Annotated in this window: 93 protein-coding genes (1 of these 93 running past the window's edge); 43 read left to right on the top strand and 50 right to left on the bottom strand. The window is 70.0% G+C overall.

Annotated features, from left to right (window positions below; genetic code table 11):
- The 3 genes from WMF33_RS19435 to WMF33_RS19425 all read left to right on the top strand — a co-directional run.
- On the top strand, nt 1-1,817 hold the 3' end of the coding sequence (locus tag WMF33_RS19435; protein ID WP_437338535.1) for an AAA family ATPase. The gene continues 4,141 nt to the left of window position 1, outside the view; 1,817 of the gene's 5,958 nt are visible here — the last part of the coding sequence; the start codon falls outside the window, past its left edge; its stop codon occupies nt 1,815-1,817.
- 181 nt (nt 1,818-1,998) lie between these two features.
- Nucleotides 1,999-2,859 carry an SDR family NAD(P)-dependent oxidoreductase gene (locus WMF33_RS19430; RefSeq protein ID WP_437338534.1) on the top strand — a complete coding sequence of 287 codons (861 nt, stop codon included), beginning with the start codon at nt 1,999-2,001 and terminating at the stop codon, nt 2,857-2,859.
- A 372-nt stretch (nt 2,860-3,231) separates the two neighbouring features.
- The gene (locus tag WMF33_RS19425) at nt 3,232-3,660 is read left to right on the top strand and encodes a hypothetical protein (RefSeq protein WP_437338533.1); all 429 of its coding nucleotides are present in this window, start codon (nt 3,232-3,234) and stop codon (nt 3,658-3,660) included.
- A gap of 365 nt (nt 3,661-4,025) precedes the next feature.
- Here the strand turns inward: WMF33_RS19425 and WMF33_RS19420 are convergent, their stop codons facing one another.
- The gene (locus WMF33_RS19420) at nt 4,026-4,721 is read right to left on the bottom strand and encodes a TetR/AcrR family transcriptional regulator (RefSeq protein ID WP_437338532.1); all 696 of its coding nucleotides are present in this window, start codon (nt 4,719-4,721) and stop codon (nt 4,026-4,028) included.
- 83 nt (nt 4,722-4,804) lie between these two features.
- Here WMF33_RS19420 and WMF33_RS19415 point away from each other — a divergent pair, with 83 nt between their 5' ends.
- Nucleotides 4,805-5,941 (top strand): FAD-dependent oxidoreductase, encoded by a 1,137-nt coding sequence (locus WMF33_RS19415; protein ID WP_437338531.1) that lies wholly within the window; start codon nt 4,805-4,807, stop codon nt 5,939-5,941.
- On the opposite strand, the gene WMF33_RS19410 is transcribed toward WMF33_RS19415, so the two are convergent.
- Nucleotides 5,938-6,699, bottom strand: a complete 762-nt coding sequence (locus WMF33_RS19410) for an AAA family ATPase (protein ID WP_437338530.1) — start codon at nt 6,697-6,699, stop codon at nt 5,938-5,940. The genes WMF33_RS19415 and WMF33_RS19410 overlap by 4 nt on opposite strands.
- A 613-nt stretch (nt 6,700-7,312) precedes the next feature.
- Here WMF33_RS19410 and WMF33_RS19405 point away from each other — a divergent pair.
- Nucleotides 7,313-8,152 carry a hypothetical protein gene (locus WMF33_RS19405; protein ID WP_437338529.1) on the top strand — a complete coding sequence of 280 codons (840 nt, stop codon included), beginning with the start codon at nt 7,313-7,315 and terminating at the stop codon, nt 8,150-8,152.
- 57 nt (nt 8,153-8,209) lie between these two features.
- Here WMF33_RS19405 and WMF33_RS19400 read toward each other — a convergent pair whose 3' ends face one another.
- Nucleotides 8,210-11,560, bottom strand: a complete 3,351-nt coding sequence (locus WMF33_RS19400) for a protein kinase domain-containing protein (protein WP_437338528.1) — start codon at nt 11,558-11,560, stop codon at nt 8,210-8,212.
- Nucleotides 11,557-12,969, bottom strand: a complete 1,413-nt coding sequence (locus WMF33_RS19395; protein WP_437338527.1) for a sigma 54-interacting transcriptional regulator — start codon at nt 12,967-12,969, stop codon at nt 11,557-11,559. Before WMF33_RS19395 ends, WMF33_RS19400 begins: the two co-directional genes overlap by 4 nt.
- 306 nt (nt 12,970-13,275) lie before the next feature.
- Here WMF33_RS19395 and WMF33_RS19390 point away from each other — a divergent pair, with 306 nt between their 5' ends.
- Entirely contained in the window at nt 13,276-15,183 is a 1,908-nt protein-coding gene (locus WMF33_RS19390; RefSeq protein ID WP_437338526.1) for a M6 family metalloprotease domain-containing protein, read from the top strand.
- 70 nt (nt 15,184-15,253) lie between these two features.
- Nucleotides 15,254-15,919 (top strand): hypothetical protein, encoded by a 666-nt coding sequence (locus WMF33_RS19385; RefSeq protein WP_437338525.1) that lies wholly within the window; start codon nt 15,254-15,256, stop codon nt 15,917-15,919.
- A 23-nt stretch (nt 15,920-15,942) separates the two neighbouring features.
- On the opposite strand, the gene WMF33_RS19380 is transcribed toward WMF33_RS19385, so the two are convergent.
- A complete protein-coding gene (locus tag WMF33_RS19380; RefSeq protein WP_437338524.1) occupies nt 15,943-16,677 on the bottom strand; it encodes a hypothetical protein in 735 nt (244 codons plus the stop codon).
- A gap of 140 nt (nt 16,678-16,817) precedes the next feature.
- On the opposite strand from WMF33_RS19380, the gene WMF33_RS19375 reads away from it, so the two are divergent.
- Together WMF33_RS19375 and WMF33_RS19370 are read left to right on the top strand one after the other, a co-directional pair.
- Nucleotides 16,818-17,405, top strand: coding sequence for a LysE family translocator (locus tag WMF33_RS19375; RefSeq protein ID WP_437338523.1), 588 nt, complete (start codon nt 16,818-16,820; stop codon nt 17,403-17,405).
- 3 nt (nt 17,406-17,408) lie between these two features.
- Entirely contained in the window at nt 17,409-18,848 is a 1,440-nt protein-coding gene (locus WMF33_RS19370; protein ID WP_437338522.1) for a PLP-dependent aminotransferase family protein, read from the top strand.
- 72 nt (nt 18,849-18,920) lie between these two features.
- Here WMF33_RS19370 and WMF33_RS19365 read toward each other — a convergent pair whose 3' ends face one another.
- Both WMF33_RS19365 and WMF33_RS19360 read right to left on the bottom strand, forming a co-directional pair.
- The gene (locus WMF33_RS19365) at nt 18,921-19,247 is read right to left on the bottom strand and encodes an antibiotic biosynthesis monooxygenase family protein (RefSeq protein ID WP_437338521.1); all 327 of its coding nucleotides are present in this window, start codon (nt 19,245-19,247) and stop codon (nt 18,921-18,923) included.
- Nucleotides 19,248-19,406: 159 nt separating this feature from the next.
- On the bottom strand, nt 19,407-20,720 hold the full coding sequence (locus WMF33_RS19360; RefSeq protein ID WP_437338520.1) for a glycoside hydrolase family 43 protein: 1,314 nt from the start codon (nt 20,718-20,720) through the stop codon (nt 19,407-19,409).
- A 388-nt stretch (nt 20,721-21,108) separates the two neighbouring features.
- Between WMF33_RS19360 and WMF33_RS19355 the strand changes: the two genes are divergently transcribed.
- A complete protein-coding gene (locus tag WMF33_RS19355; RefSeq protein ID WP_437338519.1) occupies nt 21,109-22,374 on the top strand; it encodes a Kelch repeat-containing protein in 1,266 nt (421 codons plus the stop codon).
- 24 nt (nt 22,375-22,398) lie between these two features.
- On the opposite strand, the gene WMF33_RS19350 is transcribed toward WMF33_RS19355, so the two are convergent.
- The 3 genes from WMF33_RS19350 to WMF33_RS19340 all read right to left on the bottom strand — a co-directional run bounded on the left by WMF33_RS19350 (nt 22,399) and on the right by WMF33_RS19340 (nt 24,996).
- Complete coding sequence (locus tag WMF33_RS19350) at nt 22,399-23,238, bottom strand: cyclase family protein (protein WP_437338518.1); 840 nt, start codon at nt 23,236-23,238, stop codon at nt 22,399-22,401.
- 229 nt (nt 23,239-23,467) lie between these two features.
- Complete coding sequence (locus WMF33_RS19345) at nt 23,468-24,052, bottom strand: hypothetical protein (protein WP_437338517.1); 585 nt, start codon at nt 24,050-24,052, stop codon at nt 23,468-23,470.
- On the bottom strand, nt 24,049-24,996 hold the full coding sequence (locus WMF33_RS19340; protein ID WP_437338516.1) for a LysR family transcriptional regulator: 948 nt from the start codon (nt 24,994-24,996) through the stop codon (nt 24,049-24,051). Before WMF33_RS19340 ends, WMF33_RS19345 begins: the two co-directional genes overlap by 4 nt.
- A gap of 166 nt (nt 24,997-25,162) precedes the next feature.
- On the opposite strand from WMF33_RS19340, the gene WMF33_RS19335 reads away from it, so the two are divergent.
- The gene (locus tag WMF33_RS19335; RefSeq protein WP_437338515.1) at nt 25,163-26,023 is read left to right on the top strand and encodes an NAD(P)H-binding protein; all 861 of its coding nucleotides are present in this window, start codon (nt 25,163-25,165) and stop codon (nt 26,021-26,023) included.
- Between the two features lie 39 nt (nt 26,024-26,062).
- Here WMF33_RS19335 and WMF33_RS19330 read toward each other — a convergent pair whose 3' ends face one another.
- Nucleotides 26,063-26,989, bottom strand: a complete 927-nt coding sequence (locus WMF33_RS19330; RefSeq protein ID WP_437338514.1) for a peptidoglycan-binding protein — start codon at nt 26,987-26,989, stop codon at nt 26,063-26,065.
- Between the two features lie 143 nt (nt 26,990-27,132).
- Nucleotides 27,133-28,071 carry a LysR family transcriptional regulator gene (locus WMF33_RS19325; RefSeq protein ID WP_437338513.1) on the bottom strand — a complete coding sequence of 313 codons (939 nt, stop codon included), beginning with the start codon at nt 28,069-28,071 and terminating at the stop codon, nt 27,133-27,135.
- A gap of 96 nt (nt 28,072-28,167) precedes the next feature.
- Between WMF33_RS19325 and WMF33_RS19320 the strand changes: the two genes are divergently transcribed.
- Nucleotides 28,168-29,190: a zinc-dependent alcohol dehydrogenase family protein gene (locus WMF33_RS19320; RefSeq protein ID WP_437338512.1), complete on the top strand. Its 1,023-nt coding sequence runs from the start codon at nt 28,168-28,170 to the stop codon at nt 29,188-29,190.
- Nucleotides 29,191-29,261: 71 nt separating this feature from the next.
- Here WMF33_RS19320 and WMF33_RS19315 read toward each other — a convergent pair whose 3' ends face one another.
- Nucleotides 29,262-29,954, bottom strand: a complete 693-nt coding sequence (locus tag WMF33_RS19315) for an O-methyltransferase (RefSeq protein ID WP_437338511.1) — start codon at nt 29,952-29,954, stop codon at nt 29,262-29,264.
- A gap of 129 nt (nt 29,955-30,083) precedes the next feature.
- On the opposite strand from WMF33_RS19315, the gene WMF33_RS19310 reads away from it, so the two are divergent.
- Nucleotides 30,084-30,995 carry a LysR family transcriptional regulator gene (locus WMF33_RS19310; RefSeq protein ID WP_437338510.1) on the top strand — a complete coding sequence of 304 codons (912 nt, stop codon included), beginning with the start codon at nt 30,084-30,086 and terminating at the stop codon, nt 30,993-30,995.
- 36 nt (nt 30,996-31,031) lie between these two features.
- Here the strand turns inward: WMF33_RS19310 and WMF33_RS19305 are convergent, their stop codons facing one another.
- The 7 genes from WMF33_RS19305 to WMF33_RS19275 form a co-directional block, all read right to left on the bottom strand.
- Nucleotides 31,032-32,255 (bottom strand): PAS domain-containing protein, encoded by a 1,224-nt coding sequence (locus WMF33_RS19305; protein ID WP_437339494.1) that lies wholly within the window; start codon nt 32,253-32,255, stop codon nt 31,032-31,034.
- A gap of 140 nt (nt 32,256-32,395) precedes the next feature.
- Entirely contained in the window at nt 32,396-33,556 is a 1,161-nt protein-coding gene (locus tag WMF33_RS19300) for a homogentisate 1,2-dioxygenase (RefSeq protein ID WP_437338509.1), read from the bottom strand.
- Entirely contained in the window at nt 33,556-34,710 is a 1,155-nt protein-coding gene (locus WMF33_RS19295; protein ID WP_437338508.1) for a 4-hydroxyphenylpyruvate dioxygenase family protein, read from the bottom strand. Before WMF33_RS19295 ends, WMF33_RS19300 begins: the two co-directional genes overlap by 1 nt.
- Nucleotides 34,707-35,684, bottom strand: coding sequence for a fumarylacetoacetate hydrolase family protein (locus tag WMF33_RS19290; protein ID WP_437338507.1), 978 nt, complete (start codon nt 35,682-35,684; stop codon nt 34,707-34,709). The genes WMF33_RS19295 and WMF33_RS19290 overlap by 4 nt, the downstream gene beginning before the upstream one ends.
- A 171-nt stretch (nt 35,685-35,855) precedes the next feature.
- Nucleotides 35,856-37,190 carry a hypothetical protein gene (locus WMF33_RS19285; RefSeq protein ID WP_437338506.1) on the bottom strand — a complete coding sequence of 445 codons (1,335 nt, stop codon included), beginning with the start codon at nt 37,188-37,190 and terminating at the stop codon, nt 35,856-35,858.
- 37 nt (nt 37,191-37,227) lie between these two features.
- On the bottom strand, nt 37,228-37,677 hold the full coding sequence (locus WMF33_RS19280; RefSeq protein WP_437338505.1) for a DUF3237 domain-containing protein: 450 nt from the start codon (nt 37,675-37,677) through the stop codon (nt 37,228-37,230).
- Nucleotides 37,674-38,900: a flavin-dependent oxidoreductase gene (locus WMF33_RS19275; protein ID WP_437338504.1), complete on the bottom strand. Its 1,227-nt coding sequence runs from the start codon at nt 38,898-38,900 to the stop codon at nt 37,674-37,676. The genes WMF33_RS19280 and WMF33_RS19275 overlap by 4 nt, the downstream gene beginning before the upstream one ends.
- A gap of 1,014 nt (nt 38,901-39,914) precedes the next feature.
- Here WMF33_RS19275 and WMF33_RS19270 point away from each other — a divergent pair.
- The 4 genes from WMF33_RS19270 to WMF33_RS19255 all read left to right on the top strand — a co-directional run bounded on the left by WMF33_RS19270 (nt 39,915) and on the right by WMF33_RS19255 (nt 47,517).
- Nucleotides 39,915-41,348 (top strand): condensin subunit MukF, encoded by a 1,434-nt coding sequence (locus WMF33_RS19270; protein ID WP_437338503.1) that lies wholly within the window; start codon nt 39,915-39,917, stop codon nt 41,346-41,348.
- A complete protein-coding gene (locus WMF33_RS19265) occupies nt 41,345-42,043 on the top strand; it encodes a chromosome partition protein MukE (protein ID WP_437338502.1) in 699 nt (232 codons plus the stop codon). Before WMF33_RS19270 ends, WMF33_RS19265 begins: the two co-directional genes overlap by 4 nt.
- A complete protein-coding gene (gene mukB, locus WMF33_RS19260; RefSeq protein ID WP_437338501.1) occupies nt 42,040-46,455 on the top strand; it encodes a chromosome partition protein MukB in 4,416 nt (1,471 codons plus the stop codon). Before WMF33_RS19265 ends, mukB begins: the two co-directional genes overlap by 4 nt.
- 69 nt (nt 46,456-46,524) lie before the next feature.
- Nucleotides 46,525-47,517 (top strand): Wadjet anti-phage system protein JetD domain-containing protein, encoded by a 993-nt coding sequence (locus tag WMF33_RS19255; RefSeq protein ID WP_437338500.1) that lies wholly within the window; start codon nt 46,525-46,527, stop codon nt 47,515-47,517.
- Nucleotides 47,518-47,549: 32 nt separating this feature from the next.
- On the opposite strand, the gene WMF33_RS19250 is transcribed toward WMF33_RS19255, so the two are convergent.
- The 8 genes from WMF33_RS19250 to WMF33_RS19215 form a co-directional block, all read right to left on the bottom strand.
- Nucleotides 47,550-48,164: a hypothetical protein gene (locus tag WMF33_RS19250; protein ID WP_437338499.1), complete on the bottom strand. Its 615-nt coding sequence runs from the start codon at nt 48,162-48,164 to the stop codon at nt 47,550-47,552.
- The gene (locus WMF33_RS19245; RefSeq protein ID WP_437338498.1) at nt 48,161-48,895 is read right to left on the bottom strand and encodes a hypothetical protein; all 735 of its coding nucleotides are present in this window, start codon (nt 48,893-48,895) and stop codon (nt 48,161-48,163) included. Before WMF33_RS19245 ends, WMF33_RS19250 begins: the two co-directional genes overlap by 4 nt.
- A gap of 1,009 nt (nt 48,896-49,904) precedes the next feature.
- Nucleotides 49,905-52,772 carry a tetratricopeptide repeat protein gene (locus WMF33_RS19240; RefSeq protein WP_437338497.1) on the bottom strand — a complete coding sequence of 956 codons (2,868 nt, stop codon included), beginning with the start codon at nt 52,770-52,772 and terminating at the stop codon, nt 49,905-49,907.
- Between the two features lie 284 nt (nt 52,773-53,056).
- The gene (locus tag WMF33_RS19235) at nt 53,057-53,824 is read right to left on the bottom strand and encodes a hypothetical protein (RefSeq protein WP_437338496.1); all 768 of its coding nucleotides are present in this window, start codon (nt 53,822-53,824) and stop codon (nt 53,057-53,059) included.
- Nucleotides 53,815-54,972, bottom strand: coding sequence for a toll/interleukin-1 receptor domain-containing protein (locus tag WMF33_RS19230; protein ID WP_437338495.1), 1,158 nt, complete (start codon nt 54,970-54,972; stop codon nt 53,815-53,817). Before WMF33_RS19230 ends, WMF33_RS19235 begins: the two co-directional genes overlap by 10 nt.
- A complete protein-coding gene (locus WMF33_RS19225; protein ID WP_437338494.1) occupies nt 54,969-57,701 on the bottom strand; it encodes a tetratricopeptide repeat protein in 2,733 nt (910 codons plus the stop codon). The genes WMF33_RS19230 and WMF33_RS19225 overlap by 4 nt, the downstream gene beginning before the upstream one ends.
- A 562-nt stretch (nt 57,702-58,263) precedes the next feature.
- Nucleotides 58,264-59,508, bottom strand: a complete 1,245-nt coding sequence (locus WMF33_RS19220; protein ID WP_437338493.1) for a hypothetical protein — start codon at nt 59,506-59,508, stop codon at nt 58,264-58,266.
- 430 nt (nt 59,509-59,938) lie between these two features.
- Entirely contained in the window at nt 59,939-60,337 is a 399-nt protein-coding gene (locus tag WMF33_RS19215; protein ID WP_437338492.1) for a PAAR domain-containing protein, read from the bottom strand.
- A gap of 355 nt (nt 60,338-60,692) precedes the next feature.
- Here WMF33_RS19215 and WMF33_RS19210 point away from each other — a divergent pair, with 355 nt between their 5' ends.
- Nucleotides 60,693-61,811, top strand: a complete 1,119-nt coding sequence (locus WMF33_RS19210; RefSeq protein ID WP_437338491.1) for a hypothetical protein — start codon at nt 60,693-60,695, stop codon at nt 61,809-61,811.
- Between the two features lies 1 nt (nt 61,812).
- Here WMF33_RS19210 and WMF33_RS19205 read toward each other — a convergent pair whose 3' ends face one another.
- The 3 genes from WMF33_RS19205 to WMF33_RS19195 form a co-directional block, all read right to left on the bottom strand.
- On the bottom strand, nt 61,813-63,771 hold the full coding sequence (locus WMF33_RS19205) for a hypothetical protein (protein WP_437338490.1): 1,959 nt from the start codon (nt 63,769-63,771) through the stop codon (nt 61,813-61,815).
- An 11-nt stretch (nt 63,772-63,782) separates the two neighbouring features.
- Entirely contained in the window at nt 63,783-66,419 is a 2,637-nt protein-coding gene (tssI, locus tag WMF33_RS19200; protein WP_437338489.1) for a type VI secretion system tip protein TssI/VgrG, read from the bottom strand.
- Nucleotides 66,420-66,730: 311 nt separating this feature from the next.
- The gene (locus WMF33_RS19195; protein ID WP_437338488.1) at nt 66,731-68,080 is read right to left on the bottom strand and encodes an EVE domain-containing protein; all 1,350 of its coding nucleotides are present in this window, start codon (nt 68,078-68,080) and stop codon (nt 66,731-66,733) included.
- A 233-nt stretch (nt 68,081-68,313) separates the two neighbouring features.
- Here WMF33_RS19195 and WMF33_RS19190 point away from each other — a divergent pair, with 233 nt between their 5' ends.
- From WMF33_RS19190 to WMF33_RS19180, 3 genes are all read left to right on the top strand, one after another.
- On the top strand, nt 68,314-69,057 hold the full coding sequence (locus WMF33_RS19190; protein WP_437338487.1) for an HNH endonuclease: 744 nt from the start codon (nt 68,314-68,316) through the stop codon (nt 69,055-69,057).
- A gap of 408 nt (nt 69,058-69,465) precedes the next feature.
- The gene (locus WMF33_RS19185) at nt 69,466-70,041 is read left to right on the top strand and encodes an RNA polymerase sigma factor (protein ID WP_437338486.1); all 576 of its coding nucleotides are present in this window, start codon (nt 69,466-69,468) and stop codon (nt 70,039-70,041) included.
- Nucleotides 70,042-70,922: 881 nt separating this feature from the next.
- Nucleotides 70,923-71,756 carry a hypothetical protein gene (locus WMF33_RS19180; RefSeq protein WP_437338485.1) on the top strand — a complete coding sequence of 278 codons (834 nt, stop codon included), beginning with the start codon at nt 70,923-70,925 and terminating at the stop codon, nt 71,754-71,756.
- Nucleotides 71,757-71,844: 88 nt separating this feature from the next.
- Here WMF33_RS19180 and WMF33_RS19175 read toward each other — a convergent pair whose 3' ends face one another.
- From WMF33_RS19175 to WMF33_RS19150, 6 genes are all read right to left on the bottom strand, one after another.
- Nucleotides 71,845-72,030 carry a hypothetical protein gene (locus tag WMF33_RS19175; protein ID WP_437338484.1) on the bottom strand — a complete coding sequence of 62 codons (186 nt, stop codon included), beginning with the start codon at nt 72,028-72,030 and terminating at the stop codon, nt 71,845-71,847.
- A 34-nt stretch (nt 72,031-72,064) separates the two neighbouring features.
- Nucleotides 72,065-72,907, bottom strand: coding sequence for a restriction endonuclease (locus WMF33_RS19170; protein WP_437338483.1), 843 nt, complete (start codon nt 72,905-72,907; stop codon nt 72,065-72,067).
- 604 nt (nt 72,908-73,511) lie between these two features.
- The gene (locus WMF33_RS19165; RefSeq protein ID WP_437338482.1) at nt 73,512-74,351 is read right to left on the bottom strand and encodes an FRG domain-containing protein; all 840 of its coding nucleotides are present in this window, start codon (nt 74,349-74,351) and stop codon (nt 73,512-73,514) included.
- Between the two features lie 1,132 nt (nt 74,352-75,483).
- The gene (locus tag WMF33_RS19160) at nt 75,484-76,002 is read right to left on the bottom strand and encodes an RNA polymerase sigma factor (protein WP_437338481.1); all 519 of its coding nucleotides are present in this window, start codon (nt 76,000-76,002) and stop codon (nt 75,484-75,486) included.
- An 85-nt stretch (nt 76,003-76,087) separates the two neighbouring features.
- Nucleotides 76,088-76,993 (bottom strand): helix-turn-helix transcriptional regulator, encoded by a 906-nt coding sequence (locus WMF33_RS19155; RefSeq protein ID WP_437338480.1) that lies wholly within the window; start codon nt 76,991-76,993, stop codon nt 76,088-76,090.
- A 117-nt stretch (nt 76,994-77,110) separates the two neighbouring features.
- A complete protein-coding gene (locus WMF33_RS19150) occupies nt 77,111-78,178 on the bottom strand; it encodes an RNA polymerase sigma factor (protein WP_437338479.1) in 1,068 nt (355 codons plus the stop codon).
- 237 nt (nt 78,179-78,415) lie between these two features.
- Here WMF33_RS19150 and WMF33_RS19145 point away from each other — a divergent pair, with 237 nt between their 5' ends.
- The 4 genes from WMF33_RS19145 (at nt 78,416) to istB (ending at nt 83,636) form a co-directional block, all read left to right on the top strand.
- Nucleotides 78,416-79,519 (top strand): PEGA domain-containing protein, encoded by a 1,104-nt coding sequence (locus WMF33_RS19145; protein WP_437338478.1) that lies wholly within the window; start codon nt 78,416-78,418, stop codon nt 79,517-79,519.
- A gap of 221 nt (nt 79,520-79,740) precedes the next feature.
- Nucleotides 79,741-81,174, top strand: coding sequence for a hypothetical protein (locus WMF33_RS19140; protein WP_437338477.1), 1,434 nt, complete (start codon nt 79,741-79,743; stop codon nt 81,172-81,174).
- A 37-nt stretch (nt 81,175-81,211) separates the two neighbouring features.
- Nucleotides 81,212-82,768, top strand: a complete 1,557-nt coding sequence (locus WMF33_RS19135; protein WP_437338476.1) for a hypothetical protein — start codon at nt 81,212-81,214, stop codon at nt 82,766-82,768.
- A gap of 244 nt (nt 82,769-83,012) precedes the next feature.
- Nucleotides 83,013-83,636 (top strand): IS21-like element helper ATPase IstB, encoded by a 624-nt coding sequence (istB, locus tag WMF33_RS19130; protein WP_437338475.1) that lies wholly within the window; start codon nt 83,013-83,015, stop codon nt 83,634-83,636.
- Between the two features lie 81 nt (nt 83,637-83,717).
- On the opposite strand, the gene WMF33_RS19125 is transcribed toward istB, so the two are convergent.
- Nucleotides 83,718-83,957 (bottom strand): hypothetical protein, encoded by a 240-nt coding sequence (locus WMF33_RS19125; protein ID WP_437338474.1) that lies wholly within the window; start codon nt 83,955-83,957, stop codon nt 83,718-83,720.
- A 6-nt stretch (nt 83,958-83,963) separates the two neighbouring features.
- Here WMF33_RS19125 and WMF33_RS19120 point away from each other — a divergent pair, with 6 nt between their 5' ends.
- Entirely contained in the window at nt 83,964-84,359 is a 396-nt protein-coding gene (locus WMF33_RS19120; protein ID WP_437338473.1) for a hypothetical protein, read from the top strand.
- 60 nt (nt 84,360-84,419) lie between these two features.
- Here WMF33_RS19120 and WMF33_RS19115 read toward each other — a convergent pair whose 3' ends face one another.
- The 3 genes from WMF33_RS19115 to WMF33_RS19105 all read right to left on the bottom strand — a co-directional run bounded on the left by WMF33_RS19115 (nt 84,420) and on the right by WMF33_RS19105 (nt 85,517).
- The gene (locus WMF33_RS19115) at nt 84,420-84,542 is read right to left on the bottom strand and encodes a hypothetical protein (RefSeq protein ID WP_437338472.1); all 123 of its coding nucleotides are present in this window, start codon (nt 84,540-84,542) and stop codon (nt 84,420-84,422) included.
- Between the two features lie 109 nt (nt 84,543-84,651).
- Complete coding sequence (locus WMF33_RS19110) at nt 84,652-85,023, bottom strand: hypothetical protein (RefSeq protein ID WP_437338471.1); 372 nt, start codon at nt 85,021-85,023, stop codon at nt 84,652-84,654.
- On the bottom strand, nt 85,020-85,517 hold the full coding sequence (locus WMF33_RS19105) for an RNA polymerase sigma factor (RefSeq protein ID WP_437338470.1): 498 nt from the start codon (nt 85,515-85,517) through the stop codon (nt 85,020-85,022). Before WMF33_RS19105 ends, WMF33_RS19110 begins: the two co-directional genes overlap by 4 nt.
- A 350-nt stretch (nt 85,518-85,867) precedes the next feature.
- On the opposite strand from WMF33_RS19105, the gene WMF33_RS19100 reads away from it, so the two are divergent.
- The 10 genes from WMF33_RS19100 to WMF33_RS19055 all read left to right on the top strand — a co-directional run bounded on the left by WMF33_RS19100 (nt 85,868) and on the right by WMF33_RS19055 (nt 94,434).
- Nucleotides 85,868-86,140, top strand: coding sequence for a helix-turn-helix domain-containing protein (locus tag WMF33_RS19100; RefSeq protein ID WP_437338469.1), 273 nt, complete (start codon nt 85,868-85,870; stop codon nt 86,138-86,140).
- Nucleotides 86,141-86,907: 767 nt separating this feature from the next.
- Complete coding sequence (locus WMF33_RS19095; RefSeq protein WP_437338468.1) at nt 86,908-87,330, top strand: hypothetical protein; 423 nt, start codon at nt 86,908-86,910, stop codon at nt 87,328-87,330.
- 2 nt (nt 87,331-87,332) lie between these two features.
- Entirely contained in the window at nt 87,333-87,851 is a 519-nt protein-coding gene (locus WMF33_RS19090; protein WP_437338467.1) for a hypothetical protein, read from the top strand.
- Nucleotides 87,848-88,681 (top strand): hypothetical protein, encoded by an 834-nt coding sequence (locus tag WMF33_RS19085; protein ID WP_437338466.1) that lies wholly within the window; start codon nt 87,848-87,850, stop codon nt 88,679-88,681. Before WMF33_RS19090 ends, WMF33_RS19085 begins: the two co-directional genes overlap by 4 nt.
- Before the next feature lie 33 nt (nt 88,682-88,714).
- Nucleotides 88,715-90,214 (top strand): hypothetical protein, encoded by a 1,500-nt coding sequence (locus WMF33_RS19080; protein WP_437338465.1) that lies wholly within the window; start codon nt 88,715-88,717, stop codon nt 90,212-90,214.
- Nucleotides 90,215-90,217: 3 nt separating this feature from the next.
- Nucleotides 90,218-90,757: a hypothetical protein gene (locus WMF33_RS19075; RefSeq protein ID WP_437338464.1), complete on the top strand. Its 540-nt coding sequence runs from the start codon at nt 90,218-90,220 to the stop codon at nt 90,755-90,757.
- A 107-nt stretch (nt 90,758-90,864) separates the two neighbouring features.
- A complete protein-coding gene (locus tag WMF33_RS19070; protein ID WP_437338463.1) occupies nt 90,865-91,167 on the top strand; it encodes a hypothetical protein in 303 nt (100 codons plus the stop codon).
- Nucleotides 91,155-92,972, top strand: a complete 1,818-nt coding sequence (locus WMF33_RS19065; RefSeq protein WP_437338462.1) for a hypothetical protein — start codon at nt 91,155-91,157, stop codon at nt 92,970-92,972. The genes WMF33_RS19070 and WMF33_RS19065 overlap by 13 nt, the downstream gene beginning before the upstream one ends.
- Nucleotides 92,969-93,508: a hypothetical protein gene (locus WMF33_RS19060; protein ID WP_437338461.1), complete on the top strand. Its 540-nt coding sequence runs from the start codon at nt 92,969-92,971 to the stop codon at nt 93,506-93,508. The genes WMF33_RS19065 and WMF33_RS19060 overlap by 4 nt, the downstream gene beginning before the upstream one ends.
- Nucleotides 93,505-94,434, top strand: a complete 930-nt coding sequence (locus tag WMF33_RS19055) for a hypothetical protein (RefSeq protein WP_437338460.1) — start codon at nt 93,505-93,507, stop codon at nt 94,432-94,434. The genes WMF33_RS19060 and WMF33_RS19055 overlap by 4 nt, the downstream gene beginning before the upstream one ends.
- Here the strand turns inward: WMF33_RS19055 and WMF33_RS19050 are convergent.
- The 5 genes from WMF33_RS19050 to WMF33_RS19030 all read right to left on the bottom strand — a co-directional run bounded on the left by WMF33_RS19050 (nt 94,427) and on the right by WMF33_RS19030 (nt 99,693).
- On the bottom strand, nt 94,427-95,119 hold the full coding sequence (locus WMF33_RS19050) for a hypothetical protein (RefSeq protein ID WP_437338459.1): 693 nt from the start codon (nt 95,117-95,119) through the stop codon (nt 94,427-94,429). The genes WMF33_RS19055 and WMF33_RS19050 overlap by 8 nt on opposite strands.
- 268 nt (nt 95,120-95,387) lie before the next feature.
- Nucleotides 95,388-96,404: a DUF2934 domain-containing protein gene (locus WMF33_RS19045; RefSeq protein ID WP_437338458.1), complete on the bottom strand. Its 1,017-nt coding sequence runs from the start codon at nt 96,402-96,404 to the stop codon at nt 95,388-95,390.
- A 408-nt stretch (nt 96,405-96,812) separates the two neighbouring features.
- Nucleotides 96,813-98,027, bottom strand: coding sequence for a toll/interleukin-1 receptor domain-containing protein (locus WMF33_RS19040; protein ID WP_437338457.1), 1,215 nt, complete (start codon nt 98,025-98,027; stop codon nt 96,813-96,815).
- Between the two features lie 188 nt (nt 98,028-98,215).
- Nucleotides 98,216-98,623: a toll/interleukin-1 receptor domain-containing protein gene (locus tag WMF33_RS19035; protein ID WP_437339493.1), complete on the bottom strand. Its 408-nt coding sequence runs from the start codon at nt 98,621-98,623 to the stop codon at nt 98,216-98,218.
- Nucleotides 98,551-99,693, bottom strand: coding sequence for a pentapeptide repeat-containing protein (locus WMF33_RS19030; protein ID WP_437338456.1), 1,143 nt, complete (start codon nt 99,691-99,693; stop codon nt 98,551-98,553). The genes WMF33_RS19035 and WMF33_RS19030 overlap by 73 nt, the downstream gene beginning before the upstream one ends.
- 625 nt (nt 99,694-100,318) lie before the next feature.
- Between WMF33_RS19030 and WMF33_RS19025 the strand changes: the two genes are divergently transcribed.
- Entirely contained in the window at nt 100,319-101,110 is a 792-nt protein-coding gene (locus tag WMF33_RS19025) for an IS630 family transposase (protein ID WP_437338455.1), read from the top strand.
- Nucleotides 101,111-101,134: 24 nt separating this feature from the next.
- On the opposite strand, the gene WMF33_RS19020 is transcribed toward WMF33_RS19025, so the two are convergent.
- Nucleotides 101,135-102,583, bottom strand: a complete 1,449-nt coding sequence (locus tag WMF33_RS19020; protein WP_437338454.1) for a pentapeptide repeat-containing protein — start codon at nt 102,581-102,583, stop codon at nt 101,135-101,137.
- 587 nt (nt 102,584-103,170) lie between these two features.
- Between WMF33_RS19020 and WMF33_RS19015 the strand changes: the two genes are divergently transcribed.
- Nucleotides 103,171-104,382, top strand: a complete 1,212-nt coding sequence (locus WMF33_RS19015) for an IS701 family transposase (protein WP_437332797.1) — start codon at nt 103,171-103,173, stop codon at nt 104,380-104,382.
- A gap of 391 nt (nt 104,383-104,773) precedes the next feature.
- Nucleotides 104,774-106,090 carry an IS4 family transposase gene (locus WMF33_RS19010; protein ID WP_437332111.1) on the top strand — a complete coding sequence of 439 codons (1,317 nt, stop codon included), beginning with the start codon at nt 104,774-104,776 and terminating at the stop codon, nt 106,088-106,090.
- Here WMF33_RS19010 and WMF33_RS19005 read toward each other — a convergent pair.
- Entirely contained in the window at nt 106,053-109,070 is a 3,018-nt protein-coding gene (locus WMF33_RS19005) for a hypothetical protein (protein ID WP_437338453.1), read from the bottom strand. The two genes, WMF33_RS19010 and WMF33_RS19005, sit on opposite strands and share 38 nt — an antisense overlap.
- Nucleotides 109,071-109,309: 239 nt before the next feature.
- Nucleotides 109,310-109,693, bottom strand: coding sequence for a hypothetical protein (locus WMF33_RS19000; RefSeq protein WP_437338452.1), 384 nt, complete (start codon nt 109,691-109,693; stop codon nt 109,310-109,312).
- Between the two features lie 136 nt (nt 109,694-109,829).
- Here WMF33_RS19000 and WMF33_RS18995 point away from each other — a divergent pair, with 136 nt between their 5' ends.
- Entirely contained in the window at nt 109,830-110,027 is a 198-nt protein-coding gene (locus WMF33_RS18995; RefSeq protein WP_437338451.1) for a hypothetical protein, read from the top strand.
- Nucleotides 110,028-110,032: 5 nt separating this feature from the next.
- Here WMF33_RS18995 and WMF33_RS18990 read toward each other — a convergent pair whose 3' ends face one another.
- Nucleotides 110,033-111,973, bottom strand: a complete 1,941-nt coding sequence (locus WMF33_RS18990) for a DEAD/DEAH box helicase (protein WP_437338450.1) — start codon at nt 111,971-111,973, stop codon at nt 110,033-110,035.
- Between the two features lie 416 nt (nt 111,974-112,389).
- On the opposite strand from WMF33_RS18990, the gene WMF33_RS18985 reads away from it, so the two are divergent.
- The 3 genes from WMF33_RS18985 to WMF33_RS18975 are packed head-to-tail and all read left to right on the top strand — an operon-like array spanning nt 112,390 to nt 114,994.
- Nucleotides 112,390-113,196, top strand: coding sequence for an ERF family protein (locus WMF33_RS18985; protein WP_437338449.1), 807 nt, complete (start codon nt 112,390-112,392; stop codon nt 113,194-113,196).
- Complete coding sequence (locus WMF33_RS18980; protein WP_437338448.1) at nt 113,193-114,455, top strand: PD-(D/E)XK nuclease family protein; 1,263 nt, start codon at nt 113,193-113,195, stop codon at nt 114,453-114,455. The genes WMF33_RS18985 and WMF33_RS18980 overlap by 4 nt, the downstream gene beginning before the upstream one ends.
- On the top strand, nt 114,452-114,994 hold the full coding sequence (locus WMF33_RS18975; protein WP_437338447.1) for a single-stranded DNA-binding protein: 543 nt from the start codon (nt 114,452-114,454) through the stop codon (nt 114,992-114,994). Before WMF33_RS18980 ends, WMF33_RS18975 begins: the two co-directional genes overlap by 4 nt.
- The last annotated feature ends 349 nt before the right edge of the window (nt 114,995-115,343 follow it).

Raw genomic sequence — 115,343 nt, 5'->3', positions numbered from 1 at the left:
CCGAGTTCCTGTGCCCGAGCGTCGTCAGCTACGTGCTGCACACGGGAGAGGCCGTCACGCTGGACGACGCGTCGAAGGCCGGCGCCTTCCTGGAGGACCCGCAGATTCGAAGGCGGGGGGTACGCTCGGTGCTGTGTGCTCCCATCATGCGCAAGGGAGACGTCCTGGGCGCGCTGTACGTGGAGAACAACGTCAGCCCGTATGTCTTCACGCGCGAGCGCTTGGCCGCGCTGCAGGTGATCGCCAGCCAGGCGGCGATCTCGATCTACAACGCGCAGCTCTACGAGGAGCTGGAGCGACGCGTGGCCCAGCGCACCGAGGAGCTGGCGCTCAAGAACCGCCAGATCGCGTCGATGCTCGACAACCTGGACGATGGCGTCTTCACCATCGACCGGAGCCGGCGCGTCGAGCCGGGATACTCTCGACGATTGACGGAGATCCTCGGCGATACCGATCTGGTCGGTCGAGACTGCCTCGCGCTGTTGTTCGACGGCTCGAGCGTGCGCCCGGACGCGCGGAGCGCGGCGGAGGCGGCGCTGTGCTGCGCCTTCGATCAAGAACAGTGGCTGGCGGCGCTGAACGTCGACCACCTGATCCGCGAGGTGGAGCGCACGGGCCCCGGCGGCAAGCCCCAGTTCCTCGAGATCTCCTGGAGCTTCATCGCGTCGGAGTCAGATCACGTGGAGCGCATGCTGGTCACGGTTCGCGACGTGACCTTGCTGCGCAGCCTGAAGCAGACGGCGCGCAACAAGGAGCGCGAGGTCGACATCATCGTGCAGGCGCTCGATCGCGGGGTCGACGCCACGCGCGCGTTCTGCGCCGACTGCCGCGCGCTGCTGGCCGAGAATCGCGCGGCGCTCGGGCCGGACGCCGAGCTGTCCGAGCGGCGCTGCGACGCCGCCTTGCGCAACCTCCACACGCTGAAGGGCAACGCTCGCCTGCACGGCTTCACGCACCTGGTGGACTCCCTGCACTCCGCGGAGAGCGCCTATCAGGCGCTGCGCCGAGCGCCAGGGCAGCCGATCGAGAGGCACGCGCTGCTGGAGCGCCTGGACGCCGTCGAGCGAGCGGTCGCCGAGTACGAGTCGGTTTGCCAGGAGAAGCTGACGGCCGCGCTCAAGAGGCCGGACGAGCGGAGCGAGAGTGTCCTTCAAGACATCCGGGGCCTGGTCGCGACGGCAGATTCCACCGACGCGCAGGAGCTGGCGCGCAAGCTGCGTCGAGCCCTCGCGCGGCTCGACCCGACGTCGGTGGCGCGCGTCGTCGACGAGACGCGCGAGATGTTGCCGAGCTTGGCCGCCGAGCTCGGCAGGCCCCCGCCCGCGGTGCTGACGGAGCACGCCGAGGCGCAGCTGGCCGGCGACTGGACGGGGCTCGTGAAGGACATCCTGGTCCAGTGCTTTCGCAACTCCCTCTATCACGGCATCGAGACGCCCGACGCGCGAGCGCTCGCCGGCAAACCGGCGCAGGGCCGCATCCATGTTCGCGCGCGGAGCGGACCGAGCGCGCTCGAGCTGCAGATCTCCGACGACGGCCGCGGGCTTCCGCTCGAGAAGCTGCGCCGGCGGGGGGGCGATCCTCCTCTGCCGGATGAGGCCCTGGCCGACCAGATCTTCCTCTCCGGCGTCTCGACCGCAGAGACGATCGGTCGAGTCGCCGGTCGAGGCGTCGGGCTCGACATCGTGCGCGAGCGCCTCCGGGCGCGCGGCGGCGACGCGCTGGTGCGCTTCACCGGGGAAGAGCGCGATGGCCACCGGCCGTTCATGCTGGTCCTCCTCCTGCCGAAGAGCGCGGTCGCCTCCCGCTCTGGCGGGTAGCGCTCACCCGTGAGCAGCGGGTCGCGCCCTGGCTCGCGGCGGCGGGCCCTGGTTTGCGCGCATCACGGCGCATCGCGGTGCGCCGGCCAGAGGCGCTGGCTCGACGCGCCGGCGCCCTCTACACTCGCCGCGACCGTCGCGCCGCGGCTGGCGCGACCCCAACGCCCGACGGAGATCCCCAGTGAGCAACCATCCCGCATTGACACCTGGCCGCGTGGCCGTGGTGACCGGCGCTGCCAGCGGCATCGGCCTCGCCGCCGCCGAGCGCTTCGCGCGCATGGGCCTGAAGGTCTGTCTCGCCGACCTGGACGGGCCGGCGCTGCGCGAGGCGTTCGCGCGCGTCGCCGCGGTCGCGGCCGGCGGCGAGGCCGACGTGCGAGCGGCCCCGACCGACGTCGCCAGGCTGGAGGACGTGCAGCGCCTAAAGCAGGTCGCCTACGACGCGTTCGGCGAGGTGGCGGTCCTGATGAACAACGCCGGGGTCGGCGACGGCGCCAAGCCGTGGAGAGACATCGAGCGCTGGCGCCGCCTCATCGAGGTCAACCTCTGGGGCGTGATCCACGGCGTGCACGCGTTCACCGAGGCGATGCTCGCGCAGGGCACCCCGTGCGCCATCGTCAACACGGGGTCGAAGCAGGGCATCACCACCCCGCCGGGCGACGCCGCCTACAACGCCTCCAAGGCCGGCGTGAAGGTGGTGACCGAGCAGCTCGCTCACGAGCTGCGCAACGTCGCCGGCTGCAAGATCACGGCCCACCTGCTCATCCCGGGGTACACGTTCACCGGCATGACCGCGCGCGGCCCGGAGAAGCCCGCCGAGGCGTGGACCGCCGAGCAGGTGGTGGACATGATGATCGCCAGCATGGGCCGGGGCGATTTTTACATCCTCTGCCCGGACAACGCGGTCACGCGCGAGATGGATGAGCGCCGCATCCAGTGGGCGGCCGACGACCTCATCCGGAACCGACCCGCGCTGTCGCGCTGGCACCCCGACTTCGCGGAAGCGTTCGCGGCCTACATGGCGGGCGCGGCGAAGCCCTGACGCGTAGGGCTCCTCTGGAGCAGGAGCCCTGTGCGGGCGGATGCAGATTCATGCCCACGCACACCCCACGGCGTCGCGCTGCCCTGGCGCCGCCGCAGCGGCGTGGGGCCGTCCCCGTTCCCGTCCCGCGCGATCGGCGGACCCATGATCGTCTCCGATCGCGGCTGCGATTGTAAAAAGAAGATCGGACTGGATGAGCTTTTAGCGCTCATGTAAAAACGATGTTTCATCTCTGCTGACGGCCGAGGCGATTACAGCCTCACGGACTCGGAACGCTCCGCCTGTTGCTCTGGCGCTCGGGTCCGATGTAGAAAACCTGCGATTCGCCCCTCGACGAACGGGCGCGCGCGTCCCAGTCTACGCGCACCGGATATGCTCGCGCTCCCCACACAGCCGCTTCAGAGCCACTGGTGCAACAAGGGCACGGTAAATATCTGGTGTCCTGCGCCGGCGTTGCTGGTCACGTGCGTCACCGGGGTGCTCGTCGAAGAGGGCGCTCAGGCGATCGAGGAGGTGATGTTGCGCCGGGTCGCCGCGGACGGCCGCGTCCTGGTCTTCAACGACTGGGAGGCGATGACCGACTATGATCTCGCCTCGCGCACGCGGCTGACCGAGGCGACGATGTCCGTCCTCGATGCGATCGACGGAGGGCACTTCCTGCTCGGGTCGAAGGTCGTCGTCTTCGGGGTTCAGGTCGCGAACACGGCCATCCGCAAGCTCACGGTCCACCCGTCCCGCGCCCTGTTCGAGCGCGCGCTGCAAGACGCGATTCGGGAGCGCACGCCGCTCGGGATGACGTAGCATCCTGTCGCCAATGGTGGCCTTCGATGGCGCGCGGTGTGCCGAACACCCCGGATCGAGGAGGCGCTGTTCATCCGGGCGAAGGAGCCGATGGTTCGGCGCCTCACCGATCATGCGATGCTCGCTCGAGCGCCGACCAAAGTCGGGCGTAGGTAGGAGCGAGCGCCCGGAGCGCGGCGGCGCCCCTCTATCCTCGCAACGAATCGTTAGTGATCCTAACCATAAGCGATCCTAACTATCAGCGCGACGACGAGAAGAGCTTCAGAACGGGGAGGCTTCAGGCCATCCATGCATTACGCAACGCATGCCAATTTTGCCAAGACGATACCCCAAAAACCTGACGTTCAAAAAACGTCACAACATGCTTACGCCCAGCTCGCGATTCCGGCGAGGATCAGGTCGATCCCGGCGAGGAACTCTTTGCGGTCGTCGTGGGCGGGGAGGTAGGCGGCGACGCTTCGCGTGAACGGGTACTCACGGGCGTCGAGCTCGCGCCAGCGCGCCGCTGCCCCCTCGAGGAAGTCGACGCGGTTCGTCGACGTCGCGAGCTCGCGGCGCGCGAACTGGCTCGCCATGGCGTTCTGGACGCTCACGCCGATGACGTAGCTGAGCAGCGTCGACGCCGCGGTGAACAGGGCGCTCCCGCGAACGCCCAGCGCCTCGACTTGGCAGCCGAGGCGTTCGTAGATCCGCAGCATCGCCGTCTCCCACGGAGCGCGTGAGAGCTGCGCACCCACCCACGGATGCGCCTCGATCGCGTCGAACACGCCGAGCGCGATGCGATGGATCGCCTCGTGCGGCTTGGTTGAGCCGCGCACCTCGCCCATCGTGCGCGCGACCACGGCGTCGGTCGCGGCGACGAGGAGCTCGCTCTTGTTCGTGACGTGCCAGTAGATCGCGCCCGGGCCCGTCGCCAGGCGCGTCGCGAGCGCGCGGAACGTCAGCCCATCCTCACCGTCCGCGTCCAGCAGCGCGATCGCCGCTTCGACGATCCGCTCGCGCGAGAGCGCATCCTCGCGGCGTTTCTCGCGTTCCGTCCCTCGCGTCGCCTTCTTCGCCACGGCTCCATCTTGACAGTTCTGGAGCGGCGCTCCAAGTGAATTCGTGGAACGATGTTCCACAATGAAGACCGAGAGGGATCACGATGACTTCCATCACCATCATTGGCGCCGGGCTGGGCGGGCTCACCCTCGCGCGCGTCCTCCACGTCCACGGGATCCGGGCGACCGTGTACGAGGCGGACGCCTCCGCCGAGGCGCGTACCCAAGGCGGGATGCTCGACATCCACGACTACAACGGCCAGCTCGCGCTCAAGGCCGCCGGCCTCTTCGAGGAGTTCCGCCGCATCGTCCACGAAGGCGGTGAGGCGATGCGCATGGTCGATCCGCAGGGCACGGTCCTCCTCGACCAGCCGGACGACGGCACCGGCGTTCGCCCCGAGGTGCTCCGCGGCGACCTCCGGCGCATCCTCCTCGACTCGCTCCCGCCTGACGCCGTGCGATGGGGCCGCAAGCTCATGGGCGTGCGCGCGCTCGGCGACGGAGCGCACGAGCTCACCTTCGCGGACGGGTCGACCGTGACCACCGGCCTCGTCGTCGGCGCCGACGGCGCGTGGTCGAAGGTCCGGCCGCTCCTCTCCGACGCGAAGCCCGAATTCGTCGGCACCGCCTACATCGAGACGTACCTGCTCGACGCCGACGCGCGGCATTCCGCCAGCGCCGAGCTCGTCGGCGGGGGCGCGCTCTACGCGCTCACGCCCGGCAAAGGCATCATCGCGCACCGCGAGACGAACGGCGTCCTCCACACCTACGTCGCGCTCACGAAGCCAAAGGCGTGGATCGAGAGCATCGACTTCACCGACCCGAAGGCGGCGCGGGAGCGCGTCGCCGCGGAGCTCGACGGCTGGGCCCCGGCCCTGACCGCGCTCATCACCGACGGCGAGACCGATCCGGTCCCGCGCATGATCCACAAGCTCCCCGCCGAGCACCGCTGGGATCGCGTGCCCGGCATGACGCTCCTCGGCGACGCCGCGCACCTGAGCCCGCCCGACGGGGAAGGCGCAAACCTCGCGATGTACGACGGCGCGGAGCTCGGCAAGGCCATCGCCGCGCACCCGAACGACCTCGAAGCCGCGCTCGCCGAATACGAACGAGAGATGTTCGTTCGTGGAGCGAAGGCCGCTCCCGAAGCCGCGGCGACCTTCGAGCTTTGCTTCGGCGAGACCGCCCCGCACGGCCTCATCGCATTTCTGTCGGGCGGGGAAGCGCGATCGAGCGGCTAAGATGTATCCTGGTCATCACCGCCCCTGAAGAGCTCCCGGAAGAACCGCTCCCGGTGCAGCAGGAAATCGCGCGTCAGCGCGAAGTGCTCCGTCTCCTCGTACGCGACCTCCGCGATGCCGTCCTCGGAGAGCCGGTAGATCGTCGCCCCGGGATACGCGAGCACGATCGGCGAGTGCGTGGCGATGATGAACTGCGACCGCCCCCGCTCGACGAGCTCGTGCATGTGCGCGAGCAGCGTCAGCTGCCTGGCCGGCGACAGCGCCGCCTCGGGCTCGTCGAGGAAGAAGAGGCTCTCGGGCTTGAACCGGTGCTTCACGAGCGCCAGGAACGACTCGCCGTGCGACTGCTCGTGCAGCGACGTGCCGCCGTAGAACTGGGTCGCGCCCAGCTCGTCCACCTGCGTGGCGACGTTGAAGAAGCTCTCGGCGCGCAGGAAGAAGCCGTTCTTCTCCCGGCGCGCCCCGCGGATGAGCCGCATGGCGGCGTGGAGCTCGGACTCGGAGCGCCGGGTCGCGAAGTTGAAGCTCTTCGAGCCGCCCTCGGCGTTGAAGCCGGCGAGCAGCGCGAGCGCCTCGATGAGGGTCGACTTGCCGGAGCCGTTCTCGCCGACGAGGAAGGTCACCTTGGGGTCGAGCGCGAGCTCCTCGAGGGCGCGCACGGCGGGGATGCTGAACGGATACCTCGAGAAGTCCTCGACCCGCTCGCGCAGGAGCTGGACGGAGCGGATGAAGCCCCCCGGGAGGTGTGCGCGCTTCATGACACCGCCGAAGCGGCGACGCGCGCCTGCCCGCGCGCCCTCGTGGCCCCCACGAGGCCCAACGCCGTGCCCGTCCCCTCGCGGGATGAGCGGCCGGGATCGGCGGGCAAGGACGAGCAGGGACCGAGCCCGCCGCATGCAGAAGGGAACGCGCGCATGCGCCGAGTATAGCCGGCGCGATCATGTCCGCGCGCCCCGTGCACGCCGGCGGGAGGCACCCTGCTCGCGTCGGCCGCGCGCTGCTCGCGTCGGCCGCGCGCTGCTCGCGTCGGCCGCGCGCTCCGCCGATCGGCCCCGCCTCGCCAGCGCGCACGCCGCCGGACGCTCGCGCCAGCAGCTCCGATGGGCTGCTGTCATCGCCGCGTGACAGCGGCTGTCCGCGCGGCGGTCCACTGTCACGCCGCCGTTCCACCGCGACGGGAGCGGCGAGGAAATTCGCGGATCGTGCGCCGCTCGCAGCCGTGGCACGACGCATGCTCATGTCCTCGGACGCGACGGACGACGAGCACCGCCGCTTGCCTCCTTGACCGGCACGCGCGCCGGAACGAAGCTCGAAACTCTCTTGGTTGAGGAGATCGCGATGAAACGCTCCAGCTGTACGCTAGGAATGGTGATGTGGGTTGGGCTCCTCTCGGCGGCCTGCGCGCCATCGCTCGAGGACGAGATCGCGGTGGACGCGCCCGGGCTCGAGGCGATGATCGACAGCCCGGGCATGCCCGGCGAGAACGGCGTCCCGAAGGCCGCGTGGCACACCTGGAAAGGTACTGTCGCCACGATCCTGTCGAAGCCGATGCTGGACCAGGAGACCGGCGACTACAGCCAGGCGATCGTCGACTCCGGGATCCTCGCGGACCCGGGCGGTCTGGAGATCTTCAAGCACGTCAAGGAGTGCACCCTCGGGGGGGTGGAGTTCAAGGAGACGGTGCTCGAGGGAATGGTGCTCGGCGCGTCGAAATGGGAGGAGGAGGGGCTCGAGGAGGCCATGATCGAGAACGTGCTGGAGTGCGTGGTCGCGTTCGTCAACGACATGACCGATGGGGTGGAGATCCTGATCACGGGTCCGAACGTGGGCGGCGCCAACGACGGGATCACTTACCCCGAGTTCATTCATGGCGAGGCCGTCTGGTGCGCGCACACCCGCCCCATCTCCGGCACTCCCCCCACCCCCGGCGGTCCACCCAACCCCAGCGCGCTCGTCGACGTCTTCGTCACTGTCTACCCGACGAGCAGGTTCGTTCGTGGGTGCGGGGTCGACGCCAAGGACGCGCTGAGGCAGCGGGTCTGCGACGTGCCGGACGACTGCGGCCTCACATTCGGCGGGATCTTGGAAAAGAGCCCCCAGTGCAAGGAGGTGGGCCCGTCGGGGCAAGGTCTCTACGAATGCTACGGCAAGCCGTGCACGATGACGAAGCTGCTGGACTACGAGCAGGACTGGTGCGACCCGCCCACGTGAGCGCCGGGGCCATCCGGGGCTCCGCGCCGCGGTGAGCCCCAGGACCCGCGGGCGCGCTCAGGGCGCGGCCGCGGCGGGCGCCTCCCCCGCGAGCCGCCGCGCCTCGCCGAGGCGCGCGCCCACGGTCCGGGCGCGCAGCGGGTTCGCCTCGATCGCCGCCTCGAGGGCCGCGGCCCCGCGCCGGGCGGCCTCCCTCCGGGCCGCCGGGTCAGGCGCCGCCGCGGCGCGCAGCAGCCAGAGCTTGCCCTGGGCCACGAGCGCCCGGTCGGATCGCGGGTTCATCCCGAGCGCCGCCTCCGCGTGCCGCAGCCCCTCGGCGAGGTCGGCGGCGGCGTCCTCCCGGCGGTCCGCCCGGACGGCGGCGCGGGCCTCGTAGATCTCGGCCAGCAGCGCGTAGAGCCGCGGGTCGGCGCGGGGCTCGTCGAGCACGGGGCCGAGCGGCGCGAGCGCCGCGTCGAGACGGACCGCGTCCGGGCGACCGCGCGCCGCGCTCCACTGGAAGCCGACGAGCTCCGCCTCGGCGCGCTTCACCCGCTCCCACACGTCCCAGGGCGCCTCGGCGATGGTGCGATCGAGCACCTCGCGCGCGACCCGGATCGAGGGCTCCGGATCCTCGCCGCGCGCCGCACGGACGCGCGCCTCGAGGATCGCCAGCATCGCCCGGAGCGACGCCGGGAACGCGACCGCGCCCGGCGCCATCTCCCGCGCGCCCGCCTCGATGCGCGCGAGCGCCGGGCCGGGGTCGGCGCCGGCGTCGAGCGCGTGCTGCGCGAGCGCGTGGTCCAGCCAGACCCGCCAGTACGGGGCCCACTTCCATGACGGGTCCGTTCGCTGGATGCCGTCGATGATCCCGCGCGTCCGCTGGACCGCCTCGTCGGGCGAGCGGCCCGCGCGGACGAGGTGCTCCACCTCGTGGACGCCGAGGATCAGCCGCGAGGTGCGCGCGTGGCCGAAGCCCGGATCGAGCGCGAGGGCGTGGTCGCAGCGGACCCTGGCGCGCTCGAAGGAGCTCCCCGGATCCTGGCCGCGCAGGGACAGATAGCGGCCGCGCTCGGCGAGGACGGCGCAGAGCTCGTTGAGCGCCCAGGCGAAATCGGGCTCGCGCTCGAGCGCGGCCTCGTAGCCCTGGATGGCGCGCTCGAGGGCCTCGCCCTGCTCGCGGGCGGTGAGGTTCGCGCGGTACGCCCGCGCCCGGGACACGCTGGCGACCACGTACCGCGCCATGGCGTCGTCCGGGCTCCGCCGGAGCGCCTCCTCGGCGCGCGCGCTCGCCTCGACGAGCGCCGGCTCCGCGTCCTCGCTGCGCTGCGTCCCGACCGCGATCCACCACGCGAAGGCGCTGTGGACCCGGGCCAGCGCCGCGTAAGCCTCGGGGCTGCGGGGGCTCGCGGCGATCGCGCGCCCGCACGCCTCCCGCGCCCGCTCGAAGCTCGGGCGCATCGAGTCGCCGTGCATGCCGGCGGAGCGCATGGTCTGGGCCCAGAGCTCGCACTCGGCGGCGTGGACCGAGGGGTCGGAGCGGCCGTGATCCGCGGCGATCCGGTACGCCTCGGCGGCGCCATCGAACGGGCCCTTCATCTTCTCGAAATCGAAGGTGGCGGCGTCGTGGCGGTAGCGGCTCCCCATCGCGAAGAGCACGTCGCCCTCCAGCTTCTTCGCCTCGTGGAGCCACGGCGCCCCCGCGAACGCCTCCCGGGCCTTCTCCAGCGCCGCCTCGTGCCGCCCCTCGGCGAGCGCGAGCAGCCCCTCGGCGTACGCGGGCGCCTCGAGGCCCGCGACGGCGCCGCCGAGCGCCGCGCGGAGGTGCGCGACGGCCGGCGCCTTGAGCTCGGCCTCGAGCGCCGCGATCCGCGCCTCGCGCTGCGCCGGGTCGCGGACGCGGCGGGTCTCCTCCAGGCCGCGGCGGTAGAGCTCGGAGAGCGCCGCCCCGGCGGCGTAGTCGAGCCCCGGCGACCGGTAGCCGGCCCGCTCCGCCGCGCGGAGGTGCTCGAGGGCGGCGGCCGGCTCCTGGAGCGCGAGCAGGCCGCGGCCGAGCGCGTACTCCCCGGGGCCGCGGCCGGCCTCGCCCGCCTGCGCCATGCGGGCCTCCACGGCCCGGAGCCGGGCGCGGACCACGTCGCGCTCGCGCTCGACGTCGTGGAGCGGCATCCCGTGGGCGCCGCGGAGGAAGAGCTCCATCTCCTTCACGGTCTCGCCGAGCTCGCGCGCGAGCGTGGCCTGCTCCGCGGCGGCGCGGCGGCCCCGCACGAAGACGCCGGCGACGATCAGCGCCGCGACGACCAGCGCGGCCGCGCCCGCGACCGCCGCCCGGTGCCGCCGCGCCTGCCGGGCGAGGCGGCGGCCGAGGGACGCGCGGCGCGCGAGCACGGGATCGCCGTCCAGGAAGCGCTGCAGGTCCTCCCCGAGCGCCCGCGCCGACTCGTAGCGGGCGCCGGGCTCCTTCTCGAGGCAGCGCATCACCACCGCCTCGAGATCTTGAGGAATGTCGCGGTCCAGGGTCCGGAGCGGCGGCGCGTCGTCCTCGAGCACCTGGCGGAGCACGTCCATCACCGCGCCCCCCACGAACGGCGGCCGGCCGGCGAGCAGCGCGTAGAGGGTCGCGCCGAGGCCGTAGACGTCGGTCCGCCGGTCGAGGGCGCGCACCCGCCCCGCCGCCTGCTCGGGCGCCATGTACGCGGGGGTCCCGAGGAGGGCGCCGGTGAGCGTGGGCCCGCTCTCCCCGGCCTCGCGCGCGATGCCGAAGTCCATGAGGTACGGGCGGTAGGCCCCGTCCTCGCCGCGCTCGAGCATGACGTTGCTCGGCTTCACGTCGCGGTGCACGAGGCCGAGCCGGTGCGCCTCGTGGAGCGCCGCGGCGACGGCCCGGACGGCGCGCACCTTCTCCTCGAGGGTCAGGTCGCCGCGCGCCTCCTGGAGCGACCGGCCGTCGATGTAGCGCATCACGAGGAAGGGCACGTGATCGGCGACGCCGGCCTCGTGGACCTCGCAGACGTTCTCGTGGCGGAGCCGCGCCTGGGAGCGCGCCTCGCGCAGGAAGCTCCCGTCGACCTGCGCGCCCGCGGCGAGGAGCTTGATGGCCACGCGCCGGCCGAGCCGGAGGTCCCGGGCCCGGTAGACGACGCCCATGCCGCCCCGGCCGAGGAGGTGGAAGTCCTCGAAGCGGGCGTGGAGCGAGGGCGGGATCGGCGAGGGCGCCTCCGGCGCGGCGCTCGGGCGGCGGCTCTCCTCGCCGAGGCCGAGGTCGGGGGTGGGCTCGGGCGCCGCGGGTGCGGCCTCGGGTGCGCCGTCGGGCAGGACGCCCGGCGCGGCGGGCGGGGCCGGGCCGGTGAGGGTCGCGTCGTCGCGCCCGCGCCGCGGCCACGGCGGGGTCGCGATGCGGGGGTCGTCGGCGTCCGTGGGCCGGATCATCGGGCGCGGAGGCCGTGGCGCTGGATCAGCCGGTGGACGAGCTGGCGGGAGACGCCCATCGCGTCGGCCGCGTGCGAGATGTTGCCCCCGTGCTGGCGGAGCTTCTCGGTGACGTAGGCGCGCTCCAGCTCCTCCAGCACGACCTCCCGCGCCTCGGGCAGCGGCAGCTCGAGGAGCCTGCGGAGGCGGGCGTCCCCGGGCCCCGCGGGCGCCTCGCCGGAGGGCGCACCGCCGGAGGAAGCCGCGCCGGATGGATCGAGCCCCTGAGGCGCCGGCGGCGCGGCGCCGACGATCTCGTGCAGCAGCTCGGGGAAGAGGACGAGCCGCGCCACGGTGTTCCGGAGCTCGCGCACGTTCCCCGGCCAGTCGTAGGCGTCCAGCAGCGCGAGCGCGCCCGGCGGCAGGTCCGCGAGCGCGCGCGGCGGGTCCCGCGCCGCGAGGAAGCGCTCGACGAGGAGCGGGATGTCGTCCTTGCGCTCCCGGAGCGCGGGGACGTGGACCTCCACCACCGAGAGCCGGAAGTAGAGATCGGCCCGGAACGAGCCCTCCTGGGCCTTCGCGCGCAGGTTCCGGTGGGTGGCCGCCACGATGCGCGCGTCGAACGGGACCCACTCGTTCGACCCGAGGCGCCGGATCTGCCGCCCCTCGATGGCGCGGAGCAGCTTCGGCTGGAGGTCGAGCGGGAGCTCGCCGATCTCGTCGATGAAGAGCGTGCCCCCGCTCGCCTGCTCGAGCAGGCCCGGCCGCGCCGCCGCGGCGCCCGTGAACGCGCCCCGGGCGTGGCCGAAGAGCTCGCTCTCCACCAGGTTCGGGGCGATGGCGCCGCAGTCCACGACCACGAGGGGGCCGTCCTTGCGGCGGCTCCGCGCGTGGATCGCCCGCGCCAGCACCTCCTTGCCGGTGCCCGACTCGCCGAGCAGGAGCAGCGTCTCGTCGGTCGGGGCCGCGCGCTCCAGGCGGGCGAACAGGGCGCGCATCGGGAGGCTCCGCCCCGCGGCCTCGCCGAACGCGTCCGCGGCCGAGAGCGGCAGGACCGCCGCGGGGCCCGCGGGGCCGACGACGATCTCGGAGCCGCCGACCGTGGCGGGGACGCCGGGCGGGAGGAAGGCCTCGCGGATGCGGACGTCGCGGATCAGCGTGCCGTTCTTGCTGCCCAGGTCGCGCAGGAGCACGCCCTGCTCGGTCAACCGGATCTCGCAGTGCCTGCGCGAGGCGCGCGGATCGGCGAGCACCAGATCGCAGTCGGCGCCCGCCCCCACGACGATGGGGCGCAGATCGAGCGGCGCGGTGAGCGTGCGCCGGTCCGGGAGGGCGACCGTCACGGAGAGCGCCGGGAGCCGGAGGGAGCGCCCCTGATCGAAGCTCGTGAGCGTGCAGGTCGCCCCGGGATCGTCGCCCATGATCGCCATGGTGCCCTCGAGGGGGGCCGCGTCAATCAGGAACCAGCGCGCCCGTGGGGCCGCGCCGGCGCCCGCGGGGCCACGCCGGCGCGCCGGGAGGACCGCTGTCATGCCGCCGCGACAGCCGCCGTCGCGCGCGCGTGACAGCTGTTCCGGCGGCGTTCCGGCGGCGTTCCGGCGCGGGGCGCGGCGCTCGCCCGCGATGCGCGGATCGGCCTGAAAACGCGGCGATCCGCGCCGCCCGTCAGCGCGGCACGTCGGTTGCGATGCGCCCTCATCGAACGCGGCGAAACGCGGATTGAGGAGGATGCGGACATGACGTCTCGGTACAGCGGCGCGGGCAAGGTGGAGCACCAGGGGATCATCGGCGGGCGGGGCGGGGCGAGGCTCGGGCTCGTCGGGCTCGCGGTGCTGGCGAGCGCGGTCTCGATGAGCCGCCCGGCGGCCGCGGTGAGCGCCGAGCCCGGGCTGCGCGAGATCCCGCTCGACGCGACCGGCGCGACCTTCCGCGCCGAGGTGATCGGCGACGAGCACTTCGACTACCTGCGGATGGCGGACGGCACCGTCGTCGTGCTCAACGACCTCTCGGGCGACTACGAGGTCGCCGAGCTCGGCTCGACCAGGAGCGGCGCCGTCGTGCTCGTCCCCTCCGGGGTGCTGGTCCGCGATCTCCGCGCGCAGGGCGGCGCCGTGGATCCGGCGTTGCTCCCGCGCATCGACGCCGAGGAGCTCGACGCCCTCTGGGAGGCGGCGCTCCCGCGCGCCGCGGGCGCGCTCCCGCGCGCGGCGGGACTGGCCGCGACCTCCGCGATCCGGCGCCCGCTGCTCACCATCCAGCTGGAGTTCACCCAGGGGGGCGGGATCGCCCTGCCGGGCGCGTTCACCGGCAACTTCGAGACCGACATCGCGCACTGGAAGCAGACCCTGTACGGGAGCCTCCCGGGCTCGGTGAACCACTATTACGCCGACATGTCGCGCGGGAAGTTCTCGTTCACTCGCGCTCGGGAGACGCAGGGCACGGCGAACGACGGCATCGTCCGGGTCAAGCTCCCGTTCGCGCACCCGAACAGCAAGAAGGACTTCGCGCTCCTCGAGCCCTACCTGAAGGAGGCGCTGGTGATGGCGAACCCGTTCGTCGACTTCGCCTCGTACGACGTCAACGCCGACGGCAAGGTCCGCGGCGACGAGCTCAACGTGCTCTTCGTCGTGGCCGGCTACGAGACCTCGAACGGCAGCAAGACGCCGTCCGTGTGGGCTCACGCCAAGCCCTTTGAGGCGCCGATCACGCTCGACGGGAAGGTCCTCCCCGGCTACGCCGCGATCGGCGAGCGGCAGGTCCACAAGATCCGCGGCGTGCCCACCACCATGCCGGCCACCGTGGGCGTCATCGTCCACGAGCTCGGGCACGCGGCGATCGGCCTGCCGGATCTCTACAAGGGCCCGACGCCGGTCGGCGCGTGGTGCGTGATGGCGAGCGGGAGCTGGGGGAGCACGGACGGGGCGCCCGCGGGCTCGGTGCCCGTGGCGATGGGCGCCTGGAGCCGGGTCAAGGCCGGCTTCCTCGCGCCGACCGTGATCGAGCCCGGGGCGCCGGCGCACGACATTCCCATCGTCCAGTCGGCCGGCGCGGAGCTCTTCGGGCAGAGCGTCGCTCCGACGATTTACAAGATCGAGACCTCGGATCCGGACCAGTACTTCCTGGTCGAGAACCGGCAGAACGAGGGCTACGACCGCGGTCTGCAGCGCTGGTTCGACTTCGAGGACGTCTCCGGCGGCGTGGGGATTTACCGGATCGACGAGGCCAGGAAGGCGAGCGCCGGGAAGGTCGCCTTCATGGCGGGCAACCCGAGCTCGCCGAGCTCCCTCGCCAACCTCTACAACGCGGAGGGCGGCCGGACCTTCACGCCGCTCACCGATCCGAGCAGCGACGACGCGGACGGGCAGTTCACCGGCCTCTCGATCACGGGCTTCAACGCCGCGGGGCCGATCATGCTCGCGCACGTGAGCTACGTGCCCTTCGCGTGCAACGCGATCACCGCCTCGGTGGCGGAGCACGAGATCCACGGCCGCGCGCAGAAGCAGATCGTGGATTTCGGGGACGAGCAGATCTTCCTCGGATACCGCACCACGGGCGCGCACGAGGCGCTCGGGCTCGACAAGAGCGAGGTCGTCACGCTCCACGTGGAGGCGCCGGGCATGTGGAGCGTCGGGGGCTGCGACTGAGCGGGGCGACGTCCTTGTGGAGACGATCGCCTCGCCGGCGCGCGCCTGAACGGGTAGCGTCGCGGTCGCGATGGGGCGCGTCACCTGGGGTGCAGGCAACGTGATCGACCTCGAGACCCGCAGGGGGCTCTTCGTCCTCGCGCAGATGTGCAGGTCTCCCTACCTCCTCTTCTTCCGTCACTTCCGCCGGGATCGCGACTGGCACGGGACACGGCTCGCTCCGACGGACGTCCTCTTCTGCGCGGCCGTCACCCGGCAGTTCCTCGGGTCGAGCACGATCGGCCGGGTCAAGGGCGTGGCGCCGTTGAACATCGACCTCCCGACCGTGTGGATCCACCCCGACGCGACGAGCCGGCGGGTGACGGTCTGGGAGGGCACGCCTCACGAGCGCTCGTTCATCACGATCGGTCGCGGCGGGGCGCCCGTACGCAAGGACGTGAACCGTCACGCCGGAGGTCCGTTCAAGCATCCGAGCGGTGTGTTCGACGAGATCCTCGAGCCGTCGATCGCCGACATCGAGACGATCGAGAGGCACGAGCTCACCTCCATCGCCGTCTTCCCGCTCCTCCAGGAGCGCCTGTTCCTCTGCCATGGCGCGGGGAAGAGCGTCGATCACGAGAAGCACCTGCTCTTCGATCTCCCCATGCCCCTCGCCTTCGAGCCCTATATCGCGCTCATCGCGGCGTCGACGGAGGAGGAGCGCCGTGTGTTACAGCGGCGATACGTCGCCGCGTAGACCTCTGAACCGTCGGCCCGCACTTATCGCTTCCGCCCTTCCTCCTGGGCCTTGCGCCTCGCCCGCTCCTCCTCGGAGGTCCACTCGCGCTCCAGGACGAGCTTCATGCCATCGCGCCGGAACGTCAGGATCGCGGCGACCGGCGCCTCGGCCTCGCCGCCTCCGGCCGCGCCGTCGGGCGCCGACCGGTAGCAGACGATCGTCCCGCCGGCGTCGACCTTCGGCGGGCGCCGATCGGCGTCGATCATCACGGGCGCCTCGATCTCGGGCCACCCGGACATCGGGTCCGCGAAGTCGAAGAACCGCAGCTCGTACGGGCACGCCCAGATGCACCCTTCGACGACGAGCATCGCGACCGACGGCTCGAAGCGCATGTCCACCCAGCAGAAGCCGACCCCTTCCCTCGCCTCCTCTGGCAGGTGGTCTCGGCGCTTCCCGGTGTCGAGCTCCACCACGGTCTGGCCCTGGTAGTCCTCGCCGCACACCAGGTAGTCGTGGCCGTTCGGATGCGCCTCGACGAAGAGGAACGGGAACGACCCGAAGTTCCGCTGCACGACGGCGATCGGGTCCGCACCACCGGTCCTGTAGACCTCGCCCTGGGTGTAGTTCCAGGTGCCGTGTCCGGTCGAGTAGCTCGAAACCACGAGCCTGTACTTCCCCGTGGGGCTCGAGCTCTCGCAGCGCGAGCCCTCTTCCTCGTTCTCCGGCCGGAAGAACGCCGCCTTCTCGGCCGCGCGGTCCGCTGATTCGTCCGTCATGTCTCCTCCACGTTCACGGCCTCCGAACTGTACCAGCCGCGCGACTGACACAGTGCTTTCAGGCGGCGCGCCCCCTGTGCCTTCACCGGCGAGCGCCGCCTCCTTACGCTCTGGCTCATCCCCGACCGGAGCTTCCCCCCATGACCGAGCTCGTGCCCCTTGCGACCTATTGCTTCGTGATGTCCAGCACCCCCGGGCCGAACAACATGATGCTCACCGCCTCGGGCGCCAACTTCGGCTACCGCGGGACGCTGCCGCATGTGCTGGGCATCAGCGTGGGCGGCGCGGTCCAGACCTTCGTCACGTGCCTCGGCCTGGGCGCGCTGTTCACCGCGGTCCCGGCGCTCCACGGCGTGCTGCGCGTGACCGGCGCGCTGTACCTGCTCGTGCTGGCGTGGCGGCTGACCGGCGGCGCCGCGCTCAAGGGCGCCGAGGTGCCGCGGCCGCTGTCGTTCGCGCAGGGGGCGCTGTTCCAGGCCGTCAACCCGAAGAGCTGGGTCAAGGCGATCACGCTGGCGTCGGTGTTCATGCCGGCGGGCATGGGCGCGGCGAGCGGCGCGCTGCTCGTGTCCGCCGTCGGCCTCGTCGTCATCTTCCCGTGCATCTCGGCGTGGGCGCTGTTCGGCGTGGCGCTCCGGCGATTTCTGACCGATCCGCGACGGCAGCGGGTGTTCAATGGCATCATGGCCGGCGCGCTGGCGGTGCTGGCGCTCCTGTTCCTGCGCTGACCCATGTTCTCGCTCGACCGCGACTCCGCCGTTCCCCTGGCCGACCAGATCGAGGCGCGGCTGCGCGCGCTGATCGAGGGCGCGCGGCTGCCGCCCGGCGCGCGGCTGACGTCGATCCGCCAGCTGTCCGGTCAGCTGGGCGTGAGCCCCAACACCGTGGTGGCGGCCTACGATCGGCTGGCGGCGGCCGGGCTCGTCGAGTCGCGCGGGACGTCCGGCTACTTCGTGTGCGAGGCGGCGTCGCCGATGCCGAGCGAGGCGTGGCTCGAGGCCGGGGAGGAGCAGGAGCCGGTGTGGCTGGCGCAGCAGTCGAACGACCAGCGCGCCGGCGTGCTGCTGGCGAGCAGCGGCGCCCTCCCGGCGAGCTGGCTGAGCGACGCCATCCCCGCGACGGTGCTCCAGCGCGCGCTCGCGCGGAGCGACGCCGGCATGGCGGCGCGCTGCCCGCCGCAGGGGCTGCCCGCGCTGCGCGAGCGGATCGCGACGCTGCTGCGCGCGCAGGGCATCCCGGCCGACGCGGGCCGCGTGCTCACCACCTGGGGCGGCACGCACGCCATCGACCTGATCTGCCGGAGCACCCTCCAGCCGGGCGACGCGGTGCTCGTGGAGAACCCCGGCTATTTCCTGATATTCGGCCGCCTGCGGCAGGCGGGCTACCGCATCGTGCCGGTCGCGCGGAGGCCCGATGGCGTGGATCTCGGGGCGCTGGAGGTCGCGTGCCGCGAGCACCGGCCCAAGCTGATGTTCCTGCAGAGCGTGCTGCACAACCCGACCGGCTGGGGATCGAGCGCCGCCAACCTGCACCGCGCGCTGCTGATCGCGCACCAGCACGGCGTGCTCATCGCCGAGGACGACGTGCACGGTCACTTCCACCCCGGGCACCCGACGCGGCTGGCGCAGCTCTCGGGGCTGGACGGGGTCGTCTATTATTCGAGCTTCTGCAAGGCGCTGAGCCCGGCGCTGCGCCTGGGCTACATCGCGGCCGAGCCGGGGCGGCTGAAGCCGCTCCTGCGCGAGAAGATCTACTCGGTGCTGACGACCGGCGCGCTGAACGAGCTCGTGCTGCTGGAGGTGCTGTCGGCCGGCAGGTGGCGCAAGCACATCGACCGGCTGCAGCAGAAGCTCGGCGCGGCGCGGAACGCGGCGGCGCGCCGGCTGCGCGACGCCGGCGTGCTGCTCGACCATCCGGGCGAGGGCGGGCTGTTCCTCTGGGGCGCGGTGCCGCGCGGCGTGGACGTCGACGAGCTGGTGAAGGACGCTTATCTCAACAAGATCCTGCTGGCGCGCGGGGCGACGTTCATGGCGGACGGGGCGGGCGATCCGCACCTCCGGTTCAACGCGGTGTTCAGCCAGCACGCGCGGGTGGCGGAGTACCTGGCGCAGCGGTTCGCGGCGGTGGCGAGCGCGCGGGGGGCGATGGAGAGGGCCGGGGTCGTGGCGTAGCGGGCCGGGGGTGGCCGCCGGCGTCACGCCTGCTGGGAGGGGTCGCGCGTCGCCGGCGTGGGTGGCGCTGGCTTACGGGTCCTCGCTCACGCGCGTCTCGCGGACCTCGTAGTGCTGCGATCGGGCGTCGAAGCGGGCGAGGACCTGGCGCGCCTTGGCTGGCACGTACGCGGTCTCGTAGTCCTCGCCGGCGAACGCCTTCACGGCCTCGATCGAGTCGAACCCCATGATGGTGACGAACTCGACCTCGTCTCCGAGCGGGCGCCGGAGCAGCTCGATGCGGCGGAAGCCGCTCACCTGCTTCGCCAGGATCCCCGGGAAGATCTCCGTCTTGAGCAGGGCTTCGTACGCGTCTGCGTTCTCGGGGGTTGTCCAGCCGTGCCAGATCCGTCGAATCATGCGACCTCCTGCAGCAGGGCGCCCGGGGTACACGATCCATGCCCCGCGCTGCGGGGCGTACGAAACGCCAGAGCTCTCGCCCCTGTCAAGCGCGCCGCAGCAGACGCCCCCTCGAGGACAACCGGAACGCCCGATGCGACGCGACGCGCTCGCGACCGATCACTTGTGCGTCGGGACGATCTTCTTGAGGGTCCCGTCGTCGTTGAAGTAGGCGCGATCCACGCATGTCGATCGCCGGTAGCTGCCGCCGGTCGGCAGCCCGGCGTTGTGGTACGTGAGGTAGCTGGCGCCCTTGAAGTCGAAGAGCGACTGGTGAATGGTGTCGCTGTTCGGCACCCGGTCCAGGATGACGCCCCGATGCTGCCACGGCCCTTCCGGCGATGTGCTGGTGGCGTAGGAGATGGTCTCCGGGAACCCGGAAGCGTACGTCAAGTAATAGAGGTTGCCGTGCTTGGAGAGGAACGGCGCCTCGGTGTAGCTGGGGATGTCCTTGAGCACATGGATCTGGGCGCTGCCGAGGCTGCGGTTCTGCATCTTCCCGCTGCCGTCGGTGGTGTAGGTCTCCCCCTTCAGGTGGATCATATCCTGCTCGAGCTCGACCCAGTACAGGACTCCATTTCCCCAGTACATGTAGACCCGGCCGTCGTCGTCGACGAGGACCGTCGGGTCGAGGTTGCGCCACGAATGCTCTGCCGTGCCCTGGGTGTCGGCCAAGAAGATGAGCGGGACGCCACGTGCGTCCTTGAACGGTCCTTCCGGCTTGTCCGCCACCGCGACGCCGATCGAGATCCCGTAGCCGGACTGGCCGCCCTCCACCGGCGCGTAGAAATAGAACTTCGGGTTGCCGTCCTTGTCGTCGCGATGGACCACCTGCCCCGCATTGGCGTTGCCCGTCGACTCGCCGCCGCGAGCCCAGGAGAACACATCGTAGCGCATCACCGCGCCCTCGTTCTCCCAGCGGACCATGTCGGACGAGGTCCAGAGCCGATAGTCGAACATGCGATAACCGCTCGCCCCCTCGGCCTGCTCGTCATGGCCAGTATACAGGTAGACCTTGTTGTTCCAGACCATGGCGGCGCCATCCGCGGTAAAAATGGGGTCTCCAGGACCGCTCGTCGGATCTGGCGCGTCGTACTTGATGATGGGATTGTCGAACTCCGTCGGTGGTGGCGCGTCGTCCTCGCCGCCGGTGCCGCCGGTCCCGCCGCCGCCCTCCCCGGGATCGATCGTCCCGCCCGTGCCGCCGCCGGTGCCGCCGGTCGTGGCGGAGCTGCTGGTCGTGGCGACGCTGCTGGTGCTGCCGGTCGCGGTGGTGCCAGTTTCTGCCTGTCCACCGGCGCCTTCGGCCTGTCCACCGGCGCCTCCGGCGCCGCTCGACGCTTGGCCCGACGAGTCGCAAGCCGTGAGCCAGAGCCCAGCGATGACGAGCGCCAGAGACTGCGCTCCTAAGAAAGGGAGTTGTCGCCTCTTCATGATGGACCTAGCCGGCCGGGGATCTGCGAGGTTTCGCCGCCCAAAGCGGGATCACGCCCCTGAATGAGCAAGGATCCGAGCCGGAGACCCTATTGTTAACGTTAACATAACCGATGTCAAAGCAAAATGACCCTCGCGGGGCTCTCGACCGCGACGGGTGCGCAGCGGCGGCCGGCCACGGCGTCCGCGTGAGCTGTCCCAGGAGAGCTCGTCTCGAGGTCCTCCGGGAGCACGGAAGGGAGCGCCTCGGGCACGGGAGGCTCCGGTGGTGTCCTGGATGATAGGTGCTCCCCCGCGCGGCCGTCTGGTAGGATCGTCGGTTGCGCTGGGGGCGTGTCCCCCGCAGAGGACGGCTTCACCCTCCCCCAACTCCTGACGAGGTCCTACCATGTCTACCACCGGTCGACGTCATCGTGGTCTGGTCGCCTGCCTCTCCCTCGCCGCGCTCGCGGCCGCCGGGTGCGGCCCTGAGGCGGAGCCGGCGGCCCTGGCGGATGACGCATCCGAGGAGGCGGCGCTCGAGGCGCACGCGGCGCCGATGGCCGGCCACCACGCGGAGCACGCGAAGAAGAAGTGCCGCCGCCACGTCGGCGTCCACGAGGAGTGGTCGTCCGTGGCGCCGCTGCCCCAGGCGCGAGAGCGGCACATCGCGCTGCTCATGCCGGACGGCCAGGTGATGGTCGCCGGCGGCAGCGGCGACTACCCCTACCCCACGACGGTCGACTTCTACGATCCTGCCACGGACACGTGGACGACCGGCGACGCGCTGCCCTACCCGATGTCTCCCGTGGGGGCGGCGCTCCTGCAGGACGGCAGGGTGCTCTTCAGCCCGGGCGGGCTGGTCTACGATCCGAGCACGGGTGCGACGACGAGCGTCCCCTTCACCCCCGCCGAGGCGGCCCGCGGCTGGGAGTTCGCCCAGACGGCGCTGACCCTCTTGCCGAGCGGGCTTTTGCTGCGCACGGGCGGCAGCGACGACGACCGCGTGCTCAAGGAGGCGGTGCTCTACGATCCTGCCGCGAACACCTGGTCCAGCGCAGGGTCGATGTCGGTCACGCGCCACCTGCATACGGCGACGCTGCTCCAGGACGGTCGTGTGCTCGTCGTCGGCGGCTACACGTTGAACGGCAACGAGATGCCCGAGGGTCGCACCAGCGTGGAGATCTACGATCCGGCCACGGGCGCGTGGACGGCGGCGGCGCCGACGAACCTGCCCCGCATGCAGCACACGGCCACGCTGCTGCCGAGCGGGCGCGTGCTGGTGGTCGGAGGCGGCGGCAGGATCTACGGCGGCACCGAGGAGGAGATCGTGGTCCTCGTCGACGCCGGCGAGACCGCCGAGATCTACGACCCCGCGAGCGACACGTGGACGTCGACCCCGCCGCCGAATTTCCGCCACACGTGGGCGTCCGCCGTGGCGCCCCTGGATCACGGCCGCGTGATGGCGGTCGGCAGCGAGGGAGCCGAGATCTACAAGGAGGCCAGCAACACCTGGACGGTGATCGACGAGCCGATCCAGAGAGGCTTCCACACGGCGACGACGCTGCAGGACGGGTCGGTGCTCGTCACGGGCGGGTATGACGCGACGTATTTCGTCAACCCGCCGACGCTCGCGAGCGTGGAGCGCTACGGGGGCTGCAAGAAGAGGCATTGACGCGTTCACGCCCCAGCGCCGGCGCTACCGCGGGAGCAGGGCGATGATCCGAAGCGGTCCCCCCGAGCCGCCGCGGATCTTCATGGGCAGCGCGAACACGAGGGCGCCGCGCGCCGGCAGCGCCTCGAGCGAGGCGACGTTCTCGAACGCGGCGATGTCGGCGCCGAGGAGCACCCGGTGCGCGATGAAGTCCCTCGACGGCCCGTGATCGATGCTCGCCGTGTCGATGCCGACCGAGGCCACCTCCCGCGCGACGAGGGCGCGCGCGGCGTCCTCGCCGATGCCGGGAAAGTGCAGGTTGGACGCGTCGCCGCGCCTGTCGTCGCCGAGGTAGCGCCTCCGATCGGGCCAGCGGCTCCCCCAGCCGGTGCGGATCAGCACGACGGTCCCGGGCGCGATGGGGCCGTGTTCCCGCTCGAAGGCCGCGATGTCGGCCCTCGTCACGCGGTAATCGGCGTCCTTCGCAGCGGCTGCCGACACGTCCACGACGGCGGCCGGCGCGACGAGGCGCGAGATCGGCACGGCGTCGGCGGTGCTCTTGCCCTCCGCGAAATGGATGGGCGCGTCCAGGTGCGTCCCGCCGTGCTCCGGCGCGCAGAAGTCGTTCGACGCGTAGAAGTATCCAGCCTCGGTGGGGCCGTGATGCACCCGATTCAGCACGAAGCCCGTCGCGGCTGTCGGCCAGTAAATCGTCCTGTCGTCGAACGGGTACGTGAGATCCACGAACCTCGCTCCCTCGGGCAGGCGCAGCCCGCCCTGGGTCGCTGCCGCCCTGGGCGTCGAGGCCTCGTTCCCGGCGGCGCACCCGATCGCGAGCGCGAGCGTCACTGCGGTGAAGAGCGCACAGAACATCGCACGTGCCATGGTTCCCTCCCGGATCCCGACCGGAGGCCCGAGACGCCGCGCCCCCGCGTCGTGTGAGCGCCAAGGCTACGCCTCGGCGAGGAGTCGGCGAGAAGTAAACCGCCAAGGCGCGCCAAGAACGCCAGGATATTATCTTTTTCTTGGCGTCCTTGGCGCCTTGGCGGTTCGAAGCTCTGCGCTCTCAGGCAGTTTCAGCTCGCTGGTCGCAGCAAGCCCACCAGGCGGGCAATCACGATCCCGATCGACGCCCGTCGGTCAGCGTCCACGCGCTCCAGTGGGCGTAGCGCCCCGACGTGTGCTCGCGCCTCCACCGGCGCTCGGCCAGCGCCTGCGCCAGCAGCTCGCGCAGCCAGCCGTGGGTGACCGCGAGCACGCTGCCGCGCTCGGCCGCGAGCCCGATCAACCACGCGGCCGCCTCGGCGGCCTGGCGCTGCTGCGCCGCGGGCGGCGGCGCGGCGCGGAGCGCCCCGTAGGCCTTCCGGAGCCCGATCGCGAGCGCCCAGACCGCGAGCGGCGCCCGCGCGTTGCCCAGCGGCGGCGCCGGCTGCTCCAGCTCGCGCAGCAGCGCCGACGTGGCGATCTCGCCGCCGGGGAGGAGCAGCTCGGCCGAGGCGCGGGCGCGCGGCAGATCGCTCGCCACCACCGCGCCCACCTGCGTCGCCAGGGCCCGGAGCGCCGGCGGCGGGCTTTCCCCGGGCAGAAGGCCCGCGGCGTCGTAGGCGTCGCGCCAGCGCTGGAACCCGGCGGCGTCGATCCAGCCGGTGTGGACGTGCGCCGAGCGGCCGTGCCGAACCAGGATGATGCGCGCGCTCAACGTCGGTCCTCGCGGCGGCCGCGGCCGGCGCGCGCCGGGTCGGTCGCCGGCAGCTCCCCGAGGAGATGGTCGACGCAGGTCCGGACGGCGGCCGTCAGGGCTCGATGCGCGCGATAGACGAGGCTGACGCCACCGGCCTCGGCCTCGTGGCCCTTGAGGACGCGGACGAGGCGCTTCGCGGCCACGTCCTCGGCGCAGAACACCTCCGGAAGCAGCGCGATGCCGATGCCCGCGAGCGTCGCGCGGTGGGCGGCGGAGGACTCGCTCACATAGAAGCGGGGCTCGAAGGCGAAGCGCCGCCTCCGGCGCCCTTGCCCGAGCGTCCACGTGGCCATCCCCTCGGTCGCGTGCAGCGCGATGCAATCGTGGCGCGCGAGGTCCTCGACCCGCTGGGGAACGCCCCGCGCCTCGAGGTAGCGCGGGCTCGCGTACAGCAGCTTCCGCGTCGCCCGCCACAGCTCCCGCGCCACGAAGTCGGTGGTGTCGTCCACCTTGCCCGGGACGATCGCGATATCGAAGCTCCCGGCGAGGAGGTCGACCCGCCGCGAATCGATCTCGAGGTCGACCGACACGCGGGGATGCTTCGCGAGGTAGGTGCAGACGGCGCTCGCCACCGCGGCGCCGAGGGAGACCGGCGCGACGATCCGCACGCGCCCGCGCGGCTCGCTCTGGAGCTCGCGGACGTGATGCGTGCCTTGCGCGAGGTCGTCGATCGCCCGCTCGGCGTGGCCGAAGTACGCGCGCCCGGCGTCGGTGAGCCGCAGCCGCCGCGTCGTTCGCTCCAGGAGCCGGACGCCGAGCGCGGACTCGAGCCGCGCGATGCGCCGGCTCACCGTGGAGACCGGCACCCCGCGCTCGCGGGCGGCGGCCGAGAAGCTGCGCGCCCGGACGACCCGCACGAGGAGCGCGGCGTCGTTGAGGTCCAGATCGATCTGTGCGTCCACGGCAACAGTTCCTTCCCTCCAAGCACACTAATGCGCTCCGGCGGCGGGCGCTAGGTTCGACCCCGTCAAGAGCGCCACCGTCACGGGCCGCGCGGCGCATGGAGAGCCGCGTGGTCCTCGGGACGATCGCGCACGGTCGCTGCGCCCGACGCGGCAGGAGGTTGTCATGATCATCGTCACTGGAGCCAACGGTCAGCTCGGCCGAGCCATCACGGAGCGGCTCCTTCAGCGCGTGCCCGCCGCTCGGCTCGGCGTCAGCGTGCGCAACCCGGAGCAGGCCAGCGCGCTCGCCGCGCGCGGCGTCCGCGTGCGTCGGGCGACCTTCGAGGACCCCGCGAGCCTGCGCCACGCCTTCGAGGGCGCGTCGCATGTCCTGATCGTCTCCGTCGACAGCGCAGGCGAGGCCGCGGTGCGCCAGCATGGAGCCGCGATCGAGGCGGCTCGCGCGGCGGGCGCCCGCCGCGTCCTCTACACGAGCCACATGGGCTCGAACCCGGCGTCCCGCTTCGCGCCGATGCGCGACCACGCAGCCACCGAGGCCTTGCTGCAGGGGTCGGGGGTCGCTTTCACCTCGCTCCGCAACGGGTTCTATGCCGCGTCCGCGCTCATGCTCCTCGAGCGGGCGCTCGAGACCGGCAAGCTCGTCGCGCCAGAGGACGGCCCGGTCTCGTGGACCGAGCACGGCGACCTGGCCGACGCGGCGGCGATCGCGCTGACGGACGAGGCGCGCCTCGAGGGGTCGACCCCGCCGCTCACCGCCTCCCCTGCCCTCGACCTCGCGGAGATCGCCGCGATCGCCTCGGAGCTCCTCGGGCGCTCGATCACGCGGGTGACCGTCAGCGATCGAGCGTTCCGAGCGGACATGGTGTCTCACGGCGTCCCCGAAGAACGGGCGGACTTGCTCCTGGGCCTGTTCGCGGCGAGCCGGGAGCGCGAGTTCGCCGCCGTGGACCCGACGCTGGAGCGCCTGCTCGGCCGAGCGCCGATGTCCATGCGTCACTACCTGGCAGCACGCCTGTCACGCTGAGGCGCCGGGCGCGACTCGCTGGTCAGCCCCGGGGCTCCTTCATCGCCTCTGCTTCATGAGGGCGAGCACATCCACCGCATTGACGAGCAGGTACTCGAACTTCCCCAGCGCGTGGAGCTTCCTGATATCCTCGGGACGCGCGGTCTGACAGCCGATCGAGCTGAATCCGAGGCCGGGATGGAAGAGCACCTGATCCATCCACGCCCCCATCCCCTCCGACACCTGCCCTCCGGAGGTGGCCGCCTCGGACGCGCGCATCTCGGCCTCGTCGAAGAGCCCGTCGTGGTTTGTGTCGCGGTATGCGGGGAGCCGCCCGCGGTTAACTCCCGAGGAGCGGAGGACCGCAAGCGCCGGGTGACCCTTGTAGAGGTCGGACAGGGCCTCGACATGATAGTGCCCCGGCCTCAGCATCCCGACGTCGGGACGGCGATCACCGTCGAAGTCCGGAGAGGCCATCGAGCTCGTCTGGTACGGGTGCGTCGCGCCGCGGAACTCGTACACCTTCTCGTCGCCCTGGAAGCTCAGCAGCACGAACGCGTCGTCGTACTCGCTCCGGCTCCTCACGGTATGCGTGCGCAGGCCGAAGAGGCGGACGCCGCGCAGGCCGAGCAAGGTCGTCCTCGATCCCGCGGGGTCGTGCCCCACCAGCTTGCACAGCATCGTGTAGTGCGCGAGCCGGGCCTCCGGCGGCGCGTCCTCGGCCGGCCAGAGCGGGCCCGCGTCGGCGGCGCCCATCTGTTCGAGGATGAGCGGGTGCGTCGTCGGTCCGATCTTGCCGTCGACGGAGAGGTCGAAGCGCCGCTGGAACCACGCGATGCGCTGCACGAGCGCCTCGGTGTAGGTGCGCTTGCTCTCCTGCTGGTCGACGCCGAAGAAGCCCCGCAGCATGACCAGCAGGTCGAGCGCGCGGGCGTCATTGTATCTCGCTGCCTCGATCGCCTGGGCCGTCGTCAATACATCGCTCATCGTGCAACCTCCCCGCCGCTTCGCGTGACGGACGCGGATCGCGCGCCCCAGGGAGAACGTACCGCGATCTCGACACGAAGGTCCATGCCGAGGTTGCCCGGAGCGCCGTCCAAGACGCCAGACCAGAGCCATCAACGAGCGTCTCACCCACGCCGCGCGCCGCGCCGGCGCTCTCCCCCGCGCCGCGCCCCTGACGGCGCGAAGACCTCCGCGAGGTATTCGACGAACACCCGTACCTTCGGCAGCAAATGCCGATTCTTCGGGTAGAGCGCGTGAATCGGCCAGCTCATCGTCCGAGCTTCCTCCAGCACGGTCACGAGCGTCCCCTCGGCCAGCGCGTCCTTCACGAGGAAATCGAACATCGCCACGATCCCGCTCCCCGCGAGCGCGAGGCGCTTCAGGACATCCGCGTCGTTCGCGTGGAACGGCCCGGAGATGGGCACATCGAGCACGGCATCCCCGTCCCCGGTCGGGAAGCGAAACGGATCCGGCCGCCCGTCGCGCAGGTACCCGACGCAGTCGTGGCGCGCGAGATCGGCCGGCGCCTGTGGCGCGCCGCGCCGCGCGATGTACGACGGCGCCGCGCAGTGGACGATGCGGCTCGCGCCGAGCCGGCGCGCCACCAGGCTCGAGTCGCCGAGCTGGCCGATGCGCACGAGCAGGTCGAGCCCCTCGGCCACGGGGTCGACGTGCTGATCGCGCAGCGTCAGGTGGACCCGGACGTCGGGAGTGCGCGCCGAGAAGCGCGGCAGGCTCGGCGCGATCACCTCCCGTCCGAGCGTCACCGGCGCGTCGACGCGCAGGAGCCCCACCGGCTTCGTGCTGGCGCGCGCGATCGCCTCCGTCGCCTCCCCGAGCTCCTCGACGATGCGCACGCAGCGCGCATAGAAGGCCTGCCCGTCGTCGGTCAGGCGGAGCGACCGCGTCGTGCGCGCCAGGAGCGCCACGCCGAGCTCCCGCTCGAGGCGCATCACGCGACGGCTCACCGCCGAGGGCGTGACGCCGAGCCGGCGCGCCGCGCGAGAAAAGCTCCCGGTCTCGACGGTGGCGACGAGCAGCTCGATCGCGGCTAGGGAGATCATGATCTGTGCCGAAATAGCACAGGTGACGTTCCCTCGCGCGGACTACTGCGCCCGGCGGAATGGATCTACGGATGGGGTGTCCAGGGAGGACACGCCATGAAAGCTGTCATCATTCGAAAGAACGCCTCCGAAGCCGACGCATGGACGCTCGCCGAGCGCCCCGCGCCCAGGCCCGGTCCGGGACAGGTGCTCGTGCGCATCCGCGCCGCGTCGATCAACTACCGTGACCTCATGGTCGCGCGCGGCCTGTATCACGGCGAGCGCAAGGACGACCTCATCCCCCTCGCGGACGCCGCGGGCGAGGTCGTCGAGGTCGGCGCCGGCGTGCGCCGCTGGAAGACCGGGGATCGGGTCGTCTCGACGTACTTCCCGACGTGGGCGTCGGGCCCGTTCCGCCAGGCGTACCGCGCCGCGCAGCTCGGCGCCGGCCAGAACGACGGCGTCCTCGCCGAGCTCGTGGTCTTCGCCGAGGACGGGCTCCTCCCCGCGCCCGCGCACCTCGGCTTCGACGAGGCGGCGACGCTCCCGTGCGCTGCCGTGACCGCGTGGTCCGCGCTCTTCGAGTCGTGGCCGCGCCCCGCGCCCGGCGCCACCGTCCTCGTCCAGGGGACCGGCGGCGTGTCGCTCTTCGCCGCGCAGCTCGCGCGCGCCGCGGGGCTTCGGGTCATCGCCACGTCGTCCAGCGCGGCGAAGATCGACCGCCTGCGCGCGCTCGGCGTGACCGACACGATCGACTACCGGCAGCAGCCGGAGTGGCACGAGGAGGTGCTGCGCCTGACCGGCGGCGAGGGGGTGGATCGGGTGATCGAGGTCGGCGGCGCCGGCACGCTCCCGCGCTCGCTGCAGGCGGTGAAGGCCGGCGGCGTCGTGAGCCTCATCGGGCTGCTCACCGGGGTCGGCAGCCAGATCGATCCGATGCCGATCCTGTTCCGGGCGATCCGCGTCGAGGGCGTCATCGTCGGCTCGCGCCAGTCGTTCGTCGATCTCGCGGCGACGCTCGAGGCGCACGCGATCCGCCCCGTGATCGACGAGGTCTTCCCGCTCGAGCGGGCGAGCGACGCGCTCGCCAAGCTCGCCGCGGGCAAGCACTTCGGCAAGGTCGTCATCCGGCTCGACTGAAGCGGAGCGGACCCGAGCCCCTCGCGCGCCGGATCACGCCGGTCGCCCTCGCGCGAGGGGCAGGCTCGCGCTCACGCCCCGCCCTCGCCGCCGTCGCGGCCGTGCCAGCAGGAGACCTCCAGCCTGTCCCCGAGCGGGATCTCCACCGATCCGTAGCCGCTGCCCGCGCCGCGCACGTACTCGAGATAAGGCCGCAGGTCGTCTGGGGCGATGTCGAGGTCGTCGGCGACGATGAGCGCGCCCCTCCGCAGGCGGGGCTCGAGCATCCGGAGCACCGGCAGATAGAGGTTCTTCCAGCCGTCCAGCAGGACGAAATCGATCGGCCCCTCCACGTCCCGGAGCGTCACCAGCGCGTCCCCCTCGCGGATCTCGACGAGATCGCCGAGCCCGCTCTCATCGAGGTTGTTCCGCGCCCGTCGCACCTTCTCCGGGTGCATCTCGCTGCCGATCACCCGCCCGCCGCCCCCATCGCGGACGGCCGCGGCCAGGAACACCGTCGAGATCCCGAACGACGTGCCGAACTCCACCACCGTGCGCGCCCTCGCCGCGAAGGCGAGGAGGTGCAGCAGGCGGCCGACCTCGCGGGAGACCGGCAGATACGCGTCGGCGAACATCTGGGCGAGCCCCTCGGCGTCCGGGCTCGGCCCGCGGCGCTCCCAGTCGCCGCGCACGCGGGCGATGATGCGCGGATCGCCGCTGTCGGCGTCCTGGAAGAGGCGGTCGAGGATGCTTTGAACGCGCGGCGAATCGAGCGTGGTGCTCATGATGGCGATTCTCCTCCGGGGCTCACGGCGACGGCGCTGCTGCCCTCGCGGCTGCCCTGTCCGACACGGAAGGTGCACCCGAGGAGACATGGCTTCCAGTGCACGTACGGTAAGGTATCGTTGCGTCCCATGCACTCCATGGATCTGAACCTGCTCGTCGCGCTCGACGTGCTCCTCGAGGAGGAGAGCGTCCTCCTCGCCGCGCGGCGGATGCACCTCAGCCCCTCGGCCATGAGCCGCACGCTCGCGCGCGTCCGCGAGGCCGTGGGCGACCCGATCCTCGTGCGCGCCGGCCGGCGGCTCGTGCCGACGCCGCGGGCCGCGGAGCTGCGCCCGCGCGTGCGCGCGGTGGTCGCCTCGGCCAGCGCGGTCCTGCGCGAGCGGGGCGCGGTCGACGTCGCCGCGCTCACCCGCAGCTTCGCGGTGCGGACCAGCGACGGCATGCTCGGGCTCGTCGGCGCCCCGCTGCTCGACGCCCTGAGGGCCGAGGCGCCGGGCGTCACGGTCCGCTTCCTCCCCGAGGGCGACGAGGACGTGGCCGCGCTCCGGGAGGGCCGGATCGATCTCGACGTCGGCATCATCGGCGAGATGGGCCCGGAGATCCGCGTGCAGGCGCTCGCCCGTGACCGCTTCGTGGGCGTGGTGCGCCGCGGCAGCCCGCTCGCGTCCGGCAAGGTGACGCTGGAGCGGTTCGTCGAGCACGCCCACCTCGGGGTCTCCAGGCAGGGGAAGATCTGGGGCCCCATCGACGACGCCCTCAAGAAGAAAGGGCTCGCCCGGACCACCGCGGCCGTGGCGTCAGGCCATTATGCGGCGCTGTTCCTCCTCGCCAGCTCCGACCTCGTCGGCGCGTTCCCGTCGAAGTGGCTCGCGCACGCCGCCCCGCGCTTCGATCTCGTCACCTTCCCGCTGCCCGTGACAACGCCGGGCATCACCATCGCGCAGGCGTGGCACCCCCGCTTCGATGCCGATCCCGCGCACCGGTGGCTGCGCGACCGGCTCCGCCGCGTCTGCCGGTCGATCGCCGAGCTCGGGGCGTAAGTCACGCCATCCACGGATGGCCCGCGGGTGAACACCTCACCGCCGCTGCAGCGCGCTGGCTGCGTGCTCCTTGCTCATCTGCCGGATGCAGTGCTGGAGCGCCGCCCGGAGGTTCCCCAAGGTGGTCGTGCCGGTCAGATCGAGCCCGAGCGCCACGACGGTCTGTGCGACGTTCGAGCGGATGCCCGTGATGATGCCCTCCGCGCCCAAAAGCCGGATGGCGCCGACGAGCTGGATCAGGTAGGCCGCGGTCTTCGTGTCCACCATCTCGACACCCGTGAGGTCGAGGATGGCGTAACGCGAGCGTGTGCGCGCGATCGCCTCGAGCAGGGAGTCCATCACCTCTGCGGTCCTCGCGCTGTCCAGGATGCCGATCATGGGCAAGGTCAGCACGCCCTCCCAGACCTCGATGATGGGCGTCGACAGCTCGCGGATGACCTGCTGCTGGCGCTCGATGAGCTCCAGCCGGTTCCGGAGCTCCTCCTCCGTTTTCGCTGCGCTGGTGACGTCGAGCGTCAAGCCGAGGACCCCGTAGACCTCGCCGCGCGCGTCACGGACCGGGATCTGCCAGTTCTCCCACGACACCCCGTACGTCGAGAGCGTCGAATGGCCGGCCTCGCCCGCGAGCGCCCGCCGCAGCATGGCGTTCTGTGGATGATCCGCAAAGAGCTCGAACACGCTCTTGCCGACGAACTGTCCCTGCTCGAGCCCCGCGGACGTGGCCGCCTTGCCCTCGTGGAACGTGAACACCCCGTCGCGATCGACGGCCCAGACGACGACCGGCAGGGTCTGCGTGACCGTGTGAAGGATGTGCTCCTTCTCCTTGAGAACGCGGAGTTGCTCGGCCCGCTCCGTCACGCATTGCCCGAAGACCCCGATGCCGCTCACCTCCCCCCGCTCGTCGAGGAGGCGCTCGTGACTCCACTCGAAGACGGCCAGGTCCCCGCCCTTTCGGGCGTGGGACCACACGCGAGGCGCCGCCCCGTCCTCTCCGAGGAGCCGCCGCCATGCGCTGGGATCATCGCGCACGGGCAACAACTCATCCACACGCCGGCCGACCGCCTCCTCCCGCGTGTAGCCGAGCAATCGCTCGGCCGCCTGGTTCCAGTCCTCGATCGTGAGATCGCAGCCGTACTCGACGATGGCCAGCGGCGCCCGCTCGAGGAGCCGCGCGCGCTTGCTCGCAAGCTTCACGACGTCGACGTCTCCCTGCGATCCGACGGAAGCCTGCATGCATGGAATTTTAACTTGAGCGTTCATCACCCGTCGAGAGGGTTCGTCGACGCGCCGAACGGTTCTTGCTCCGCGTCTGCAAGGTAGACCTCAATGACGCGGCGACAGCACACCTCGGGCCACATCTGCTGCGCCCTACAACGATGGCGCTCGACATCCGGACCGCATCATCGGCCCGCGATGAAGCTGTCCTGGTAGCCCGGGTCCTCGACCTCGAGCGCGGCCGGGGTGGCCGCCAGCGGGCGGGTCGTGTCGAGCATGACCGCGAGCTCGCTCGTCGCGCGGCTCCCGAGGCTCGCCTCGTACGCGCCGGGGTGCGGCCCGTGCGGGACGCCAGCCGGGTGGTGCGAGATGCTGCCCGGGCCGACGCCGCGGCGCGAGGTGAAGTCGCCGCGGCAGTAGAACAAGAATTCATCGCAGTCGACGGACGAGTGGGGATAGGGACAGGGGATCGCCTCCGGGTGGAAGTCGACGGGGCGCGGCACGAAGCTGCAGATGAGGGCGCCCCGCGCCGCGAACGTGCCGTGCCAGTCCGGCGGCAGGTGGACGAGCCCGACGCGCGCCTGGAAGCGCTCGATCGGGAACGCGAACGGGTACACCGCCCCGTCCCAGCCGACGACGTCGAGCGGCGAGCGCTCGAAGGCGAAACCGTGGAACGCGCCGCCGCGCTTCACGACCAGGGAGCGAATGCCCTCGTCGAGCGGGCCGACGAGCGTGGGCCGCCGGAAATCGCGGTGGGCGTAGGGCGCGTCCATCCGCAGCTGGCCGACCTCGTTGCGCCACTGGCGCGGGAGGTGGATATCCGCGGCCTCGATCGCGAGCCACCGCTGGGGCGCTTCGTCGGGGAGGAAGCGGTAGAAGAGCCCCTTCGGGATGACGACGTAGTCGTCCTGCTCGAAGCGGAGATCGCCGAGCATCGTGCGCAGGAGCCCGCTCCCGCGGAAGATGAAGAACAGCTCGTCGGCGTCGGCGTTCGCGAAGTACACCGGATCGGCGGCGTCGGGCTGGGCCACCCCGATCACCACGTCGTCGTTGAAGAGGAGCGGCACGCGGCAGTCGATCGCGGGCCCGGCCCGCCGCGGCAGATCGTGCGTCCTGTAGTGCCGCTTCGCGAGCGGGCGCGGCGGCGCGGCGACCGGCAGCGCGAAGCCGTGCTCGGCCCGCGCGAGCCGGTGCTCGTGCGGCCGCCGCTCGTGGTAGGCGATCGTATAGGGGCCGTCGAAGCCCGCCCGCGTCAGGCACTCCTCGTAGCGGAGCTCCCCCGCCTCGCTCCGGAGGGCGATGTGGTGCTTGCGGGGGACCGTCCCGACGGCGATGCGGTCGAGCATCAGCCGCTCCCTTGCGCGCTCTGTTGCCGCTCGATGCTCTCGAACAGCGCCCGGAAGTTGCCGGCGCCGAAGCCGCGATCCCCCTTTCGCTGGATGAGCTCGAAGAAGAACGGCCCCGCGTCGGGGTCGCGGTGCGTGCCCGACGACTCCTTGAGGAAGATCTGGAGGAGATAGGATCGCGCGCCGTCGCCGTCGACGAGCACCTCGAGCTCCCGCAGCGCCGCCACGTCCTCGTCGATCTGCCCGACGCCGAGCCGCTGCAGGCGCTCGGGCATGAGGTCGTAGTAGGCGGCCGGGGTCGGCATGAACTCCACCCCTCGGCCGCGCATCCCGCGCACGGCCGTGAGGAGGTCGTCCACGTCGAGCGCCACGTGCTGCACCCCGTCGCCGCGGTGCTCCTCGTTGAAGACGTTGATCTGAGAGCTCTTGAAGTAGGGCCGGTAAGGCTCGTTGTTGGCGAACTTCACGCCCGAGGCAGGGTCCCACATCACGGCGGAGCGCAGGCCCGAGCCGTGAGCGGCGCCCGTCCCGACGTCGTTCGTGTGAAACTCGATCTTCCAGAACGGCTCGAGCCCGAGCACGTGCTCCATCCAGAGCAGGGCGGGCGCCATCGTCTGGAAGTTCGACGTGATGTGATCGAACCGGGCGATCCCGAACCGGTTCTCGCCGCCGCGGGGCGCGTCGTACGCCACGCAGCCGGGGAACAGCGCCCGGTAGCCGCGCCGCTCCACGAAGCGAAAGGTGGTGTCCCCGAACGGGGTCGTGATCGAGAACGACGCGAACGAGCCGCCCGCGTCCGTCGCCCGGTGGATCTCGTCGATCGGCGTGCCCCCGCGGCGGTCGAGCAGCCGGAAGGCGCGGTCGATATCCTCCACCTCGAAGATGATCGTGCCCACCCCGTCGGGGTGCTTGCGCAGGTAGCGCCACGCCCGCCCGCCCTCGCCGATCGGCTGCGAGCAGACGATGACGCACTCGCCGGCCTGGAACACGATCGACTGCTGCGCCGCCGCCGCGCTCAGCTCGGGCGAGCTCGCGGCGATCTCCTGGAAGTCGAGCTTCTCCGTGTAGAACCTGCGGCTCCGCTCCAGGTCGCGCACGTAGTAGTGCAGGGCCTCTACCCGCTTGATGCCGATCGACTCCACCTTGGCGCTCATCCGGCCACCACCCGCTGCGCGATGCGCCCGAACAGGCTCTCTCCCGAGCGATTCAGCATCTCGATCATGATCGTGTCTCCTGGCTTCATGAAGGGCGTCCTCGCCGCCCCGTGCGCGAGGATCTCGAGCATGCGCTTCTCCGCAAGGCACGACACGCCGCGCGCCGGATCCCGGTTCGAGACGGTGCCGCTGCCGAGCAGGGTCCCGGCCGTGAAGCTGCGGGTCCTGGCGATGTGCTCGATGAGGTCGAAGAACGAGAAGTGCATCTCCGGGCCGGCCTCGGGGTCGCCGACGAGCGCGCCGTTGTACGTGGAGCAGAGCCGCAGGTGGACGCGCCCGTCGCGAAACGCGTCGCCGAGCTCGTCGGGCGTGATCGCGAACGGGGAGAACGCCGTCGCCGGCTTCGAGCAGAAGAACCCGAAGCCCTTGGCGAGCTCGGCGGGCACGAGGTTGCGCAGCGTCACGTCGTTGGCCAGGAGGAACAGGCGGATGTGCCGGTGGGCCTCGCCGCGGCGCGTGCCCTGCGGCGTGTCGCCGAGGACGGCGCAGACCTCGGCCTCGAAATCGAGGCCCCAGGTTTCGTCGCGCAGGACGATGTCGTCGGTCGGCCCGAGGAGCACGCCGGAGCCGCCCTGGTACACGAGCGGATCGGTCGTGAGCGTCTCCGGAGGCTCGGCGCCGCGCGCCTTGCGCACGAGCTCGATGTGGTGGATGTACGCCGACCCGTCGATCCACTCGTACGCGCGAGGCAAGGGCGCGGCGAGCTCTTCCACGGCGAGCGGGGCCACGGCCGCGCCGCCTCGCTCGATGTCGTCGGCGATGCGGCGCAGCGCCGGCTCGGCGCGCTCCCAGTCGTCGAGCGCGGCCTGGAGCGTGGGAAACGCGGCGCCGGCCGGCGCGTAGGCGAGGCCGTCGCGGCTGACGACGACGAGCGTGCCGTCGCGGCCGGGGCCGCGGAGAGAGGCGAGCTTCATGCGGGGGCGAGCTCCTCGGAGGCGACTGCGATGACTTCGTATCCGATCCTTCTGGCGCGCGGCATAGGCATACTCACCTATGCGCGCCGCGCTCGCGCGCGTCCAGGCGCCTCGCCCCGCTGCGCGGGCGGCAAGCGGATCGCGGCCGCGGCGCTCCCCTCGTTCAGGGGATCACTTTTGCAGTTGGACGCCGAGGAACAGGGCATTCCCCTTCGCCCCGGACAGATCGCTCCTTTGGTAGCCGAACGCGACGCGCGCAGCGTGCCCTTCGATGATGTAGCCCATCTGGGCATCGATGAGCAGGTAGGGGTCGGCGTTCTTCGGCTTCGCTTGTTGCAGTCGGACGAGAGGCTGCAGCTTCCCGACGCCGACGTCGCTCGCCGTGAGGTAGCTCGCGAGCGCGAAATAGGAAAAGTCGAACCTCTCGAATTCGCCAAAGTACTTGTAAAATGCGCCTTCGAGCGTGATCGTACCCGCCGCGGGGAGGTTCTTTTCGAACAGGAGGTCGGCGTTGAGCTCGGCATAGGTGTCCGTGCGCGGGGTGCCTGGGGGCGTACCCGCCGCAGGGGGCGGCAACGGTTCGACGGAACCTTCCCTCTGCACTTCGCCCGCGACGCCGAGCGCGAGGATGTCCTTCTCTCCGAGGTACGTAGACTTCTGGTAATAGGCAGGCTCCGGGTCGAGCAAGCTCAGGTTGAGCCTCGCCGTGTAGAGCGGGCTCACCGAGGAGTCATGCAGGTTGAACGCGCCCACGTAATACTTGAACAGGCCGCCCGCTACCTTGCCCCAGGCGGTCACCCCGTCGTTGCGTCCGAGAGGCCCCTGCCTCGGCCCGATCGGCGGCGCGTAGGGCTCGAAGAACCCGGGATAGTTCCACGGCCCCATCGACCACGGCCCGGAGAAGGCGGAGCGATCCGAAGGCACGATCATTCGACCGATCCAGACGTTCAGCAGATCGTGAAACTTGACCTTGGCGATGGCGTCACGGAGGGTCGCGCTGCCCGCGATGTTGCCCCCGGTCGGGGTCGGCCCGAACTGGGCGACGATCGCGCCCTGCACCCCGATGAACCGGTTGATCTCGCCCGAAAACGACAGATCCAGCTCTCCGTCCCCGAGCAGCCGGTCCATCTTCTCGCGCGCGCTGGGGTTCTGTAGGCGGCCTCCGACGCGGGCCCAGGCCGCGACGCTGAGCGGCAGCTTCCATGGCTCCTTCTCCGCCGGTGGCGCCGGCGGAGCTGGGCTGGGCCCGGCAGCGCCCTGCGGTGCTGGCGCGCCGGCGTGGGCTTCGGCGGACGGCGCTCGCGGCGCGCTCGCGTCTTCAGGGGGGCTCGCGGGCTCGGTCGCGGGAGCCGCGATCGGCGGGTCTTCGCCGGCGGGCGCCGGCGGCGCTTCGGGCTGCGCCTGTGCCCGTGCCGAGCGATTGAAGGAAGTGATGCTGAGGATGACGGCCAAGATACCTGCGCCAAGTTCGCCCTGGCGTATCGACGATCTCGTCAGTGTGCTCATGCGTTCTCCGTGTTGTGGTCTCAGCCGCGACCGCGCCCTAGCCGATCTCGTGAACCGTGAGCCGCACCCGGTCGGCCAGCCGCTCGCCCACGGCCAGGGCCAGCACGGCGTTCAGCCGCTGAAGCCCTGGCGCCGAGGTGCGCATGCGGATGGAGGTGCGGAAATAGGTGAGCCCGGGGTCCACGGCCTCGCCGCGCCCGAGCGCCGCCTGCACTTCCGGGGGCCTGGCGCGGACGCCTTCGGAGAGGATCTCCACCGTTCCATGGCCGGCGATGTCGAGGATGTAGTGGGCCGAGATGTCGGTCCGCCCGTCATCCCAGATCGTCTGCCAGTCGCCGCCGCCCGGCAGCACCCGCCCCTCGAGGCCGCCGGCCACCGTACCGCCGACGATGGGAATGAAGCGCCTCCCGGGCGGGCCCGGATCGACGGTGACCGGCGTGTCTACGGCCACCTCGAGCGTCATCAGGGGGACGAGGGGCGGGCTCACGCGGCGGGCTCCGAGGCGCGCTTCAGGCCGGTCAGCACCTTGTAGCGGGCGGCGATGGCCTCCAGCTCGCCGGGGGCGAAGACGTCCTCGATGCGGTCGAAGCCGTCCGGCGCGCGGTCCTGGGCGATCTGCATGCACTGCTCCGGGCCGTTGCCGCGATTGGCCGCGACGATGGCGGCGGTGGCGGGCAGGCGCTCGGCCTCGTAGGCGGCCAGCGCCTCCACCGGATCGGCGTGGGCGGCGAGCGCGCGGACCAGGGCGCGGGCGTCGAGGATGGCCTGGCTCGCCCCGTTGGAGCCGATCGGATACATGGGATGGGCGGCGTCGCCCAGCAGCGTCATGCGCCCATGGCTCCAGCGCGGCAGCGGGTCGCGGTCGACCAGCGGGAATTCGTAGATCGCCTCGGCGTCCCGGATCAGGCCGGGCACATCCAGCCAGTCGAAGCGCCAGGATTCGAACCTGGGCAGGAAGTCGGCGGGGTCGCCCCGTCGATTCCAGTCCTCCCGTCGCAGGCTCTCGGCGACCGCGAGCTCGGCGATCCAGTTGATCCTCTGACGGCCGTCCGGCCCCGGCGGGGAGATGGGATAGGCGACGAACTTCTGGTCCTGATGCCCGGCCATGATCATGCTGGCGCCGGTGAGGAAGGGCGCCGCCAGCGTGGTCGCCCGCCACAGGATGCGGCCGCCATAGACCGGCGGCCCCTCGTCCGGATAGAGGCGGGCGCGCGCCGCCGAGTGGATGCCGTCGGCGCAGATCAGGAGATCGGCGGCGACCTTCCGGGCCACGCCCTCGCGGTCGAGGAAGCGCGCCACGATGCGGCCTCCGTCCTCCGCGTGGTCCGTGAGGCGCCGGTCGCAGATCACCCGGTCGGCGCCCAGCCGCTCGACGGCGGCGTCGAACAGCACGCCCTGCAGGGCGCCGCGGTGCAGGGAGATCTGCGGCGCGGCGTGGCCCGCGAAGCGGCCGCGCGGCTCGCCCCAGATGCGCTGACCGAAGCGGTTGTAATAGACAAGCTCGCGGGTCGCGACCCCCTGGGCCAGGAGGGCCTGGACAAGGCCCAGCTCGTCCAGCACCTCGCCGGCGTGGGGCAGGAGGTTGATGCCGACCCCGAGCGGCAGGAGGGTGGGCGCGGCCTCGAACACCGTCACCTCGTGGCCTGAGGCGTGGAGCGAAAGAGCCGCGGCCAGGCCGCCGATCCCGGCGCCCACGACGATCACCTGCATGAAATCCTCCGCAGACATGCGGCTCGGCGCCGCCTGTCGTTATAGACCGTAACAATCGCTCCGATCCGAGCGGCCCGACGCGCGGGCGGGCGCGGATCGGCGCCACCATGGCCTCAATCACCGGCATCTGGACGCCGCCGGCCGCCGCTGCGCGGCTGTCGGGCATCCCAGGGATGGTTGAAGGTGGACGCAGCCTAAGAGGTGCGGTTATTGAACATAACTGTCATGCTTGTGTTGTTGCGGACCTGCTGTTCTCTCTGCGTTCGTGGAGATGCAGGCGACTGCAACGAGCGTACCCGAGCCCGCTGGATCGAGGCATAGGCATACTCGCCTATGCCTCGACGATGCGAGGCGCAGGGCTGGACCCGCCGGGCGCGCGACGGCGGGATCCGCGGCAGCTCGGCCGACCGTGGCCGCGCTGGCGGACGCACATCGCGCGTGGGTCGCTCGCCAGCGTGGCGCTTGTCGTGATCGCGGAGGCGACGTCGACGTCCCCAGCGGGCCGCGGCGGCGTGGGCGATCTCCTGGATGCCGCGAGGCACGACGCGGTGCCTGAGCCGCAGGCGCGACGGTGCGCGGCCGGGCGCGAAGTAGGAGGGTCACGCGAGAAAAGTAATCCGATTCCCGCAATGCGCTGTGATGCGCGCGCAGGTGGGCAGCTCACCTATGTTGACGAGCGCCTCGGGAAGGCCTGGAGAGCCGATCGCCTTCGATCCGAGCAAGCGTTCGAACAAGCGCCGGCGGCGACGACCCGCGTACCCGCAGCATTCCGGGAACGTCTCCCAATTTCTCACACCAACAGGCATCCACCATTCACATATCGATCACGTAACCATCCACGTAGAATCGTGGTAATAGCCTGCCCTCCGAGTGCCCTGGACGTCGGCGCTCGAGCCTCGGCGCCGCCTGGCTGCCGAGGCCACAACCCCGCATCGAAACGCTGCAGCTCGCGCGCTCGCCCGGCTCAGGCCCTGGCACTCGCCGGCTGCGACAGCGCACCCCACAGCGATCGCCATGGACCCGAACCGCCTGATCGCCTCGCTCCAGCGCTCCCGCGCGGCCCTGAAGCTCGACACCGCGGACCTCTGTTACCTCGTGGCCCTGCGCGCGCGCGCCGAGAGGGCGGCGCTCGCGTCCTTCGAGGAGGACCTGCTTGTCGACGTCTTCGAGCAGATCTGCGAGATCACCGACCCGGGCGCCGAGAACCCTCGCAAGCGCGCCACCCACGCCATCCAGCGCCTGCGCGAGCAGCGGCTCCTGGCGCGGGTGGACGGGGCCGGCCTCGTGCGCGCGGGCGAGTACACGCTGACACGCCTCGCGGCCGCGGTCGTCGACTTCTTCTTCGACGATGAGGCGCTCACGCGCGAGAGCCTCACCCTGCTCACGGGCGTCCTCACGGCCCAGCTCGTCCAGGTGCTCGGCGCGGCGCGGAGCGCAGGGACGGCCGAGGCGTGGCACGCCGACGTGGTGGCGCCGCTGCGGATCACCGTGCGCGATCTCGTCGCCGGCATCGAGCGCCGCCAGCGCGGGCTCGACCTGCAGCAGGAGGAGATCCGCGAGAGGATCGGGGCCCTCCTGCAAAGCGACTGGTTCCGCGCCGTGGAGACGTGCGAGGAGCTGCTCGAGGCGACGGCCGCCACCCTGCGCGAGCTGAACGAGGTCCTGCTGCGAGACACGGGGCACATCCAGGCGCGTCTCCAGGAAATCGAGCAGCTCGCGGCCGACCGGGGCACGCCCGAGGCCGCCGAGGCGGCCCAGCGCGCCGCCGAGCACGTGGATCGCGTGAGCGCCTGGGGCCGAGACCGGCAGCGCGCCTGGTCGGAGTACTACCAGTACGTCCAGCGCTTCCTGCGGGACGTCGTCCGGCTGGATCCGGATCGGGCGCTGAGCCAGCGGCTGCGCGACCAGCTCGTCGCCTGGCCGGATCGCCCCTTCGCGCTCATCGCCGCGCGCGCCCCCTCGATCCGGCTGCTCCGGCCGCTGGAGGCGCGGGTCGCTCGGCCGCCCGTCGTGCAGCCTCGCGGGGCGTGGCGCACGCCGCTCGAGGAGCAGCCGCCGGACCCCCGGATGACCGATCAGGAGCTCCGCGTCCGCGCCGCCCTCGCCGCGGGAGCAGCGACCCTCTCGGAGGTGCTCACCGCCGTGCTGCCCGGGGTTTCCGAGGAACATCGGTTCGTCGCCGTCGGCCGGATCGCGGCGCAGCTCGCCGCGGAGGCGCGCCCCCGAAGCGCGCTCGATCCGCCCTGGGTCGAGGTGCCGGGGGAGCTGAGCGTCGAGGAATGGAGCCTCATGGCGGCCGCGGCCGATGTGTTGCCGTCGCGGCTCCCTCCGCCGGCGCACGTCGGGACATCGCCGTCGCGGCTCCCTTCGCCGGCGCACGTCGGGACATCGCCGTCGCGCGTCCCTCCGCCGGCCAGGCCAGGGCGCACGTCCGAGGAGGCTCCATGACGTCGGCGCCGTTCTCGCGCCTCGAAGAGGTGGTCCTCGATCCGCTCTTTCCGGAGGTCGACCTCGCCCTCCGCGCCGGGCGGCACGTGGATCGCGACGACGGCGATCGGTACAGCTTCCTCGTCGATGCTCAGGAGCTGCTCGAGCCCTTCTACCGCCGGTACGGCGGCGAGCTCACGCACGCGACCGAAGGCTACTTCTACCTCCTGCCCTCGGGCGACCGGCTCGGCCGGCGGCACCTCACGGCCGGCGAGATGCTCGTCGGTCAGACGCTCGCGCTCCTGTACCTCGATCCGGCGACCGTGCAGTCCGGCGGCGTCGTGCCGCGCGCGCAGCTCGTGGCGCGGCTCGAGGGCCTGATCGGCCGCCAGCGGCTCGTCGTCGCGCTCAACCCGAGGCGGAAGCGCTACGACGAGCGGATCGCCGAGGAGACCGTGCGCCTCGAGATCGACAAGGCGCTGCGCGCGCTCGCCGCGCTCGGCTTCGTCGACCTCCAGGAGGAAGGCGGCCGCGGGGCGCCGCCCGCGGCCCGCGCCGAGCGCCTGCGGGTGCGAGCGCCCGTGCTGCGCTTCGCGGAGCCCGTGCGCGGGCTCGGCGACCGCGCCGAGGCGCTCGGGCGCCTCGTGGCCGAGGGGAAGGTGGCGCTCGGGGACGCGCCGCCGGCTGGAACGGATGAAGAGGAGGAGGAGCCGTGAAACGTGTCCAGGCCGCCGCGCTCGCCCTCGTGAACTGGCGAGGGGTGTTCTGCAGGACCTACGATCTCGACCCCAACGTCACCGCCCTCGAGGGGACGAACGGCGCGGGCAAGACCACGGTGATGATCGCCGCGTACGTCGTGCTGCTGCCCGACATGAGCCGGCTCCGCTTCACCAACCTGGGCGAGCACGGCGCGACGGGCGGCGACAAGGGGATCTGGGGCCGCCTCGGCGACCCCGGGCGCCCCTCGTACGCCTTCCTCGATCTCCGCCTCCCGCGCGGCGAGCGGCTGCTCGCCGGCGTGCACCTCGAGCGCCGCGCCGAGCCGACCGTCGAGCCGACGCCGCTGATCGTCACGGATCTCGCCGCCGGCGCCGCGCTGGAGGACGTCCTGCTCGACCGGGGCGAGCTCGACATGGTCCCCGATCTCGGCCGGCTCCGCGAGATCGTCGCGCGGGCCGGCGCGCGGCTCACCACCTTCACCTCGGCCAAGGAGTACTTCGCGGCCCTGTTCGATCGCGGCGTCACGCCGCTGCGGCTCGCGACCGAGGAGGAGCGCGGGAAGCTCAACGAGCTGCTCCGCACGAGCATGACCGGAGGCATCTCGCGGGCGCTCACCTCGGAGCTGCGCGGCTTCCTGCTGCGCGAGGAGACGGGCCTCGCGGACACCCTCGTGCGGATGCGCCAGAACCTCGATGCCTGCCGCAGGACGCGGCAGGAGGTCGAGGCGGCGCGGCGGACCGAGGGGGAGATCCGCGAGGTGTACGACGCCGGGCAGAGGATGCTCGCCGCCGCCGTGCACGCGACCAAGGAGGCCGCCGAGGAGCGCGCGAAGCGGCTCGACGAGGCGCGGCGGGCGCTCGCGGCGGCCGAGGCCGAGCGCGGCGGGCTCGAGATCGAGGTGGACGACGGGCGCGCGCGCAGGGACGTGGTCCGGAGCGAGCACGCGGCGGTCGAGGCGGCGGGGGTCACGGCCCGGGGCGTCGTCGAGCGGACCCGGCGGGCCCGCGAGATCGACGAGCGCATCCGCGAGCGGACCGCGCGGCGCGAGGAGGCCGCCGCGCGGCAGGGCACGGCGCGTGCGGCGTGGGAGGGCGCGCTGGGCGAGGCGCGGCTGCGCCGGGACGAGGCGCGCGAGGACCGCGAGCGCGCCGCCCGGGGGCTCTCGGACCTGCAGCGAGGCATCGAGGAGCTGGCCCGGCGAGCCGCCGCGCACCGCATCGCGGTGGCCTCCCTGGAGGAGGCGGCGCGGCGGCTGCCCGGCGAGGACGTCCGCCCCGAGACCGCCGGCGAGGCGATCGCGCGCTGCGAGGCGCGGCAGGAGGCGCTGGACGAGGAGATCGTGCGGCTCGATCGCGAGATCGGGACGGCGGCGCGGCGCCGGCGCGAGTTCGCCGAGGTCGCGGGCGCGCTCGGGCGGCTGGTCGGCGCGGAGGTCCCGGCCGCCGGCGCCTACGAGCGCGCGTCGCGGGCGCTCGAGGAGTCCCGGCGCCTGCTCCGGCTCGTGGAGGAGCGGCCCCGGCTCGCGCCCCGCCTCGACGAGGCGCGGGCGCACGCGCGGCGGCAGCGCGCCGCGCGCGGGCAGGCGGACGCGCTGTCGGCGCCCGACCGGCCGCTGTCGACCGCGGCCGAAGTCGCCGCGGCCCACCGCGACGCCGAGGACGAGCTCCGCGACGCCGAGGAGCGGAGCCGCGACGAGGCCGAGGCCGCGCGCGACGCCGAGGCCGCGCGTGAGGCGGCGAGATCACGTGCCCGCGATCTGGAGGCGCTGGCGATCCGCTGGCGGGAGGTCCGCACCGCGGCGGACGCGCTCTCGGCGCGCGCTGGCCAGGGGATCAGCTCGCGGGAGGATCTGGAGACCCTGCGCGCCGCCCTCCAGGCGCGGCGCGATGAGGTCCGCCGGGGCGGAGAGGAGGCCGAGGCGCGGCGCCGGGCGCTCCAGGACGAGGCGCTCCGGCTGGAGCAGGCCGGAGGGCAGGTCAGCCGGGCGCTCTTGAGGGCGCGGGATCTCGTGGGGGGCGAGCTCCTGGCGGGGCGCTTCGAGGAGGTCGCCCTCGAGGACGCCGCCGCGGTGGAGGCCCTGCTCGGCCCGCTGCACGAGGCGATCCTCGTCGAGGACGCGCGCGGCGCTGCCGAGGTCCTCGCGCAGGCGACCGAGCGCCCCGCGACCGTGTGGCTCCTCGGAGGAGACGCGCCGCTCGCGCTCGACGAGGAGGGCCGGCCGCCCGGCGAGCTGCTCGGACGCGACGCGCTGGTGCGGAGCGCCGAGGGCGTCCGCCTGACGCGCCTGCCCGAGCGGCCGACGCTCGGGCGCAGGGCCCGATCGCGCCGCGTCCGCGAGCTCAAGGAGGAGGAGCGCGAGCACGCGGAGCGGGTCGAGGCGCTGCGCGCGGAGGAGCGAGGGCTGGATCGCGCGCTCGACGAGGTCGCGCGGCTGCTCCCGGACGCGGCGATCCTGGAGCGCGACGACCCCCGGCCGGAGCTCGGCGCGGCGCGCGAGGCCGGGGAGCGCGCGGCCGAGGCGGCGCGGGCGCACGGCGAGGCGGCGAGCGCGGCGCGGGCGCGCGCGCAGGGGCTCGCGCGGCGGACCGCGGCGCTCACGCGGCTGCTCCCCGAGGCGTGGCTCCTCGACGCCCGCGATTTCGATGCGGAGGCCGCGGCGCTCGCGGCGCGGCTCGCCGAGGCGCAGCGCGCCGAGGCGGAGCTCGCGCGCACGGCGCTCGACCGGCGGATCGTCGAGGGGCGGATCGAGGTGCTCCGCGCGGCGCCTCCCTCGGACGACGATCTCGCGCGGATGGGCGCGCGGAAGGCCGAGGCCGAGCGCGCGCGCGACGAAGCCGGCCGCGCCCTGCTGGCGCTGCGTCGCGTGGAGGAGAACCGCGCCGCGCTCGCGTGGACCGACGCGGAGGCGGCGCTCCGGCGGAGGCGGGGGCTCACGCCGGCGCTGTCCGAGCAGCTCGATCGCGCGAAGCAGGCCCTGGATCGGGCGGAGGAGCGCCTCGACCGGGCCGAGGCGGCGGAGCGCGCGGCGCACCAGGCGCTCCAGGCCGCGGACGGCGCGGTGGGCAGCCTGGACGAGGCGCTCGCGCGCCATCGCGAGGAGCTGGCCGAGACCGGCGTCGAGGATCCGAGCGCGGCGGCGCTCGAGCGGGCGGAGCGGGAGCTCGCCGCCCTGGAGGAGCGCCGGGCGGCGCTGAGCGTGCAGGAGCGCGAGCTCTCGGAGGAGGTGGTCCGCCGGGAGGTGCGGCTGGACGGCGCGCGCGGGAGGGAGCAGGAGGCGCGCCGCCACGCGGAGGACGAGGAGCGCCTGTTCCGGCCGGCCCAGGAGCGCTGGGAGCGCCTGCGCGGGCTGGCGGAGGCGCAGGGCGCGCTGGCGTCCGCGCTCTCCGCGCGCTTCTCGGCCGAGCTCGCCGGCGCTGGCAGCCCCAACCTCTGGCCGCGGGCGCGCGAGCACGGCGCGCTCCTCCTGGAGCGCCTGGGTCGCGCCCAGGACGGCGCCGTCGTGGCGGCCGAGATCAAGGGCCGCATCGGCAGCGCCGAGCTGACGTCCAGCGAGGCGTACCTCGAGGCGTGGCAGCGGGTCCGCGACTGGTTGCTCCGCCGGATCCCGCCGCAGATCGCGGAGGTCGACGACCCCATCGAGGCGCTCGCCCGCCTGTGCGAGCACCTCGCGCGCCTGCAGGACCGGCTCGCGCGGCAGGAGGGCGATCTGCGCGGCGAGTCGTCCGACGTTGCCCGAAACATCGAGACGCAGATCCGCAAGGCGCAGCACAACCTCCGTCGCATGACCGAGGACCTCGATCAGGTCCGCTTCGGCAACATCCACGGGGTCCAGGTCCGGGTGCAGCGTGTGGCGCGGATGGACCAGGTGCTCCAGGCGCTCAAGGAGGATCCGGCGCAGGATCTGCTGTTCAAGACGTCGATGCCCATCGAGGAGGCGCTCGAGGAGCTGTTCCGGCGTTACGCGGGCGGGCGCACGGGCGGGCAGCGGCTGCTGGACTACCGCGAGTACATGGATTTGCGGATCGAGGTGCGCCGCCAGGCGAGCGCGACCTGGGAGCTGGCGAACCCGAGCCAGCTGTCGACGGGCGAGGCCATCGGGGTCGGGGCGGCGATCATGATGGTCGTGCTGGCGGCCTGGGAGCGCGACGCGAACCTGCTGCGCGGCAAGCGCTCTCTGGGGACGCTGCGCCTGCTGTTCCTCGACGAGGCGACGCGGCTCTCCCAGGACAGCCTCGACGTGCTGTTCGACCTCTGCCGGAGCCTGGAGCTGCAGCTGTTGATCGCGGCGCCCGAGGTGGCGCGCGCCGAGGGGAACACGACGTACCGGCTGGTGCGCCGGGTGGCCGAGCGCGGGCGCGAGGAGGTGCTGGTCACCGGTCGCCGCGTCGCGCGGGAGCTGCATGGCTGATGTGGGGCGCGTGAAGCGGGGCGCGTGATGTGGGGAGAGTGATGTGGGGCGCGTGAAGCGGGGCGAGTGATGTGGGGAGAGGAGCTGGCGCGGCTCGCGTTGCTCGAGCTCTGGGCCACGGGCAAGCTGCGCCGCCGGTCCTCCCAGGGCGCGGTGTGGTCGCACCTGGCCGGGCTGCCGTGGACGCGGCGCACCGGTCGGCGGGACGAGGTGGCGCTCGTGGAGGCGCAGCGCGAGGAGGTGCGGTCGCTGCTCGACCGCGTGTGGCCCGGCTGGGCCGAGGCGCTGGAGGAGCTGCGGGCCGCGGGGCTCCCGGTGGACGAGCGCGGCTGGCATCGGCTCAAGGATCGGGAGCGCGCCGAGAGGCTCCCGCGGGCGCTGCCGCCGCGGCTGAACCAGCGCACCGCGACGGCGGCCGTGGCGGCCCGCTCCAAGGCGGGGCTCACGGAGGCCCGTCGCGAGGCGCTCGGGGGCGTCGAGGTGACCCGGGATGGGCTGGTTCGGCTGAGGCCGCACGCCGGGCTCGCCGTGCGCCGCGGCGACGGTGAGGCAGAGCTCGACGTGGAGGTCGTCGTCCGGCTGCTCGGGGAGCTCGTGGTGACCGAGCGCGCGCTGCGCGACGGGACGCGGCTCGACGGCGAGCGGCCGGCGGCGATCCTTCTGGTGGAGAACGTGGGCGCTTACCTGGACCTGACACCGCCGCAGGGCTGGCTGGTGGCGCTGGTGCCGGGCTGGGATACGGCGACCATGCGGGCGTTTCTGGACGAGCTGGACCCGAGGCACGAGGTGCCGGTGGTCCACTTCGGCGATCTGGATCCGAACGGCGTCCGTATCGCGCGGCACCTGCGCGCGCTGCGCCCGGACCTCCGGTGGGCGATCCCCGAGCTATGGGCGGAGTACCTGGAGAAGCGCGCGCTGCGGGGGGAGTGGCCCGAGGATCTCGATGTCGCGGGGGAGCCCGCCCTGGTGCGGGAGCTGTGCGCGCGGGGGTTATGGCTGGAGCAGGAGGTGATCGTCCTGGATCCGCGGCTCGCGGAGGCGCTCGAAGGGTACCTGCGGTAGAGCGGGCGTGCGGTGGGGGCTTGAGCGATGGATCACGCCCCCAGCCGCCACCTGTCGAGCGAAAGGAGCAGCTTCTCCTTGATGGCACCTTCGTCCCCGAGCGCGGCCAAATTCAGGTCGAAGTAGCGGTACGCGTATTCATCTCCGCCGACCCTCACCTTGTGCTCGGCCCCATTCTTCCTGTTGGCCGTGCGCGAGAGCTGGCTCCAGGCGGAGCTCCAATCGGGCTTCTTGGCGCGTGTGCGGTGCAAGCCGATCCGGAGCTCGGAGGCCGCCGTCTCGGCGGACTTGAAGCTGGTAGCATCAGGTTCGCCGTCGCAAGAGCCATTGTATCCCGTATCAGCGATGGCATGGATGTGGACCTTGCAGTGGGTTCCGTTGCTCGATCCCTGCCAGACGCACTCGACCTGGTAGGCCGGCGTCAGGTCCCATGCCCAGTGTTCAGGCCGGAAGAAAGGCTTCGTTGACTGGGGCAGCCTCGCGACGTTGATGGGAGCCCATCGGTCGAACTCGAAGCCCCGCTCGGCCAGGAATTCGTCTGTCAGTTGCAGCAGATCGCACAGCCGCCGATGGTAGGCATGCAGGAGCCTGTACGCGCGACGCACATCGGCGAGCGCCCCAGCCAAGTCGACATTCTTCTCGTTCACCGGATCCTCCACCCCTGGATTGTGGACACCGAGCCCTCGCCCCCGGGTCGTTCTGCGACCGCTGGCAACGACGAGAACCAGGTTTTCCTACGGTACCCCCACGCTTCGAGCGCCGCAGCCATGTCGCGCAGGATCGCCGATTGCGGCGATGCGCGCGTCGAAGCCTCGATCGGATAGAGCGTTTCGCGCAGGTCTTCCCACCGGATCGTGAGCACCCCGGCGACATCGCTCGCGACGTCGCGCCGGACACGGGCGAGATTGCCATGTCCCTCCTGCATCACGATGCCTCCCACGGCGATGAGCCATAGCTGCTTCTTCGAGTGCGCGGGCACCGCCCGCGCCGCGCGGATCTGCTCCACCCACTGTGCAGGGTCCTGGAATCCCCGATGCTTGGCCTCGATCAGGAGCAGCGTGTCGCCCCACGAGACGAGCACGTCGGGCTCGACCCGCACCTTGTTCCGCCCTCCATCACCTGGCCGAAGGCTGGGCCAGAACGACCACGAGGGCGCCCCCACGGGAGGGGTCGCGGGCATCGGCAGACCATCGCCCAACGGCTTGCTCGCGCCACGCAGGATGGCCCACGCGAGCTCGGCCGGCAGGTACTCCAGCCGCTCGAACACCATCGACGTGAGCGGGTCCTCGAGCTCCGTCAGCCCGTCCGTCGCCGTCCCCTGGGTGCTGCGCTCCTCCAGCGTGTCTCCGTCGCTTTCCTCGTCGACGCCGACCGCCATGCGGCCGAGCTTCCCGTGCTGGAGCGCCTTCAGCATGCACGACGAGGCTACAGTCTTGCTGCGCCGGCTGTCATCCGTGACAGCGTGGTCGCCACCCACGCTGTGTCGTCGCACGTGCCTCGTGGTCGTCGCCGAGCACGCGCTCCTCCGGCGTGCCTGCGGACCTCGGCTTCGACGAGGCGGCGACGCTCCGCCGCGTGCCGCCGTCGACGAGGTCTCCCGATGGGAGCGTAGCCGGCGGCATGAAGTGGGATTTCTTACATTACAGCGCCCAGCGAGGCGGGGCGCCCAGGGGATCGCGCGGCCGGACGGTGGCCTCTCCATCGCGGAGATGGGTGCCACCCATCTTTTGCTGGAGGCACGTCCACCGGGAGACGGGTGCCACCCATCTTTTGTTGGAGGAACGAATTTGCGGTGCCGAACCGTCGCGATCCGTCGCTTCACCCGGGATTTTGGGGGGACCAGACCACCGATCGCACCCGTTCGGAAGGCATGGCCCCAACCCAGGCCCAACCGCCGGTGCCTGGGCTTAGAGAGCTGGCGTTAAGCGATCCGTCGCCTCGGGCCGCGGTGATTGCCTCACTCGCCGAGGCGCTCACCCGCGCCCTCGCCCTCGGGGATGAGGTGGCGGCCCTGGTTGTTCACGAGGCGATCGGCCGGCTGCTCGGCGTACCGTCGGCTACGGAGGGGCGCGCAGGCTAGCGCTCGTGTTCGAGCCTACGCCATCACGATAGCCATTCCCTGGGGCCGGGATCGTCACGGCGCCTACGGATGCCGTGGCGGTCGCGCTGGACAGCGGCGCCACGGCGGTCGGCGGCGCGGTTTCGACCGGCGAACGTCGGGCGCGCTGCGGCTCGGCTCCTCCCTCTTCTCTCCTTTTGGAGCCCGGCGAGGTGGTCCTCGAGCTCTGCGCGTAGCATGGCATCCTGCTCGGCGTACGAGACGAACACGCGCGGGCCTCGTATCGACCGGCGATTCTGCTTCCGTGCGCCCGCGCCGGGCTGGTCGTTCAAGGCGTTCTCGGAGCGCGCAGCAGGGCGCGGAGCGCCTCGGCGTCGGCGGGCCGGCCGATCTTGGTGAGGGCCTCGGAGGCCCGGGCGACGACGGGCTCGGCGTCCTTCTTCTCGCCGGTCTGGAGGAGCGTTTCGGCGAGCGAACTCCCGGCGAAGGCGGTTCCGTACGCGTCGCCGAGCGCTAGGAGGAGTTCGTAGGACCTCCGCAGCAGGGGAAGAGCCATAGCGACTTCCTTTCGGGACAAGTGAATCTGGGCGATGTCAAACAGCGTCACCGCGCGCTCGCGCCGGTCCCCCAGCGCCTCGTAGACCGCAAGCGCTTGCCGGTGCAGTCTTAGCGCCTCGTCCACCTCCCCCTTGTCCCTGAGGAGCCGCGCGATGTCTCCCAGCGTCACCGCGCGCGAGCGCCGGTCCCCCAGCGCCTCGAACACCGCAAGCGCTTCCCGGTGCAGCTTCAGCGCCTCGTCCACCTGCCCCTTGTCCGTGAGGAGCCGCGCGATGTCTCCCAGCGTCACCGCGCGCGAGCGCCGGGCCCCCAGCGCCTCGTAGACCGCAAGCGCCTCCTGGTGCAGCTTCAGCGCCTCGTCCACCTCCCCCTTGTCCCTGAGGAGCCGCGCGATGTCTCCCAGCATCACCGCGCGCGAGCGCCGGTCCCCCAGCGCCTCGAACACCGCAAGCGCTTCCTGGTGCAGCTTCAGCGCCTCATCCACGTCCCCCTTGTCCGTGAGGAGCCGCGCGATGTCTCCCAGCGTCGCCGCGCGCAAGCGCCGGTCCCCCAGCGCCTCGAACACTGCAAGCCGCTCCCGGTGCAGTTTCAGCGCCTCGTCCACCTCCCCCTTGTCCATGAGGAGCCGCGCGATGTCTCCCAGGGTCACCGCGCGCAAGCGCCGATCCCCCAGCGCCTCGTAGACCGCAAGCGCTTCCTGGTGCAGCTTCAGCGCCTCGTCCACCTCCCCCTTGTTCGCGAGGAGCCGCGCGATATTTCCCAGCGTCCCCGCGCGCGAGCGCCGGTCCCCCAGCACCTCGTAGACCGCAAGCTCTTCCCGGTGCAGCTTCAGTGCCTCGTCCACCTCCCCCTTGGCCCTGAAGAGCCGCGCGATGTCTCCCAGCGTCGCCGCGCGCGAGCGCCGGTCCCCCAGCGCCTCGTAAACCGCAAGCTCTTCCCGGTGCAGCTTCAGCGCCTCGTCCACCTCCCCCTTGTTCGCGAGGAGCCGCGCGATGTCTCCCAGCGCCACCGCGCGCGAGCGCCGGTCTCCCAGCGCCTCGTAGACCGCAAGCTCTTCCCGGTGCAGCTTCAGCGCCTCGTCCACCTCCCCCTTGTTCGCGAGGAGCTGCGCGATGTCCCCCAGCACCACCGCGCGCGAGCGCCGGTCCCCCAGCGCCTCGTAGACCGAAAGCGCTTCCCGGTGCAGCTTCAGCGCCTCGTCCACCTCCCCCTTGTTCGCGAGGAGCCGCGCGATGTCCCCCAGCACCACCGCGCGCGAGCGCCGGTTCCCCAGCGCCTCGTAGACCGCAAGCTCCTCCCGGTGCAGCTTCAGCGCCTCGTCCACCTCGCCCTTGGCCGTGAGGATCCGGGCCCGCTGGCCGACGCCCACCATCGCCCAGCCACGGTCATTCCCCTGCGCCGCTTGCTCCAACCTCACGGCGGAATCCGTCGCCGACTCGAGGCGCCCTAGGAAGTACTGTGCCTCGCCCAGATCCCGCAGCGCCCGGTAGCGATCCTCCCCCTCCAGCGCGCCCTCCGGCACCCGACCCAGGTAGAAGGCCGCGTCACCATACCGCTGCGCCGCATAGGTCAGCGATCCCAGCAACCCGAACACCAGCCCCGCAGGATCGCGCGCCGTCCCGCGCTCCAGCGCGCCTCGCGGATTCACCGGGTCGAAGCGCACCTCCTTGCCCTCGAGCCGGGCCGTCGCCAGGCGCTCCGACTCCACAACCGTGAACACCGGCAGCGCGCAGCCCCTGCCCGAATGGCACATCGCCGCCCCCCACACCACCACGTCCGCACGGTAGTCGCGCCCGAGCTTACGCGCCTGCTCGTCATTGCCGACCATCTGCGGCGCCTGCTTCACTTCCAGCCCCGTCCAATCCCCTGCCGCCTCGCGCAGGTGCCTGGCCAGGTCGAACGCAAACGCCTGTCCCGCGAGCGCCACGTCCTTGTCCCGCGCCTTCGGCTCGAAGTCGCACACCACGATGGTCACCGCTGCGCTATGGCTCGGCTCGTGGGCCCTCCGCGGCTGATAGACAACCTCCTGCCCCACCGCGAACGAACCGGCGTTGATCACCTCTGCCTTCGACCGCGTATCCTCGACCCCCACCACCCGCACGCGGCCGAGCACCCCGGTGCCCTCCCGGCCGCGCACCTCGTAAACGTCCCCCACGCCCACCCCGTCGCGGCGCCCCAGGTCGAGTTCCACCAGCGTCGTGGTCGTCATCTGGCTCAACGTCCCAAATCCTCGGCCGATCCGCAGCCGCTCGTCGCTTCCCACGATCTCCGCGCGCGCTCCGTCGAACGACGCACCCGGCTCCTCGTAGACGATCCCGACCGGCGCCGCCGTCGCATAGCCGTCGTCCAGCACGACAACCACCCCGACCTTCACGTCGATCCCATGCTCGGGATCGCGCTTCGTGAGCAGCACGCGCCGCTCGCGCGCCCAGCCGTGTCGCGCCGGCAGACCCACAACCCACAGGTTGCCCTGCACGCGCACGATCGTCGGCTGCTTCGCTGCCACAGCCGCCACGGCCGCAGGCACCTCGCGCATCCCTCTGGGCGGTGGCGTCCGCGGTCCGGAGCAGGCCGAGACAAGCACGAGCACCAGCGCCCAGACAACCGACCCGGATCTACTCACGCTCCACTGCTTCATCCCGCCTCCCCGAAAGCCGGCTCCGCTCCGCAAATAGTTACACGAACGGATGCACAGTAATAGCTGGAGGCCCCTTTTTTGCTCAGGCCTGATGATGGCTCGCTCAAGCGCTCGATGGCCATCGCCCATCCGGTGCCCGGAGCCCCTACCGGAGGAGGCTCTGTCCACCCATCCTGCGAGCACTCTCGGCGCAGGCAGCACGCTCTGGCGAGGCAGTCTGCTGCAAGTCTCAGCGGATGAAGCGCCGACCGGCCGCCATCAGGGGACGTGACGCCCATCGCAACCTACTCGCCTGGCCGCCGATCCTGCGGAGGCTCGCTGGGCGGCGACACCGGACGCCGCGTGATGGCCCGCACGTACCCTCCGCGTACCCAGTGCTGCTCGCGGAACACCGGAGCGTCGGCCCCTCGATCGAGCTGGCAGCGCGAGCGCGTCGCGTCCGTGCCGAACGGCAGCACCGAACACGTCCCGAGCCCCTCGAAGCTGTCGACCGTGAGGTTCAGCGCATCGGCTTTCGGCTCGCCGAGCACCTCGTACTGATCGCCCGACCGAACGTCGTCGTCGCGGCCCATGTCGAGTTCGAGCACGATGTCCCCGCCCTCCTTGGGGAACGCCGCCGCCGGCTGGCCCACGTACTCGCCCCAGTGCCGGCCGATGCGTGCGCGGATGTCCTGCCCAATCGGATCCACGGGGAGGCCTCCGCCGGTGAGCGCCGCGTCCACGTTCTCATCAAGGAGCGTGAACCACGCGACCAGGAGGGCGTCTCCCTGACGGTCCACGCCGCGCAGGATGCCGATCTTCGGGTGATCCTTGGTGCCGGGCAGAGCATTCGGGGCGCGCGCATAGAGCAGGCTGTCGCGCTTCACGCCGGCTGGGGCGTTCGTCACGTACAGCTTCGTCCCCACGCGGACGAGCCTCGGAGCGTTGTCGGGGGGAGCTGAAGCATCGTTGGGGGGCGCTGGTGCGTAGTTGGGCGGCAGCGGGGCCTGCGCTCCACCGCACGCGGTCGGGAGGAGAGCGAACAGGTACTGCCACATCGGTTTCATGGACATGGGAGCCTCCATGCCACGCTCGTTCCGATTGAGATCTCGCGGGCTTTGTCGCTGCGCGAGCACTGGGCCATGTCGGAGCCGGCGAGCACGCTGCATATCGGCTGCACGCCGGCGACCTCGGCGGGACGAGGCTCAGGATCCAGGCACACGAACGCCGCCCCCCCAAGCTCGCTCCGACGCACGCCGAGCGACCAGAACGCTCCGGACAACGTGGCCGTCCCGCGCTTCGGTGCTAGCTCAGCATCGGCGCCCGCGGTTAGCCTAGCATCGGCGGCCGCGGTTAGCCCAGCGTCCGCGGCCGTGGTGCCCGCCACGGGAACCGTGGGCGCTGAGGACCAGGGCGTTACTTGGGGCTGTTTCACGGCGTTCACTGAAGGCAGGATAGGCACGGCGCTCGCGGATGCCGAGGCGGTCGCGCCAGGCAGCCGCGACGCTGCGGAGCTCGGTGGCATGGGATCGACGGGCGAAGACCCGGACGCACTGGGGCTCGGGCCCTCCTTCTTTCCTTGGACAATCACGCCGATGGCGATCCCCACGGCCACGACCCCGGCGAACAGAACGCCAGCAGCTGCATGGCTTCGGGGTTTCGTCGGGGCTTTCGAGGCGCTCTCGCTCTGTGATCGAAGCACGCCGGGTGCGTCCGGGCCGCTCTCGACCAGGGAGCGCAGCTCGCGCGCCACGCTCGCCCACGCCGCATCGCGATCGCTCCACGCGGTGACGGGCTTTACGCCCGCTCCGGGTTGGTAGGGTACGGCCTCAAGATGTCCAAACGGCGCGGCGGTCCAGTCGCAGTCACGCACGAGGACGGGGATCACGCGGGTCTGCCCGCATCGATGTCTATCGAGGGCTTTGGTGAGCTCGATGTCGAAGCAGGAGCTCGAGGCGAAGAAGTTCGCGCTCACCAGCAAGAGCACGATGTCGGCGGTCTCGAGTTCCGCGTCGATGGTGCCGGCCCTGTCGTCGCCAGGCCGGATCATCCGGTCGTGCCATACGAGGACATGTCCACTGTTCTGGAGACTGGCGAGGTGTTTCTCGAGCTCTGCGCGTAGCTTGGCATCCTTCTTGGCGTACGAGACGAACACACGTGCGGGCCTTCTTATCGAGGGGAGCTGCTCCTTCGGTGCGCCCGTGCCAGGCTGGTCGTTCATGGCGTCCTCGGAGCGCGCAGCAGGGCGCGCAGAGCCTCGGCGTCGGTGGGCCGGCCGATCTTGATGAGGGCCTCGGAGGCGCGGGCTACAACGGGCTCGGCGTCCTTCTTCGCACCAGCTTGGAGGAGCGTTCGGGCGAGCAAGCTCCCGACAAAGGCGGCTCCGTACGCGTCACCGAGCGCTAACGCGATTTCGTAGGACTCCCGCAGCATGGGAAGAGCCGTAGCGATCTCCTTTCGATACAAATGAATCTGGGCGATGTCTACCAGCGCCGCCGCGCGCGAGCGCCGCGCCCCCAGCGCCTCGAACACCGCAAGCCGCTCCCGGTGTAGCTTCAGCGCCTCGTCCACCTCTCCCTTCTTCGCAAGGAGCCGCGCGATGTCCCCCAGCGTTACCGCGCGATCACGCCCGCCCCCCAGCGCCTCGAAGACCGCAAGCTGCTCCCGGTGCAGCTTCAGCGCCTCGTCCACCTCTCCCTTCTTCGCAAGGAGCCGCGCGATGTACCCCAGCGCCACCGCGCGCGAGCGCCGGTTCCCCAGCACCTCGAAGACCGCAAGCGCTTCCCGATGCAGCTTCAACGCCTCGTCCACCTCTCCCTTCTTCGCAAGGAGCCGCGCGATGTCTCCTAGCGTTATCGCGCGCGAGTGCCGTGCCCCCAGCGCCTCAAAGACCGCAAGCGCTTCTCGGTACAGCTTCAGCGCCTCGTCCACGTCCCCCTTGTCCTCGAGGAGCGACGCGACGTCTCCCAGCGTCCCCGCGCGCAAGCTCCGGTCCCCCAGCGCCTCGAAGACCGCAAGCCGCTCACGGTGCAGCTTCAGCGCCTCGTCCGCCTCCCCCTTGTCCTCGAGGAGCCGCGCGATGTCTCCTAGCGTTATCGCGCGCGAGCGCCGAGCCCCCAGCGCCTCGTACACCGCAAGCGCTTCCCGGTGCAGCTTCAGCGCCTTGTCCACCTCTCCCTTCATCTCGAGAATCCGTGCGATGTCTCCCAGCGTCCCCGCGCGCAAGCTCCGGTCCCCCAGCGCCTCGAAGACCGCAAGCCGCTCACGGTGCAGCCTCAGCGCCTCGTCCACCTTCCCCTTGTCCTCGAGGAGCGACGCGATGTCTCCCAGCGTCCCCGCGCGCGAGCGCCGGTCCCCCAGCGCCTCGAAGACCGCAAGCGCTTCCCGATGGAGCTTCAGCGCCTCGTCCACCTCTCCCTTCTTCGCAAGGAGCCGCGCGATGTCTACCAGCATCCCCGCGCGCGAGTGCCGTGCCCCCAGCGCCTCGAAGACCGCAAGCGCTTCCCGGTGCAGCTTCAGCGCCTCGTCCACCTCCCCTTTGTCCTCGAGGAGCCGCGCGATGTCTCCTAGCGTTACCGCGCGCGAGTGCCGTGCCCCCAGCGCCTCGAAGACCGCAAGCGCTTCTCGGTACAGCTTCAGCGCGTCGTCGACCTCACCCTTGACCGCAAGGAGCCGGGCCCGCTGGCGAGCGCCGACCATCGCCCAGCCACGGGGATGCCCTTGCGCTGCTCGCTCCAGCTTCACGGCCGAGTCCATCGCAGACTCGAGGCGCCCCAGGAAGTACTGCGCATCGCATAGATCCCGCAGCGCCCGGTAGCGTTCCTCCCCCTTCAGCGCTCCCTCCGGCACCCGACCCAGGTAGAAGGCCGCGTCACCATACCGCTGCGCCGCAAAGGTCAGCGACCCCAGTAGACCAAACACCAGCCCCGCAGGATCGCTCGCCGTCCCGCGCTCCAACGACTCCCGCGGATTGACCGGATCGAAGCGCACCTCCTTGCCCTCGAACCGTGCTGTCGCCAGGCGCCCCGGGTCCACGACCGTGAACACCGGCAGCGCGCAGCCTCGACCCGAAATGCACATCGCCGTCCCCCACACCACCACGTCCGCACGGTAAGCCCGCCCGAGCTTCCGCGCCTTCTCGTCATCGCCGACCATCTGCGACGCCTGCTTCACCTCCAACCCCTTCCAATGCCCCGCCGCCTCACGCAGGTGCTTGGCCAGGTCGAACGCAAACGCCTGCCCCGCAAGCACCACGTCCTTGTCCCGCGCCTTCGGCTCGAAGTCGCACACCACGACCGTCACCGCCGCGCCCTTGACCGCCTCGTCGCCCCTCTGTGGCTGGTAGACCACCTCCTGCCCTGCCGCGAACGGACCGGCGTTGATCACCTCTGCCTTCGCCCGCGTGTCCTCGAGGCTCACCACCCGTACGCGACCGATCACCCCGGTGCCCTCCCGCCCGCGCACCTCGTACACGTCGCCCACGCCCACCCCATCGCGGCGCCCCAGGTCGAGCTCCACCACCGACGTGGTCGTCACCTGGCTCAAGCTCCCAAACCCTCGGCCGATCCGCAGCCGCTCGTCGCTCCCCACGATTCTCGCGAGCGCTCCGTCGAACGACGCCCCCGGCTCCTCGTACATGATCCCGACTGGCGCCGCCGTCGCATAGCTGTCGTCCAACACGACCACGACCCCCACCTTCACGTCGATCCCATGCTTGACGTTGCGCTTGGTGAGCAGCACGCGCCGCTCGCGCGCCCAGCCGTGGCGCGCCGGCAGCCCCACCACCCACAGGTTGCCCTGCACGCGCACGATCGTCGGCTGCTTCGCCGCGACGGCCGCCACCGCCGCGGGCACGTCCTGCATCCCTCTGAGCTGTGGCGTCCGTGCTCCGGAGCAGGCCGCGACAAGCACGAGCACAAGCGTCCAGACAGCCGACCCGGTTCTGCTCACGCTCGACCGCCTCATCCCGCCTCCCCAACATCCGCGCCGCCCCGCAAATAGTTACACGAATGGACGCACAGCCGGAATACCCGCTGCCAGCAGGCACGCCGAGTGGCTTGGGCCCGCGCGCAGACGGGGTGGCCAGCGAAAGTCTCCCCGGCTTCTCGAGCCTCCTCGTGGTGTCGCACGAGTAAAATTTTACGTTCGCGGGCAGACTGCGGGGATCCGCCGGCATTTAGTGGGGGCGAGGCGACGGATCGCAGCCCCTCGGGGACGATGGACCCAACCCGGGCCAACCGCCGGAGCCCCTGGCTCGGGGAGCTGGCCGCCAGCCGCCCCGCCCCCCTCGGGCTGCGGTGGTTGCCGAGTTTGCCGGCGCGTTGAGGCGCGCCATTGTGCTTAGGGGCGCGCTGGCGGCCAGGGTCGTTCACGCGTCGATATGGCCCCCGCCGTGCTGTCGTGCCCCGCCGCGTCACCCGGGCGCGTTACCGGTCGACGGTCAGGGGCTCAGCCCGACACGACGGAATGCGCGGCGCCACCGGCGTTGCAGGCATCGCGAGGTCGAAGCGGCTCACCCCGCTGGCGCGCCCCGCGTCGCGAAGTGCGCGTGGTAGCGCCGGTACAAATCCTGCCATCGTGCGTACTCATCCGGGCGCTCGCGAAACCGCTCCTTCCAGCCGGCATCGACTGCTGACCGCTTCTCGACGAAGCCCAGCCCGTATCGCTCGAAGATCTCCTCGGCAGCTTTCGGGAACAAGGCCAGCTCGGCGCAGAGCGCGGCGTACTGGGCGAGCGGCAGAATCGTCTCGATCGGCTCGCGGAGGGGCGCTGGATCTCCGCTACCAGGGTTGCTCGACGGCGCGGGAAGCTGCGGTGCGGGGCTCTGGGGGCTCGTCGTCCCGGCCCCGGATGTCGGTGCGTATGCAGCTTGCTGCAGTAGCTCACGGGGGATCGCCAGGCTCAGCGATGTTTCTCCAAGCTCAGCCCGAGCTTGCGCAGTGGGTCTCGATGTCACTGCAGCTCCGGCAGCTCTTGTGTGCTCCGCTGCCGCGAAGGGGACCACGGGGCCTCGCGGGGGAGACTGCACCGGCGACGTCTTCACGACGTTCCAGGGCGCCTGCGGTGGTTGCGGCGAGGCTGTCGGAGTGGACGGCGCGGGAGGCCCTGAGGCTCCGGTCGTGAACGGCAGAGCGGGGCCGCGTGGAATGTCCATAAGCGGCCCGGTCTCCCCGATCACAGGGCGCGAATGCTTCACCGCCGCCGAAACGCTGGACTGCGGAAACGGCAGTGCCGCCCCGCGTGGACTATCGGGCAAGGGCGCCGTGCCGGTGAGCGATTCCGCGGCGCGCGCAGGCTTAGGCTTGGCCTTCAGGATCGCGAGCTCGCCTCGCGCGGGCACGAAGGGGACCACCGCGCCTCGTGGGACATCCAGCAGCGGCCCCGTGCCCTGCAGCGCCTTCGGCGTCACGACGGGCGCCATGGGCCCAACCGTGACCTCGCGGGGGGGCGGTGTAGAGCGTGCGGACGAGGCGGTGCGAGGTGCCATCGAGCGCTCGACGTCAGCGACGCCCCGCGCGCGAGCAAGGAGCATCTCCAGTCGACGCGCGTGGTGCGCCTCCAGCCGCTCGAAGTCCTTCATCAGCTCCGCGTCACGCTGCAGCACCGTCCGCCACCGCTGCTCAAGTGCAGCGAGCGCCTCCTCATCGGCCAAGCCGTGGCGCCGCAGCATCCGCTCGCGCTGCTCGGGCAGCGCCGCGAGCTCGGCGCAGAGCGCGGCGTACTCGGCCAGGCCCAGCTCGGGCTCGCCGGCCGACACCGCCGCGGTGGGCTCGCCTGCCGATCCCTCCGCCGGTCCGCGTGCACCGGCCACCGTCGACGGCCGCAGAACCTGCGGGCCGACACGGAGCGGCCCCAGCCGGATGCGCCTCGAAGGTGGCAAGGAAGCGCGCCCAGGCGGCCGCGTTCTCAGCGAGAGGTTCGACCGGTCGGTCGAGCCAGTCCTCCGCGCGCGCCAGCTCCCGCTCGTACGTCGCGAGCAGCTCCGGCTCAGCGACCAGCCGCCGCTTCCATGCAAGATCAGCCCGCGCGAACGCACGCGGCGCCAGCCCCTCGACGGCGAGCACGTCCGCGAGCGGGAATCCCTCCGTCACCGCCGCCCTGACGGCTGCGTACTGCGCCAGCGAGATCGCTTCGCTCGCCTCCTGCGCCCCTGCCGCGGGTTCGGTAGCTACCGCCATGCCCTGGCCTCAGTCGCCGATCAGCACGGTCCCGACGGCGATCACGCTTCCGTTCGGCGCGTCGGCCGGATCGTTGCAAGTCAGCGCCGGATCACCGAGGTGCGCGGCGGGCTTGTTGTTGATGAGCACCGTCTTGCTGCCCGCCTGGACACGAGCCCGGTTCGACGGAGGGCGCTGGAACGTGCCTCCTGCAGGCACATGGCCGGGCGCGTTCGTCGCGGTGCTCCCCTGCGTCGCGGCCGGCTTGCCCTCGACGAGGACATCCGCACTCAGCGCGCCGGACAGGTTCCCGCTGAACGGCATCGGCGTCGGCGTCGGTACAGGCCCACCGGGCGACGGCACCATCACCAGGTGCGTATCGATGCCGATGACCGTATCGCCCTGCTTCGCGGCGGGTTTTCCTGACATGGCCCGATCCTACGCCCGGCGCGCCCGCCAGTACATGGCTTGCGTCGCGCGCGAGCAAACGCGCTCGAACCTCCCTCTGCGGCGACGACGCCTCTTGCGCCGCGAGCCGGCTCCGCAGCATCCTGCTCATGTGCGACGCCGCGCATCCCTGCCCTCCTCCGTCCTCAATCTCCTCCTGGGGCTCTGCGTATGCACTGCGCCGGTCGCATGCACTCCATCGAGCCCGGTCCCGAACGCAGGCTCGATCGGAGCTCCGACCGCGCAGGGGCCAGCCTCGCCACCGAAGATCTCACCGCCGGCCGCGTCGCAGCCGTCCGCCTCGCCGGTGCCGCAGCAGCACGGTCCGGTCCCCGAGGTGGAGCTCGCCGTCTCGCTCGCTGCCGAGGCGAAGCTCGCCGAGCCCGGCTGCCCATGCCCCGCCGCGGTGGGCTTCCACAGCCTGGGCCAGAAACTCCTCTTCCAGGCTGAGCGGCGTTACGCCGAGCTCGATGGCCGACGCCTCGTGCTGCGCCCGGAGACCACCCGCGGCCTACCTGCACAGGGATTCACCGCGATGACCTTCTTCGGCGACTGGCCGGCGTCGGCGTGGGCTCAGCTGCGCGAGGATGATTCCTGGGATAGCGGGCACACGCAGGGCGCGCTGTACCGCTGGGAGAAGGCTCGGTGGCGCCGCGTGAAGGCGACGGAGGCCGACGAACAGTATGGCCCCTGGTACCGCGGCGACCGTTCCATCGGAGCGATCGTCCACACCTTCGACGGCGGCTACAGCGCCCAGAGCGTGATCCTGCCGCTCGACCCACAGAGCAAGGCCCCGGTGCCCCGGCTCGCTCGCCGTGCGGATGGCGGCCAGCGCCTGTTCGTGCTTGCGTCCACCTCGCTTCCCACCGGCCACCTCTTCGTGCTCGGAAACGATTCGCAGAACCGCCGCCGGGATATCCCCTGCGTCGAGCGCTTCAGCCCCGGTGCGGAGACGGGCACGCTGGAAGCGCTTCCGCTGCCGCCGCAGCCCCCTCCGAAACTAGAATGGCGGAGTCTCGCTGCGCGCTCCCCGAACGACGTCTACGTCGCTGGTGTCCTCGCCGATCCGCCCGAGCATACGGGCCCAACGGTGTCGTACCTCGCGCATTTCGACGGGACGACGTGGAGTTTGCTCGATGTGCCCGCGGGCCTCTGGGGCCCAGAGATCAGCGTCGCCGAGGACGGAACGCTCTGGATCCTGAACGACACGCCGGACGTCAACCCTGCGCTTTCCGTTGCCTTCAGCTCCCAGCTCCTCCGGCGCGCGCCTTCCGGGCACTGGGCGCAGGTGCGGCTCCGGACGCCCTCGGGTCCCGTTGGCGCCGACGTTATCCTCAGCCACGTCTTCGTGCACGGCAGCGTCGTCTGGTTCGTGGGGTTCACCAAGACGCAGAGGGATCGCGTGCTCGTCTGGACGACGGCACCGGTGGACGCGACGCTGGCGATTCCCCCTTGAGTTAGGCGTAGTCCCTGAACAGCGCTGGGAGAGCGGGGTTGCTCGGAGCGATGGCTTCCTTCGGCGGAAGCTTGTCGAGAAAGCGCTGCAAGTTCGGAGGGAACGCGCCCGCGGGCTCGACTTCCTGGTAGGACTCGGCCTTCGTTGTTGAGCCCGGCTCGTTGCCTCTGGTCTTGGTGAACGTCCGCTGCACCTGCTTCACATGGCCGTCTGCAAGTGAGCCGATGATCAGGTAGCGCGAGCGGTGAATCGGCGTCCCGAACTCGTCGACCTTCATCGTGCGCGGCGCCGCCATCACTGCCGACGCGACGCGCGCCGCGTTCTTCTTCTCCGCCGATGCGTCAGGGCCGACATAGACGTCGAGCGGGACATAGAAGACCCAGAATGCCTGAACATCTCTCGTGCCAGGCAGGTTCCGGAGCGACCAGAAGTAGCGTGCGATGGTGAAGTTCCGATCCTCCGTGTCGCCCCACATACGGAGCAGCCGGCTGACGAACAGGAGCCCAGGAGGCGGGTTCTTCGGATCGATTGGGCTCGGGAACGTCGCGTCGCGCATGGTGAGCACCAGCCGGGTGAAGCCGATCGGCCGCGCTTTCCGGATTCGTGCGACGGCGCCGGCCAGATCTGTGGGGGGTCTGGGGATACCCATCCCGATGTAGTGTTTCGTCGTGACATTGTTCCAGAGGGGGTCATCGTAGGAGCCCTTGCCCGCGAAATCCGTCATGATCAACGGTACGGGGCCGCTGCCACGCTCCTTGTGCTTCAGCCCGCCGGTGTCGAAGAATTGCGCTTGCTTCTGGGTCTGGTCGACCCGGAGAACGAAGGCGATGTGCGACCCCTCGCGCTGCAGGTTCGCCTTCTTCTCGTGTTCGGATATGGGCGCCGGCTTGAATACGTAGATGCTGCCGGGAGTTAACCCGACGTCGATGGCTTTGGCGAGGTCCCTCTTCTCCTCGTCCCTGAACCACTTCCCTCCGCTCTTAAACACGCCCATGGCTGACGAGTCGTCGCAAGAAAATCCTGTGCCGGCCACGTCGCTCATGGCGTACCCGCGCGAGAGTACGCCGAAGCTGACGTTATGCTGGCAGGCAGCCGTGAGGGACACTATGGGTGATGCCGCCGGGTCGGAGAAGGGCTTGTAGAAGATCGTGTCCTTATTCGGATGTCCGTAAGTGGCGGCGGCGCCGTTGTAGGGCTGCCCGAGCAGCAGCTCGGTAATCGCGCGTGCCCATTGTTCCTCTGGGTCGCTCTCTTTCCACTTCGTCGTGTCCCAGAGGCCCATCGCAGCCCCCTTTTTCCAGACGACATCGAGCCCGCCTTCAAGGCGCTTGGCGATGAGCGCCAGCGTGGCGTCGATGCTTGTGTCGGTTTCAGTGTCGCCAGGGTCGACGGCGTTCAGCGCGACGGACAGCCGTGGCGGCGCGAGCACACCGATCCCGGAAGCATGATTCTCGACGCCGGGCTGCGCGCTCACCACCTGCGGCGCATCCTCATCCGGAGGTGGTGGTGCCTGTTCCGTGGCAGCCGCCCCGCCAGCGCTCGCTGACGCTTCTGTAGGCTCCGGCAGTTCCATCGTGAGCGAGAAGGTCACGGTCACGTCATCCGCGTCCTCCAGGTCCTCGCCCGTGGGCTCCGCGGGTACGTAGGTGCCGGCCGGTGATTCGAACACGTCCGGCAGCAGACGGAAGATCTGCTTGAAGGAGTTCGTGCCGACGAACGGGTTGTTCCAGTCGACCTCGAACATCGCGTCGGCGCTCTCGAGCTCGAACACCGCCCATCCGTCGGTACCCGTGAACACGCCTGCCGTGCTCGAGGTCCACCTCCCGCTGCCACCGGGGGGGATACGGTTCGGGATCGGCGTATCCAGGCTCCCGTGGAGGAGCTTGCTGGTCGACGGCCGCAATGGGAACTTCGTCTTGTTGACAACGATGCAGGTGACGCTGCGCGTGAGGAACGCCATGTCTCTCTCTCTCAGGTACCGTGGATCTCCACGAGCTTCGCCCGTGTGGCTGCGTCAGCTCGCCCCGTGCCCTCCAGCCCGTGGTCCTGCTGGAAGTCGCGCAGCGCGCGGGCGAGGTCTCCCGTGATTTCTGTCTGGCTCCGGCCCCAGTAGTAGCCGAGGTTCCGCAGGCGGCTCTCGACTCCCGGAACCGAGTCGGCGCCCGCGAGCTCGCCCAGCGCGATGACGTAGCGCTTCGTCTTGCCCGTCGGACGCGGCTCGCTCCAGAGCGTGACCTGCGCGGTCTTGGCCTCCGCGGGCAGATCGGCCTCGATCACGCCCTCCGCGTCGGTCCTGCCCTCGACCTTCACCCCCAGGGACCTGAGGACGTATTCTTTGTGCGCATAGGGCTGCATGTTCACATCGGTGAGCTTGAGCTTGAGGTGCTGGAGGCTCGGCTTCCCGTCCTCGGCCGTCACGTCCTCTGGGTCGAGCGCCCCGCAGTTGAGCTTCACCAGCTTGCCGTTGATGTGCGCGTCCTTGTCGAGCTCCACGCTAGACTCGGAGGCGTAGATCCGGACTGTCTCGGCAACCATCTCGGCCTCCTTGCCCAGCCGGAGCCGCGGGCCGTCGCCCTGCACGTCCACCGACTCGATGCCGGCAATGGAGACGCTCGGGGCCCGCAGCGTGATGCCCTTGGGGGTGAGCTCGATCCGGCTCTCGCCCGCGCAGAGCACGAGCCCGCCTTCTCCTCGCAGCCGCAGCACGTTCGCGCTGCCGACCGCGTAATCTCCCCAGGCGAACGCTTCCACCGTGCCGGGGTCCTCCTCGGTCCCGACCTCCAGGCTGAAGCTCCCTTGCACGCGCAGGTTCGCCTCGCCCTCGACCGTCTGCAACGAGCTGCCCTTTACGGTATGGGTGTCGACGCCGTAAACGACCACGCTACGGCCTCCGCCGATCTCCTCGCGCTGTGTGCCCGCGACCTGATCGATCTGGCTGCCGAGGGTGACGACCCGCCGATCGCCGGAGGTGATCTGGGTCTGGCTCCCGGAGACCGTTTCTTGCCGGCTGCCGCCGACGACGATGGCCTGCTGCCCCGTCACGTTGAGGCGGTGATCGTTGGCGACGACCTCCTCGAGGTCACGCGCTGCTCGCAGGAGGACGCGCTCTGCGCCCGAGCGATCGTCGAACGACAGCTCGTTCGCCCCGCCTGCGCCCGGCGAGCTCTGGGTTCGAAGCCCGCTCTTCAGCTTCTCCGCCGGAAGCGGGAACGGGGGCGGGTGCGTGGCGTTGTACAGGCACCCGAGCACCACCGGGCAGTCGGTGTCCCCGCCGAGGAAGCCGACCAGCACCTCCATGCCCACGCGCGGGACGAACTGCGAGCCGAACGACGCGCCCGCCCAACTCTGGGCGACACGGAGCCACGCCGAGCTCTTCTCGTTGCGCTGGCCCTCGATGTCCCAGTGGAACTGGACCTTGACACGCGCGTGCTCATCGGTGTGCACCTCGTGACCGGCCGGGCCGGTGACGACGGCCGTCTCGAGGACCTGCCTGGGCTTGCGTGATGGGGCGCGTGGACGGAGCAGCGCCTTGGCCTGTACGCATTCGAAGCGGTTGTGGTAGGCGCGCTCGGCGGGTTGTCCGGACAGCTCGGGGGTGTGGCCCTCGTGGACGATGCGGGTGACGGCGTACGCACCATCGAGGCCGGGAGAAGCCTCGGCGTGGAGATCGAAGTGGCGCCCCGGCGCGAGCGCGCGCACCCAGCTCTCGCCGCGGCCGACGACGGAGCGGCGCTGGACCTGCTCCAGGAAGACCCGGGCGCGATCGGGCGTGACCTCGGGCGTGTCATAGTCGGCGTGGTGCTGGTACACCTCGAGCGGCTGCGGCTGCTGGCTGGCCTCTTTGCCGGCCTTCTCGCTGAGGACCAGGTTGGGCCGGCGGAAGTCGTAGTCCCTGAGGTGCACGGCGCCGGGCTTGAGCGCGCGCTGCAGGCTGAAGGCGACGACCTCGAGGCCGGTCTGGGCGAGGCCCGCGTCGGGCCGGAGGACAACGGCGGCGGGCGTCTCGCCACCGAAGGCCGGGGCATAGCGCGCAGGATCGTCGAGGAAGATGACGGGCGCGCGGGCCGTCGTGCCGGCGCTGAGGTCCGGCGCGTCCGCGAAGCACAGGGCGATCCCCTCCTCGGCAGCGAGCCGCCGCACGAACGCCAGGTCGCTCTCGCGGTACTGCACGCAGTAGCTCCGGACCGCGTACGTGCGTGAGAGGCGCAGCTCGACCGGGAGGGAGACCGCGGCGAGGACGTGCTGGAGGATCTGCGGCACGGTCTCGTCCTGGAAAATGCGGCTCGTGGTCCGGCGCCGAAGCAGAGCTAGCGGGGGGACCAGGCGGAGGTGCCAGGTCGGACCGGTCCGCGGGGTGAAGGCCGCCTCCGCGCGCACCTGGTCGATGAGGGCCTCGATGCGGCGCTCAGCACGGCGACCGTCCCGCAGGACGAAGATGGCGAGGCGGCCAAGCAGCTCGGCGTCGCGGCCCTCGAGCTCGGGGGCAGCCTGCACGACGAGCTGGAACGAGAACAGCTCGGAGAGCGCCTCACGCCCGCGGAACGAGACGACGCGCAGGTCAGCTGGACTGAACGTCCCGACGTGAAGCTCGAAGAGATCGCTGGTCACTGATGCAATCTAACAGACATCGTGGGGCTGTCAGCAAAGAGCAGTGACGCGACGCGCGTGCCCCGAACGGTGTGGGTCATGCGGCCCGCCTCTGCCGTAGGCACGTCGGCCGGATCGCGCTGTGAGGACGACGACGCTCTCCTTGAGCTCGATCGGCAGCGTCGGACGCCTCGCCTCGAGCTGCGCCGACACGCGCGCACGGTCGACATCGTGCTGCTCCTCCGGCCTGCCAGGCCGAATCGTAGAGCCCTGATGTCCGAAGGTCGTGCTGGCGGAGCGCGGTGTCCACTAGGTCGAGCTGCGGAAGACCGTCAACGATTGGGCACATTCCGCTCAGGGATCGCGTTTGCGAGCGCTTCCGGCCACACGAGCCGGACCCCGAGGGCCTGACACGTCTCGACCCAGCTCGGATCCTGCGGCTTCCGCTCCGTCACAAGGACAGGTTCGACTGTCCTTCCTCGGGCCCTGAGCAGATGAGCGTACCGAAGCACCTGGCCGAGCCCGAGCCTGAGCTGCCTTTCCTCGTTGAGATCCGTGATGCTCTTGACCTCGGCCACGAAGATCGTGGTGCCCACCTCCCAGGCGAGGTCGTATTCCGGTTCGTCGGCGGACGGTGACCGCGGAACGAGGCCGCACTCCCGAACGAAGTTTGCGAGCGCGTTCTGCGTTTTCGCGTGCCCACGGTTGCCGCGCTCGATTTTCTCGAAGTCCACCTCCTCGGACGGCCCGCGGTTCGTGAGGACCATGGTTTCATCAGCAGGGCGATACGCCGAGCCGAGCTGTACCGCCTCTGGGATGGACACTCGCTGAGCCCATCCGCCGGCTGCTGCCACGACTGCCTCCCACTGCTCGGAGGTGACGTTGAAGATCGTGCCGCCCCGTGCGCGGGCGACCGAAAGGCTCGAGAGTAGGTTCTCGTGCTCGTCGACCCAGAGCGGAAGGCCCGGCGGGGTGACGTACCGGATCCGGACGCGCTCCTCGACGTCGCCGGGTCCGGGCGGCGTCACCCAGTAGGGATTCTCATGGTCCGGCATGCCACGCGGGCCGTCAACGACCTCACCGAGGGCGACAATTCCTCGCCGACCACTGCGGCCTTTACCTCGCCAAACCAAAACGCGGTCGCCGACCTTCATCGGGCGACCGGCCGTGGTCCACGTATCGACCTCGCGCTCCCGGACGGCATCCTCGACGCGGTACGTGTCAGGGCTTGCGAACAGTGCCCAGCAGCGGCTGCCGACAGAGCCGCCGAGGCCGGCCATGCTGAAGAGCAGGCTGCGCATCGCCGCTGCCACGTCCCGCTGCTCAAGGAGACCAGCGTCAAAGATCGGCTCCTTCGCCCAGTCGGGGTGCCCGAGCGACGCGGTCAGTTTATCAAGGACCCGTTGCTCCCCGCCGAGAACGTTGCGAAGGGGCGCGACGTAAACCTGAACGTGCCCACTAGCCCAGCCGCTCACAAGGTCGCCAGAGCTCCCACCCTGGCGGACGATAAAACGTGGCTCCACGTCGCCCTTCCCCCACACGACGTCGAGATCGCCGGCAAGCGACATCGCCTCGTTGAACAAGCGCCGGAGGCCCGCCGCACCGGTCGCAGATCGGACTTCTGCCTCTGAGAAGAAGGCCTGCTCGTTCCACGGCTCTCCGTGCTTCCGCTCACCCTGCATGGGCCGAACGTACCCTGCACCGGGGGACGGGCGAACGTGATTGCGACTCGAACCACGATCGGCGAGGCTCTTCGTGGCGTCCGCCGATGGAGGAGAGCCTCGAGATCCGCGAAGCGGCGATCCTGCACTGCCGGCAGCTCAGCCTGCGGTGGGGCGACGCCGTGCCGTACGCGGAGCTGGCGCGCGGGTTTCCGTACAGGGGCGCCTGGATCAAGCTCGTCGGACCCCAGGGGGTGTTCAAGCCGAAGGAGCTGACCGACGGCCCGCTGACGCTGCTCTCGACGCTCGCGTCCTCGTACGAGGACGAGCACCAGGAGGGCGACGAGGTGCTCTACGACTACGCGCCGCGAACCCGCGAGCATGAGAACAACGGGCTCAAACGCATCGCCGCGTCCGGGCGGAAGGTCATCCTCCTGAAGCAGGTCAAGGGGAAGCCGCGCCCCGAGTACATGGTCTTTGCGCCGGTCGCGATGCTCGGGTTCGACGATGCGGCCCGTAAGGTGCGGCTGAGTCTGGCCGGTGCGCAAGCTGAGGCCGCCCGCATCCCGGCACCGGTTCCCGCACCGTTCTCGAAGGCGTACGCCGAGACGGTCGTCAAGGCTCGGCTCCACCAGGCCCATTTCCGCCGACAGACGCTCGCAGCCTATCAGGAGCGTTGCTGCGTCTGCGAGCTGCGGGAGCGTCCCCTGCTCGACGCCGCGCACATCGTCCCCGATCGGCTCCCCGAGGGCGTACCGACGATCCGGAACGGCCTCGCCATGTGCCCTACCCACCATCGGGCGTACGACCAGGCCATCCTGCTCGTCACCGAGGACTACCGGGTCGAGGTCCGCAGTGATCGGCTCGCGTATGGCGACAGCGACGCGACCCGGCGGACGCTTCTCGACTTTCACGGCCGGTCGCTCTGGCTTCCGAAGGAAGAAGGACTCCGGCCGGATCCCGAGCTTCTGCGCAAGAAGATCGAGCTCGCGGCGTAGGAGACTCGCGATGACGGCGCTCGCGGCAGGTTCTCGCGTGGGCTCGCTGCCTCCTTGATCTGGCAGCGGTGTCATGATGTGCCGCAGAGCCATAATATCCAGAGCGGATGCTGCTCTTCACCCCGGGCAGCTTCGCAGATGGAGAAATGAGCTGCTCAGCAATGGCGTGAGTTGAGCCTCCGTATTCGTAGCTGGTTAGAAGGGCAAAATGAAGTGCAGCCCGCTGCGGCTGCCATCGCCCAGGCTACGTGGCCGACCCCCATTGCGCGATGCCCAACCGACGATCCGTGTATCGCGAGCCCCAATATGAAGCCAACAAACCGATCCGCCAGTCGCTCGCCCCTGGTCGCCCGCTGATCCAGGCAGCTCCACGAGGCCGGCCGGCCCGGCTGAACGCGGGAGGGCTGGGTGAGCACGCTGCGGAGGGGGGCCAGGCGCCCGCCCGCCGCGCCGACACAACCGCCGCCGGTCACGATCCCGCCGGAGGCGATCCTCGCCGAGAGCGGCCTGATCCGCTCCATGCTCGCCCGGTGCGGCGTGCCCGCGCGCGATCGCGACGACGTGCTCCAGGAGTGCCTCATCGGCGCCGTCGTCGCCGTGCCGGAGGGGAGGTACCGACCTCAGCCTGGGCTGCACCCGAGGCGGATCCTCCAGCGCTGGCTCGTGGGCATCGCCGTCCGGCAGGCCGCGAAGTACCACGAGAAGTCGTACCGCCGGCACGAGGTCGCCGTCCCGGACCCGCGGGCCTACGTCACCGGCCGGGTGCCGTCCCCGCACGGGGAGGTCGAGGCGCGCGCCCTGCTGGAACTGCTCTGGCTGGTCGAGCCCCGGGAGCGCCGGGTGCTGATCCTCGTCGGCGAGGGGGAGCAGGTGAGCGAGGTCGCCCGGAACCTAGGGTTGCCGGTCGGGACAGCGTTCTCGCGGCTACGACGTGGACGGAAGCGCCTGGCAGCCGTGCTCAAGCGCCGGCGTCGCTTCCGGTAGCCCTCATTTACCGTGGGCGAGGTATTCATCTACCGCGCGTGAGGTCCTCATCGGGTTCGTGATCGCGGGAGCCCAGTGCGCGCGATGGCCCTGCGCATGCGCAAGCGAAAGTTTCTCTTGCGCACGGTTATACGGATGCATATACTGCTACAGCAGTTGTACGTCCGATTTTTCTAGCCCGAGGCTCCCCGGCGTGCCACACCTGTGGCCTGGAGGCGCGAGCTTGTAAGGCTCACAGAAAAATCCGCCGTGAATGGAAAGCGAAAGGGCCCGGGCTGGCACCCGGAACCCCTTCTCGTCTTCCTGTCGCGCAGCTCTGAGAACCGCGACCGACAGTCCCTGCACGGGCGACTGCGCCAGAGCCTATCGAGGTTCTGGCACGCGTCAAGGTCTCGGCGCTGACAAGGCGGTCGTCTGTCCTCCGGGGAAGGAAGCCGAGACGACATGTTTCAATTCTTGAAATTGCACGTCGAGATACTCGCCGAGCTGGAGGAAGCGCTGCAACGCGTTCCTGGTCCAGCTCCGTTGCCGCGCCACGAACCGCTCCCTCGGGTTCCGAGGCCGTTCGTGCAGGCGCCGCCGTTCATGCGGCCGGAGTACAGGCGGCGCAGGTAGCGCTCGCCGATCTGTGATCGTCGTGCGGTCCCTCGTGGCGTGGGGTCACCCATGCCCGAGGGCCGCCGGCATCCAGAACGCCCGGCCGGCGGTTCAGGAACTCAAGCGCCCTGGGATCGCTCCCGCCTGCCGCGAAGCACGCGAGCTCCAGTACAAGGATGGGGCGAGGGGGGCGTGGACGGGAACGGCGGGCTGAACGAGGGAAACGAGCGTCGATAGGAGCCGCAAGGTCATTCACGCCGATCGTACAATCGAGGTTGGTATCTGTGAGTCAATTCGTAGTCTCGCTAAATTTTAATTCGCTTCATCAGGCGTTTAGCGCGCGCACTGGACGCATTCTCGAGCGAGCCGCCTTTCTATTAACGGCGGCGGAGGATGCGACGACAAATCATGGGCTTGTTCCGAACGTCAAAGGGCCGACCCCGGCGGTCAAGTTGACACCTCGGCCGGTGGAGGTGGTGCGGCCCGAAGGAGCGCGATGGATTACCGAATGCGCTATCCGCGACTGTCTTGAGGAAGTTCAAGATTTCCTAGAGGAAGTCAGGAAACTGTGCGCTGCCGTTGGGCTTTCTGAACGGGGAGAGGTCCCCGGCGATATCCTCAACATCGTAGTCTTCGGGCCGTCCCGGAAGTTTGATCGTTTGACACTCCCAGAGAAAATTGCGCGCCTTCGTGCAGACTATGGTGCGGAAATAATCGATCCCCGTGTCGACCATATACTTACACTCAACGTTGCCAGGAATTGCCTGGTTCACCGGGGCGGTGTTGTGACCGTCCAAGATTGTAATGAGGGCGAGGAGCTGGTGGTACGTTGGGCGTCACTAGAACTGCACGCGAGACGGCCCTCGGGTGATGTATTGCCCGTTTCTGAGGGTGAAGTGCTGGAGGCAGGGACACAGATTCTTGCGAAGCACGTCGTCTCCGAGCGGCGCTTTAGTGTCGGCGAGTCGATTGCCTTCACCACGGCGGATCTGTGTGGTATATGGATGATGCTTCACTTTTTTGGAATAGACACGTCTTTGCGGATCGTGAACTATGCCAAATCTAAAGGATTCGTGTTTAAGGATGATGCTCCAGGTGGTGATGCTGGTGGAGGGTAGCCAGAGGCTGGTGTACCTCTGGCAGAGAAGCGTAAGGATCTCGTATCCAATGGGTGTTTGTGTTTGCTCGAACGGCAGGAGTAAGGCATCACGCCTCCCCGATTTCGACCGACCGCCACCACCAGGACCCGGCCCGCCAGGTCGCGGCGAACAGCTCGGCGCTGTCGTAGGCGAACTCCAGCACGAGGCCCGGCGCGACGAGCAGGGAGAAGGTTTCGTCCTCCTCGGCGAGAACAGCTTCAGCGATGGCGGCGAGCTCGTCAGGGTCGATCATGCCCGAGGTATCGACCGGAGGAGTTAGCCTCGTGTCATGAACTACTAGCCGTCGAGGAATAGCTTTGATCGAGAAACTGTACATCCCCCTTGAGAACGTCACGAAAACAATATGCGACCATGTGGTCCAGATTGAACTCGACGATCTCTCGGTTTTCTCTCACCTGGACCTCGGCCGTGAGTGCGACAACTCGCAGCTGGGGCAGTAAGCATCCGCGTGCTTCCACCATGACTCCCTCTTCGAAATCATGCCGTACCGGAGTCCAGTCACAGGTGCCTTCTGGAATGTATTTGTTCATTATGGTTTGGAGATCGCACTTGCGTCCGGATTCATAAGTGGCCTCGTGGAGGGCGGGAAGGACTGTTGTGCTGATGTTGAGCTTGTCGATCCCACGCTGCGCGATCTCTTTGCGAATCCAGTTCTCATCAAACACGAGTTTAGCGTTCCTGAATGTTGGAACCCGGAGCTGTAGCTCTCCTTCTATCGTTCGAATGAGGCCGTCCCAGTCGTCCTCTCGTGGCTCCCGCAGTTCGTAGAGTTGGATGCCATGGTGGGTGGCGACGCTACGGGCACCTTCTTGGAATCCTGAACGAGACACCATGATACCCCTGGGCTGGCCGGGAATGTCCTGAAGTACCGAGTTGAACGCCAGTACCTGCTCTTGCTTGACTGGGTTGGACCAGTCCTTGCACTGCACAATCGTTAGGTATTTCACTGGTCCTAGTTCGAAGTTGAACGCAACGTCGATCTGGTGGTTGGTCGCTCTGCCCTGGAGTATGATGTCACGTTTGACCTGTGCACATACACCGGTCTGGGCAAGGAGACGGGAAAAGACTTGCTCGGTGAGAGCTTCGTACTTCTTGCCGGTGTTGGTCAAGTACCCTCCTCCCTGGCTGCCCTGATGATGACATACGGCGGCTGATGTGCTCGAAGCGATCGACCGGATGACTATCTTATTGAGCGTGCCACTCTAGACGAGCGAGCGCCGGCGGTATGGGACGCCCGCCACCTTGCGCTGACGTCCGGGAGGCGTTGTCCTGGCTCTTGTTGCCGCTCCAGCTACCCCCATGGCCGTCTTCCTCTCCGAGGCCAGCCGAGATACCGTCCCGTGTCAAGACGGGGCATGCGCTCGGCAGGGGGCTGCCGGCACGGAAACCGGCCGGCAGGGCAAGAACGCCGCCCGCCACCGGGACGCCCACGCAGCCGTGGCTCCTCGCTCGGTGCCGGGGTGCGCCCGCACAGCACGCAGACTCGGACCCGGGATCCGCCCCGCCGGCCTGGTGCCGATCGTGGAGCTCCGTCTCTGCGAGGCCATCCCTCTGCGAGGCAAGCCGAGCCTCAGCCCCCGGCAGGGGGGCGCCCGGCCGGCCCATGCTCCCGGCGAGCGGCCTCAGGGCTGTTCCGTTATGGGCGTACGTGGTCTCTTGGGGCCAGCCTGCCGCAGGCATGCGAGGCATGGTGCGATGTGTAGTCGGTGTAGGTTATGCGCCGATGTGGTGGATGGCTCCGAGGTACACGTGACTGTCTTTGGGTACGTGAGTCAGAAGCTTGCGAGCGCCATGGTCGTAGTGGGGAGGTGGGAACAGAGAATGAACGCTCAGGAGATCGCCTGAGCCAAGCCATCGCAATGCCTCATCAAGTTGAATGCGAATCCAGCCGACGACGAGCGGCATGAGATCGATGTCATCGATTCGGTCTAGTGGTATTCGGCGAACCAGGAGGCCGTGCTGTGCGTGCGGTCGAAGATATAGAGACGGTGCTGCCGTTCGCAGGTCGATTAACTCGATATCTGTGCCCCGGTAGAGTCCTGGCTTGTCATGTGCCTCGACAAGTTTGCCTGGTTGGATGAGGGCGATGTGCGCGTATGTGCTTGCGGTTGGGCGTCTACGCTCGAAATGAAGGTACTCGCCACGCCTTCCGTACGACAGGGCAGTGTGGCATGAGAACCAGAGGGCGACCCATATATTGTCGACCACGTCGAGCCAGTTTGTTCGAATGCCGTAGTGTTGCAGCAGTGCGTCGTATGCGTATTCCGGCGTGCTTGTTATGAATGCTTTTTTGGATACGGCGTTCCGTAGTTCGCGAAAATGATTAAATCGCTTCTGGGCCCTACTTATTGTCGTGCAACCGCGATACAGGCTTGGTGCCATCGTGGGGAACTTGTCTAGCTGACCACGGAAGTACACGGGACCGTTATGAGCTAGCGCATGCTTGAGATACCCGGCGGCCTGGATCAGTGTGTGCTGACTGGTGACATCGAGTACTTCAAGTTTCGAGTCCCAAGAGCCGCCGGGTGTCTTCAGCTTACTTAGTATTGACATTGGAGCGCATCTCGGCTGTCCGTGTGATATGCTTGGCGTAGCGAGGCAGTGGTTGCCCAGTCACGATCGGCAAGTGCAGAGGCCGACCCATCGGTCTAGTATGCCATAAACCTTAACGGCTGATATCCGTGCAGGCAGCCTAGGGGTCTCTCTGGTCCTCGCTGCCGCTCCAGCTACCCCTATAGCCGCCATCCCCTGCAAGGCCAGCGGAACTGCCTTCCCGTGTCAAGACGGGGCATGCGCTCGGCAGGGGGCCGCGACCAGGGTACAGCGCCCGGCCGGCAGGGCAGAGCGCACCGGCTGCCTACATCCCCGCACAGCAGCGTCCGCTAGTTCGTCGGTTCCGGGCTGCGCCAGTACGGACCCGGGATCCGCCCCGTCGGCCCGGTGCCGCTCGTGGAACTCCGTGGAGCCCCGTACCCTGGCGTCACCCGCCGCGCCCGATCCCGGTGGTCCCGCCTACACCGGACCCGCCCCAACTCCAGCGTAGCCGAAATTTGTCAGGTCACACGCAGGTCACACAAAAGCAAGAAGACACGGCTCTCGCCGTGTCTTCTGAGTGGAGGCGCCGGGAATCGAACCCGGTGCCAGGTGCACGGTCGCGGGCGTTACGATGGCCTGCCGCGACGCCCGGGGTAAGCCTCCGCAGTGCTCGGGCGACCCAGCGCCACCGCCTGCTGCCCCGCTCGCCGCCCTCGCGGAGACACTCACCCGCGCCGTCGCGATCGGGGACGAGATGGCTTCCGGGGTCGATCACGAGGCGGCCGGTCAGCTGCTCGGCCTTCCACCCGCATCCGGCGATGGGGGCGAGCCCGCACCGACGGTCAACCTGGTCCGGGAGCAGCGCTGGCTTGGAGGCACATACGCAAGGACAATCAGACAGGCGAACGTGAGCTGGGCGGCTTTGACCCAGATTTAGCCCGCAACATCATCACGATGGGACCGTGGGACCCGCAGCATCTTCAGCCAGCGCAGCACGGCACGAACCAGCGTCGGACAAAACAACCGCGCATGCGCCACGGCGCGCTCGCCTCATTCGGCAGGTGACACATGGATCTACCTCCTAGCGATCAGCGGCCCCCCCGCAGATGTCCGTGCCCGGGTGTAGATATCACCCGTCGGGGTTCCTCGGTCAGAACGCTGACATGCTCGCCAGCATGCTTCTGATGGCGAGCGGCGTCGCAGCGTTCCTCGAGCGGAGCGTCCTTCGCAACTGCTCTCTGCCGCGCTCCAAGCGACCCTGTATCGTGTTGGGGTTCTGGCCAAGCCTGGCTGCGATCTCCTCGGCAGTGTACCCCAAAGCGGAGTCGGCCAAGACCTCGCGCACCTCTGGCTTGAGCCGTTCCATGCAACGAAGGCTAAGCCGCGCCTCCACCTGCCCGAACGGCGGCGGCGCGTATTCGTCGATCGCCGGATGCGTGTACGCGTCGCGGCCTTTCTCCCACTTTTGCTCACGCTCTCTGTAGTGCGTTATATGGTGCCACGTGACCACAAACAGCCACCGTCGAACGGCCTGTCTCACAGAGAGGTGCTCGCTCGCATGGAACCCTCCTACCTCGACCGTGTGCCATGCGGAGAGGAGGATCTCCTGCATAACGTCCTGATGGTCGCACTCTGGAATCTGGAGTCGGCACAGATTGTCCTTGATCATGTGGCTATATCGAACGATCTCGCCAATGGACACGCGCACCCCGAACCGCATGCCCGTTCTGACTGGACGCGGGCCACCGTGGCGTTCATCCATCGCTCCCTACCCCGGGCAACGTCGAGCTCAGCGAAGAGCGCTCTACGTCCTCCCAACCGGCCCCGTTCGCACGAGTGCGCTCACGATCGTCGTGCTGCACCGGGAAGCTCGTCAGCGTGGCAGCGCGAAGCGCGAGCTCGGCCCCCTCGCCGGCGCGAGCAGGGAGCGGCAACCGCAGTCGCGGTAGTGGAGGCGGCGGGAGCTTCGCCCGGGGGCTCCGGGCGACGGGATCAGGCGACGGCACCACGGGTGGAGGTACATCGAGCGCCCGAGGGGGCATCGCGGGCGGACGCGCCGGCACAGAGCTCGACGCTGGCGACGACGCCGTGCGCGCCGAGCTCTCGCGCCTGGTGACCGGCTCGTCGAGCTTGATCACCACCGTGTCCTCCGCGTCGCTGCGGTAGTCCTCGTGCACACGCCACAGGCGCTCCCAGTACCGAGCAGGCGTTCCCGTGAAGACCTCCAGCTGCCGCGCGAGGCCGGGCGTGATGGGGAGGTCGCTGTTCAGCAGCCGCTCCACGTCCCTTGGTGCGAGCCCCGTGTTCTCGGCCAGCTTTCTCTGCCACGCGGGGATTGTCGCACAGAACGCTTCCAGGACCCTGCCAGGCCACGGGACGGGGCGTGCTCGGACGCCCGTCATCGCTGCGATCAGCGCATCGACGTGGCAGTCCAGCAGGCGCTTGTGTCGCCCCAGCTCCTGCTCGGCCTTTTCCTTCGCATCGATGAGGGCGGACTCGTCTTCCTCGTGGCTCCGCTCGCCAGCCTCGCGCAGCCCGCGTTCGCGGCCCAGCGCTTCACGCGCAGTGACCGCGAAGCCGATGGCAACACAGGCCATCATCGCGAGACCGATCGGCGAGATGAGCCACATCGCGCTCAGCATGTCCTCCACCGTATTCATTGTGGTTCGCCTCCTGGACGTGACCGTTCTTGTCTGGACGCAAGGCAGATCTCGGCCTTGTGCTGAAGACAGCACCGGCGTCACCGTCTGCCTAGCTGTCGATCGACAGCCGGTGAGTCAGCGAATCTGCCTGAGTAGCGCTTCGCGCTCCCTGGCAAGCCGCCCTCGAGGGAATTCTCGCGCGTGAGCCTCGAGTAGCTGGCGCGCCTCGACGTCGCCAAGGGCGGTGTGGGTCTCAATGGCCATCCGGGCCTCCTCGATCAGGCTCCGCTCGCGCTGGCTCACGATGGGGCGCACGGCACTCCCGCGCGTCGCGGCCCGAGGGACGGTCGTCCCCGCCGGAGCGGGCGCGCCACCCGCCGTCGCCCCAGTGCGGGCGCTCCCTTGTGCTGTCGACGTCGAGCCCTCGTGCGCGGCGGCGTCCGCACCGGTTCGTGCGGCGCGCACCACGTCGCCCTGTGCGGCGGGCGTCGTGCCAGGCGCGCCCATCGCGGCCGCCTGCGTCCACGATTCCGGGCTGGGCAGGCGCGGCACCCCGGAGAAGAGAGCACCGGTCAGCACGACAAACGCGCCCTGGACGAGGATCCTCAGGCCCAGACGGCGCAGCGAGGCCCTCCAGGACCTGCGACCGTGAAACCCGACGGCGAGCGGCACGCAGGCTTCCCCGTCCCGCCCCTGCGAACGCTCTTGCGCCGTCCACCGTTGCCTCTGCGCCTTCAGCTCCTCTCGCGCCCGTCGGTGTTGCGTCTTCACCGCCTCCACATGGAGCCCGAGCTCGGCGGCGATCTCGACGAGCGGCGTCCCCTCCAGATCGTGCCTGATCAAGAGGTCCCGGTACTTGGGGTCAACCCTGGCGACCAGCTGCCGCGCGCGCGCTTCCCGCTCCCGCAACCGGAGCAAGTCTTCCGGCGTCGGACACGCACCGGGGAATTCGTGCTCGTCGAAGGACGTGAGGACCTCACCCCGGCGGCGCGAGTCTCGGACGTGGTTGCGCGCCTGGTTCAGGGCGATCGTGACATGGTAGGCCAGCGGATCCCGACGCGGCTCGATCCGCTCGTCCGCTTCCAGGCACCGCAGCAGCGCCTCTTGCGCGACGTCCTCCGCATGGCGTGCCGGGACTCCGTGACGCCTCACCAGGCGCCGGAAGAGCTCGAAGCAGCCGGAGAGGCTCGATGGCTTGCCCACACCGGTAGCACACCTGAGCGGCCCCCTCGGGGTCAGCAAAGTGAACGGACCCGATCACTTCAGTGGGAGAGTGTGGCACATTGCGCTACATTTGATCCGTTTTGACCACGTGGCTGCTGGCGTACGGCGTGGACGAACATCTTCCGCCGTCCAGTCGCGCATTCTCGCCTTAACAGCTGTTTCTCGGCGAATATGTGCCGGTTGACGCCGAACGGCCGGCGTAAGTACCGTCCCTGCATGCGACGCGGTCTGCACCTGCTGTTCGCCTTGCTGACGCTTGGCACTTCGACGGGCCTGGTCAATTCGGCTGGCGCGGAAGAACGTTCCCCGACCCTGGGAAGAAGCGACAGGTTGACGGTGCAGAACCACGTTCGCCGTGGTCAGAAAGCTCGCGCTGCGAAGCAGTGGACCGTGGCAGTTGATGCCTACAAGGTGGCGCTCGACGCGGCAACCACGGCGCCCGTCTCTGCGGCAGAGCGCGCGGAGATTGCCGGGGAGCTCGGGCTGTGTGAGTTTGAGCTGCACAACTACCGCGATGCGGCAGAGCACCTGACCCAGAGCCTTGAGCGCCGCGAGGCGCTGCCGGTCCGGCTCCAGCAACGGTTCGAGGCTGGACTAACGAAGGCAGCATTTTATGTGGGAACGCTCCTGATATCCGTCGATCCACCGGATGCCGCGGTGGACATCGATGGTAAGACGATCGACCGGACCGCGCGGACCTACAAGCTGTTCGTCACTCCTGGCCAACACATGGTGCGGGGCCGGGCGCCCGGCCGTACGGAAGCGCTGCACTCATTCACTGCCGTAGCCGGACAGGAGTACAAGATTTCGATGCAGTTGCCACCCGCGGCGGTGAGCAGCCCCAAGGAGAGCGCACTGGCATCGCCGAAGACCGTGATCGCTTCGCCTGCCACCCGCACGCAGAATCCCGGACCGTGGGCTTCCTGGCCAGGCACGCTGCGCATCACGGGGATCGCCGTCGCGACCGCGGGTGTGTCGGTGGGCACCATCCTCATAATTCATGCGGATAAGCTCAATGACGACCTGAGCGCCCGGCGTGACCGGCTATTGAGCGAGCCCGCCTCAGGCTCGTCGATGTGCTGGCAAGCGCCTCAGAACTCGCCGTGTGGCGAGCTGCGGCGCCTACGCGACGCGCGCAACCTGTCCGGGCGCACGGGTGTGGCCACGGTCATCGCAGGTGGTGTGATCGGTGCGGTGACCGCCGCGTCCTTCTTCACGGACTTCTCCTTCCTGGGGTTCACGCCGGCTCGGGAGCGCGTCCATGTCTCGCCCGTGGCGAACGGGAACGAAATCGGCGCACAAATTGAGGGGATGTGGTGAGCACACCGGGACCCGCGGGGAGGAATTCGCTGGTACGCCGAGGCGCTGTGACGTCGGTCGTCGCTGTCGCAGTCTGCGCATGGGGAGCTAGCACGCTGACAGCTTGCACCTCCTACTCTGATGATTGCTGGGAAATGCTGGCGTGTCCTTCCAATCCGGAACCTCCGCCCGACCCGTGCGAGGGAGAGCCCGGCACGGCGCCAGCGCTCGATCAATGCGGGGTGTTCGTCAGCGAGCAGGGAGACGACCAGAACCCCGGCACGAAAAGTGCGCCGGTCAAGACCTTGGAACACGCTGTCGGGCTCGCCGCTAGCGGACGACGCGGCGGCGAGGCGCCGACCCGGCGCGTGTACGCCTGCGGCGGTACTTTCGAGGAGGCGATCACGCTACCCTCTGGGGTCGACCTCTGGGGCGGGCGTCGGTGCGACGGCGGGGATTGGTCGTATCAGGGGTCATTCGGCGGGCCGGATCACCCCACGATCATCGCTCCGCCGGGGGGGATCCCGCTGCGGGTCCTCGGTGTGGAGGAGACGGCGCTCGCGGGCGACAACGCGACGTCCGTGATCGCCGGCGTGCGCGTCGTGGCGGCGGACGCCTCGGCGCCCGATGGTAAGTCGTCGATCGCGGTGATTCTGAGCACAGGGGCCAGGGCGATCGTGCAGGACAGCGTCATCGTCGCGGGCAACGGCAAGGACGGAGAGTCGGGGAAGGACGCGCACAGCGAACGGGCAACGGACGGCGTGAATGGGAACGACGGCGCGTCCGCCTGCACGGCGGATGTTGTGATGGGCGCCCTCCCGGTCGTGACCGTGTGCGACGATGGCACCGAGTCGATCGGCGGATATGGGGGCGACGGCGGCATTGACGTGGGTGGTGATGGCGCTTCGGGGCAGCCGGAGCTGGCGGAGAATCCGGAAGGCGAAGGCAGTGGAGGAGTCGGCGCGGACCTCACGATGTGCAGCGACGGGAAACCAGGCGCAGACGGCGCCGACGCCGGTCGCGCGGCTGGCGCGGTCGGCGAAGGCCACCTCGGCATCCATGGATGGATCGGCGTCCGGGGCCAGGACGGGCAGCGAGGCGGCACCGGCCAGGCGGGCGGCGGCGGTGGCGGCAGCAAGTCGCGTGGAAACATGGTTGCGTGTCGGGCAGGCCTGCCCCAGGGGGGCGCCGCCGGCGGCTCGGGAGGGAGCGGCGGTTGCGGCGGTCGGGGCGGCTATGGCGGCGGCTATGGCGGTGCGAGCATCGGCATTGTTGAGCTGGACGGCGCGGAGCTGACGATCGGGGGCAGCGACGTGTTCACTGGCAAAGGCGGCCAGGGCGGCGTGGGCGGGAGGGGCCAACCGGGAGGCATTGGGCATAAGGGCGGTCGCGGTGGGCTCGGCTCTGGCGACATGTGGGACGCATGCAGCGGCGGCCGTGGAGGCAACGGTGGTCGCGGAGGCGATGCCGGCGGCGGGCTCGGAGGCGCGTCTGTCGGTATCGCCTACGTCGTGCCCAACTTCGCCATTCGACCCGGGACCACCATTGTTCCCGGACCCGCCGGTAATGGTGGCCTCGCGGGGAACGCCGGCACGGCGGACGAGGTGGGCCAAGGGGCGGACGGTCCGTCGGGGGAGCTCTATCGTTTCGGTGCGGCAAGCGAGCCGCCCCTTTGACTCGCGCTTCGCGAGACGCTGCCAGCGAGGGATGCCGATGCGACTGAACTCCGCGATCCTCTTGGTCTTCCTTCTGCCGCTCGCCGCGGCCGGTTGCGGCACGGCGCCGGGGGTGAACGACCCTGACGGCGCACCGCCGTGTGGCGGTCCATCGACGTGTGCAGGAGATCCGATCCCCGAGTCGGTCTGCCTGGAGCACCTCGCCGCGGGGCGGGCGATGGATGGCTGCGGCGTGTTCGTCAACGATCCGGTTCTCGGCGGTGATGACGCGAACCCCGGCACGAAGGACAGGCCCGTTACTTCCCTGCCGCGCGCCATCGAGCTGGCGCGCACCGGGCGCGGTCGTGTGTTCCTCACCCGCAATGCTTTCGTGGAGCCCACCATGCTGCCTTCCGGGGTGGATATCCATGGAGGCTTCGACTTCTTAGAATGGGAACGGCAGCGGGCGCCTGAAGATCCGGTGTACGCTATGGCCAAGCTCACGGCCCCGGTTGGGCACATCCCGCTGACCCTGGAGCCGGCACGGGCCGGCGACACGGGGGCTGCGGACGGGGTCTCGATCATCGATCACGTGTTCGTCCGCAGCGCAACGCATATCGGGATGCTCGTTCGGTCGGGCGCCGCGGTGGAGATCATCGGAAGCTGGATCGAAGCCGGCTATGGATTGGGGGGCGGCGACGGGGAGAAATGGCCCTGGCCGAATCAGGCAGCGAGGGGTCCTGACGGACAGTATGGGGGAGATGCGTGCTCCGCAGCGACGGTCCCGGGTGGGGCTCGTGCGGTGAACTCCTGCGAGGGAGGAATCCCGAGCATCGGCGGGCGTGGGGGAGACGGGCTTCCCGACGGGGCGAGCGACGGCGAGGACGGGCAACCGAGCTCGCTGTCGCAGCCGACGTACGGACGGGGGGGAGACGGGGACGTGCCAGGCGTCCATTGCGAACGAGGTCAGGCGGCGCTCCACGGCGATCCGGGCGCCGTCGGCGCATCGGGCAAGGGCCGCGGGCGGATCGATGAGACCGGATGGCACGGCGACAGGGCCGGTGACGGAGGCAGGGGGACGCCGGGCCAGGGCGGCGGCGGAGGCGGCGGCCGCAGGGGCGGGCTAGCCGTGTGCGGCGTGGCCTCCAAGGGGGGCGCCGGCGGCGGCTCCGGAGGTGCCGGCGGCTGCGGCGGTCGAGGCGGCCGAGGAGGCGAGAACGGCCAACCGAGCATCGGGATCGTGGCGCTTCACGCCAAGGTGACGGTGCGCGACAGCATCATCACCAGCTACGACGGGGGCCCAGGCGGCGACGGCGGGGAGCCGGAGCACGGCGGCAAAGGCGGCCGAGGCGCGTCAGGGGGCGCCGTGGGGGACGGCACGTGGTCCTGCGGCGGCAGCGACGGCGGCCTCGGAGGCGACGGCGGCTACGGTGGCCCCGGGCGCGGCGGCGACTCCATCGGCATCGCCTACCTCGACGAGGAGCGGCTCACGCTGGAGGGGGTCACCTTCGAGCTGGGGCTGCCGGGCCCAGGCGGCAGGAGTTGGGAATGGTCTGGCGACGTCATCACGGGGGAGGAGGGCATCGCCGTCGAGACGCTTCGCTTCCCTGAGTAGGAGCAGCGCCCATCGCATCCGGTGGCCTCGGCAGAATCCCCCCGGGCACTCCGCTGCCCGATCCGAGGTGGAAACTGGCGCCCAGGAGAGGCCGGCGATGCTGGCGTGGCGGCTGTGAAACGCAGCGATTCGAGCGGTCGCGGTGCGCCCCCGCGATGACCGAGCTCGACTTCGACGGCCGCTTTGCGCTGCTCGTCGACGCCGAGCACATCAAGCCTATGTCCCGGGCCTGCTCGGCGTCAGGATGGGCTCTACCGAACGCGTACAGCACATCGCCCGTGATAACAAGCGGACCGGGCGGCTCTTGCGCGAGGCGAAGCTGCCGATCCCGGGCGCGTGCCTGGAGGACATCGACTACGCGCCGAAGCGGGAGCTCGAGCGGGCCCAGATCCGCCGGCTCTCGTCGGGTCGCTGGATCGTCGACCACGCTAACGTGCTCATCACCGGGATGACCGGCGTGGGCACCAGCTACCTGGGCTGCGCGCTGGCGCATCAGGCGTGCCGCGCTGGCTTCCGCGCGCTCTATCGTCGCGTGCCGCGCCTGCTGGAGGAACTCGCCCTGGCGCACGCCGACGGGACGTACACGAGCCTGCTGGGGCGGCTGGCGAAGATCGACGTGCTCGTGCTCGACGACTGGGGGCTCGCCCCGCTCAAGGACCAGGAGCGCCGCGACTTGCTCGAGGTCTTAGAGGACCGCCACGGCCTGCGGTCGACGGTCACCACCAGCCAGATCTCTGTCGGAAAGTGGCACGATCATCTCGGAGATCCGACAATCGTCGACGCCGTGCTCGACCGCATCGTCCACAACGCGCACCGCATCACGCTGAAGGGCCTCCGCCGCAAGGGCAAGGAGACCACGGAGACCTGAATCCCAGACCCCGGCGGACCAGCGTCGCTTCGCTCTGAGGGCGATCACAATGCGCATCGCGGTGATCACGATGGGTATTGCTCAACGTTGAGCAATGGGCACCGGGTCGCCTTGACGGTCGATCCGGTGCATGAGCCACACCGGCAGCGCCCGCTCGTTCTCTATATCCCACATATCCACCTTTAGCCGCTCAATGTGCACGAGGTGCGCCGCTGGGTGGATCGGCGGCGCGATGCCGGCCGCATCCTCGGCTAGCGATGCGGCGCCCGTGGATGGCACGGGTTCCGGATTGCTCGCCAGGGCGCCCGGCGATATCGTCAACGGCTGATGGAATTTCCGTACGAGATACTCGTCGCCCCCGCCATATTAGCTTTCGGGATCATCCTCGGGTGGGTGAAGAAACGCGCCGCGCTGCGGGCCGCGGCGGCGGAAGCAGCCCGTCGCGCAGCGGAACAAGCTGCCATGGAGCAGCAGCGGTTGAACCATCTCTGTGGACGCTTTGGCCCTGACTTGGGTGCACGCATCCACCGTGGCGAGTTGTGGGTCGGCATGACCGCGGAAATGCTGACGCATTCGAAGGGTTCGCCGGAGGACATCGACGAGAAGGTCCTCAAGACCAAAACGAAGCACGTCTACAAGTACGGCCAGACGGGCATCAACCGGTACGCGCTCAGGGTCACACTCGACAACGGCGTTGTGACCGGGTGGGACGACAAGACGTAAGGCGCCCAGAGAAGCTCACCTCACGCCCCGTCGGCCACCACGACCGGCCGTCGTGACGCTCTACCCACCCAGCCGCCGTTCGCGGTCAACCTGGACCGTCGAGCCGACGGCGGGCGCGTCGGGGAGCTCCACGAGCTTCGACAGGGTGTGCCCGCCGTTCTCCAGGATGAGCCGCACGCGCATGGGCGGACGGTACCACGCGCGCCGCGCTGCCCGCTGACGCTCGCGACACAGCCCGGTCGGCCTGTGGCCGACCGGGCCTTTTTATGGCGGGAGCCGCCGGTCTGCCGATCTACCCGCCGCCCTCGGCCATCTGCGCCATGACGGCGATCTCGCGCAGGACCTCGCCCGGCGCGCGGCCCTCGATGCGGGCGATGGCCTCGACGGCGCTCTCCAGGCGATGGTCGCTGAACTGCGGCCCCTCCACGTAGCGGTCGTGGTAGCTCGGCTGGTTACGCCCGTCCGGCCCGATGGGCGGGAACCACAGCATGGCGACGTACCATGGCCGGACGGGTATGACGACGTGGAACGCGCGGTAGCCGCGCGCGCTCAAGTAGCGCTCGATGTCGGCGGGCGAGACGCAGCGCGTGACAGGTCGGGCTGGGAGCGTGAGGCTCACGCGACGCTTTGGGTCGCGGAACTTCATCGGCACATAGAAGCTCATCGGAGCCCCCTCAGGCGCAGGGCGAGCGCTTCGCGGGCGATCCTGAGCCGCGACGCCGCTGTGCCCGGCTTCATGCCACGCCGCCGGGCGTACGCGACGAGGCTCTCCGGGTCGTCCACGGAGAGCAGCGCCTCGCGTTGCCAGTCCGGCAGGTCTTCCAGCGCCTCCAGGACCTCGCGCGCCTCGATCTGGGCGTGGAGGTCGATGCCGACGGGCTCGCGGAGCCTGCCGAGAGGCTGCGCATGAAGCACGGCCCGCCGCACCCAAGCGCTGCCGAGGTAGTGCCCCGTCTTGCGCCACGCGATGCCGTAGAGCCACGCGCGGAGCGCCTTGCGGGCGTCCTGCGCGGAGTCGGGCCGGTACATGCCGCGCTTCACCGAGCGCCAGGCGCCGAGCAGGATGTCCTGCGCAACGTCGTCGCGGTCGCGCTGCGGTACGCCGCTCGAGATGAGCACGGCGACGATGACGCCGCGCTCGGCGAGGATCGCCTGCATCGTCGGCTTCTTCCTGGCGTGTCGTGCGGCAGGCCGCTCACGCTCGGCACGCGTGCTGCGGCGGGTTTCGGCGCTGGACCGCCGTGCTCGGCGGTGCGGGAAGCGATCGGACGGATGGGGGGAGCTGTCGATGGACGGATCGATCTGTTGGCCCTCTTCGGGCCTTGGGCGTAGCTTCGCCATGTCGGACCTCGTTCCGCGGGGTTCCGGCCACGCTCCCCGGTCGGTTGGCGCCGACGCGGGGAGCACTTTTTGTGGTGCGTACAGGGTATGGCCGGCGATCGCGCGCCGTCAAGAAGTATAGCTAGCAGCACGTTTTTCTGTGGACGCGGGACGGCTACGTCCGTCGTGTGGAACCCCTGGCTCTCGACACGCTGCTCCTCTACATCGCGGCCAACATCCGACGGCATCGCCAAAAGCAAGTCATGACGCAAGAAGCACTAGCCGAGCGCTCTGGGGTCGACTTGCGTTATCTTCAACAGATAGAGAGCGGAAAGAAGAAGATGAGTCTCGACGCTCTCTTGGCCATCGCCAATGGTCTTGAAGTCGCTCCAGCAAACCTTCTTCGCCCTGCCACGATGCCAGAAGTAAAGCGCGGTCGTCCGCGGAAGGCGCCGAAGTGACAGGCGCCTCCCCTTCACGGTCCTTGCTGGTACCTCGAGCTTCGCTCTCCGCTGCGAACCGGGATAGCCGTGCAACGGCGGCGCCGAAGATGCACGACTGCCCGAGATGACGCGGGCTCTCTTCTCGTTGCGGTGAGCTCAGCGAGCAGTGCCGCCGCGCTCCCGTCTGGCCGGTACGTACGTGCCTTTCGTCAGACCACGTCGCCGTCGACGCAGGACTGAGCGCCCACCTCATGCGGCGCCGCCAGCGACCGCAGCCGATGCCTCGGAGGCGCCGGGCGAAGCGGTCGCTCCATGGCCTTCAGCGCGCGCCAGGCCGCCAAGGTCCACGGCACCTCGCGGCGGAGCGCCTCGCACGCGGCGCGGTAGCGGCGCTCGCGCTCCTCGACGTCCCGTACCCCGGGGCCGGCGACCCATCGGACCAGGTAGTACGGCGCGCCGAGGGCATCGAGAGTGCCTCCCCAGGTGTCGCCAAGCGCAGCAATCCGCCGGTAATCGCTCCTGAGGGAGCGGCTGAGCGGTGCCCGTACGCGCGGATCCGACCGTACCCAGGCGACCGCCACAGAGTACATTTTGTCTCGACGGCTGGGCATAAGCAGAGCCAAGTATAGCACAGCGGTTTTCTTCGGGAAGCAGCCGCGGACCAGAACGTGTACTCCACGGTAGAGTACACGTCCCGTGGAGTACAAAACGCGGGAGGCCTCCGCATGAGCGCTAAACTTCGCATCGGTTGTTCGGACACCGAACGTCACCGAAGGAGGATGTTTATGGCCGGTACTCTTGCGCTCCCGGTGGATGCCGCTCTGTCGAGCGCGTCCAAAGCGGATCTCGTCGTCGCCCTGGAAGAGGCGCAGGCGAACGAGGCCCTTCCGCTCGCCATCGAAGCGCCGCTCACCAACGTCGTGGCGGGCGGCGTCTCGTACGCCGACGCGCGCCACAACGACGGCGACACGGTCAAGGTCGCGGTGGCCGCGGTGAGCGGCCTCGGCGCCGTGCTCGCGGGCGATGCCAACCCGAGCTTGCGTTCGCTCTGCCGTGCGGCGGCGATCGGGTCCACGAACGCGATCAGCGCGAACGCGGGCCGTTCGCTCGGTCTAAAGCACAAGGCGGAAGCTGAACGCCAGCGCGCCCAGCAGCGTGCGGCGGCGGCAGACGAGCCGAAGCGGGGACGTAACGGCGACAAGGCGTAGTCGTGTCCGGCAAAGCGCGCAGCTCGTCGTCGGTGGTCACACAGCAGACGCTGAACGTCGACATTCATCAGCTGGCCGGAGAGTTCGGGGCGGCCTACAGCAGGGGCGCGTCGGACTCGCGCGCGTACATCGACTCGCTTGAGCGAGCGGTTAAGGCGCGCGACGACACGATCGGTCAGCTCTACGCCGAGCTAAAGTCGATGAACGCTCTCCTAAGGCAGGCGGCGGAGACCACCGCGTCGCTCGCTCTCGTACAGGGGCAGAAGGAGATCGCGATCGAGCGGCTCAAGGCGGCTCGGGACCGCGAAGTCGAGATGTACAAGGTACTCCAGGTGCCGCTTGAACGGGTCGCCTCGATGCTCCCGGGGGGGACCGCCGATCCGAAGCTCGCGCCCGTCAAGCGGGCGCTCGACAAGGTGCTGGAAGACGAAGAGCTGTGTGCGCGCCTCCAGGCGCGCGTGGGGACAGAGGATTGGCTCGCGGTGATCGACTGGGCCGCGGGCCTCGGAGGCACGCCATGAGAGATCGGGATCTGGAAGAGACGTACGAGGCGATCGGCGTGAGGTTCGACGACGCGGTGGAAGGCATCGCGGAGGCTCTCGACGACGAGGATGACGACGAGGTGGAAGGGCTCCTCCTGGCCGACGAGGACGAGGTCGGGGCGTACATCCAGAAAAAAGGGGGCGTCAGCAGGGAAGCGGCGCAGGCCGTCGCCCGGAAGCTCGCGAAGACCAACGCGGCGCTCGAGAAGGCGTACGCGACGGTGGGCGCGTCCCGGCTCGTGGCGGCCGAGCAGCGGCCGAACAGTTCGGTCACGCTCTACGCGACGGATCGCGGTGTGCCGTGCCAAGGGGGACAGGTCTACGACCTCCGGCCGCGGGTCAACGGCGCACGGGCGGCGACGCAGTTCAAGTTCACGAAGACGATGACGTTCTTCGGCGTCCGCACCGACCCTGTCGACTGCGCGCAGCGCTTCTGCATCGTGGGCGGCTCGCTCGGCTTCAGCGACGACCGGGCGAAGGCCTACCCCCAGGATATCTCGCTGACGCAGTTCCGCACGGAGCTCGTGACCAAGGACACCCCCCTTGCATCGCTGATCGGCAAGGCCTTCGGCGATGACACGGAGTTCACCTGCTCCGTCTACCTCGACGCGCCGGCCAACGCGCCGGCGGTGCCGTTCTACGGGATCACGCTGCTCTACTTCGAGCGGCAATGCGCGACGGGTCGGATCTTCCTGCCCGGCGTGGGAGAGCTCGACTTTCGGGGGCTCACGCGCGAGCTGCTCAACGCAGCGAAGCGCCGCCGGGCGCTCGCGCCGAAGGCGCGGACGCGATTCAAGCTGTTCAAGTGAGGGGCTGAGGGGCGCGAACGGAGGGCAACAGCGATGCTGCAGCAGGACGAGCACGACGAGGATACCGCGCCCTTGACGGATGACGTGAGCGGAGGGACAGCAGCGGACGCGAGCGAGCGCGCCCTCAGGCTGGAGGAGGTCCGGCGCGCCGCGGGCATTCGGCCTACGGTCTCCATCCCGCGTGACCCGCAGGCGATCGCCGAGGTCCTGGCGGTGCTCGTCCGCGCGGACATCCGCCGCGGGGTCAAGGTCTCGCTCAAGGGTCTGCGATACGTGCCCGACCAAGGCGGCGACTACTTCGCGGCGCCGGAGGAGGTGCGGCACAAAGGCGGAGACGACTGCGACGGACTGACGCGCGCGGCTGGTGGGCATCGGGGCCGCTGGGTAGGGTGCGTCCGCGCGCCCAACGGCCGCGGCTTTCACGTCTTCCTCATCGACGACGCGGGCCGAGTCGACGACCCGAGCGTGACGGGCGGCATGCCGAAGCCGCCGGCGACGGCGTACGAGGGCGCGGCGCGAGCCCAGATCCGGCCGCCCGCCGCGGAGCGCTTCAAGGCGGCGCTGCGTCGCATTGCCGGCCGCGGTGGCAACGCCGCGCGCCTGGCCCTGCGCAGCGCCGACGTGCCCGTGGCGGCGCTCGCACGCAGCGAGCAAGAGGCCCTCCGCCGGGAGGTGCTCGCGGAGGTCGAGCGCGTGTCGGCGACGCTCCCGGCTGCCGAGGCGGAGGAGCTGCGGCAGGCGGCGCTGGACGAGCTCGCCGCTGCCGAGCGGAGCGAGGGCGCGGTGGCGGGCACGGGCGACGAGGGCGACGTCGAGCTCGAGCAGACCGGCGGCGTCACGCCGCCTGATGACGCCGAGGACGTAGGCCTGTGGGACGACGTCGTGCGCGCGGTGGGCGCCGTCGCGTCGGTCGTGGTCGGGGCCGTCGCGACGCCCGCGGCCGGTGCTGGCGTGGCGGTCGCCACAGGCGCTGTTGCAACGGCGGTCGGAGAGGCCGAGAAGGCGGCCAAGAAGGCCAAGCGCCCGCATCCGCAGGACCCGAAGCGGAGCGACGCGGCGGCGGTGCACGCGGCCGCGCAGCAGGCGATGAAGGCGGCGCCGCCGGCCTCGGAGCAGGCCAAGGCGCACGCGGCACTCGCCGCGGTGTCGAGTCCCGACCCGAAGGTGCAGCACGCGGTCCGGCGTCGGCTCGCGACCCCCGCTGCCAAGGATCCGGCCCCGGCCGATCGCGCTCGGCTGCTCGCGGCGGCCGTGGCGCTGCGCAAGCTCAACTACCGGCTGCCGCTGGAGGACACGCGTCCGGGGGCAGCTCCGACGGCGCCGGCGCCGCCAGCACCGACGTCGCCGACGCAGGCCGCTCCTCAGGAGACCGCTCCCGCGCCCGAGCGCGCGCCGCGGCGTCGCGTCCGGGCCGAGCGCGAGGAGCAGGCGTTCGACGAGGAGTTCGACATGTTCGACTTCGAGGGGTGGGAGGAAGACGTCGAGGGGCTCGCCGAGCGCGTCGGCTGTCCGGGCACGTGTGCGGTCCGGTGAGCCATGGGCCCGCTCGTCATCGAAGACGCCGCGCTGGACCGGAGCCCGCTCTTCGTCGCCTCGTGGTGCGTTCCCGTGCGCGTCTGGATACGGGCGAGGAGGACGGGCCGAGGCGACGCCTACGACGGCCAGGGGCATGCACTGCACTGTCGGTGGGTGCTCCCGCGCACGGGGTCGCTCGCGGTCAGGGCGAACGCGGCGCCCTCAGAGCGGGTGGAGCTCTGGAGCGACTGCGGCGCTTACTACCTCCGCACCGGCGGAGATCTGTTTCTGAAGGGGGGAGCTGGTCGATGGGAAGTCGAGGTGTGGTCGGCAGAAGACGAGGCAGGCGCGTCTGAGCCGCAGGCCTTCTGGCTGACGCACTTTTACGAGAAGGATCAGGAGGTGCGCTTTCCGCCGTTCGCCAGCCGGTTTCGGCTGATCACCGGCGAGATGACCGTCGGCGACTACGCTCTCACGCCGAACGTGATTTACCCCGTCGGCCTCGCACCGGAATCCGAGATCGAAGCGCAGGGATACTGGCAGTCTGGGACAATGCTTTGAGGCGGTCGAAGAGACGACCGAAAGAGGGTGATTCCATGGTGTGTCCTGTGTGCAGTGGTCCGCAAACGTTCGTGAACGGGCACCGCGTGTGTGCGAGCTGTGGCGCGGTGGAGGAAACGAACAGGCAAGGCGCGAGCAACAACCCTGCGGAGATGCACGAGGCAGCCAAGCCGTCTCCGGGAGAGCAGGAGACCCGCGAGCCGCAGACGATTGGGGATATGCGCAAGGAGAAGGGGCGCGAGGAGCGCGCCCGTGCGCCCGAGGCGCCGGCGTTCTGTGCAGGGCTGCCGGCGGTTCACCTCGATCCGGAGGCCGCGGCCTTGGTCGCGGACCTCGAACAGTTCGGGCGAGATGTGGCGCCGCGGGTACGCGAGCTCTGGACGCGGGTACGGGCGCTGTGGAACCGCTGACAATCCTCGCCGGCCTGGGCTACGTGGCCACCGCGGGGCTCCCCGTGGGGCTGGCGTACGTCCGGCATCGGGCGCGGCGCGCTCTCGGCGCAGGAACGCCGGACGAAGCGGACGGCGAGGATACGCCCGTCGCGCCGGCCTTCGCCGGGCTCGTGAGCGCGACGCCCGCGGTGCGCAGGACACTGCTCGAGGTCGCCTCCGCGCTCGGCCTGGCGCCGGCTGCGCTGGCAACCGTGATCGAGCTCGAGAGCGGCTGGGATCCCGGGGCGCCGCGCAAAGCCACGGGGACGCCGCGCGGGGGGCTGAACCAGGTGACGGTTGGCGCGAAGCTGCCGGGATTCGACACGGCCGAGCGCGTGTGGGCCGTGCGCACGTGGAGCGCCGAGCGCCAGCTGCGTGAGCTCGTGCGCCCCTTCTTTGCTCGCCTTGAGGGGCGCTCGCCGGCGTGGACTGCGTTCGACCTGTACAAGCGCAACTTTCTGCCCGCCGCTGCACGCCTGCCGCTCGACGCTCAGATCGCGGTGCGGGACAGCAAAGAGCTCGTGGTGCCTGGCGCGACCCTGACCAAGGGCGCTGTCTATGCCGCAAACCCTGGCTTCGACCGCGAGAAGAAAGGCCACTTCACGTGGGCCGACGTCGAGCGCGTCGTGCGCGAGGTCGAGGGACGCGCCAAGGGCAAGTGGATCACGATTGGGGGGCAGCTGGTCGACGCTCCGCCGCCCGCAGCGCAGACGGCACGCCCCGCGCCCCAGGTCGCCGGGTCGCCAGCGGCACCGCCGACACAGGTGGCTCCGGCGCTGCGAGTCCTCGTGCGCCAGCTTAACGAGCGTTGGCCTGGCCGGAGCCGTGCGAGCGACGGCCTCCTAGGCGACGCCGCGCACCAGGCGAGGAAGAGCGACCACAACGCGGGCAACGCGCTCGACGTGACGCACGACCCCGAGCGCGGCCCCGATCTCGATGCGCTCGCCGAGCGGCTGCTCACCGACCTGCGCGTCACGTACGTGATCTGGAACAAGCGCATCGCGAACCGCCAGATCCAGGGTGGCGCGTGGCGTCCGTACGACGGGACGAACCCGCACACGCGGCACCTCCATGTCTCGGTTCGTGACGAGGCCCGGAACGATGAGCGCCTGTGGTCGCTGCCCGACCAGGGCGCCGCGGTGGCCGGAGCGCCGGCCGTCCCGCCGCTGCCCGGCGTGGTGGAGGGGTGGAAAGACGGGCTCGTGGACAACGTGTACTGGTCCGAGCTGGAGCTCGGTCCGTACCGGCTCCGCGTGGCGACCGACGCCCTGAGCGTGCGAGGCGTGCGGCTGCCGGTCGCGTTCCGCGAGGCGCTCGAGCTCTGCAGAGTGTCGCACTACCTCCCGCCCACGCGCGCGATCTGCGACGCCCGCTGGCGGGCGGCGGTGCGCCGGGTGGTGCTCGCGCCGCTCGCCCCCCCTGGCTTACCTGCGCTGCTCGACCGCTACCCGACGCTCGAGGCGCAGGCGCGCGAGTGGAGCAAGCGGATCGGGCCCAAGTCCGCCACGCTGCTCGATGGCCCCTGGAAGGAGTGGATCCTCGAGCCGGGGCTCAGGGAGCGCCAGGCGGTGAGCTACGGCCTGCGGCGAGAGGACGGCGGCGTCTGGCAGACGCCGGGCCGCGTCCACGACGCGCACAAGGACTGGTCGCAGCTCTGGGCGCCGGTGCACCGCAAAGCGACGCGGGACGGCGAGGAGGTCGACCTGGTGGACGAGCTCGCGCGGGGCTCGGAACTGCTTCTCGGCGGCGCGTTGCCGCCCTGGCTCGTGGAGGTGCTGCGATGAGCGAAGACGACGACATTGACGTTGGCGCGTGGTGGGTCTCGCAGAAGGCGAAGGAGACCTATGCCGAGCTCCGGCGGCGCTGGGACGCGCTCCTCGCCTGGGGCGTGGGGGACAAGCTCCCGAACGTGCGCCGCCAGCTCGACGCGTGGCGGGAGTTCTCGGCGAAGTGGGAGGCCGGCGACGAGGACACGAGCGCGCTCGCGGCCATGTCGGCCGACCTGAAGGTGGCCGAGAGCTACGCGCGCGAGAAGGGCTACGCGGGCGGTGGGCCGCAGGTGCGCGCCCCGGACATCGAGGACGCGACCGGGCCGCTGAAGGGGGCCGCGGCGGTCGACCGCGCCGCAACGGCCGTGGGGCTGCCGCCGTCGGTCATCGGCGCGAACACCCTCCCCGAGATGGCGCAGGGGGCGGTCCGGGCCTTCCAGGGGCTGCCGCGTGGCGTGCAGCTCGGCGCCGGGGCGGCAGCAGGCGGGCTCGTCCTCTACGGGGCGCACCGGCTGGTCGAGGCCACGCGGCGCAAACGGAGGCCGCGGTGACGCGCTTCGCGCCGCTGCCTCCGCCGCGCGCGACCCGCGAGGCGCGGGCGATCGAGACCTGGGCACGTCGCTTCCGGGGCCTGGGCGTCTCGCCCGCGACCGCGCACAAGCTCGCGCGCCACCGGATCGAGGTCGTCGTCGGCGGGGTCGCGTTCGCAACGGGCGTGATCGGAGCTGTCATCGCGACGCGTCGGAGCGCAGACACGCCGCGCGCGGCCGAGCCGCCCGGCCGCACGAGCTCTGTGCACGTGCGGCCGCGCCCGGTCGCTGTCGCATGGCTCGGCCCCGTGAGCGCGACGCAGGTCTCGGGCGCCGAGCTCGCCGGCGTGCCCGTTGTGCACCGGACGTGTACAGGCGACGGGTTGCCCTCCTGCAGCCAGATCGCGGACAGCTGGCTCGGCGGCGACGGGAGGCGCCTCCCGGGCTGCCGGCGCGCGCTCGGGCTGCCGGCGGGTCCGCTCGTGCTCGCCGCCTTCTCCGCCGGGGGGCACATCGTCAAGCGCCTGCTCGCCGACCCGCGCGACCGGGCTGAGGTCGCGGCCGTGGTGCTCGCGGACGCGACCTACACGACGGAGTGGACCGACCGCGCGCACGCGCTCGCAGCGCCGATCGGATCGCTCGTGGACTACGCGTCCGAGGCAGCAGGCGACGGGCGGCTGTTCGTGGCCACGGCGAGCAGCGCGCCGAACAAGCAGCACCCGACCGGGGCGCAGACCCTGGCCGCGGTCGCGCGCGAGCTCGGGAGCCGGGTGCACGCCGAGGAGGGCGCCCTGGCGGGCCTGCCCGCGCCCGAGCGCCGCTGGGGAGGCGGCGGGGTGCACCTGCTCGACTACGGCGCCCGCTACAGCCACGCGGGGCACGCCACCGAGATCGCGCCGAAGGTGTGGGCCGCCCTCGTGCGGCCCTGGTTCGAAGGGGTCAGCTGAGCCGAGGAGGCGTCATGGCAGAGAAATTACCGATGTTCGACGTGGGCAGCGGGGGGAAGCGCCGCCGCAAGGGCAGCAAGGGCAAGGGAGGGCGCGGGCGCACGCTCGTGGTGCAGGCCGAGGTGAACGAGCTCCCGGCACGGCCGTTCCGCCTGCCGCCAGCACGCCCGACGCCGCTGCTGCTGCCCGCGGGAACGCCCCGCGCGCCGGGTCGCGGGCTGGTGCTCGCCGGGAGCAGGCCGCTCGGCGGGCGACCTGCGGCGCCGACGAGCACGAGCACGACGGAGCCCACGACCAGGGCGAGGCCGAGGCGCACGCCCAAGCGGAGCACGCCGCCGAAGCGGAGCGCCGCGCGAAAGGCGACCACGCGGAGGGCCACCGAGATGGCACCGACGGCGCGCGCCGCGAAGGTGCGCACCCGAACCGCACGCACGGCCCCCGCGGTGCCGAAGCCGGCGAAGAAGCGGGCCCCGCGGAAGGCGCGCGCCACGACGCCCAAGCGCGGGCGGCGGGTGGCGCGTGGCATGACGTACGTCTGCCGCCCGGCGAGGGCGGAGTTCGCCCTGGAGCGCGAGGTGCGGGAGGTGAAGCGCCTTCTCTCGACGAGGAAGTCCCAGAAGGCACGGAAGAAGCGCGCGCCGTCGCGCAGGAGGTGACCGATGGACCCGGTCAGGATGCGGCTCATGTTCGACGCCTTGATCCCTCCGAGGCGGCTGGACCGGGTGCTTCGCGCCGCGTCGCGCATCAAGGCGCGCGTGCGCTTGCAGAAGGTGAGGAAGAAGCCGCGGAAGCGGAAGAGAGTGCCGAAGAAGCGGCCACCGGCGCAGCGGCAGACGGGAGCGCGGGGGCTGTAGCGCCGGGGTCACGCCTCGCCCACCTCCACGGCACGCCAGGATCACCGGCCCCCCGGAGCGCGTCCATGAAGCCGCCCTCACGGTCGCTCACGGCGGGCGTCAGCGAAAGTTGTCGAGTACGACTTCCAAATTCGGATCGGCCAGCAGCAGCCTCTCAACTATAATGGAGCGTTCGGCAGAAAGCCAGTCTTCTAGGGCAGTACCTTGGCGGCATCCGTTGTTCAACCAACGGAAGTACGCGGCGCGAGAAATGTCGTCTTCAGTAGGCGGCATGTAGCGAACGGGAACGAAGTCCCACGAGCACCTCGCAGCGTGATCAATAGTGTCCGTATCACACTGGATGGCGACAAAGCGACCGGGGGCTACGTGGAGTTCCACTTTCGGTCGGCCAACGGGGAACACGAAGCAGGTTTCGCTGGCACCGACTCGCAGATGAGCTACATAAAGCTCGAGACCGAGCGAGCGACGATTCGTCGTTATCTCCAACGAGACGAGCTGATCGTCGTTGTCGGCTGGACCGTGCATAAAGCACGGCCTGTCCCAACGTCCACGAAGCAAAGCCACCAAATTTTTCAGCTTACTGAGGTGCTCGCTTGGGACGGCGCGAACCAAGATGCGGGCGAGCGCGCGTGCGACCATCGCTGGCTTGTACGGCTGTAGATTTGCTTCGAAATGAAGCCCTGTCCTCGCAAGACTTACGTTCACTGTTTCTGTGTCAATGTTGATCGTTAGCTGTCCTGCCGATGTGTTCGGTGTCCGTCGGCGCGCCAGACTCTTCGGTAGTGCCTCGCCCCAACCTAAGTCGATGTTTCTTCGCCGCGCCGACCGAATCATCGCAAACGCTCGATCGACTGCAAGGAACGTGGCAAGGTGGCCTTCCTCATCGCAGGCATCCTTGTTGCATTCGTCGCATTCCTCTCTGGTAATGAGATCGCGATTGCCCAGGAACTCCGGCACAACGTGGGCTTCTTTGGCAAAGCTGGTCTGGCGTTCCGTACGCCCGCAGAATCGACAGCGCCTTGGCGGACTGGGCGAACCGAGGTGGCGTGTCGGTGGCCCACCAAGTTTCCACTGGAAGATCGTCTCGATCCCGCCGGTGAGACGTGTGCTTGTCATCTCCAACGACTACCACATATCAGCGGTCGATGCTACGGAGCACCTAAGCGCGGTCTCTCAGCCGAGGCCGTAGAGCGCGCTCGTCCGCGGTCGCGGAGCGCAGCGCCCCCGGCCGAGCTCTGCGGCGTCGGCTTCCCCGGCCGAGCTGGCGGAGCCGCCGAGCTCTGTGCGTCTGGTGTGCCCTACGCTGCTAGCCCGCGACGTGCGTGGCCCCGCAAGTAAGCGATGCCTGTCGCGGCGATCACGGCTCGTCACCTGACCAGTCCGCGAGAACCCCATCGCCGCCAGTCCCGGGCCGCCCGCGCCTGAGCTTTAGACCCTGCTCGGGACCGACCACCAGCGGTGGGCGATCGCCCCGTCCACTCCAGCGCGCAGGACGGGCTCAGCCGCTGCGTTGCCTTGACTCCTCTATCCCTTCCCGGCGTCCCCCGCCTCGACGGTCTTCTTCCTAAGCGCCCCGATGAGCCTCTGAAGGCCGGCCTGGAACTTCGCGTCGTCCTCGGTTGCTCCCTCGAAGTCGGCCACGACGCGGTCGCGCACCGCCTGGGCGACGTCCGCGTTCGTCGGCTTCCACCCGGTGAACACGTAGTCGTCGAGCCGGATCGGGATGAGGTACGAGGCGCCGCCGTCCCGCGCCTCGCGGTTGAGGATTTCCTCGAGCTCGTTCAGCACGCCCTTGCGGTCGAGCGAGCGTTTCGAGCAGATGAGGATCACGCGGTCGTGTTCGTTCACGCCCTTCCGCATCATGCGGTGAAGCTTCTCCCCGGGGGTCGCGTGCTCGGTGAAGAAGAATGTCGTAACCCCGTTGCTGTGCAGGGCTTCATAGATCATGCGCGCAAAAGATTCGTCCGGCGAACCATAGCTGATATATGTAGATTGTAGCATCCGAAATGTGTCCGTCTTGAGGGAAAGAGCACAATCTACGTCGTATTCAACGAAGACGTTTGGCACGCCCGTGCGGGTTAGAAAATCTTTAAGATTCGGCACGCGAACAGACTGAAGAAGAGTCTTGTGGTCGACGTAGCTCGGACCACCATGTCGAACAGGCGGATCGGCAGCGCACAGAGCAGACAAATTAATATTCAGTAGCAGCGATTCAGACAGGATCGCATCGTCAAATTTTGCCCTTTCCAGGATGGCGCCGGTGAGGTTCGCGCCAGTGAACTCGGCGCCGGCGAGATTCGCGTCGGTGAGGTCCGCGCCGGTGAGATTCGCGCCGGAAAGGCTCGCGCCGGAGAGGTTCGCGCCGGAGAGGTTCGCGCGGAGGAGGCTCGAGAAGGCGAGCCTCGCGCCAGTGAGGTTCGCGCTGGTGAGGTTCGCGCTAGAGAGGTCCGTTCGGACGAGGTCCACGTCGCAGAGCATCGCAAAAGAGAGATTTGCGCTGGAGAAATCCGCGCTAAAGCAACCCGCGCCGGTGAGGTTCGCGCCGGTGAGGTCCGCGCCGAAGAGATCGGCAGCATAGAGAAATGCCCTGGTGAGGTCCGCGCCGGAGAGCTTCGCGTTGAGGAGATTCGCACCGGAGAGACGTGCGCCTGAGAACGCCCTTTCACCCGCCGCGTAGCGCGTGAGCAGCTCCCGCACGTTCGCCACGCGCTTACCCTCGCCGTCGCTGCTCTTTTCCACCGCTCACGAGGATCCCTCATGACCAGCCCCGTGTCTATGGCGTCGCGCCGGTCGCCGGGTATGTTCATCGCGACCAGAGCCCCGCCGTATCGGCGGGCGCGCCTGCTCGGGGCCGAGCGCCGGGCTCCCCGAGCTGGCCCTTGCCGCTCTGGGCGCCGGACTGCCTCAGCCGCCGCGCTCTTTCGCAGCTACCCCTTCCCGACGTCCCCGGCCTCGACCGTCTTCTTTCTCAGCGCCCGGATGAGCTTCTGCAGCCCGGCTTGGAACTTCGCGTCGTCCTCGTTCGCTCCCTCGAAGTCGGCCACGACGCGATCGCGCACGGCCTGGGCGACGTCCGCGTTCGTCGGCTTCCAACCGGTGAACACGTAGTCGTCGAGCCGGATCGGGATGAGGTACGAGGCGCCCCCGTCCCGCGCCTCGCGGGTGAGGATCTCCTCTAGCTCATTCAGCACGCCCTTGCGGTCGAGAGAGTGCCGCGAGCAGATGAGGATCACGCGATCGTGCTCGTTCACGCCCTTCCGCATCATGCGGTGTAGCTTCTCCCCGGGCTCCGCATGCTCGGGGAAGAAGAACGTGGTAACCCCGTTGCGGTGCAGAGACTCATAGAGTTTGCGCGCAAAGGGCTCGTCTGGTGCACCGTAGCTAACGAACGTGGATTGTAGCATTTTAAAACATCTGTCCTGAGAGAGAGGGCACTGTCGACATTGTATTCAATAAACACTTCCAGCATGCCCGTGCGCGTCAGAAAATCCTTCAGGTTCGGCGTACGGATGGATCGTAGAATGAATTTATAATCTACATAACTCGGGCCTAAGTGGCGAACTGATGGGTCGGCAGCGCATAGAGGGCTGAGGTCAACATCCAGGAGCATGGTGCCAAGTAATTGCACGTTGCCGAACCTCGCCCGATCGAATCTCGCCCGATCGAGCCTGGCGCGGGTGAGGTCCGCGCCGGACAGGTCTGCGCCGGACAGATCTGCGCCGGACAGATCTGCGCCGGACAACGTCGCATGGGAGAGGTCCGCGCCGGAGAGCTTTGCGCCGGAGAGGTCCGCGCCGAAGAGGTCTGCGTTGTAGAGTTTCGCGCCCGAGATGTCCGTATCTGCGAGACTCGCGCCCGCGAGATTCGCCTGGGAAACAGTAGCGCTCGAAAGGTTCGCCCCAAAGAGGTCCGCCTCCAAGAGGTCCGCCTTCAAGAGGTTCGCAGCAGACAGGTTCGCGCCAAACAGGTTCGTCCTATCGAGATTCGCGCCCGACAGATTCGCGCCCGAGAGGTTCGCTTCGGAGAGGTCCGCACCGGAGAGGTTTGCGCGGTAGAGGCTCGCTTTGGAGAGCTTCGCGCCGGAGAGGTCCGCACCGGAGAGGTTTGCGTCCGAGAGGTCTGCGCCGGAGAGATCGGCGCGGGGAAGATCCGCACCGGAGAGGTTTGCGTCCGAGAGGTCCGTGCCGGAGAGGTTTGCGTCGGAGAGGTCCGCGCGGGAAAGGTCAGCGCGGGAAAGATCCGCGCCGGAGAGGTTTGCGTCCGCCAGGTCCGCGCCGGAGAGGTTTGCGTCCGCGAGGTCCGCGCCGGAGAGCTTCGCGCCGGAGAGGTCCGCGTCGGGGAAAGCCCGTTCCCCCGCCGTGTAGCGCGCGAGTAGTTCCTGGCCGCTCGTCACCCGATCACCCATGCCGTCCCGGCTCGTTCCCACGGCTCACTAGGATCCCTCATGACGAGCCCCGTGTCTATGAACGTCGAGCCGGGCCGCTGAGCGTGTTCGTGGCGACCCGAGCCCCGCGGTATCGGCGAGCGCGGCTGAGCTTTGGATCCTGCTCGGAGCCGAGCACCGGGTCCCCGGAGATCGCCCCTGCCGCTCCGGGCGTAGGACGGGTTCGGCCGCCGGGTCGCCCTGACGCCACTAGTGGAGCGTTCTATAAGTCTTTCAACATAGTCCCGGCGGGTCTGCTAGACCTCGCGGATGCGAAGGCGCCCGCCCCGCGCGATCGATCTGTCCCCGGACGATGCCGTCTACCTTGAGCAGCTCGTCCGTGATGGGCGTACCGAGCAGCGGGTGGCTCGGCGAGCCCGAATACTACTGGCCATGGCGGACCCAGCGACGGTCGTGCAGGATCTGGCAGACCGTCTCGAGGTGGAGCGAACCACGATCTGGCACCTCTGTCGGCGGTACGAGGCGTCGGGGGTGCACGTCGTCCACGACGCTCCCCGGGAGGGCCGGCCGCGGACGTTTCGTCCCCCTGCAGCGCGTTGGCATTGAGAAGCTTGCCTGCTGTGATCCTGCGGGGCTCGGCCTGCACATGACTCACTGGTCGACCCGCACCCTCGCTCAGGTCGCAGCGGAGCGCGGCATCGTGCCGAAGATCTCGCACTCGACCGTCGCGTTGATCCTGCGCGAAGCCGACCTTCAGCCTCACCGGTCGCGGTACTGGAAGACGCCGAACCTCGACGCCGCGTTCATCAAGCGCACCGCCCAGATCCTCTGGTGCTACGAGAACGCCGCGGATCTCGCCAAAAAGCATGAGGTCGTGCTCTGCCTCGACGAGAAGCCGAACATCCAGGTGCTTGAGCGCCGATGTCCGACCTTGCCCATGCGTACAGGCGAAATTGAGCGCCGTGAGTTCGAGTACATCCGGCACGGAACGGTGAACTTCATGGTCGTGCTCGTCGTTCACACGGGCAAGATGCAGGGCTGGTGCCTCGAGAAGAACGACGGCGAGCATCTTCGCGCCGTCCTACCCGAAGTACTTCACGAGCATCGGCACGCACGGCGCGTGCACCTGATCTGGGACGGCGGATCGTCGCACATCGCGTGTGAGACACGGGCATGGCTGCGCCTCCACGCCCCGCGCGTGCGTACGCTCGTCACGCCGCCGCACGCCTCATGGCTCAATCAAGCGGAGCTGTTGCTACGGGGGTTCACCGAGCGCTACCTCAAGCGCGGCGCGTGGAAGAGCCGCCAGCAGCTCATCGAGCACCTCGATGCGAGCTGGCGGGAGTACAATGAACGCTTCGCACATCCGATTACCTGGTCGTGGACGCGGCCGAAGCTGCGCCGATGGGCGGCTCGATATGCTCCGCGACTATGTTGAAAAATTTATAGGACAGTCCACTAGCTAACCCTTCCCGACGTGCCCAGCCTCGACCGTCTTCTTCCTGAGCGCCCGGATGAGCTTCTGCAAGCCGGCCTTGAACTTCCCATCGTCCGTCTCGGCCCCCTCGAAGTCGGCCACGACTCGATCGCGCACGGCCTGCGCCACATCCGCGCTCTTCGGCTTCCAGCCGGTGAACACGTAGTCGTCCAGCCGGATCGGGATGAGGTACGAGGCACCGCCATCCCGCGCCTCGCGGGTGAGGATCTCCTCGAGCTCGTTCAGCACGCCCTTGCGGTCGAGCGAGTGCCGCGAACAGATGAGGATCACGCGGTCGTGCTCGTTCACGCCCTTCCGCATCATGCGGTGGAGCTTTTCCCCGGGCTCCGCGTGCTCGGGGAAGAAGAACGTCGTGACCCCATTGCGGTGCAGGGCTTCGTAGAGCTTGCGCGCAAAGGGCTCGTCTGGAGCACCATAGCTGATGAAGGTAGATTGTAGCATCTTGCATATGTCCGTCTTGAGGGAAATCGCGCAATCGACCATGTACTCGACAAATATTTCTGGCATGCCGGTGCGGGTTAGGAAGTCTTTGATGTTCGGTATACGGACAGAGCGGAGAATGCTTTTGTGATCGACATGGCTCGGACCTTCATGACGAACCGGTGGGTCGGCCGCGGATAGAGAGGTGAGATCTACGTCCAGTAGCCGCGTATCCCATAGGTTCACGTTGCCGAATTTCGCCGTGCCGAGGTTCGCGCCGGTGAGGTCCGTGTTGAAGAGGTCCGCGCTGGTGAGGTCCGCGCTGGTGAGGTCCGCGCCGGATAGGTTTGCGCTTAAGAGGTTCGCGCCGGTGAGGTCCGCGCTAGTGAGGTTCACGCCGAGTATGTCTGCATTGAAAAGGTTCGCGCCGGTGAGGTCCGCGTTGGTGAGGTTCGCCTCAATGAGCTTCGTGTTGCTGAGGTCCGCGTCGCGGAGGTTCGCGCCGGTGAGGTCCGCGCCGCGGAGGTCCGCGCCGATGACCTGCGCCTCGGAGAGGACCGCGCTGGTGAGGTCCGCCTTGGAGAGGTTCGCGTTGACAAGGCTCGCGCCGGAGAGATCCGCGCTGGAGAGATCTGCATTGGTCAGATCTGCGCCGTAGAGGATCGCGCCGGAGAGCTTCGCCTCGCAAAGGGTTGCCTCGTAGAGGATCGCGTCGCGGAGCTTCGCCTCGCAGAGGTTTGCGCCGGAGAGCTTCGCGTCGGGGAGGCCCGCACCGGTGAGGTCCGCGCCGCGGAGGTCCGCGCCGGTGAGGTGTGCTTTGCTGAAGTCTCTTTCACCCGCCGCGTAGCGGGTGAGCAGTTCCTGCGCGCTCTTCACCCTCTTACCTTTGGCTTCGCTGCGCCGTTTTCCCATCGGCTGCCAGGATCGCCGCACGCCCGGCCTCCTGTCCACCACAGCAAGCGACGTCGCGTGGGGCCGCTGAGCCTTGCCCATGGCGGTCTCCCGCCGGGCAGGCGGGAGACCGCCCGAGCACCGAGGGATGCCCCCAGCTCAATCGGGGACGTCTGGGTTCCAGCATCTGCGGCGACGGCGCTTAGCAGCCCCTAAGAGACCGATATCGTCCCGGATGACCTCCCGGGGCCGTCGGCACCCTCACCAGGCCCAGGACGGCGCCCCCGCGGACCAAGACGGGGGCATCGTGTTCCCGGCCGAAAGCCGGGATGCGCCCTCACCAGGCCGGGTGGTCGCAAAACCCCCTGGAGCCGAACAGCCCGGGACCGGGCACCGAAATGTCCGATCGGACAGCTTGCTGCCCGCAGGTGGTCGGAAAACCCCCTGGAGCCGAACCGATCCAAGGACGCTGCATCCGTGCAGCCTAGTTGCGTAAGTGGTCGGAAAACCTCCTGGATCAGGATCTATGATCCAGGAGGTTTTCCGACCACCCTAGCACCACTGTGTCGCGACCGGGCGGGATGAGCCGATGCTACCCCAGGAATCTCCCGGAAGGCTGGAGCCTTTCTGCGGACCGGAGCTTGCCGCGCCGTGGGCGCGACGCAGCCTGCTGTGCCGTGGAGTACACGATGGACGCCGCTGCCCAGCAGCGGCTGGACGCCTACTTCTCGGGCATCGGGGACATCCTTGCCCATCCGCTGCGGCGCGAGTCGTTCGCGATCTATGCGATGGGGCTGCTCGGCGAGGCGGAACGCAAGAGCATCGAGCCGCTCGCTGCGCGAGCCTGCCCCGACCCGGCGCGCGTGCAGGCGGCGCACCAGAGCCTGCAGCATTTCATCTCGAACGCGCACTGGGACGACCACGCCGTGCGCCGGTACGCGGCCCGCTACGCCATCGCGGCGATGGCCGAGCACGCTCCGATCTCGGCGTGGATCATCGACGATACCGGCTTCTTGAAGAAGGGCGAGCACTCGGTGGGGGTTCAACGGCAGTACACCGGCTCCGCCGGCAAGATCACCAACTGCCAGATCGGCATCAGCCTCAGCGTGGCGACGCGCTACCACCACGTGCCCATCGACTTCGAGCTGTACCTGCCTCGGAGCTGGGCCGACGATCCGGCGCGACGGCGCGAAGCCCGCATTCCTGCCTCCGTGCAGTACAAGAGCAGGATCGACTTGGCGCTCGGCATGATCGAGCGCGCCGTGCGCGAGGGGATACCCGGCGACATCGTGCTCGCCGATCCCTTCTACGGCAACGCCCATGACTTCCGGGAGACCGTGCGCCTGCTGGGGCTCGACTACGCCGTCGGGATCGAAGCCCCTACCAAAGTCCTGTTGCTCAGCGGAAGCGACCCCGAGCGGTGCACCCCGGTGAGTGTGGGCGAACTGGGGCGACGCCTCGGCCGCCGCGCCTTTCGGCGGATTGCCTGGCGCGAAGGGACCGGGCGCACGTTGTCGTCGCGCTTCGCGCTGCGGCGCGTGCGCGTTGCGAACCGGGATGGCATTCCGATCGCGCACCACGAGCCGGTCTGGCTCCTGATCGAGTGGCTCGACGGCGAGCGTCAGCCGACGAAGTTCGCCCTCACGACGCTGCCGGCCCGTATGTCCCGGAAGGAGATCGTGCGCATCTACAAGGAGCGCTACCGTACCGAGAAGGTCTACGAGGAGTTGAAGGGCGAGCTCGGCCTGGATCACTTCGAAGGCCGGCGCTTTCCCGGCTGGCACCACCATGTGACCGTCGCCCTCAGCTGCTACGCGTTCGTTGTCGCCGAACGCGCGCGGCATTTTCCCCCCTCGGCCGAACGGACGCGTTTCCCCGAGCCGTTCCCGCTCGCGGCCTGAGCGTCATTTTAGCGACTCCTTCGCCACCTGTCGTCTCGCCATCGCCCGCGTGCTGACCCGCTGGCTGCCCCGGTGCCCCAGCTGCCACCGTCGACACGCCGAGGTCCCCAGGCTCCAGTCCCTCCGGCTGTGACACAGTGGTGCTAGGCCCAATGCCGGTCAGTTAGGGGAAAACCGCATAAATTCATAAGGTTGCGGGTGCTGTGGGCCCGCGACGAGCGGTGCGGCTTCCCGTCACCCCCATCCGGGGACACGAGCGTGTTCATGGCACCGCGGCCGACCGCCAGCAGGAGCCGATCGAGGTCGACGCTATCTCGCGCACTTGACGAGCTTCTTGGGCGGGCGAGAGGCGCAGCGGCAAAAGCGGTGCGCTCACCGGAATAAGCTAAGTATGGCTTTCCGCGATGCGCTGCTCGCTGCCGCCGACTACGTCGGCCCGGCTGACGTCAACAACATCTGCAAGCACTTGCCGGCCGAGTGGATCGAGCAGGCGCTCGCCGCGACCGGTACTGCTACGCTGCGGCGTCGACGCCTGCCTGCCGAGCAGGTCATCTGGCTTGTGCTGGGCATGGCGCTGATGCGCGATCGGCCGATCGAGGAGGTCGTCACCAAGCTGGATCTTGCTCTGCCCGGTGCGAACGGGGCGATCGCCCGCAGCGCCATTCCCCAGGCGCGCGCTCGGCTGGGCGACGAGCCGATGCAGTGGCTGTTCGAGCGCAGTGCCCTGGCCTGGTCGACCCAGAGTGCCGACGCGAATCGCTACCGCGGCCTGGCCGTATACGGCATCGATGGCACGACGCTGCGCGTGGCCGACACGCCGGACAACCGTGCCGAGTTTGGCGGCGCTTCGAGCTCACGCGGTGACAGCGGCTACCCGCAGGTGCGCTTGGTGTGTCTGATGGTGCTGAGCTCTCACGAGCTGGCAGCTGCCAACTTTGGTCCTTACGCAACTCATGAACTGAAGTACGCACGGCCTTTGGTTGACCACATCCACGATCGCTCGCTGACGATCGTGGATCGCGGATTTTTCGGTGCCTCCTTTCTCATCGGGCTGACGAGATCGGGCAGCGAACGACATTGGATGACCCGCGCCCGCTCCACCACCAAGTGGCGCGTGATCAAGCAGTACGGCCCTGACGATGCGCTGGTAGAGATGGCCGTCAGCTCCGAGGCCCGCCGCAAGGACCCATCTCTGCCAAACACATGGCACGTGCGCGCCGTCCGCTATCGGCGACCCGGACATGAGCCCAAGACGCTGCTGACCTCGTTGCTCGATCCAGTGGCCTACGCGGCGAAGGAACTGGCGGCGCTCTACCACGAGCGCTGGGAGCTGGAACTCGCCTACGACGAGCTGAAGACGGAAATGCTCGATCGACGTGAGAGCATCCGCAGCAAGACGCCGATGATGGTGCGTCAGGAGATTTGGGGCCTGCTGTTGGCCTACAATCTCGTCAGGCTGGAGATGGAGCGCGTGGCTGCCGAGGCGCGCGTCCCTCCGACGCGCATCAGCTTCATCATGGCGCTACGTCTCATCCGTGATGAGTGGCTCTGGTCGAGCGACTCCCGTCCCGGAGCCATCCCCGGTCATCTGCACAACCTCCGCCGGGATCTGAAGCGCTTCATCCTACCCCCACGCCGCGCTGAACGAACGTACCCTCGCGCGGTGAAGGTCAAGATGAGCAACTACCCGCGGAAGCGGCCGATCTGAAGGGGATGGAGCTTAACTGACCGGCATTGGTGCTAGGCCGGCAGGCCCCCCGGGCAGCGACGAGCTTCCGGAGCTCGGCCACGAGCGCGGCCGGGGCGCCGCGCTTCCCCGTCAGGTAGTCGGTCAGGGTGGTCCGCCCGATGCCTAGCGCCTTGGCGGCGACGTTCCGGCCGCCGGCCTCCTGGACCAGGTGCTGTAACTCTTCGACCTGCGCGCCGCGCTCGTTCGTCGGCCGGCCTCCGGCGTCCTTGACCACGTCGAAGTCCTGCCAGCCGCCCGGGACCACCGACCCCACGTGGAGCGCCCGCGCCGGGCGCGTCCGGTGGACCGTCCGGAGCCGACCGTGCGCCTGCTCCAGCTCCGCCGCACAGAGCGCCTCGTACCGAGCGTCCCAGTCCGGCAGCCCCAGGAACTCGGCCTCCCACCGGGCATCCGTGAGCTGCGGCCACGGATCCCCGAGCGTCACGAGCGCGTCGTGGTCGCGCCAGTGATCGAGCCCCTTGATCGCGCCGTAGTGCCCGAGGTCGGGCGACTCCGGCAACCGGGCCAGCTCCGCCCCGAGTGCATCGCGAAGTGCATCGAGCTCGGGGCGGCTCTGCCCAGCCTCAAGCCACTGCTGCGACACGTCTTGCCCGAGAGCGGCCTGCAGGACGAGCTCCGCGAGCCGCATGGTCACGATCGCGACGCGGCGGGTGGACTCGTCCCGCAGCGCCCAGCGAACGATGGCGCGGACAGCTCGCACCAGGCTTGCCCCACCCTCGATCCGACCACGAGGAGCCCAGGCGTTCCGGGTGGCGCGCGTGCGCAGCATCTCGCGCCGGACGGACGCACCATCCTGTGCATGCGCTTCGGTGACTGGCGGCCGGTACCCGACAACGCGCTCGTAGATCGGGAGGTGCAGCCGAGCGTTCGCGTCCGCGATCACGACGGCGCCGTGCCGGCGGAGCGCCTCGAGGAACTGGACGTCGGGCAGGGTCAGGACGAGCACGCGACGATCGCGACGCTGCTCCAGCCGCGCGATCACCTGCTGCGGTTCGGACGTCAGGCCGAGCCAGACCAGACGCAGCACGCGCGACGCCGCCCCGATCTGCTGGGCGAGTGCCAGGCTCCTCCGGGCGGCGAAGACATGCGCCTGTCGCACAGGCGGAGCGGTGCCCCGGTGACCCTCCTCGAACGCCGCGCGCGCCGCTTCCACCGCGTCCGTCGCTCCGATCGCCTCGTAGGCGTCGGTCAACAGGTCCTGGTCGACGCGCTCGACAGCGCGCGCGAGCGGTGCGGGCTCGTCCAGGGGGCCCGCGTCGATCCACGCAGCTACGGCGCGTAGCGAGACGCGCATCGCCGCCGCGTAGCGCGCCTCGAAGGCGCCGAGCCCGCGCTCGGCCGCGGAGAGCTCCTCGATCGTCAGGACCTCATGGACGAGCACCGCGGGTGGTTCGTCGATGACGAGCTCGCCGGTCGCCCCGGCGGCCGCCGAGAGATGCCCGAGCAACGCATGGGGACCGACGATCACCCGGGCATCGTCCGGTCCCTCGACGCCGCCGCGGGCACGGCACGCCGAGGCGAACTCGCAGGGCTCACGCCCCCGTCCCTCGCAGAGCTCCCAGGGGATCGACTGACCACCGCGGGCGAGCGCAACGCCCTGGTCGTGGAAGCGGCACTCCGGGCTGCCGTCCTCACGCCGGACGGAGAGCGGGCCGAAGAGGCGCCGGACCGCGACGCCTCGCGCCTGAAGCCGGCCCGCGATCTCGATGGCGAGCCGCTGCGTCGGGACGGAGATGGCCGTCTTGCTGTGCGCCGGGGCGCGCTTGCCCTGCGCAGCCTGGGACGCGTAGGCCTTTCTGGCGCGCTCGCAGGCGACGACGATCGCCGCCTCGGTCTTGCCGGTGCCGCAGCCGGCCACGACGACCGAGAGCCCGTCCGGCGCCCTCCGGAAGGCACCCTCGAGCCGCCGGCGTGCCTCGTCGGCCGGGACGACATCGCGCCGCAGTCCGACCGGCGACGAGCTCGCTCGCAGGAGCGCCCGCGCAGCGGGAGGCAAAGCGCGCAGCACGTCGGCCTGCGTGCGCCCTGCGCAATGCCCGTGCGAGCAATGCCACCATCCGAGCGTCCGGCCCGGGCCTGGTCCGAAGAGCACGGTGCTGGAATCGAAGTCCCGCCCGACGGTGTGCTCCGCGCGCCAGGGGCAGAGCACGGCGCGCTTGCCGGCGCCCAGAGATGGCCCAAGCCACCCCGTCGCCTCGAAGGCGCGTGCGAGCGGCGAGCCGTCGACGTCGCCGGACTGGCCGAGGGCACCGGTGCTCCGCCGACGGCCCCGGGCTCGGGTCCAGTCCGGCGCGGGGGGCGCAAGCGGGCGCATGCGCTCCAGGTGCACGATCGGCGAGCGGTAATCTCGTTTCCCGCGCCGCACGTGCGGCAAGCGAAAGTGCCGTGTCCAGTCGCGGCAGGCCGGGTCGGGATGAAGCCCAAGGCGTTCGAGCTGCCCGAGCCACGCGGCGAGGACGCCCTCGGCTTGGTCGAGCGGCACGGGGCGCGCCAGCGGCTGGACGATCCGGCGGCCGTGCGCCGTGTAGTAGACCCCCGCGGTTTCGAGCCGTGCGTCCTGCTCCGCGGCGAGCGCGAGGAGCTCCGGCGTCCACTCGCAGTGTGCCGGGTTGTCCACGTCGGCGAGGAGCGCCTCGAGCGCTAGCGTGAAGCCAAGCCGGCGAACGAAGTCCAAGCCGGCCTTGTTCACCCGGGGCTGCCTGACGAGCGGTGCGCCGTGCTCGTCGCGGAGCACGTAGGGGACGAGATGCGCGTCGGTCTTGTACGTCTCCACGAGCGCGTTACCGAGGTCCATGACGCTGTAGGCCGCCTCGATGCCGACGCTTCCGTTGCGGTGCTCGCGGCAGTTGGCGGCGCTTCCCCGAGGCGCGCGCCAGTCGTCGGCGTCGCACTCGACGCCGTACGCGTGCCGCGTGGGCGCAACCGCGACGAGGGGCACTCAAACCCCCTGAGCCGGCGCGGAGAGCTCCAGGCCTGTTGAGCAGGCCCCATCGCTCAAGCGCCTACGGAGCCCGCATCGTGCCCAGGGGGCCACGGCGGTGCCGCACCGGAGCCAACGAGCACCCATCTCGCCGGCGGGGCTCCACGTGACGATCTCGGCGCAGCGCGCCGGCCCCGCGGGCGGATCGAGTTCTGCCAGCGCCAGTCCGCACAGCGGGCAGGCGATGGCCATCCGGTTCATGGTCGCTGCCTTCGCGCCGCGATCGCTGCGTCGACCAGCTCCACAGCGCGCTCGACGGCGACCTCCAGATCGTCCTCGCGCTCCGGTCCGTGGACGAGCACGTAGACCGCGCCGGCCCGAGCGAGCGCCGCCGCGCGCCGCTTCTGCGCCGCGGAAGGGCGCCCGCGTGCCGCCTTGGCCTCGACCTCCAGATGCAGACCATCCGGGGCGACGTAGCCCGCGAGATCGCCCGTCCCAGCGGCCGCGCCGCGCATGACCCGGCGACCACGCGGCCCATCGATGACCGCGGTGCCCGAGTTCATCCGGCGCACGCGCGTCAGGCGCTCGGGGGCGTTGAGCGTGATCTCCAGGGCGCGCTGGAAGACGCCCTCAGGGATCATCTCCCCTCCCGGCCCGCAACACCTTCTGCCGCGCGAGCGCGCAGAGATCGCACATGCCGCCGAATGTGAAGCGGCAAAGGCGTTTCCCCGTCATCGGGCTCGTCATGCCACAAAGCACGCAGCGCTCCTTGAGATCATGCCCTATCTGATCGCCGCACACGTCGCAGCAGTGGGGCTTCCGGCCCCATCGGATCCGATCTCCCTGGACCAGCTCGGTGCGCGTCGCGACCTCGAAGCGGAGCTGTTCGAGGAGGTCGGCTCGACCGGCTGGCCCCTTTACATGAAGGCCGTCGCCGTTGCGCTCGAAGACCACACCGGCAGCGATAAACTCTAGGCCGGTCACAGCTCCCAGGTCTCCAGAGGCCCCTGCGCTGGGCGTGGCGGCAGCCTGAAGCTCGCTGGATGGCTCGCCGCCAGCGGCCGCGGCGGGACAGTAGTTACCTCGGGCACGCAGGACTCCTCGTGCGCCGCGTGCGTCGTCCTCGCCGTCTCGCGCTCTGCTCGCCTTACGGCATTCTCTTCGCGCCGCCTCGCCCGACGGCGCTCTTGACTACGTGCCCTCTCCTCGGGCGTGAGCTTCGGAATCTTCGAGCCTTTCGGAGCGCGGTCGAGACCGGTCGTCCTCCGCCGTTGGTCGAGGATCCAGCCGTGCTCACGCAGCGGCGCGCCGCTGGCGTCACGCTCCCTGTTCTCGGCGCGCCACATCTCCACCAAAGCGCTCCACTCCTTCTGGCGCTTGATCTCCGCGTGCGTGAGCTCTGCCAGCGCACGCCCGTTCACCGCGCCGCCGGCGACGAGCAGCTCGAGCTCGCCGTCCTTCTCCTTGGGCGTCTCCTTGCCCAGCTCGGCAGCAGGCCATGCGTATCCGCAACCGGGGCACGTGCGATGCGCGCTCGGCACGAGCGCGTAGCACGTCGGGCATTCCTTCCGCGGCGGTAGCGAGACGGTGGTCTTGTCGCGCTTCTTGCGGCCCTCGAGCGTGTACTCGCGCGGCTCTTGGGGTGCCCCGAACTCCGTCACGCAGCCCGCGTGATCGAGCAGCACGAATGGCGGCGAGCCGGGGTGAGGGCGCGCGCCGCGTCCGGCCTGCTGGAGGTAGAGCCCTTCCGAGAGCGTCGGGCGCGCAAGGATGATCGTCTTGACCTGGGGCACGTCCGTGCCCTCGGTGAACACGTTGCAGTTGCAGAGGACTCGGACCCGACCGTCCCGGAGCGCCGCGGTTGCGTCGTCGCGCTCGCTGGTCTCCGTGTTGCCGTCAACGTGCCGCGCGGCGATGCCGGCCTCGATGAACCGCGCGGCGAGCGTGCTGGAGTGCTCCACGTTGACCGCGAAGCAGAACGCCGGCGCATCGTTCCCCCGGCGCACGTAGTGGTCCACGATGTCTCCGATCAGCTCGGACCTGTTGACGGCGCGCGCGAGCTCGTCGGCGTTGTAGTCGCCCCTCGTGCGCTTCACGCCCTTCAGGTTCGCCTTGAGCTTCGAGCCCCAGCACGAAGGGGCCACAAGGAAGCCCTGCTCGACGAGCTCGGTGAACGTCGCAGCAACGATGAGGTCATCGTAGGCGTCCCCGAGCCCCTTTCCGTCGGCGCGAAACGGCGTCGCCGTCAGTCCGAGATGCCAGGCCGCTGGGTAGGCCCGCTGCACGTCGACGTAGCTCTTCGCGAGCGCGCGGTGGGCCTCGTCCACGATGATCACCTCGGCCTCGGGGCGCGCGTGGTTCCGGAAGGTGTCGATCGAGGCGACCTTGACAGGCGCCTGCGGGCGCCGCCGCGCCCACAGACGCCACAGCTCGTCGTCGGAGAGCGCCTCCGGCCTCGGCGCGATGCTGTCGACGCAGCGCCCCTCGACGCCCGCCATCACGATGCCGACGAGCTCGGGCGGGATCCCAAGGCGCACGAGCTTCGCGAACGTCTGCTTGATGAGCTCGCGACGGTGGGCGAAGAAGATTACCCGCCGCCCCATCTTCAACAGGCGCAGGATCAACGCGGCCGAGACGAGGGTCTTTCCCCCGCCGGTCGGAAGCACGAGCAGCACGCGCAGTACAGCGCGTAGCCAGCGCTCGAAGACATCGTCGATCGCCTTCGTCTGGTAGGGCCGCAGCGTGATCACAGCCGCCCCCGCGCCCGCTCGACACGCTCGAAGTCGTCGAACGTGAGCGGCTCGTTCGATGACTCCGGGATCCCTCGTTTGGCTCGGTACCGAGCGCGAGCGTGCTCCTTCTTCTGTTCGCAAGGCGGGCAGCGATAAGTCGCCTTCCAGCGCGCGCCGCAGTCGGCGCACTGGCCGTTGTGGCGCCGCTGTGCGCGGAGCTCTTGTCGTTTCATCGCGTCTCCTGAGCCGCCCTGATGGCGGCGAAGAAGTTCATCGACAGCTCGATGGAACCCTCGCGGCGGCGCCGGTGGACGTCGCGCCGGCGCTCATGCCGCGGGCCGAGAGCGGCTGTTCGTCGGGAAGTTGATAACGTTCAGCGTCCAGGCGCACAACTTTCGAAAACTGGCGCGCACGACGAGAGCACGAGAAGAGGGCCCGTAGAATGGCCGGTGTCTTTCTCTTTGCGCTCGTAATCCTCGGTCAATGAAGTTCCTACGTGACCGGGCCGTCACGGTCGATCGATTGACCGACCCTGCGCAAAGAACTAAACCGCACCAAGCTCGTGAGGGCGCGCGGCTCTGCGCCCCGAGAAAGGAGGAGGACGAATGGAATCCAACGAGGCTTGGCCGCCGAAGCTCGCCGCCGCGCTGGTGTCGGCACGACGTGACGTGCGCGCCCTACCCAAGGATGGGACCAACGACCATCACAAGTACGACTACACGAGAGCAGAGACCATCATCGACGAGGGGCGACTGGTCTTGAACCGTGCGGGCCTGGTCTTCTCCCAAACGGCAGCGACCCTGGACGCAACAGCGGGTACCGATGGGAGGCAGGTGCCGATCTACCGGTGCACGTACGTGGTCTGCCACGAGAGCGGCGAATCGAGGTCGTGGGTGCGCGAGTGGCCGATCGTGGAAGCCAAGGGGAGGCCGCTCGACAAGGCAGGCGGCGGCGCGCTGACGACCGCGTACTCGTACGCGATCCGCGATCTGCTCGGCCTGCCTCGCGATGACGAGCTCGCCGCCATGGATCGCCGCGACGATCGCGACCACGATCCCGGGCGTACCTCGGACGGCGACGATGGCGATGCGAAGCGCTCCGACTCACGCGAGCCCTCACGGGCACAGGAGCAGCTCGAGAGCGACGACCCGTACAACGACGTTCTCGAGGCGATTCGGGGTGGCGCCCGCGGGGCCGAGCTCGAACGTCAGATCGCCGCAGCGCAGCTCCCCGAGGACAGCCGCAGGTCGCTCCGCTTCGTGCTGCGCGCCTACGAGGCAAGAGATACCTCCGAATTCGGCCGTGTTGGCGCGGACATCCGGGCCAGCGACATGCCACGGCCCTGGATCGAGCAGACCCTCGCGATCATCCGCCCGGCCTGGGATGCTCTTCAACGGAAGGCAGCGGCGTGAGGCGGCACCGCATCACGGCCAGCCGGATCGCGCTCGCGCGGCGCTGCTCCTGGTGGGCGCGCCCCGATGTAGACCTGCCCGAAGGCGAGTCTAGCCCCGCGGCCGACCTCGGCACGGCGCTGCACGCCCTGGCGGAGCAGGAGAGCGCGGCGGCTGCGGGCGATGACGACCTCGACGAGGCAGCCGTCGAGGCGCGTTTCCGCCAGCTCGTCTGCGGCGAAGCGGAGGAGCAGGCCGGCGCCGGCCTCGCGCCGGCCGAGCGGGCCGCGCTGGGCGAACTCGCCGCAGCATGGCGTGTGTGGTGGGGAGCCTGGCCGCACAGCGGCGCGCCGGCGAAGCGCGAGCGCGCCCTCGCGCTCGATGTGGCAACCGGCACGGCCCGGCCCCTCGTCGGTGCCGCTCACCGCGACTACGCGGACGCCACGCCGGACGAGGTACCAGGGACCGTGGACCTCCAGGTCGACGCCCTGGAGCAACCGGTCGTCGTCGACTACAAGACGGGCCGGGGCCCTCACGAAGTCGACGACCACGTCGACCAGCTCACGCACGGCGCGGCGTGCGTTGCGCGCATCACGGGCGCGCAGCGGGTCATCGTGGCGATCGCCTGGGTGACCCCCGAAGGCGTCCGCTGGTCGGAGCGCAAGCTCGACGCCTTCGACGTCGCGGTCTTCGTCGAGGAGCTGCGCCGCATGATCGCAGGCCTCCCGAAGGCACGGCCGCGCCCGGGGCTCCACTGCGACGACCTCTACTGCCCGGCGCGCTCCGTCTGCCCGGCCACGCGGGCACTGCTCCTCGAGGCGCAGGTGCCGCTCGAGGCACGCCGGCGCCTGCCCCTGGTCGGGCCCGTGAAGACTGAGGAGCAGGCGTTCGCGATCCTTGTCGCTGCGCCGCTCCTGCAGTCGTGGATCGGGGAGCGGCACAGGGCCGCGAAAACCTTCGCGGACGAGCACGACGGGGTGCGAGATCCGGGCTCGGGCAAGGTCTACAAGGGTCGCCCGCAGAAACGCGAGACGCCGCGACTCGACGTGCAGGGCGCGTTCGAGGTGCTGCGCGGCGTGCTTCCGCCCGAGGTCGTCCACGCGGCGGTCAAGACGACCAGCAAGACGAGCTTCGACGCGCTCGGGAAGGCGCTGCGCGCGGCGAAGGTCCAGGGCGCCAAGGACCTAGAGCAGCAGGCGCGCGATGCGCTCCGAAGAGCGGGAGCGCTGAAGGTCACCGAGTTCAAACATTACGAGTGGAAGAAGGAGAGCACTACATGAGCGACGGGATGAACAAGGTGTTCCTGCTGGGCAACCTGGGAGAGCACTCGGAGCTTCGCTTTACCCAGGGTGGACAGGCCGTGCTGAATTTTCGGATGGCGACTACGGAATCGTGGGCCGACAAGGACGGCGAGCGCAAGGAGCGCACGGAATGGCACAGCATCGTGGTCTGGGGAAAGCGCGCGGAGGCGCTTGAAAGATACCTTCTCAAGGGCTCCAAGGTGCTCGTCGAGGGGAAGCTCCGCACGTCCAGCTACGAGGACAAGGACGGCGTCCAGCGGTACAAGACCGAGATCCACGCCGACGAGCTCAAGCTGTGCGGCGGGTCCCGCGTCGAGCGGCGCGACGATGAGGGGGCTGATAGGCGCCCGCGTGACGATCGCGATGGCAGCGGCAAGGCCAGGGGGCGCGACGGCCACGAGGACCGCCGCGAGCGGGACGTCGACCGTCGACGGGACGACCGCGACCGCGGCCGAGGGAGGGGCGACGACCGCCGAGAGCGCTCCGTGGGGCGGCCGGTTGATGACCTCCCCTACTGAGGTGGCCACGCGTCTTCCCCGGGCGCCGCGGACGCACCACGACGAGATCCTGCTGCTCGTGGTGCGGCTCGGCGCGGGCGTGCGGAGGACGCCTAGCACGCGCCGCGCCAACCGCGGCGCCGCCCTCGGCGTCGCTGCCGCGGGCGGCGCCGAGGGGGCGCTCAGAGATACAAAATCGCCCCCTTCGCTCCCCGCGTTTTCAGCCCTTCTGCAGCGCCTCCGAGAACACCTAACCCCGCGACACGACATCGGTTTGCCTCACGAGCGTACAAAGGTATCTCGTGCAGAGATACCTTTGTCTCCGAGATACCTTTTCGGGCCCCTTCCGGCGGCGTCGGTCACGGTTGCT

It is taken from the genome of Sorangium sp. So ce394, assembly GCF_051474665.1.
Classification (GTDB): Bacteria; Myxococcota_A; Polyangia; order Polyangiales; family Polyangiaceae; genus Sorangium; species Sorangium cellulosum_D.
The sequence above is the reverse complement of the archived record's forward strand: the minus strand, read 5'-3'. Positions and strand labels throughout refer to the sequence as shown.

What these genes read in the sequence shown, in the direction of transcription:
- WMF33_RS18975 (WP_437338447.1), top strand. Translation starts at nt 114,452, where the DNA reads ATGAGCGACGGGATGAACAAGGTGTTCCTGCTGGGCAACCTGGGAGAG.
- WMF33_RS19425 (WP_437338533.1), top strand. Translation starts at nt 3,232, where the DNA reads ATGCTCGCGCTCCCCACACAGCCGCTTCAGAGCCACTGGTGCAACAAG.
- WMF33_RS19135 (WP_437338476.1), top strand. Translation starts at nt 81,212, where the DNA reads ATGCGACTGAACTCCGCGATCCTCTTGGTCTTCCTTCTGCCGCTCGCC.
- WMF33_RS19355 (WP_437338519.1), top strand. Translation starts at nt 21,109, where the DNA reads ATGTCTACCACCGGTCGACGTCATCGTGGTCTGGTCGCCTGCCTCTCC.
- WMF33_RS19205 (WP_437338490.1), bottom strand. Translation starts at nt 63,771, where the DNA reads ATGGCGTTCCTCACGCGCAGCGTCACCTGCATCGTTGTCAACAAGACG.
- WMF33_RS19400 (WP_437338528.1), bottom strand. Translation starts at nt 11,560, where the DNA reads ATGATCCGGCCCACGGACGCCGACGACCCCCGCATCGCGACCCCGCCG.
- WMF33_RS19155 (WP_437338480.1), bottom strand. Translation starts at nt 76,993, where the DNA reads ATGAATACGGTGGAGGACATGCTGAGCGCGATGTGGCTCATCTCGCCG.
- WMF33_RS19120 (WP_437338473.1), top strand. Translation starts at nt 83,964, where the DNA reads ATGGAATTTCCGTACGAGATACTCGTCGCCCCCGCCATATTAGCTTTC.
- WMF33_RS19300 (WP_437338509.1), bottom strand. Translation starts at nt 33,556, where the DNA reads ATGCTCGACCGCATCGCCGTCGGGACGGTCCCCCGCAAGCACCACATC.
- WMF33_RS19380 (WP_437338524.1), bottom strand. Translation starts at nt 16,677, where the DNA reads ATGACGGACGAATCAGCGGACCGCGCGGCCGAGAAGGCGGCGTTCTTC.
- WMF33_RS19335 (WP_437338515.1), top strand. Translation starts at nt 25,163, where the DNA reads ATGATCATCGTCACTGGAGCCAACGGTCAGCTCGGCCGAGCCATCACG.
- WMF33_RS19075 (WP_437338464.1), top strand. Translation starts at nt 90,218, where the DNA reads ATGGGCCCGCTCGTCATCGAAGACGCCGCGCTGGACCGGAGCCCGCTC.
- WMF33_RS19370 (WP_437338522.1), top strand. Translation starts at nt 17,409, where the DNA reads ATGTTCTCGCTCGACCGCGACTCCGCCGTTCCCCTGGCCGACCAGATC.
- WMF33_RS19030 (WP_437338456.1), bottom strand. Translation starts at nt 99,693, where the DNA reads ATGGGTGATCGGGTGACGAGCGGCCAGGAACTACTCGCGCGCTACACG.
- WMF33_RS19265 (WP_437338502.1), top strand. Translation starts at nt 41,345, where the DNA reads ATGACGTCGGCGCCGTTCTCGCGCCTCGAAGAGGTGGTCCTCGATCCG.
- WMF33_RS19015 (WP_437332797.1), top strand. Translation starts at nt 103,171, where the DNA reads ATGGACGCCGCTGCCCAGCAGCGGCTGGACGCCTACTTCTCGGGCATC.
- WMF33_RS19395 (WP_437338527.1), bottom strand. Translation starts at nt 12,969, where the DNA reads ATGGCGATCATGGGCGACGATCCCGGGGCGACCTGCACGCTCACGAGC.
- WMF33_RS19360 (WP_437338520.1), bottom strand. Translation starts at nt 20,720, where the DNA reads ATGAAGAGGCGACAACTCCCTTTCTTAGGAGCGCAGTCTCTGGCGCTC.
- WMF33_RS19285 (WP_437338506.1), bottom strand. Translation starts at nt 37,190, where the DNA reads ATGAGCACACTGACGAGATCGTCGATACGCCAGGGCGAACTTGGCGCA.
- WMF33_RS19405 (WP_437338529.1), top strand. Translation starts at nt 7,313, where the DNA reads ATGTGGGTTGGGCTCCTCTCGGCGGCCTGCGCGCCATCGCTCGAGGAC.
- WMF33_RS19315 (WP_437338511.1), bottom strand. Translation starts at nt 29,954, where the DNA reads ATGAGCACCACGCTCGATTCGCCGCGCGTTCAAAGCATCCTCGACCGC.
- WMF33_RS19060 (WP_437338461.1), top strand. Translation starts at nt 92,969, where the DNA reads ATGAGCGAAGACGACGACATTGACGTTGGCGCGTGGTGGGTCTCGCAG.
- WMF33_RS19295 (WP_437338508.1), bottom strand. Translation starts at nt 34,710, where the DNA reads ATGAGCGCCAAGGTGGAGTCGATCGGCATCAAGCGGGTAGAGGCCCTG.
- WMF33_RS19010 (WP_437332111.1), top strand. Translation starts at nt 104,774, where the DNA reads ATGGCTTTCCGCGATGCGCTGCTCGCTGCCGCCGACTACGTCGGCCCG.
- WMF33_RS19045 (WP_437338458.1), bottom strand. Translation starts at nt 96,404, where the DNA reads ATGACAAGCACACGTCTCACCGGCGGGATCGAGACGATCTTCCAGTGG.
- WMF33_RS19325 (WP_437338513.1), bottom strand. Translation starts at nt 28,071, where the DNA reads ATGATCTCCCTAGCCGCGATCGAGCTGCTCGTCGCCACCGTCGAGACC.
- WMF33_RS19385 (WP_437338525.1), top strand. Translation starts at nt 15,254, where the DNA reads ATGGGGCGCGTCACCTGGGGTGCAGGCAACGTGATCGACCTCGAGACC.
- WMF33_RS19105 (WP_437338470.1), bottom strand. Translation starts at nt 85,517, where the DNA reads ATGCAGGCGATCCTCGCCGAGCGCGGCGTCATCGTCGCCGTGCTCATC.
- WMF33_RS19165 (WP_437338482.1), bottom strand. Translation starts at nt 74,351, where the DNA reads ATGTCAATACTAAGTAAGCTGAAGACACCCGGCGGCTCTTGGGACTCG.
- WMF33_RS19390 (WP_437338526.1), top strand. Translation starts at nt 13,276, where the DNA reads ATGACGTCTCGGTACAGCGGCGCGGGCAAGGTGGAGCACCAGGGGATC.
- WMF33_RS19350 (WP_437338518.1), bottom strand. Translation starts at nt 23,238, where the DNA reads ATGGCACGTGCGATGTTCTGTGCGCTCTTCACCGCAGTGACGCTCGCG.
- WMF33_RS19000 (WP_437338452.1), bottom strand. Translation starts at nt 109,693, where the DNA reads ATGATCCCTGAGGGCGTCTTCCAGCGCGCCCTGGAGATCACGCTCAAC.
- WMF33_RS19275 (WP_437338504.1), bottom strand. Translation starts at nt 38,900, where the DNA reads ATGCAGGTGATCGTCGTGGGCGCCGGGATCGGCGGCCTGGCCGCGGCT.
- WMF33_RS19160 (WP_437338481.1), bottom strand. Translation starts at nt 76,002, where the DNA reads ATGATCAAGGACAATCTGTGCCGACTCCAGATTCCAGAGTGCGACCAT.
- WMF33_RS19415 (WP_437338531.1), top strand. Translation starts at nt 4,805, where the DNA reads ATGACTTCCATCACCATCATTGGCGCCGGGCTGGGCGGGCTCACCCTC.
- WMF33_RS19245 (WP_437338498.1), bottom strand. Translation starts at nt 48,895, where the DNA reads ATGGCGGTCGGCGTCGACGAGGAAAGCGACGGAGACACGCTGGAGGAG.
- WMF33_RS19410 (WP_437338530.1), bottom strand. Translation starts at nt 6,699, where the DNA reads ATGAAGCGCGCACACCTCCCGGGGGGCTTCATCCGCTCCGTCCAGCTC.
- WMF33_RS19020 (WP_437338454.1), bottom strand. Translation starts at nt 102,583, where the DNA reads ATGGGCAAGGCTCAGCGGCCCCACGCGACGTCGCTTGCTGTGGTGGAC.
- WMF33_RS18985 (WP_437338449.1), top strand. Translation starts at nt 112,390, where the DNA reads ATGGAATCCAACGAGGCTTGGCCGCCGAAGCTCGCCGCCGCGCTGGTG.
- WMF33_RS19330 (WP_437338514.1), bottom strand. Translation starts at nt 26,989, where the DNA reads ATGAGCGATGTATTGACGACGGCCCAGGCGATCGAGGCAGCGAGATAC.
- WMF33_RS19270 (WP_437338503.1), top strand. Translation starts at nt 39,915, where the DNA reads ATGGACCCGAACCGCCTGATCGCCTCGCTCCAGCGCTCCCGCGCGGCC.
- WMF33_RS19175 (WP_437338484.1), bottom strand. Translation starts at nt 72,030, where the DNA reads ATGATCGACCCTGACGAGCTCGCCGCCATCGCTGAAGCTGTTCTCGCC.
- WMF33_RS19235 (WP_437338496.1), bottom strand. Translation starts at nt 53,824, where the DNA reads ATGTCCATGAAACCGATGTGGCAGTACCTGTTCGCTCTCCTCCCGACC.
- istB (WP_437338475.1), top strand. Translation starts at nt 83,013, where the DNA reads ATGGGCTCTACCGAACGCGTACAGCACATCGCCCGTGATAACAAGCGG.
- WMF33_RS19305 (WP_437339494.1), bottom strand. Translation starts at nt 32,255, where the DNA reads ATGAACGCTCAAGTTAAAATTCCATGCATGCAGGCTTCCGTCGGATCG.
- WMF33_RS19025 (WP_437338455.1), top strand. Translation starts at nt 100,319, where the DNA reads ATGACTCACTGGTCGACCCGCACCCTCGCTCAGGTCGCAGCGGAGCGC.
- WMF33_RS19240 (WP_437338497.1), bottom strand. Translation starts at nt 52,772, where the DNA reads ATGAAGCAGTGGAGCGTGAGTAGATCCGGGTCGGTTGTCTGGGCGCTG.
- WMF33_RS19080 (WP_437338465.1), top strand. Translation starts at nt 88,715, where the DNA reads ATGCTGCAGCAGGACGAGCACGACGAGGATACCGCGCCCTTGACGGAT.
- WMF33_RS19085 (WP_437338466.1), top strand. Translation starts at nt 87,848, where the DNA reads ATGAGAGATCGGGATCTGGAAGAGACGTACGAGGCGATCGGCGTGAGG.
- WMF33_RS19195 (WP_437338488.1), bottom strand. Translation starts at nt 68,080, where the DNA reads ATGCAGGGTGAGCGGAAGCACGGAGAGCCGTGGAACGAGCAGGCCTTC.
- WMF33_RS19290 (WP_437338507.1), bottom strand. Translation starts at nt 35,684, where the DNA reads ATGAAGCTCGCCTCTCTCCGCGGCCCCGGCCGCGACGGCACGCTCGTC.
- WMF33_RS19145 (WP_437338478.1), top strand. Translation starts at nt 78,416, where the DNA reads ATGCGACGCGGTCTGCACCTGCTGTTCGCCTTGCTGACGCTTGGCACT.
- WMF33_RS19115 (WP_437338472.1), bottom strand. Translation starts at nt 84,542, where the DNA reads ATGCGCGTGCGGCTCATCCTGGAGAACGGCGGGCACACCCTGTCGAAG.
- WMF33_RS19230 (WP_437338495.1), bottom strand. Translation starts at nt 54,972, where the DNA reads ATGAACGACCAGCCTGGCACGGGCGCACCGAAGGAGCAGCTCCCCTCG.
- WMF33_RS19110 (WP_437338471.1), bottom strand. Translation starts at nt 85,023, where the DNA reads ATGAGCTTCTATGTGCCGATGAAGTTCCGCGACCCAAAGCGTCGCGTG.
- WMF33_RS19095 (WP_437338468.1), top strand. Translation starts at nt 86,908, where the DNA reads ATGGCCGGTACTCTTGCGCTCCCGGTGGATGCCGCTCTGTCGAGCGCG.
- WMF33_RS18995 (WP_437338451.1), top strand. Translation starts at nt 109,830, where the DNA reads ATGCCCTATCTGATCGCCGCACACGTCGCAGCAGTGGGGCTTCCGGCC.
- WMF33_RS19255 (WP_437338500.1), top strand. Translation starts at nt 46,525, where the DNA reads ATGTGGGGAGAGGAGCTGGCGCGGCTCGCGTTGCTCGAGCTCTGGGCC.
- WMF33_RS19050 (WP_437338459.1), bottom strand. Translation starts at nt 95,119, where the DNA reads ATGAGCCGCATCCTGACCGGGTCCATCGGTCACCTCCTGCGCGACGGC.
- WMF33_RS19375 (WP_437338523.1), top strand. Translation starts at nt 16,818, where the DNA reads ATGACCGAGCTCGTGCCCCTTGCGACCTATTGCTTCGTGATGTCCAGC.
- WMF33_RS19365 (WP_437338521.1), bottom strand. Translation starts at nt 19,247, where the DNA reads ATGATTCGACGGATCTGGCACGGCTGGACAACCCCCGAGAACGCAGAC.
- WMF33_RS19320 (WP_437338512.1), top strand. Translation starts at nt 28,168, where the DNA reads ATGAAAGCTGTCATCATTCGAAAGAACGCCTCCGAAGCCGACGCATGG.
- WMF33_RS19215 (WP_437338492.1), bottom strand. Translation starts at nt 60,337, where the DNA reads ATGTCAGGAAAACCCGCCGCGAAGCAGGGCGATACGGTCATCGGCATC.
- WMF33_RS19310 (WP_437338510.1), top strand. Translation starts at nt 30,084, where the DNA reads ATGCACTCCATGGATCTGAACCTGCTCGTCGCGCTCGACGTGCTCCTC.